Source organism: Embleya sp. NPDC050493, from assembly GCF_044458105.1.
In the GTDB taxonomy this organism is placed as follows: Bacteria; Actinomycetota; Actinomycetes; order Streptomycetales; family Streptomycetaceae; genus Embleya.
Genome location: NZ_JBITHP010000005.1, coordinates 415,645 through 514,887 on the forward strand (window position 1 = coordinate 415,645; position 99,243 = coordinate 514,887).

Below are 99,243 nucleotides of genomic sequence, written 5' to 3' on the forward strand. Positions count from 1 at the left end.
CGTGCTCAGTTGTGGGCGCGCCCGCCCCCCCCCCCCCCCCCGCCCCCCCCCCCCCCCCCCCCGCGGGCCCCCCCCCCCCCCCCCCCCCCCCCCCCCCCCGCCTCTTCGCCGTACCTGGTGACTGCTCTCATGTGCTGCCCTGTGCTGTGGACTGCTGTGAGTTGCACATGATTATCTCCCGAGATACTCCCGGTTGCAGTCGACAGCAGTCGAGAGCGGCGGGCCACACGACGTCTCGGGAGGTGGGGCCCGGGCAAGCATCGACTGTGGCATGTGCGGGGGATGTTCCCGAAGCGGATCGGTTGTCACTTCGAGATCACCTGGCGGGGGAGTGCGGCGCCGGGCGGCCTGCCCCCGGTGGCCGTCGTTGCCTGCGGTCTTCCGGGTGGTGTGGGTACTGGGGGGTGTCGCATCGGGTGGTACTGGAGTCCTGGGCCTCGCGAACGAGGCGCCGAGTGTGGTTGGTTGCCTAGCGTCTGAGTCATGGGATCACACTTTTTGCACCCGTCCGGGAACACCGACATCCCGGTGGCCATTCGCCGTTGCGGGCCGAGGTCGGGGCGGCTGAGCCGCATCCTGCTTCCGGTCCTGCCGTTGTTGTGTCTGGCGGCAACCGTCTCGGGGACGCCCGCTCAGGCCGCGGCGGCCTCTTCGGCGGTGCCCGCCGACTCCTCCTCGTCGCAGGAGGATCCCGCGCGCGCCTTGGCGCGTACCGCGCACCCGCTGGGCAGCACCGTCCCGGGCGGCTCCGACGCGGACCTGCGGGCGTTCGACACGATGATCCGCGGCGCGGACGTGGTCGGCGTGGGCGAGGCCACGCACGGGTCGAGTGAGTTCTACACCGTCAAACACCGCCTCTTCCGGCACCTGGTGGAGCGCCAAGGCTTCCGGAGCTTCGTCCTGGAGATCCAGTGGAGCGCCGGGGTGCGCCTGGACGAGTGGGTCCGCCACGGCAGGGGCGACCTGGACACGATCATGGACGAGGAGTTCCAGGCCGGCGGCAGCCTGTGGAACACCACCGAGACCCGGGACCTGTTCCGGTGGATACGAGCCTGGAACCTGCGCCACCCGCAGAGCCCCGTCCGTGTCGCCGGGGACGGCCCCGAGTTCGTCGGGCCCGCCCTGTTCGACACCGTCACGTCGTACGTCGCCCGCACCCGTCCCGACCTGCTGTCCGAGGTCCGACGGCTGTACCGCGAGTCCCGACCCACGGCCTCCATGGAGGAAACCTTCAACGCGCGCCTGGCCCTGCCCCTGGCCGACCGCACACGTATGCGCGAGGACACCCGGCGCGTCCTGTCCCTCTTGGAGCACCGTCCCGCGGGCATCCCCGCCAAGGAACACGACCTCATGCTCCAACACGCCCGGGCCATTGCCCAGAATGCCACCCTCTTCGGGTTCGACATCGCCAACGACGCCGCCGCCGCGTTGACATACCGCGACCAGGTCATGGCCGACAACACCGCCTGGTGGCAGCGGCACACCGGCACCAAGGTGTTCCTGTCCGCCCACAATTCCCACATCGCCGGCGAGAGCGCGGTACCCGAGAGCCAGCCGAAGACGCAGGGGCAATTCCTGCGCGAACGGCTCGGAACACGCTACGTCAACGCCGGGTTCACCTTCGGCCGAGGTTCCTTCAACGCCATCGACCCCACCGCCTCCGGCACGACCTGGCGCCGCGTCGACGTCGGCCCCGCCGGGGAGGGCAGCGGGGAGAACACCCTGGAGAAGGTGTCCGGACACGATTGGTACCTCGACACGCGTACCGCGGCCCCCGGTACCGCCCGCGACTGGCTCACCGCCTCCCACCCCATCCGTAACATCGGTGCCTCCTGGCCCGTCGACGCGTACGAGAACACCCGGCTGCGCTCCACCTACGACATCGTGATCCATCTCCACGACATCAGCGCCTCGCACCGGCGCTGATCCACTCCGCCGGACGCCGCGAGCCATCGTCGCCCCGTTCACCGCCGCGGCCCGAAACGGAATGGTTTCGGGCTGCGGACCGGTGCCGTCGCTCGCGCAGAGCAGCTCCGGATCGGGGACCGTGCCCGTCCGCGACGCCGGTCTCCGTCGGCGAGTCCGTCGAGGCCGCAGGCACATACAGGTGTGCATCCCGACAGCTTCCGCTGTCGGCTCCGGTGCGTCGTCGCGATCCGCGGCACCGACGTCTACGACGGTGAGACGCGTTTCGCCGCCATGCCGCGGCTACGCCCGCTGTCCTCGACTCGAGGACCCCGCGCCGGGCGGACGGACGGTGACGCGTGGGGAAGCGCGCAGATGTGTCAGTACGTGGTCCACCAGGGCGGCCGTCGAGTCGACGATCGACAGGATCGCCTGGGCTTGGGCCATCACCAGCGGAATCTCCGTACAGGCGGCGACCGCCACCTCGGCTCCGTCGTCGCGCAGCTCGCGGGCGGCCTCGGCGATCTCACGTGACGCCCGGTCGAGGTCGCCTCCGCTCTTCACCGCGTGGATGGCCGCGTCCACGAGCCGTTCCTGAGCATCCGGACGTACCTGAAGGATGTCCAACCCCAGCCGCTTTCCCGCTTGCTCGTACAAGCGGGCCGCACGAGTCCCGCGCGTGGCCAGGACACCGACACGTCGTACGTCGGGCCGCACCGTGCGACAGGACCGCAACGCGGCGGTGATCATGTCGAGGATGACGACATCGGTGTGTTCACCCAATTCGCGCACGTACGCGTGGGCCGTGTTGCACGGGATCGCCACGCACGTGACCTCGGCCTGTTCCAGCCAGCGCAGGCCGGCGAGCATCGCCGGGACCGGGGAGGGTCCTCGGCCCAGGAGCGCCCGGGTGCGGTCGGGCACGGACGGGTCGGCCCAGATGGCGACCGGAAGGTGATCCTGATCGCTGTGCGCGGGGGTGCTTTCGATCAGACAGCGGTAGAAGTGCGCAGTCGCCAGGGGACCCATGCCACCCAGGATTCCCAGCCGGGGCGACGGCGCCGAGGCGACATCGGCGGCGGGGTTGGAGGCGCGGCCGGGAACGGTGGGGGCGTTCATGCCAGGGCTCGGCGGACGGCCGCGTGGGGTAGGGCGAACGCCTCGCGCCCGGAGGGTGTGCGCACGGTGCCGGCCGCCAGGAGGGCGTCCAGGACGGCTTCCTCGACGGCGTCCATGGTCGCGGCGAAGGCCGCGTCCACGAGCGCCGGGGCCAGGGACCGGGTGTCGCGCGTGGTGGAGAACGCGAGTCCGTAGTCGCCGCTGCCGTGGGCGAACGCCGCGCCGACCCGGCCGAGAGCGAACACACCTCGGCCTGCGATCCGGGTCAGGTCGCGAGCGGAGCACGGCAGATCGGTGGCGACCACCACGACACACGAACCCTCCTCGGTGGCGGGTCCGGCGGTGGGCAGGCCCAGCCGGGACGGCGTCAGGAGCCCTCCGGGGAGCCGCAGTTCCCCGGACATGTTGGCTTGGACGAGGACCCCCACCGTCGCGTCACCCGCAGGTGTGGGAAGGCGGCGGGACGCGGTCCCGATGCCCGCTTTGAAGCCGAGCGCGCACGCGCCTGTCCCCCCGCCGACGCTGCCCTGGGCCACGGGGCCCGGCGATGCCGCGTCGAGCGCGGCGTGCACGTGGTCCGCGGTCAGCGGGCGCGGGCGCGTGTGGGAGAGCCAGGAGTCGTTGATCTCGCCCACGACCGGATTCAGCGAGGTCGGCGGAGTCTTCGCCCGGCCCAGGACCCAGGTGAGCAGGGCGTCGGCCGCACGGAACGTGGACATGGTGGACGTCAACAGAATCGGTGTCTCCACCTCGCCCAGTTCCATTACCTGGGTGGCGCCGACGAACTTGCCGTACCCGTTGCCGACAAAGAACCCGGCCCGCAACGAGGCATGTGTCGTCAACGCGTCGGGGACGACCGCCGTGACTCCCGAGTACAGGCCGACGGTGTCGTCCCGCAGGGTCGTGTGGCCCACGCGCACACCACCGACGTCGGTGATCGCGTTGAGTGGCCCCGTCGGCCGGCGGCCCACCATGTGGCCGAAATCCCGGACCCGTGATCGCGCCGGGTCCGAGCCCGCGACGAGGTCGTTCATCGGCCGGGTCCCATCGCTTGGTCCGATCGCGTGCACATGGCCAACACTGTCCGTCAGGCCGAACAGACGCCGCACCGTCGCGCCGAACGAAAGATGCCGCCCTCGTCCGTGGCCGGACACGAAGAGCCGGCGGTGGGGACGTGCCGCCGGGAAGCCTCGCGGTTTTCCTTGGTCTTCTCGCAACTCGCCCTTCTCGCAACTCGCCGGTTCCACCCGCGAGGTCCCGGGCCGCGTCGATTCGCGAGGCTTCGGCTCCTGTTCCCGTGCGTGAACGGAGGGCTTGTGGAGCGGGGGCATTGTCGACGGCGAGTCGCTCGTACCGGTCTGCGCTTCCGTTCGGGTGCTTACGAGGCGCCGGGGGTTTCGCCGGCGGAAGCGGAAGCCGCCGAGCCCGCTTCGGGTTGTGGTTTCGGTTGGGGTTCCGCGCCGCCCGGATCGAGGCGGAACGGGGGGTACCTGTCGGTCATGAGGGCCTCGTAGGCGACCACGCGCAGCACCCAACGGTCGAGGCCGATCACCAACGCGTAGATGCCCCTGGGATAGCGGCCGGTGAACAGCAACGCGATGCCCGCGAACAGCACCAGCGCGGGGATGAGCCCGCCCCAACGCCACGCACCGGCGGTGAAGATCCCGACCAGGACGAGCTGTGGAAGGACCAGCAGCCACCACTTGACCAACACCAGCCCACGCGACAGGCGTTGGGGGTAGACGATGTCGAATCGCGCCGGGTAGTCGGGGTGTTCGGCGAGGGTGAAAGGCGGATAGCGATCGGTGCCCAGCCCGCCGTACCCGTAGTACCAAACTCGCCAGGTCCAACGCAGGACACCGACGTTGAAGTCGAACAGCGGGCGTGGATATCGGGCGGTGAACAGGATCGCGAAGAACGCCACGATACTGACCGCGAAAAAGGCGAGCCACAGGAAGAACAGCACGATCGCGTGCGGGATCAGCAGGAGCCACTTCACCACCCACAGCCAGCGGGACGGTTCCGCTTCGAGCCTGGCTTCCAGCCGGACGGGCTGGGTCATTGCGGCGTACATGTGACCTCCTCGACGGCGGATACGCTCCGTGCCCCTCGATCCCGGGCTTTCGCAACCTTTCCGCGTCGCTGCCTCGCCCCCGCGTCGACCGGGAGCCGCCGATCGCCTTCTCAGCCCGTCGGGGGCCGGGGCGACCCCTGGGTTCGGTCGTCACCTCCTGCGCCCCCGTACTTCCATGATCCTGCGGGGCGGCACAGAGCGCAGGAGATGAGGATCCGGAGCACGGGCATGCGGACGGCCCCGGCAGCCGGTCGGCAGTCGGCAGTCGGCAGTCGGCAGTCGGCAGTCGGCAGTTCAGGCTGTACGGACGGCGTCCCTTCGGCTGTTGTCGGAATTCTCCAAGACCGCGATGGGCCGGTGATGACAACGTGCGCACGTCCTCCGTCTCTCCTCCGCATCAGGGAGGCGCGCCATGCGCCGCACGTACGTCACCCGTCTTCGCAGACCCGGTCCGCTGCGCCGCGGCATGGTCGCCGCCGCTGCCTGCGCTGCCGTGCTCGTCGCGACCACCGGAGCGCCGGTCCAGGCCACCACCCCGCCCGGTGGCGACCACCAGCGTGTGCTCGACGCGATGCGCCTGATCACCAACGATGTGAGCACCGGTCACGGCTCCGACCAGATCCCCGGCATGATCGTCCGCACCGAGGTCGACGGCGTGCAGTGGACCGGCTCGGTGGACAACCACGCGGCGCCGGCCACCCGTCAGGTCGACGCCAAGTTCCGGGCGGCGAGCAACACCAAGATGTTCACCGCCGTCGTGATCATGCAGCTGGTGCACGAGCAGAAGCTCAAGCTCACCGACGACGTGTACAGCATTCTCGGGCCGATCCTGAACGCCAACGGCCGCCAGGGTTGCCGGCTGTTCGGCCCCTGCTTCGCCCCCTCGACCGACCCGGCGAAGCAGATCACCGTGCAGAACCTGCTCAACATGAGCAGCGGCGTGGCGGATTACCTGTCCGACCTGTCCTTCCAGGCGAACGCGGCCGTTACGTTCCCGAATACGTCGTACCCGAACCCGGCCGACCTGGTTGCCGAAGGTGCGGTCAACGGCCCGCAGTTCGCGCCCGGCAAGGGCATGGAGTACTCCAACACCAACTACGCGCTGCTGGGCCTGATCATCGCCGCCAAGACGAACATGTCGTGGGAGGACGCACTCACCGAGCGGGTCATCAACCGCATCGGCCTGACCAACACGACGCTGCCGCGCAACGGTGACCCGGTCCTGCCCGCGCCGCACGACGCGCACTGGACCAACTTCCTGAAGCAGCGAATCGGCGGCGTCTGGCTGGGCCGGCCGGCCGGGGACCAGAACGTCACCTACACCTACGGCACCGGCGCGCTCGTCTCGACCACCGGCGACCTGCTGAAGTTCATGAAGGCGCTGCTGACCACGGAGACGCTGCTGCCGTCCACCTTCCGCGACCGGATGATCGCGGAGGCGAGCTTCAACACCAACCCGGCGGGCATCAAGGTGCCCGAACTCGGCTGCGCGCGCACCGACCGCTGGCAGGAGTGCATCCCGAACCCGGCCCTGAGCAACGTGCAGTCGCCGAACGACGCCACCGCGCCCACCAATTGGTACGCCGATCCCAGTTGGAAGATCGGCATCGCCGAGTACGGCCTGGGCATCACCAAGCGCACACTGACCTGCGGCGACGGCAGTAAGCAGGTGCTGTACGGGCACAATGGCGGGCTGCCCGGCTCCAAGACGTACACGTACTCCAACGCCGATGCGACGCACATGATCTCGTGGAACCAGAACGGCGACTGGGAGATGTGGGAGCTGTACAACCAGTACGGCGTGCTGGCCGCGGAGTTCTGCCCGGCTGCGTAGCGGATCGGTGCGTGGTCACCGGGAGTTCGGTATGGAAATTCGGTAGGCAATTCGGTAAGGCAATTCGGCAAGAAGGGTGGCCAGGCCAGGTGCCGGGGGCTTTCCTGCTTGGAAAGCAAGGCTTCTCGGTCGGCCGGGAGGCGGCGGCGCGGGTGACCGCGTCGGTGACAGTGGGCGGGTCGAGTGCTCGGTTCGCGCGATGCGGGTCCGGTCCTGCCGGATGCCCGCGCCCGTGGGTCGGCGGCTCGGAGCCCGGGGGTGGGGGCTGGGGTCGGCGATGCGTTCGTCGCAGCCGCGACGATCTCGCGTCCATGAACGGCGACGACTTCTTTCCGGAAATGCTGTCGGTAAACGGTCGTGTTTCGAGGCATGTACTCGAAAGGGCGGGGCACACGTGGGGTGGAGGTAAAAACAATGATTCCGCTGCTGGTTGTCCTGCTTCTTGCCCTGATTCTTTTCGGTGCCGGTTTCGCACTGAAAGCACTGTGGTGGATTGCTGTCATCGTGCTGATCGTCTGGGCGCTCGGCTTCGTCTTCCGCTCCGCCGGTAGTGGCGGTGGTCGTGGCCGCTGGTACCGCTGGTAGAAATGCCGAACGACGGCGGCACGTTACGTGACGAGGCCGTGGCTCGACCCGGAAAAGCGGGTCAGGCCACGGCCTCTTTGCCTTTCGGTTTCCTTTCGGTTTGCCTTTTGCTTTAGGCTTCCGGGTTGGCTTTCAGGTTTCGCCGGCCGGGGCTTTCGTTGCGGGAAAGGACCGCCGAGCTACACGCCGTGTGGGCGGAGGAGGCGACTTGAGGTCTCGGAGGTCTCCGAGGTTTCGGAGATCACGGATGACCTTGAGCCCCCAAGTGAGGGTCGCCGCGCATCGATCGTGGGGGCGCGTCACCCAATCGTCGGTTTCACCGGCTGCACCGGCCGGGGCGGACCTGCGTCAACCCTGCGGAGTCGCAGGGTCGTTCGTTCCCGGACTCCGTGGTGCGTCACGGGGATCGGTGCGCGCCACCCGCATCCGTCATGGGGTGCCGTGAGGGTTGGGGTGGCCGGGCGGGTAAAAGCAGGCGCTGACGGCCTTGCCGTGTCTGCTCGAGCACATGTGCAACTCGTCGGCGACGGCGTCGACGATGGTCAACCCGCGACCGGACGGCGTCGTCGTGTCGGTCTCCTGCGGCATGGGGGTGCCCGGGCCGCTGTCGCTGACGTAGACGTTCAGGCATCGGTTGTCCCATGCCAGCACCAGTTGCGCCGTGCTGTGGGCATGGACGTGGGCGTTCGTGATCAACTCCGAGACGGTCAGGATGACATCGTCCACGGTCTCGCTCGCTTCCTTGGTCCATTCCAAGGACGCGAGATGGTTTCGGGCCCAGCGCCTCCCGGCCTCGACTCCGCCGCTGACCGGGAAGGCTTTCGCCCATCCCACTGCTCGTATGTCGGCCATGGAATCCTCTCCGTTCCGCCCGCCCCTGCCGAGAGCGCCTACCCTCCTGCGCGCGGATCACCCGGTCGGTTTGGGGTCGCTTTCGGAGTTACCGCCCCATCTCTCCTCCGTGCCCCGCGGTGTCCCGATGGGCCGCCTACGGCTCGTAGTTCTCGACTGCGGCGCGCAACTCACGCTTGCCTCCGAGGTCTGGAGGTCTGATGGGGCATCAGCAGTGCGGCGGAGCGGTTCGCGACATTCGCCTCGGGGCGGTCTGTGGGTAACAGGCCGTTAGTTCGTCGGTCAAGCGGCTGTGGGTGTCCGGGGCTTGGGGGCGGCGCGGAGGCGATCGGCGATGGTGCGGGCCTGGTCGGTCGCCCTGTCCCGGGCCTCGGCGAGGAGGCGGTGGGCGAGCGGCCTGAGTTCGGCCATCGCCGGGTTGACGTCGGCCGCGGTGAGTTCGGCCCTGACGGTGACCACGTCCAGGCCCCAGACGTCGGCGAGCATGCGGTGCATGTACGGCGTGGCGTGGTCCCAGCCGGCGCGTGGGGTCCCGGGGGCGTAGCCGCCGCCTCGGGCCTCGACCAGCACCGCCGGTCGGTCCGGCAGGATTCGCCGACCGACGTCGGCGGCTCGCGGGTCGGTGATGATCAGGTCGATCCAGTGCTTGACCTGCTGTGGAACGCCGAAGTTGTAGATCGGCACGGCGAGCAGATACGCATCGCAGGCGAGCAATTCGTCGGTGAGTTCGGCCGCGAACGCGGTCGCGGCGCGCTGTTCGTCGGTCCGGGCATGTTCCTCGGTGGCCCGGCTCGCCTCGGCGACGGGCCAGATCGCCGGTAGCGGCCGACGGCCCAGGTCGCGGCGGACGAACTCGGCGTCCGGGTGCACGCGAGCCCACTCGGCCTCGACGAGGTCGGCGAGGCTGCGGCTGACCGAGTCCTCGATTCGGATGCTGGAGTCGAGGCGGAAGAACTTCATCGGGCTTCTCCTTGGTACGGATCGGACGACGGTGGCGCCGATCGGGCAGCACGGGGTGCCGCGCGGACCGTTTCGGTGCCGCCGGTGTGGGTTGGGCGGGGTGGTGGGCCGCGGCGATGCGGGCCGGACGGGCACGGCCCGGGTGGGTGCGATACGGCGACGGTAAAGTCGTGGGTCGGCCCCTGGTTTTTCGTTGTCCCCCTGCGGTCGGTGTCGTGCGGAGTGGTTCGTCTCCCCTTTGACTGACGCCTGACGGAAAAGGTGACCATGAACGGACACGAGGGCTTGGCGACGCGTTTCGAGGCGCACCGTGACCACCTGCGCGGGGTCGCCTACCGGATGCTCGGCTCGCTGGACGACGCAGACGACGCCGTACAGGCCGCCTGGCTGCGGGTCGACCGGGCGGGTGTGGACGGGGTCGAGAACCTGGCCGGATGGTTGACCACCGTGGTCGCGCGGGTGTGCCTGGACATGTTGCGGATCCGGCGGACCCGGGGCGAGGAATCCTTTTCGTCGATCCCGGACGCGGTGCTGGAGCGGTCGGGCGGGATCGAACCCGAGCAGGAGGCGGTGTTGGCCGAGTCCGTGGGCCAGGCCCTGCTGGTGGTGCTGGACCGGCTCACCCCCGCCGAGCGGGTCGCCTTCGTACTGCACGACCTGTTCGCCGTCCCGTTCGCCGAGATCGCTCCGGTTGTGGGGCGGTCGTCGGTGACGAGCAAGAAGTTGGCCAGCCGGGCGCGGCAGCGCGTACGCGGGGTGGCGACCGTCGACGGGGCCGACCTCGCCGAACACTACGGCGTGGTCGACGCGTTCCTGGCGGCCGCGCGCGGGGGCGACCTGGACACCCTGCTTCGGGTGCTGGCGCCGGACGTAGTCCGGCAGGTGGATCGGTTCGCGGTGCCGGACGGGGCCGACCACGACGTGCGCGGTGCGCGGGCGGTGGCCGAGGAGACCCGAGTGTTCGCGCACCGGGCCAGGGTGGGCGAGGTGGCCCTGGTGGACGGCAGGCCGGGCATCGTGATCGCCCCGAGCGGACGGCTGTTCGCGGCGCTACGGCTGACCATCGAGACCGGGCGGATCACCCGGATCGAGGTGATCGCAGACCCGACACGCCTGACCGGTCTCCCCCTGGCGGCGCGGCGGCCGTGAGCCGGGGCGGGCCGCCGGGGTGTGTGGCGGGGCCGAGCCTGGGTGGGCCGGCCGGGGCCCGCAGCCGATGCGGCCGGCCTGAACCGAGGCGGGGCCGCCGGGGCATGAAACCGCAGGCAGTGCGGCGTTCCTGAGTGGGGATGGGACCGGCGACGAAGGCAACCCGGCCGGTGTGCCCGGGGGAGCGGACGTCGGTGGTCGGTGGCGAGCCGCCGGCCGGGCTGGTCGGCGCGGTCGATCCGGCCTCCGGTCGGCGGTGTGTCCAGGGTGCGGCCGACGCGGCCTTGGGCCGGTGCGCCGACGCGTTCGGCCACGCCCTCGCCGTGGGCGGTCACCTGGGTGCCGAATTCCGGGGCGGCGGACCGAGTCGGCCCGGCGGTGGGGACCACCCCGATAGGCCGTGGCGGATACTTCGTGAAGTACGTGGTGGCGGTGGGGGCGACAGTCGGCTCATGCTTGATCGCCGGCATCGGCGGCATCGGCGGCATCGGCGGCATCGGCGGGATCGGCGCCCGGGAGCCGGGGGCCCGGGGCCCGGCAGACCGTAAGGGGGGTCTGGGGTGGTGGTCAGTGAGCTGGTGCGTGCAGAACTGCGACGCGTCGATTGGGCGTCGCTGAAGTGTGGCTGCGGTGCTTCTGCCGAGCATGTGCCCCTTCTCATCGAGGCGATCATCACTGCCGAGACCCCCCGGGACATGATCGGATACACCCTCGACGGTCACGTCGAGGAAAGCACGATCATCTTCGAGTGCACTCCACCGGCGGTCGGCGTGATCATGGCCGCACTGGCGGGTGATCTTTCGACACTGGCCCGAGGTGTGCTGCTGCAGACGTTGTCGTTCGTGGCCGCCGGTTCCGGTGACGACGGGCCGACCGGGGGAGGAGCGGGTCCGGGAGAGGCATGCGGGCACCACGCTCGGGAGGGGTTCTGGAGGCTCGTCGAGATCGGGCTCACGGGAACTGCGGAGGACGCCGAAACGGTGGCCGACATCTGTGCGTACTTCGGGCTGGGCGGCGACAAAGCCGCGTTCTATCAGGCCGAGCTTCGCGCGCGTATGCGCGCGAAGACCAAGCGCGGGCGACGCGTCTGATGTTGTGAAGAGCGTGTGGTCGGCCGAGGAGGAGGGTTCGAACCCGCCGCATTCCGTACCGACCGGCGGGAGGTCACTCTCGGCACCGATGTCCCCTTGCGGCGGGCCGCAGGCCGAGGACGTGCATCACCCGTCCCGGGTGGCAGACCGAGAACACGCTCCGATCGCGCTGGGCGCATGTGCCGAGGCGCGGCGGGGACGGGGGCCGTGCGGTCCGGGAGGGCGTCATCCGTCCGGCGGAGTCGGTTGGGCGGGGTGGTCGGGGCGGGCTTACGGTGTTGTGTGGGTCACAGGAGTGAGTGGTGGTGTCTACGGCGGGTTCTGGGCTGACGGTGCGTCAAGAGGCTTGGTTTCAGGGGTTCGTGGGATCTGACTGGTCGTCAATTCATATATGACGATGCGTCAGATCCCTTTGCCGTAAAGGCAGTTGATCGCATCGTGGGTCGTCGTTGCATGTCGAAGAGAGCTACTGTCGGTCGGGTTGCCACGCTCCAGAAGCGACCCGGCCGGCCAGGGACCGGGGACGCGACACCTCCCCGGGAGCCTTCCAAGCGGGCCGTAGCGGGGACCAGGGATGATGAGGACCTCATGGCCATCGCGCTACCAGTACGAGCCTCGGACGATCCGTCCGGCACAGGCACAGGCACAGCCACGGAAACAAGAAGCACCGGCACGGAAAAAAGCACCGGAAAAAGCACCGGAAACACCACCGGCGAAAGCACCGGCCCCGGCCCCGGCACAGTCACCGCATCGACCACCCCGGCCCGCGCCGTCTACCCCGGGCGCCCCGCCCCCGCGCCGCGCACCCTCGTGGACATCCTGGACGCCACCGTCCGGAACCACCCGAACGAGCCCGCCCTCGACGACGGCCGGCGGACGCTGACGTATCGCGCCCTGGCCGCCGAGGTGGAGGCGCTGCGCCGCCGGCTGGCCGATGCCGGGGTCGGCGTCGGGGACCGGGTCGGCATCCGGGTGCCGTCCGGCAGCAACGACCTGTACATCGCCATCCTCGCCGTGCTGGCCGCCGGCGCCGCCTACGTCCCGGTGGATGCCGAGGACCCCGACGAGCGGGCCGACCTGGTGTTCGGCGAGGCCGGCGTATGCGCCGTACTCGGTGCCGAGCGCGCGTTGCGGGTCATCCGGGACGGCGCGCCCGTGGCGCCCGGCCGACCCGGCCCCGGCGACGACGCCTGGATCATCTTCACGTCCGGCTCCACCGGCAAGCCCAAGGGCGTCGCGGTGACCCACCGCAACGCGGCCGCCTTCGTGGACGCCGAGGCGGGCCTGTTCCTCCGGGAGGAGCCGCTCGGCCCCGGCGACCGGGTGATGGCGGGCCTGTCGGTGGCCTTCGACGCGTCCTGCGAGGAGATGTGGCTGGCCTGGCGGTACGGCGCCTGCCTGGTCACCGTGCCCCGCTCGCGGGTGCGCTCCGGCGCCGACCTGGGGCCGTGGCTGGCCGAGCAGGAGATCACCGTGGTCTCCACGGTGCCCACGCTCGCCGCGCTGTGGCCGACCGAGGCGCTCCTGGACGTACGGCTGCTGATCTTCGGCGGCGAGGCCTGCCCGCCCGAGTTGGTGGAGCGCGTGGTCGCCGAGGGCCGCGAGGTGTGGAACACGTACGGCCCGACCGAGGCGACCGTGGTCGCCTGTGGCTCGCTGCTCACCGGCGAGGGCCCGGTCCGGATCGGGTTGCCGCTGGACGGCTGGGAACTGGCCGTGGTCGACCCCGACGGTCGGCCCGTCGCGATGGGCGGGACCGGCGAGCTGGTGATCGGCGGCGTCGGCCTGGCCCGCTACCTGGACCCGGCCAAGGACGCGGAGAAGTACGCGCCGCTGGAGTCGATGGGCTGGGACCGCGCCTACCGCAGCGGCGACGTGGTGCGTGCCGACGCCGACGGCCTGGTCTTCGTCGGCCGCGGCGACGAGCAGATCAAGCTCGGCGGCCGGCGGATCGAACTCGGCGAGATCGACGCGGCGCTGCAGGCCCTGCCCGGCGTGGTGGGCGCCGCCGCCGCGGTGCGCACCGTCAAGGGCGGCAATCAGCTCCTGGTCGGCTACCTGGTGACCGGCGAGGGCTGGGACCGCGAGGAGGCGGTTTGCCGGTTGCGGGCCGAGCTGCCCGCGGCCCTGGTGCCCCGGCTCGCCCCGGTGGCCGACCTGCCCACCCGTACCTCCGGCAAGGTCGACCGGGACGCGCTGCCGTGGCCGCTCGCGGACGCGGAGGACGCCGGGCCCACCGAGCAGCTCTACGGCACCGAGGCCTGGCTCGCCGAGCAGTGGACCGACGTGCTCGGCATCGCTCCGGAGACCGCGCAGGACGACTTCTTCGCGATCGGCGGCAACAGCCTGGCCGCGGCCCGACTGACCACGCTGCTGCGCGAGCGCTACCCGGCCGCCGCGGTCGCGGACATCTACCAGCAGCCCACGCTGCGCAAACTGGCCCGGCGCCTGGAGCGCTCGGCCCAGGACGCGGGCGCGGTGCGCAAGGTGGCGCCCACGCCCACCCGGGCGCGGATCGCCCAGTTGCTCCTGCTGATCCCGCTGTTCACCCTGATCGGGCTGCGCTGGACGGTCGGCCTGCTCGCGCTGGGCAACGTCGCCGCGTGGTTCGGCGACTACCCGTGGGCGCCGACCGCCTCGTGGTGGTGGGTCGCGGCCGGCTGGGCCGCGCTGTTCAGCCCGCCCGGCCGGGTGGCGATCGCCGCGGGCGGCGCCCGGTTGTTGCTGCGCGGGGTGCGTCCGGGCACCCATCCGCGCGGTGGCGGCGTGCACATCCGGCTGTGGGCGGCCGAACAACTGGCCGACGCCAGTGGCGCGACCGCGCTGTCCGGCGCCTGGTTGCTGCGCTATGCCCGCGCGCTCGGCGCCAAGGTCGGCCAGGACGTCGACCTGCACACCCTGCCGCCGGTCACCGGCCTGCTCAAGCTCGGCCGAGGCTGCGCGGTGGAGGCCGAGGTGGACCTGTCCGGCCACTGGCTGGACGGCGACCGGCTGGAGATCGGCGCGATAAAGGTCGGCGCGGGCGCGATCGTGGGCACCCGCAGCACGCTCTTCCCCGGCGCTCGGATCGGCCGCTCCGCCGAGGTGGCGGCCGGTTCCGCGGTGACCGGCAACGTGCCGCCGAGCCGCCGCTGGGGCGGGGTGCCGGCGGTTCGACTCGGCAAGGTCGACCGGGGCCGGTTCGGCGCGCGTCCGCCGCGCAGCAGGCGCTGGGCGGTGCTGTACGGCGCGAGCGGGTTGTTGCCGACCCTCTTGCCGGTCCTGGCCGTGTTGCCGGTACTGCCGATTTTGGGCGCGTTCGTGCGGCCCGGCGAGGGCCTCGGCGCGGCGCTCACCGGCGCCATGCTCGCGCTGGTGCCGGCGGTGGCCGCGTTCGCGCTGGTCTACGCGCTGTCGATCGTGCTTGTGGTGCGTGTGCTCAGCCTGGGTCTGCGGCCGGGCTATTACCCGCTGCACGGGCGGATCGGCTGGCAGGCGTGGACCGTCGTCCAGCTGATGGACCTGGCCCGGGACAAGCTGTTCCCGCTGTACGCGAGTCTGTTCACGCCGGTGTGGCTGCGTGCGCTCGGGATGAAGGTGGGCAAGGGCGTCGAGGCCTCCACCGTGCTGGCGCTGCCGAGTCTTACCACGGTCGGCGACGGGGCGTTCCTGGCCGACGACACGCTGATCGCCTCGTACGAACTCGGCGGCGGGTGGATTCGGATCGGCGAGGCCCGAATCGGCGAGCGGGCCTTCCTGGGCAACTCGGGGATGACCGCGCCGGGCCGCTCGGTGCCCGCCCGCGGCCTGGTCGGCGTGTTGTCCGCGACGCCGAAGAAGACCAAGAAGGGCGGCTCGTATCTGGGCATGCCGCCGATGCGACTGCCGCGCTCGGCGGACGTCGCGGACCAGGGCCTGACCTTCGACCCGCCGGCCCGGCTGCGCTGGGCCCGCGGCCTGGTCGAGTTGTGCCGCGCGGTGCCGGTGTTGTGCTCGGCGGCGCTGGCCCTGCTCACCCTGGCCGCACTGGCCTGGTTGGGCGCGCACTCGCTGCTCCTGGCCGCGCTGCTGTCCGGCGCGGTCCTGCTCGGCTGCGGCGTGCTCGCGTGTGTCGTGTCGATCGCGGCCAAGTGGATCCTGGTCGGCCGGTTCGAGCCGGTCGAGCACCCGCTGTGGAGCGGCTTCGTGTGGCGCAACGAACTCGCCGACACCTTCGTCGAGGTGCTGGCCGTGCCGTGGCTGATCGGCCGGGTGCCCGGTACGTCGGTGCTGAACGTGTGGCTGCGCGGGCTCGGGGCATCCATCGGCCGTGGCGTGTGGTGTGAGAGCTACTGGTTGCCGGAGGCGGACCTGGTCACCCTGGAGGATGCGGTGAGCGTGGGGCACGGCTGCGTACTCCAGACGCATCTCTTCCACGACCGGATCATGCGGATGGATACTGTGATCCTTCGCGAGGGCGCCACCCTGGGCCCGCGCGGGATCGTGCTGCCGGGCAGCACGATCGGGGCACGCAGCACGCTGGGTCCCGCCTCGCTGGTGATGCGCGGCGAGACGGTCCCGGAGGACACCGGCTGGCTGGGCAATCCGATCGAGGCATGGCGACGGTAATGCGTTTCGAGGCGGCGTCGCGCGACACGGCCCGTCCCGCGACGGTGGGCGCGACGGGGACGGAGCACGAAACGGTGATCGACCAGGGGCCGCGCTCGGTCGCGGGGGAGGCGTACTTCGCCACGCACGGTGATCCGCGCTATCGCGTGCATCGCTACGAGCTGGCCCTGGATTACCGCCCCGGCCCCAATCGGCTGGCCGGCACCGCCCGGATCGGCGCGGTGGCCGGCGATCGACCGCTCCAGGAAGTCGTGCTCGACCTGGGCGAGTTCCGGATCGGCCGGGTGCTGGTGGACGGCCGCCAGGTGCGCTACGCGCACCGCGCGGGCAAGCTGCGGGTGCGGCCGGGGGCGACGATCCGTGCGCGGGCCGCGTTCACCGTCGAGGTGCACTACGTCGGCAATCCCAAGCCGGTGCGCAGCCCGTGGGGCGGGGTGGGCTGGGAGGAGTTGACCGACGGCTCGCTGGTGGCCGGTCAACCGATCGGGGCGCCGTCCTGGTACCCGTGCAACGACCGGCCCGACGACAAGGCGGCTTACCAGATCTCGGTCACCGCGCCGTCGGCGTACACCGTGGCGGTCAGCGGCGGGCTGCTCACCCGCAGCACCCGGGGCAGCACCTCCACGTGGGTCTACGAGCAGCCCGCGCCCACCGCGAGCTATCTGGTCAGCGTCTCGATCGGCCGCTACGACACGATCGGGCCGCTGGAACCGCACGCGCGGGTGCCGCAGTTCGCGCACGTGCCGGCCCGGCTGCTGCCGCGCTTCCTGGTCGACTTCGCCCGGCAACCGGAGATGATGGCGCTCTTCGAGGAGTTGTTCGGACCGTACCCGTTCGGCGAGTACACCGTGGTGGTCACCGACGACGACCTCGACATCCCGATCGAGGCCCAGGGGCTGGCCACCTTCGGGGCGAACCACGTGGACGGCGAGCGCGGTTCCGAACGGCTGGTCGCACACGAGTTGGCGCACCAGTGGTTCGGCAACAGCGTCGGACTCGCGGACTGGCGGCACATCTGGCTCAACGAGGGCTTCGCGCGCTACGCGGAGTGGTTGTGGGCCGAGCGCTCCGGCGGGCGCACGGCCGCCGCGCAGGCCGCCGTCGAGTACTCCCGACTGGGCGGCTTGCCGCAGGACCTGTTGCTCGGTTCGCCGCGGCCGAAGCTGATCTTCGACGACCGGATCTACGCCCGCGGCGCGTTGACCGTGCACGCGGTGCGGTGTGCGCTGGGCGACTCGGCGTTCTTCGCGATGTTGCGCGAGTGGACCACGTCGCACCGGCACGGCGTGGTGACCACCGAGGATTTCATCGCGCACGCGCAACGTCATGCGCCCATGCCGCTGGGGCCGCTGTTCGACGGGTGGCTGTACCGCGAGGCGTTGCCGCCGGTGCCGGTTTGACCGGCTTCGGACAAGACTCGGGCGGTGGCTCCGGTCGATCCGCCGGCCGGGCCGGCGCGGAGCCGGTCGAGGCTGCCCGAAGTCAACGGGATCAGGCCGGAACTCCCGTTGACGGATGGGAATTTCCCGTTTCCGGGGAGAAGTTCGGCGTCGCCGCGGGGGGATTCCACCGTGCGCCGGGTGCGTGGTTTGCCGTACTTTGCGGTCGATTGTCTTCTACTCCCATTTTGACAGGGAAACCGCGAGGCGTCCGGGTGCTATCCGTCGCCGGAGTCGGCGGCCGTGTCGAAATCGGTCAGACGGCGAATATCGACTGGTGCGCAGAGAGTCTCGTCCTTACCGTGCCAAGCTGCTGACGCTGGCAGTCTGCGGGGAGGCTAGGCATGCTTGATCTCTCGAAGAATTCTTACGAGACGACGGGGACGATCTCGCACAGCACGATGGGTGACCCCGAGGATCGGATGGAAATTCGCATCCTCGGGCCGGTGACGATGTACAGGGGGGGAATCGAGACATCTTTCGACGGAACCAAACCCAGCACCGCCTTGGCGGGCTTGCTCCTGGCCCACGGCACGGTGTTGTCCGACGCTCGAATGAGTAGCAACCTGTGGGGCGATCGCCCGCCCGCCACCGCGAGTTCGCAGATCTATACGTACATCTCGCGGCTGCGCAAACTGCTCGGGCCGGCCGGTACCTACATCGTGCGGCGCCAACCCGGCTACGCACTGAGCCTGGGCTCGGCCCGGTTCGACCACGAGGAGTTCGAACGCCTCAGCCGGATGGGCCACACGGCCTTGACGAACCGGCGGTTCGAGGAGGCCTCACGACACCTGGCGGCGGCGTTACGGCTGTGGCGCGGTCCGGCTCTGGCCAACGTGACCGAGTTCCTGGCCGCCAACGACGGTCCGTGGCTCGAGGAGGCGCGCATGCGGGCGCTGGAGGCTCGGATCGAGGCCGACATCGAACTCGGCCTGCATGCGCGACTGGTGCCCGAGCTGACCGCGCTGGTGGAGAGCCACCCGGTGCGCGAGCGCATGCGCACCTATCTGATGACCGCGCTGTACCGCTGTGATCGACAGGCCGACGCACTGGAGATCTACCAGCAGGGCCGGCACGTGTTGGCCGAGCAACTCGGGGTGGATCCGGGACACGCGATGAACACCGTCTTCCAGGGCATCCTGGAGGGAGATCCCGTGCTCGCGCGCTCGACGACCGGGGCGGGTCCACGGGCGGTCACCACCAACGCGTGGAGTCGGGTGCGACCGGCCATGCTGCCGCCCGACGTCGCCGACTTCACCGGCCGGCACAGCGAACTCGAGGTGATCGAGACCTTGTTGCGGGCGGGGACCACGGGTCCTGCGGGCCCCGAGGCGCTGGGGGTGTCGGTTCGCGCACAGCGGCCGACCTGCGCACTCGGGAGCCCGGTGGCGATCACCGGGATGGCCGGCATCGGCAAGACCGCACTGGCGATGCGGGCCGCCTACCGGTGCCTGGACGTCTTCCCCGACGGTCAACTCCAAGTGGATCTCGGGGGTCTCGACGAGCGACCCAAGGATCCGGGGCAGGTTCTCGCCTGGTTTTTACGCGCGTTGAACACCGACGAGTCGGCGATCCCCGATTCGATCGAGGAACGCATCCAGCTCTACCGCAGCAGGCTCGCCGGTCGGCGGATGCTGATCCTGCTCGACAACGCGCGCGACGAGAGCCAGATACGACCGCTGCTGCCGGGCGCCGCCGGGTGCCGGGTACTGATCACCAGTCGGTGCTCGCCGACCGCCCTGGACGGAGTCAGCCTGATCGAACCGGGCCCGCTGTCCGTGCAGGAGGGGCTGGAACTGCTGTCTCGGGTGGCGGGGGAGGCCCGGATCCAGGCCGAGCGCGAGATGGCCCGACGGCTGGTCGAGCTGTGCGGCGGTCTGCCGCTCGCGGTTCGGATCGCGGCCGTTCGTCTGCACGCCAGGCCGCACTGGCAGGTGGCCTCGCTCGTGGTCCGGATGGCCGCGGCGCGCGGCCACCTCGACGAACTGCGCACCTCCGACCTGGACGTCCGGTTCGGTATCCGGCAGAGCTATCGCGGGCTCGAACCGCGGGTGCGCCGGGCGTTGTGCCTGCTCACCCAACTGGACGTGCCGGACTTCCCGTTGTGGGCCGCCGCCGAGATCCTGCGGATGCCCCACGAGGAGGTCGAGGACGTACTGGAGGCGCTGGTGGACGCGCGACTGTTGTCCTTCGTCGCCGGCGCGGGCGGGACCACCACGCGCTATCGGCTGCACCGCCTGGTGCGCATCTTCGGTCGTGAGGAGGCCGGCATCGAGGCTTCCGCGGCACCGGAATTCGCGGTCGTCCTGGACCGGGCGTTGAACGCCTGGGTGCGCCGGGGGCACGAGGCGCAAGCCGCACCCGTGCGGGACGGTGAGCGCTGGTTGGAGGACGAGAAGAGCGCCCTGGTCGCCCTGTTCCGACAGGTTCGAGGGGCCGGAAAGTCCTCCAGCGCCTGGGAGTTGGGCCAGAGCGTGGCTCGCTTCCTGGATCGCTGCGCGTACCCGGACGAGCGGGTGGTCCCGCTCGGTCCGGCACTCGGCACGGCTCGCATCGCACCTCGGAATCGACGGAGGTCGGCACATGCCCACGACTCGCACCGACGCTGAACGACTGGACGCAGACGACGTGTTGGCCGGCTTCCGGGAGCGGTTCACGCTGCCGCCGGGGCTGATCTACCTGGACGGCAATTCGCTCGGCCCGCTGCCGACCTCGGTCGCTCCCGCCGTGCACGACGCGATCCACCGACAATGGCGCGAGAATCTGGTGCGCTCGTGGGTGGACTGGATGGAACTGCCCACCCGGGTGGGCGATCGGATCGGGGCCCTGCTGGGGGTCGGTCCGGGGCAGGTCGCGGTGGGCGACTCGACCTCGGTGCAGTTGTTCAACACGCTGGTCGGGGCGGCCCGACTGCGGCCGGGCCGGCAGGTGTTGTTGACCGATCCACGACACTTCCCCACCGACCGCTACATGGCCGACTCGGCGGCGAGGCTGCTGGGCCTGCGGGTGGTCGAGGTGCCTGCGGAGGAGGCGGCCGAGTGGTTGGCCCGAGACGGCCGGGACGTGGCGGTGGCGGCCTACCCGGTGGTGGACTACCGCACCGGTGAGCTGTGGGACGTCGCGGGTATCACCGCGGCGGCCCACGAGGTCGGCGCGGTCGTCCTGTGGGACGTCTGTCACGCGGTGGGCGTGCTGCCGCTCGACCTGGAGCGCCACGACGTCGACATGGCGGTGGGCTGTACCTACAAGTACCTGTCCGGCGGCCCCGGTTCGCCGGCCTTCGTGTACGTCGCGGAGCGCCACCACCAAGCCTTGGACCTGCCACTGGCCGGCTGGCTCGGACACGCCACCCCGTTCGCCACCGGCGGCCCGTATGTGCCGGCCGCCGGCATCGGGCGGGCCGTCGTCGGGACACCCGCGATCCTCTCGCTGGTCGCCCTGGACGCCGCGCTGGACGTCTATCGGGACGTGTCGGTCGAGCAGGTGCGCGCCAAGAGCCTTTCGCTCACCGCGTTCTTCGTCCGCTGTGTGGACGAACTACCGGACGAACCCGGCTTCGAGGTGGTCACCCCGCGCGCGGCCGAACGCCGCGGTTCACACGTCTCGTTGCGGCACGAGCACGCCTACGGGATGATCCGTGCCCTGATGCCGGAGGGCGTCGTCGCGGACAGCCGGCCGCCGGACCTGCTCCGCTTCGGATTTCACCCGCTATATGTCTCGCATCAAGACGTCCAGGAAAGTGTCGAACGGTTGCGGTGGGTTACCGAAACCAAACAGTACACCGATCCGCGATTCGCCCGAACGAGTGCTTTCGGTTAGCAAATGGTCTCGTCGGCGAGCGGTTGCGTAAGGGTCCGGGACGGTTCATAGGAAAAATATAGAGCCGTCTCTCAGGATGCTCTCCAGGGTCGGCCGCGGGGATCGAACCCCGCGGCCGCAGGCCGAAGGAGAGACTCGTGGACCATCGCATCAAAAGGCTGGTCGTTCTCGGCGGCGGGACTGCGGGGTGGATGACCGCCTCGTATCTGGGGAAGGCCCTCCAGGGTGCCGTGGACATCACGGTCCTGGAGGCGCCCACCATTCCTCGAATAGGTGTCGGCGAAGCCACCGTGCCCAACCTGCAGGCCGCGTTCTTCGACTACCTCGGAATTCCCGAGGACGAATGGATGCGCGAGTGCAACGCGAGCTTCAAGGCGGGCATCCGGTTCGTGAACTGGCGCACCCCCGGTAAAGGCGCGGCACAGCCGCGCACACTCGGCGGCGGCGTCGACCACTTCTACCACCACTTCGCCAACCTGCCCGAGCACGACGGGATTCCGCTCTCGCACTACTGGCACCTGCGCACGTTGCGGGGGGAGACCGACGTCCCCTTCGACTACGCGTGTTTCGCCGAGGCCGAGGTGCTCGACGCCAAGAAGGGCCCGCGCTACCGCGACGGCAGCCAGGCCACCGGCTACGCCTGGCACTTCGACGCCAACCTGGTCGCGGACTTCCTGCGCCGGTTCGCCACCGAGAAGCAGGGTGTGCGGCACATTCAGGACGAGATGACCGAGGCCCTCTTCGACGAGCGGGGCTACATCACGGCGCTGCGCACGAAGGAGGGTCGGCTTCTCGAAGGCGATCTGTTCGTGGACTGCTCCGGCTTCCGCGGCCTGTTGATCAACCAGGCGATGGAAGAGCCGTTCCTGGACATGTCCGACCAGCTGCTCTGCGACAGCGCCGTGGCCACCGCGATCCCGCACGACGACGCCGCCGACGGCGTCGAGCCGTTCACCTCGGCGATCGCGATGAGCTCGGGCTGGACCTGGAAGATCCCGATGCTGACCCGTTTCGGCACCGGCTACGTGTACTCGGGCAAGTTCACCAGTCAGGACGAGGCCACCCGCGAGTTCTGCGACCTGTGGGGCCTGGATCCCGACCATACGCCGTTCAACCACGTACGCTTCCGGGTCGGTCGCAACCGCCGGGCCTGGGTGCGCAACGTGGTGAGCATCGGACTCGCCTCGTGCTTCGTCGAACCGCTCGAGTCGACCGGCATCTACTTCATCTACTCGGCAGTGCACCAGCTCGCCAAGCACTTCCCGGACAAGCGATTCGACCCGACCCTGGTCGACCACTTCAACCGTGAGGTGGAGAGCATGTTCGACTTCACCCGCGACTTCATCCAGACGCACTTCTACTTCTCGCCGCGCGAGGACACGGACTTCTGGCGGGCCAACAAGGAGCTTCCGCTCGGCGACGACGTCCGGGAGAAGATCTCGCTGTATCGGGCCGGATTCCCGGTGAACACCTCGCAGGCCGGCGAGCGGGTGTACTACGGAAATTCCGAAGTGGACAACAAGAACTTCTGGAACAACACGAACTACTGGTGCATCTTCGCCGGTCTCGGCCATCTCCCGGATCGCGTGCTGCCCGCTCTGGAATACAAGCCGGCATCCATCGAAAGCGTCGAGAACCTGTTCGCCGAGGTCGATTCCCGGCGCCGACACCTGCTGGCCGAGCTGCCCACCACGTACGAATTCCTGCGCCAACTCCACGGCAAATGACGTCGCTCGACCGGCACTCCTGGAGTAATTCGTGACGCATTCCATCCGAGCCGAAGTGCACAACGACGCCCGGGTCGACCGCCAAGAGGAGCCGGCCGACCGTGCGGACCGGTTGCGCGCCTTCATGGCGGGCTTCCCCACCGGTGTCGGAGTGTTCACCACCTTCGACACCCAAAACCGCCCCTGGGGCATGACCTGCACGTCGATCAGCTGCGTGACACTGTCCCCGCCCACCCTGCTGGTCTGCCTGCGCCAGGGCAGCCCGACATTGGCGGCGGTCCGCTCGTGCGGGACCTTCGCGCTCAACCTGCTGAGCGGACATGCCAAGAGCACGGCCGAGCTGTTCGCCTCCGGCGCCCCGGACCGGTTCGCGCTCACTCCCTGGTGTCTGCCCGACGGCGCCGGCGGCCCGCATCTGGCCGAGGCCGCACACGGGGTCGCCGACTGCAAGGTGGTCCGCGACGACGTCGTCGGCGACCACGCGGTGATCTTCGGCGAGGTGATGGGCACGGCCCATCGTGCGTCGGCCGATCCGCTGCTGTACGGCCTGCGTGGCTATGCCGCCTGGCCCGGGCGCCCCTGAGTCACCGCGGCGCGCCCACCGTCCCCGTCGGCGGCGCGCCGCGGTGTGCGTTTTCCAGCCATCGCCGTGATCACCTTGCGCAGAGGAAGTCGCGATGTCCATCCGTGAAGACTCCCCGGCGGGAAGCGGTATCGACCCGCGGCCGCCCTTCGAGCACGAACACCCGCCGATACTCGACTCGCCCTTACCGGACCCGCCCGTGTCGCGAAGCCGGCAGGTCCTGCTCTACATGCTGATCGTCGGGCTGCCGGCGACGCTCGTCCTGATCGGTCTGTGGTTGGGCGTGCGCCATTACGGCGGACACAACGCCGTCACCGCCGGCGGTGTGCGTACGACCGCCGCGGACACCTTCGCGCACCTGCTCCTGGCGCTGGCGATCGTGCTGGTGCTCTGCCACCTGATGTCCCGACTGTTTCTGCGGATGGCGCAACCCGGGGTGATCGGCGAGATCTGCCTGGGCATCGTGCTCGGACCGTCCCTGCTCGGCCTGCTGTGGCCCGGCGGGTACCACTGGTTGTTGCCGGACTCGCTCAACGGGTCGATCAACGTGCTGGCCCAACTGGGCCTGATCTTCTTCATGTTCCTGGTCGGCTACGAGCTGGACCTGAGCCAGGTGCGCGGTCGCGGCCGGGTCGTGTTGATGATCAGCCACGTGGGAATCGCGGTGCCGATGCTCAGCGGCGTGCTGCTCGCCCTGGTCGGGTACTCCTCGCTGGCTCCGGACGGCGTGGGATTCGTACCCTTCGCATTGTTCTTCGCGGTGTCCATGAGCATCACCGCCTTCCCGGTGCTGGCCCGCATTCTGATCGACCGCCGAATGGAGCGCACCCGGCTCGGTGCGCTGGCGCTGGCCTGTGCCGCGATCGGTGATGTCACCGCGTGGTGTCTGTTGACGGTCGTGGTGGCCGCCACCGGCCATTCCTCCGGCTTCGGAGTGGCGCGAACCCTGCTGTGCACCGGCGCGTTCAGCGCGCTGATGTGGGGCGTGATTCGTCCCGCGCTGGCTCGCCTGGAAGGTGCCGGGCGCGAGTCGGAACCGCGCCGGTTGTCGGACGCGGCGGTGCTGCCCGCACTGCTCGCGGCGATCATGCTCACCGCGTTGGCCACCGATCGCATCGGCATCCACGCGATCTTCGGCGCCTTCCTGCTGGGCGTGATCGTCCCGCGCGGCTCGGTCACGGTCGAGGTCGCGTCGGCGCGCATGCGCGATCTGACCGTCACGCTGCTGCTGCCGCTGTTCTTCGTGTACTCGGGCCTGCGCACCGAGTTCGGCCTGTTCGGCTCGGACCGAGGGTTGTGGGGCTGGTGTCTGACCATCACCGCGGTGGCCGTGGTCGGCAAGTGGGGCAGCACCGTGCTGGTGGCCCGCGGCCTGCGCATCCCCGGCACCGAGGCACTGGCCCTGGGCACGCTGATGAACTGCCGCGGCCTGACCGAGCTGATCGTGCTCAACGTGGGTCTGGATCTGAAGGTGATCACACCCACCCTCTTCACGATGTTCGTGACCATGGCGCTCGTCTCCACCGTGATGACCTCTCCGGTCCTCACGCTGATCGATCGCCTGGCGAACTCTCGACGCAACCGAAAGGACGACAATGATCCGCAACGTGGTGATCGTGGGCGGCGGCACGGCGGGTTGGATGACCGCCACCTACCTGAAGCAGACCTTCAGGGATGAGGTCTCCGTCACCGTCGTGGAATCGGAGCGGGTGGGCACCGTCGGCGTCGGCGAGGCGACCTTCAGTACCATCCGCCACTTCTTCGCCTACCTCGGTCTGGAGGAGCGGGATTGGATGCCGAGCTGTGCGGCCTCGTACAAGCTCGGTATCCGGTACGCCAACTGGCGCGAGGTGGGCACGTACTTCTACCACCCCTTCGAGCGGCTCCCCGTGCTCGACGGATTCACCCTGGACGACTGGTGGTTGCACCTGGACGGCGACGTGGAGAACTTCGACACGTCCTGCCTGCTGTTGTCCGCGCTGTGCGAGGCGAACCGTTCGCCGCGTCTGCTCGACGGCAACCTGTTCACCACGCTGCTCGATCGCGAGGTCGGCAACGCCAACGAGCAGCGCACGCAGTTCCCGTACGCCTATCACTTCGACGCCGACCTGCTGGCCAAGTTCCTGACCACGTTCGGGGTCGAGCGCGGCGTGGGGCACGTCGTGGACGACGTGGTCGAGGTGCGCCGGGACGAGCGCGGGTGGATCAGTCATCTGGTCACCGCCGAGCACGGTGACATCCCCGGCGAACTGTTCATCGACTGCACCGGCTTCCGCGGGCTGCTGATCAACGGGGTGCTGGAGGAGCCGTTCGAATCCTTCGAAGACGTGCTGCCCAACAACCGCGCGGTGGCCCTGCGGGTACCCGCCGACCCCGGGCGGGAGATGGCTCCGTACACCTCCGCCACCGCGGCCGAGGCCGGGTGGATCTGGACGATCCCGCTGTACGAGCGGGTCGGCACCGGGTACGTGTACTCGGACGAGTTCTGCGACCCGGCCGAGGCCGAGCGCACGCTGCGCCGGTTCGCCGCGCCCGATCAGCCCGACCTGGAGGCGAACCACATCCGGATGCGGATCGGTCGCAACCGCAATTCCTGGGTGAAGAACTGCGTGGCGATCGGCCTGTCCAGCGGCTTCGTCGAGCCGCTCGAATCGACCGGGATCTTCTTCATCCAGCACGGCATCGAGCAGTTGGTGAACTACTTCCCCGACCGTGACTGGGACCCCGCGCTGGCGGTGCGCTACAACCGCAGCATCGCCGAGGTGATCGACGGGGTGAAGGAGTTCCTGGTCCTGCACTACTGCGCGGCAGGGCGTGAGGACACCCCGTACTGGAAGGCGGCCAAGACCCGCCCGCTGCCCGAGGGCCTGGCCGAGCGGCTGGAGTCGTGGCGCACGCTGCTGCCCGAGGCGGACACCATCTACCCGCGCTTCCACGGCTTCGAGGCCTACAACTGGAAGGTGATGCTGATCGGACTCGGCAAGGCGCCGGCCCGGGCGCGGCCGGCCCTGGCCGGTCTGGACCCCAGCGGTGCCATGGCCGAGTTCGCGGCGATCCGCAGGCAGGCCGAACGACTGGTCGGCGAACTGCCCAGCTGCCGGGAGTACCTGAGCCGCATGCGCGGCTGATCTCGGCCGGGCGCAAGACCGGGGCGGAATTCGCGGATACCGGTCGTCGATCGGCGGCCGGTATCCCTGTTCTTGGAGAAACCAGTGACCACAGCATCCTTTCCGGTGCACCGCTCACCGGCGGTCCGCGGGGGCGGAGACGGTGCGACGTCGCCCGGTTCGGGCCGCGGCTTACCGGATCGTGCCGACTTCCTGATCCTCGGACCGCTCGAAGTCATCGTCGACAATCGCTCCGTCCCCTTGCGGGCGCCCAAGCAACGCAGCCTGCTGGCCTGCCTGCTGCTGCACGCCGGACAAACGGTGGGCGTGGAGAAACTGCTCGGCCACCTCTGGGAGGGAAACCCTCCGGCAAGCGGCCGCAATGCCTTGCACGTGCACATGAACCGGCTGCGCCAGACATTGGAGCAGGCCGGCGGAGAACGGCTGATCCACACCGTGCCCGAGGGGTATCGGATCACGATCGCCGCGTCGGCGCTGGACCTGAACCGGTTCGACGACCTGGTCGAGCGCGCCGAGCAGGCGCGCGCGGCAGATCGGCCCGCCGAGGAGGCCGATCTGCTCGCCGCCGCCCTGGCCCTGTGGCGTGGCCCGGCACTGGACGACGTGCCCGCGGAGACCCTGCAGCGCGAGGCGGTGCCCGTACTGACCGAACGCCGGTTGCGCGCGGCCGAGCGGTACTTCGACGTCGGCCTGTTCCTGGGCCGACAGGACCGGATCCTGGCCCCGCTGCGTCAGATGACCGCCGACCATCCCTATCGCGAACGGTTCTGGTATCAGCTGATCCTCACGCTGTACCGCTGCGATCGGCAGGCGGAGGCGCTGGCTGCGTACGCCGACGTCCGGGACAGGCTCAACGAGGAGTTGGGCATCGACCCGGGTGAGCGACTGGTGCGGTTGCAGCGGGCGATCCTCAGCGGTGCGCAGACCCTGGCACCCGAGTCCGCCGCCAAGCACCGCGCACCGGCCGCCGAGCAGTCCCGAGGGTCGTGGACGCCGCTGTATCAACTCCCGCGCGACGACCCCGATTTCGTCGGACGCGAGGCGGTGCTCGGTTGTATCGCCGAGGCCGCCACGCCGCACCACGGGTTGCCCGCGTCGCCGGTCGTGGTGCTCTCGGGCGGGCCGGGGGTGGGGAAGACGGCGACCGCGCTGCGGGCCGCGCACCGGTTGCGCCGGTTGTTTCCGGACGGCCAGTGGTACGTGCGCCTGAGCGGCGCCGACGGCGACCCCCGTGATCCGGCCGAGGTGTTGGCGGAACTCCTGTCGGCGTCGGGCCAGTTCCGCGTGCCGGCCGGCCTGGAGGCACGCGCGGCGGCGTTGCGTGCCCAACTGGCGGACCGAAGGGTGCTGTTGGTGCTCGACGACGTCACTCGCGCCGAGCAGGTCACGCTGCTGCTGCCCGGCACCGCGGGCTCGGCGGTACTGGTGACCAGTCGAGTGGATCTGCCGGAACTGAGCGCCTCCTGTGGCGCCCGGTTGTTCGCGCTGTCGGACGAACTGACCGAGACCGAATCCGCAGCGCTGCTCGACGGTGTGGTGGGTGCGCCCCGGCTCGCCGCCGAGCGCGAGGCCGCGGTGGAGCTGGCGCGGTTGTGCGATCGCCTGCCCCTGGCCCTGCGGATCGCCGCGGCGACGCTCGCCGCCGATCCCCAGTGCCGCCTCGCGGACTACGTGGCCCAGTTGCGCGAGGCGGGCCCGCTGAGTCGGCTCACCCTGGGACTCGGCCCTCGGGCCGGTGTGCGCGACGCCTTCCGGGCGGCGGTCGGGCTGCTCTCGCCCCAGGCCGCGCGGGTGTATCGGCTGTTGCCCTTGACTCCCGGACCGGATTTCGGCATCGCCACCGTCCGGGTGCTGGCGGACCTGGCCGACGACGAACGGGCCAAGGAGATTCTGGACCGGCTCGCGGCCGGCCACCTGGTCGCCCCCAGCGGCCCCGGCCGGTTCCGGCTGCGGGGACTGACGCGTGCGCATGCCGCCGAGTTGTCGCAGACCGCGGACGCACCCGCCGAGCGCACGCGGGCGGCGCGGCGGGTGAGTGCGTGGCTGTTCGCGGGTGTGCAGGAGGCGGTCCGCAGGCTCGGCCCGGGCACCTGTGCCGAGGTCTTCGGACCGGGCGAGGAGCGGGCACGGTTCGCCGACGTGAGTGCCGCCTCGGCCTGGCTGGACGCCGAGCGGGCGGCCCTGGTGGCCCTGGTGGAGACGGGTGGCGCCGATTGCCCGGTGATCGCGACGGCCGCGTTGCTCGGTCCCTACCTGGCCGAGGGCGGGCACCACGATCAGGCGCTGCGCTGTGCCCTGGCCGCGCGGGCGGCCGAACGGCGTAGCGGGAGCGGCTGGACCGCGGCCACGTTGATCGGACTCGGCTTCGCCCATCTGGGTCTGGGGCGATCGACCCGAGCCCGGCTGTACTTCACCCGGGCGCTCGAACGCGACCTCACGGCGAACGAGCCCTGGCAGCGGTTGGCCGCCCTGCGTGGCCTCGGGCTCGCGATCGGCGTCGAGCAGTGCGGCGCGAGGGCCATCGAGGTGTTGACCACGGCCCGCGACCTGGCCGACCGGCTCGGCGGACCGCGGGCGGCCGCATGCGTCCGACGCGACCTGGCAGCCGAGTTGCACCGGGCGGGCCGGCTGGACGAGGCCCGCGAGGAGTTGCTGGCCGCGCTGCGCGACGCCCGCGACGCCGAGCCGGGCGGATCCGGACCCGGTACGGCCCGAACGTTGTGGCGGCTGGGCCTGGTCTCGCACGATCAGGGCCGTGCCGAGCGGGCGGTCAGCTATCTCGCCCAGGCCTTGGCATCCGGCGGTACGGTCCGTGATCAGGCCGCGATCGAGGCCGTGCTGGCGCGGACCTACCTCGAACGCGGGGGTCTGGGCACCGCGGCCCGACACGGCGGCGAGGCGCTGCGGTTGGCATGCGCCGGCGGCGACGTGCGGTCTCGGGCACACGCGTTGAACGTGCTCGGTGAGATCGCCCGCGTGCAGGGGCACCGCGACCTCGCGCTTCGGCATCACACGGTGGCGCTGAGGCTGGCCCGCCGGGTCGGCTCCACGCGGGGTGAGTGCGATGCCCGGTCCGGCCTGGTGCTGGTGCTGCTCCAGGGCCGGGACGCGGACGGGATTCGGCTCGCGACGCGACACGCCCGGGCAGCGGTCGGCACCGCCGGTCGGGCCGGTCGACCCCTGGTCTACGCGCGCGCCTGCCACACCGTGCACATGGTTTCGGCGGCATCGATCGGGACCGGCGGCACTCGGCCGCGCCGAAGCGAAGGAGGCTCACGTGCACGCGTGTTCGTGGTTCAGGCGGAAAAGGCGGAGACAGCCGTGCCACGCAGATTGCCGGCGCCGCCCGCGTTTCGGCAACAGGAGGCGGCGATGCCCGCGTTGACCGGACCGGGACGGACCAGGCGAACGTGCCGGGACGTCACCCGGCGCGAGGTGTGGGAGCGGGCGGCACTGGAGGACAGCGCCTGAGGCTGTCTGTCGTCGAACCCGCGAACCCGCGAACCCGCGAACCCGCGACCCCGCGACCCCGCGAACCACCGAACCGCCGACCGCCGAGCCCCGAACCGTCGAACTCTCGAACCCCGAACGCCGGTGCCGCGGCGTCGACCGAATGTGGAGGACCCATGACGATCGTGTACGGCGCGTTCGATCGGGCCGCGCTCGACCGGGAGTATTCGCCGAGTTCCCGCGCGCCCGACTTTCTCCGGATACTGGACCAGGCCGCGGCCAGGAGCCGGCAGGCGCGCGCCGACCTGGCATGCCGCCCGGACGTGCGATACGGACCGGGTCCGGCCGAACGACTCGACTACTTCCCGGCGACCCGGCCCGGGGCGCCGCTGTTCGTCTTCGTCCACGGCGGCCACTGGCAGCAGTGCAGCAAGGAGGAATCGGCCTTCGCCGCACCCCGGTTCGTGAAGGCCGGGGCCGCCTTCGCGGCGCTGGGGTACGGACTGGCGCCGGGTTGTTCGCTGGGCTCGATGGTCGAGTCCGTGCGGCGCGGGCTGCGCTGGTTGTGCGAGCGTGGTGCGTTGCTCGGACACGCGGGCGACGCGGTGTACGCGGGCGGGAGTTCGGCGGGTGCGCATCTCGTCGCGGCGGCGCTGAGCGGGCCCGAGGCGGGGCCGCGGTTGCCGGGAGTGTGCCTGCTCAGCGGGGTGTACGACCTCGAACCGATCCGGTCGAGCTACGTCAACGACGCGCTGGGGCTGGATCGGGAAACCGCGCGGCGATACAGCCCGCTGCGTGGCGGGCCGCTTGCCGCGCAATCGGTGATCGTCGCCCGCGGTGCCGCCGAGACCTTCGAATACGCCCGTCAGCAGCGGGAGTTCGTCGAGGCTCTGCGGGCCCGGGAGCAGCCGGTCCGCGACCTGGTGGTGGTCGGGCGCAACCACTTCGACCTGCCGTTCGATCTCGGTCGGGTCGGGACCTCGGTCGGTGACGCGGTGCTGGCCCGGATGGGCCTGCTGCGACCCGCCGCCCGGTCCTGAACACGTGCGCACGCCGGTCGGACCGGAAATGTTCGGTCCGACCGGCGCGTACGCGTCGCCGGATCCGGCAGGCGCGCACGTGTGGCCCGAACACGGCACCGGGCGGCGTGGGCCCGTGATGACCGCCCGGGCAGGAGGTCAGACGTTTCCCGCCGCCGAGGTCGTCTCCGACAGCGGTTCGGACTCGTCGTCGGTCGATTCCCGGGTCGCGGGCGCGTCGACCAGGGCGAAGACCAGGATCGCGGCCAGGACGGCGACGGCCGCGGCGACCAGGAGCGTGACGTTGAGACCCGAGGCGAACGCCTCGCGGACCAGATGCTCCATCGAGTCCCGCTGGGGTTCGGGAGTGCGGGCGATCACACCTTGCGCCTGACCGCCGGTCAGCGCCCCGGCCACGTGGTGGGCGTTGGCCAGGTGGCCCTTGTCGGTGAGCACGTCCTGGACTCGGGCCTGGAAGATGACGCCGAACACGGCGATACCCAGGGCGAAGCCGAGTTGCCGGAAGGTGTTCACCGCTCCGCCCGCCATTCCGCCACGAGCCGCCGGCACCGAGGCCAACGCGGCGCCGGACAGGGTCGGAGTGACCAGCCCCACGCCCACCCCGGCCACCAGGAGGCCGGCGATGATCACCCCGCCCGACGAGTCGGCCTTCACGAACGCCTGCAGCGCCGCGCCCGCCGCGATGAAGAGCATGCCGATGCCGATCGCGGGTTTGGGGGCCCACGGTCCCAGTCGGCCCACCAGGGCGGAGAGCACGAACGCCGAGATGCTCAGCGGCAGGATGTACAGGCCCGCCTTGATCGGCCCGTAGCCCAGGACGGTCTGCAGCCACAGGGACGTGAACAGCAGGTAGGCGAACGCGGCGGCCTGCATCAACAACCCGGCCGACATGATCCCGACGAACGAACGGCTCCGGAAGAGCGTGAGATCCAGGATCGGGTACGGGTGCCGGCGCTCCACCACGATGAACAGGATCAGCGCGACCAGGCCGAGCCCGAGCATGCCCAGGGTGTTCACCGAGGTCCAGCCGTCGACGTGGGCCCGGATCAGCGCGAAGGTGACCGATCCGGCGGCGACGGTGAACGCGACGATGCCCGGGATGTCGATCCGGTGGCGTTCGGCGGGGCGCTCCTCCTTCAGCACGCGCACGCTCATCAGGACCGCGATCACGCTCACCGGGAGGTTGACGTAGAAGATCCAACGCCAGTCCAGGTATTCGGTCAAAAGGCCGCCGACCACCGGTCCCGCCGCCGCGGCCACCGCGTTGGTGGCCCCCCACACGGCGAACGCGACGGCGCGATCCTTGCCCCGGTAGTGCGAGCCCAGCAGGGCGATGGTGGTGCCGAACATGCCGGCCGCGCCGATGCCCTGCACACCTCGGGCCGCGATCAGCACCCCCGCGTCGGGCGCCAGCGCGCACACCAGCGAGGCGATCGCGAAGACCACCAGGCCGACCAGGTAGGTGGCCTTGCGGCCGAGTACGTCCGCCGTCGACCCGATGCCCAGCAGCAGTGCGGCCAGTGCCAACGCGTAGATGTCGACGACCCACTCCAGATCGGACAGCTCGGTGTCCAGATCGGTCGCCATGTCCGGCAGTGCCACGGTCACGATGGTCACGTCCACGAGCAGCATGAACGTACCGAGACAGATCGCCACAAGGGGCGGCCACTTACGCATGAGTTTCCTCTCGGCGGAGGGTGGTTGATGTCGAGAAACCCCGGATACCGGAACCTTCGCGGTGATCGGGCGGAACGCGCCACGCAGGGGGAACACATTGCTTGTTTTCGACATCGCGACCGGTGTCGAGGGCGGAAACCGTCCGGCCGTGGCCGGCGGGATCAGCCGTGGTCGGCTCGGCGGCGGGCAGGGGACGGCGGGCCGCACGGCTCGGGCCGGTCGTCGTGGATCGGGGCCCGGTCCGCGCCTCGGGCCCGGTCCGCGTCGTGGTCCCGGTCGGGGGCGGGCGCGGCGGTGGGTCGGGTCGGGTTCCGCTGCCGGTCTCGGCGGGCGTCAGCGCCGCGAGGGGCCCGATCCGGCGGAGGCCGACTTGGGCACGCTGCCGGCGCGCTTGACCGAGCGGATGACCGGAGCCGTCTCCATCGCCACCACCTGGTCCAAGCCGGCGATCCGGGTGGTCAGGTAGTGGTAGAAGTCGTCGGCGTCTCGGCAGGCGACCATCGCGACCAGGTTCGCGGAGCCGGTGATGGCGGCGGCGAAGGCCACCTCGTGATGCCCGGCCAGCGCCTCACCGACCGCGACCAGGGCCGCGGGCGGCACGGAGAGCCACAACATCATCTCGGTCTCGTAGCCGAGCAGCGCCGAATCGATCTCCACGTCGAAGAACAGCGCCCGGGCCCGGCGCAGGCTCTCCAACCGGCGCTTGGCGGTCGATTCGGACCAGCCGGTCACCTCGGCCAGTTTGGCGTAGCCGGCCCGACCGTCCAGGGCGAGCGTGGCCAGGAGCTTGCTGTCCCCCTCGAACAACTCCAGGCGTTCCCGGTGCTTGGGGGGATCGCCGAGCCCCGCGTCGAGTTCGCGGATCTGTTCCGGGGTCAGCGAGTTGGCCTTGCCGTGCCAGCCGGTCGGGCCGCCGGAGAACGCGTGCAGGATGTTGTGCGCGGTGACGCCGACCACGCGCGGAGTGCGCGGCAACTTCTGCAGAAGCAGGGAATCACGATCGCTGCGCGGGCCGCTGCGGGTGACGCAGACGATCTCGGTGCCGCCGGCGGTCAGGCTGACCCAGGAGGTGTCGTCGCGCCAGGCCAAGGCGGCGGCGATGCCGGCCGCCGCGTCGGGACTGCACTGGATCCGGACCAGCCACTCGACCTGACCGAAACGACTGACGTCGGGCAGGCCCAGCACCCGCATGGCGCCCGAGTTGTGCAGCTTGCGATAGCGGCGGGCCACCGTCTGATCGGATACCTGCAGGACCGCGGCCACCCGGCTGAAATGCGCCCGCCCGTCGATCTGGAGCGCGTGCACCAATTGCCGTTCCAGCGGGTCGAGCCTGGTGGAATCCACCCCACGACGCTACTTGAAAGCCGATATCCGGCGCCAGAGGGCAACTGGCTGGTATTTCCGTTTCGCTCCCCGGCAATCTGGCGACTGCCAACCGTGATCGCCCGACGACACACGGTGCTCGACGGGGCGCGGGCACCGCTGTCGGTGTGGAGAGGAAAGTGATGACCGAGCCGAGCCGTGATCCCTGCGACCACCGTGATTTCCCGCTGTCGGGAGCCGGTCTGACCGCGCTGACCATCGCCGTCGAACGCAACCTGGAGAGCCGTCGCCCCGATCGACTCTTCGACGACCACCTCGCGGCCGCCTTCCTGGCTCCCTTGGATGCGGTCGGGGCGGCGTTGCCGGCCGGGTTCGCCCCCCGGCGGTCACTGGGTGGACGCTGGGCCGGGATACACGGGTTCATCGGGCTGCGCACTCGCCTGTTCGACGACGAACTGCTGGCCGCGACTCACGCGGGAGGGCGCCAAGTGGTGCTGCTCGGGGCGGGGTTGGACACCCGGGCCTTCCGACTGCCCTGGCCGCCGGGGGTGCGCGTGTTCGAGCTCGACCGGGAGGATGTCCTGCGCTACAAGACCGCCGTGCTGGCGCGGGCGAGGGCGCTCCCGCGATGCCACCGGGTGTCGGTGGCGGTCGACCTCGGCAAGGAGTGGGCGGCGGCGCTGTGTTCGGCGGGATTCGATCCCGCGCTGCCCACCGCGTGGGTGGCCGAGGGCCTGCTGCTCTACCTCGGTCGGGCCGACTGCGATCAACTGATCACGCGGATCGGCGCGTTGTCGCAACCGGGCAGCAGGCTCGTCCTGGACCACGTCAACGCGGCGATGATGCAGACCGAGGAATTCGCCCGAATGGCGCACGAGCTCGCCCGGATCGGAGTGGCCTGGCGGTCCTCGATCGACGACCCGCTCGGGTGGCTGGCCGGCTTCGGCTGGCACGCCGACCTCGTCGACGTCGAGTCCTGCGCCGCCGCGCTGGGGCGGCCGGTTCCGCCCGTGCTCGCCGCCAACCAGCGGCTGGCCCAACGCCTGTGGCTGGTCTCGGCGCGACGGTGAGCGATCGCCGGGCGCCGGGTGCGGGCCGATTCGGACCCACCGGGGCGCCCGGCTCGTACCCGCCGGACGGCCTCGATCGATGCGTCCGCGGTCCCGCGCCCCTGCTCGGCTGAGACGCAAGAGACACGAAAGAGGCGTGTAAGTGCGGCCTGTCAGTGTCCGATTCGGCCTGGACGGGGGTTCGGGTCGCGCAATCAGGACGCTGGGGGACTCGCCGATGATCGTGGTGATGGATCAGACCTCCGCCCCGGAGCACGCCGACGACGTGGCCGCGGCGCTTCGTGCGGAGGATATGCAGGTGCTGCGCAGCCGATGCCACGGCCGCGCCCACCTGATCTCGACCAAGACCGCTCCACGGGGCCTGGCCGAACGCATCCGACCGTTGCCCGGGGTGGAGTCGGTGGTCGACACCGAGGACGCACTGCGCTTCACCGGACGTGCCTACCAACCCGCCGACACCGTCGTGGACGTGGCCGGAGTGGCGATCGGTGGACCGGCGTTCGTGGTCGTGGCGGGGCCGTGCGCGGTGGAGAACCGGACCCAGATGAGCGACTCCGCGCACGGCGTCGCGCTGGCCGGCGGCGCCATCCTGCGTGGTGGCGCCTACAAGCCGCGGACCTCGCCGTACAGCTTCCAGGGGTTGGGACGCGCCGGTCTGCGTCTGCTCGCCGAACAGCGCGAGGTCACCGGGTTGCCGATCATCACCGAGGTCCTCGACGTCGCGGATCTGGACGACATCCTGGAGGTCGCGGACATTCTCCAGGTCGGTACCCGGAACATGTGCAACGCCACCCTGTTGCGGGCGATCGGACGAAGCGGCCGGCCGGTGCTGCTCAAGCGGGGGATGGCGGCCACGATCGAGGAATGGCTGCTCGCGGCCGAGTACATCCTGTCCGAGGGCAACCCCGACGTGGTGCTGTGCGAACGCGGCATCCGCACGTTCGAGCCGGCGACCCGATTCACCCTCGACCTGTCCGCCGTCGCCGCGGTGCGGCGGATGAGCCACCTGCCGGTGATCGTCGACCCCAGCCACGCGGCCGGACGTACCGACCTGGTGCGCCCGCTCGCGCTGGCCGCCGCGGCGGTCGGCGCCGACGGCATCATGATCGACATCCATCCCGAGGCAGCCACCGCGCTGTGCGACGCCGGGCAGGCCCTGCACCCCAAGGAACTGGCCGAACTCACCGCCGATCTGGCCCGGTTGCTGACGGCGACCGGTCGGGTCCTGGCGGTGCCGCCACCTCGCTCGGTGGCCGCCCGCCCGCGCGCGCTGGCGACGGAAGGGGTCTGATGTGACCGTGCCCGGAGAGGGACACCGCAACGGCGGTCCCGACGCCGACGGCGACGACGCGACGGTCTGGCGGCACCGGCTCTTCGCCGCCGAGGTGAGCATGGCCAACGCGCTCGAACAACTGGACGCGGGTGGATACGACGCGTGGGCGGCGATCCTGGACCGGCTCGACGACGGCCGGCCCGAGCCCGACGAGACCGACACCGAGGGCTGGCGGGGCGTGTGCCTGCGCGCGTTGGCGCTCATCCGGGGTTACCTCGGCCACCGTTTCGGCGCCGAGGGGGTGCGTACCTGGGCCGCGCTGGACGCCCAGGCGTGGCACTGGGCGGAGCCGCAGGGCCGGCTGCACGCGGGCGTCGACCCGGCCGCCGCCGAACTCGCCCCTCAGGAGGCCGCGGCGCCCGCACGTAACCCATGCGAGACCGGTATGCGCGCCGGCGGGCCCGCCTGGCAAAACCGTCGCACGGTCTCGGCCAACACCGCGGACCCGATTCCGCTCAGCCAAACCGTCACCCTGGAGTGCTTCGCGCCGCCCGGTACACATTGGCCGCTTCGTGCCGCGAACTGCTCCGTGATCCGGGACGAGGGCATCCGATGAGGAAAGATCCGTTCGTCACCCTGGACGCCGAGCGCGACCGGGAGTTGCACGCCTGGCTCGGCGACTACATCGCCCGACCACACGCCGAACTCGGCCGGGACGGCCCGGTCTGCCCCTTCGTCGAACCCTCGCTGCGCGCCGATTCGCTGATCGCGGTGGGTCATCGCTGGGAGGGTCCGCCGCACCTGCCTCGCATGGTGCGCATGATCGAGGACGCCACCCGGATGTTCCGTTCGATCGACTGGAAGGTGCGCAACCCCCAGCTGCACGCGCTCGTGGTCCTGGTCACCGACCTGCCCGAGGACGGCTGGTGGTTGATCGACGAGGGCCATCGGGCGACCAAGGACCGGGCGGTGGCCGAGGGCCTGATGCTCGGCCAGTTCCACCCGGACTGCCGTGCCCCGGCCGCGCGCAACCCGCTGTTCCCGGTCAACCGGGCCCCCTGGCCGATGATCGCGATCAGGAACATGGCCTTCCACGACATCCTCTTCCTGCACGATCACCCGGGTTGGTTCGCCAACTACCGGGCCCGGTACTCCCGTTACTACGACGGTGGGGCCCGGATCGACCCGCGGTTCGCGAGCCTGTACGCATCCGCCGTCCGCGCGGCGGACGAGCACGCCGTCCCCGTCCTGTCCGGTCGTGCCGACCGGTCCCGATAATCCGGCGCCGAGGAGAGCAGCAATGAGATTCGACGGAATCCACCTGGCCGGTATCGGCACCTACCTTCCGGACCGGGTGAGCACCGAGGACGCGGTCGCGGCCGGCCGGTACGCCGCCGCCGAACGCGAGAGCAGTGGGTTGCTCTCCATCGGCGACGCCGGTGACCTGCCCGCCCCCGACATGGCGATCCGCGCCGCGAACGAGGCGCTCAAGCGGGCCGACCACGAGGCGAACGAGATCTGCAAGCTGTTCCACAGCACCGTGCACTACCAGGGACCGGACGTGTGGTCGGCGCCGCACTACATCGTGCGCAACACCATCGACCAGCCCATCTCGGCGATCGAGGTCCGGCACGGGTGCCTGGGCATCATCGAATCTTTGGTGCTGGGTGCCAACCACCTGCTGGCCGACCCGAGCCGCACCGCGGTACTCCTGACCACCGGGGACAACTTCAACACCCCCGCGGTCGACCGCTGGACGGTCTCCAAGCTGTTCGTACTCGCCGACGGCGCCGGTGCGATCGTGTTGTCCACCCGACCCGGGTTCGCCCGACTGGTGGCCACGGGCGCCCGATCCATCCCGGGGATGGAGGAACTGCACCGCGGCGGCGAACAGATGTTCCCGCCGGGCATCACCCGCGGCGAACCGCTCGACCTGGAGCGCCGGCGCGCCTACTGGGCCGGCCAATGGGCCGCAGGCAGCCCGCCGCCGATGGGGTCGCTGGGCGACCTGGTGGCCGACGTGGTGCGCGACACGGTGGCCGAGGCCGGGCTGACCATGGACGACATCACCCGCGTCGCCCACGTCAGCTTCGCGCAGGGCGCGCTGCGGGACACCTTCCTGGATCCGATAGGGATCGACGAAGCGCGCGGCACCTGGGAGTTCGTCCGGCGGACCGGTCACGCCGGCCCCTCGGACCACGTCGCCGGGCTGGAACACCTGTGGACGACCGGCGCGGTGCGCACCGGTGACCACGTGCTCCTGCTCGGTGGCACCCCGGGCTTCGAGGTGGCCTGCGCGATCGTGCGGATCACCGCGGACGCGGACGGAGGCCGGTGATGCTCGCCGGGTGCACGCCGTGGCCCGACGAATGGGCCGAGCGCTACCGCGAGTCGGGGTACTGGCAGGGCCGCACCCTGGGCGACCTGCTGCACGACTGGGCGCTGCGATACACCGACCGCATCGCGCTGGTGCACGAGGAACGCCGGCTGAGCTACCGCGAACTCGACCTGTGGGCCGACCGGGTGGCCGTCCGGCTGCGCGCCGAAGGAGTCACGGCGGGCGACCGGGTCGTGGTGCACCTGCCCAACATCCCCGAGTTCGTCGCGGTGTGCTTCGCGCTGTTTCGCCTCGGCGCGCACCCGGTGTTCGCACTGGCCGCACACCGCGGCAACGAGATCCGGCACCTGTGCCGCATCTCCGAGGCGGTCGCCTACGTCGTGCCCGACGGCCGGGTGGGCTTCGACTACCCGGCGCTGGCCAAGCAGATCCAGACCGACGTGCCCACCCTGCGCACGATCCTGATCGTGGGCGGCCCGGACGACTTCACCGCGGCCGAACCCGCCGGTGATCTCGGGCCGGTGCCCGTGGACCCGGGCGAGGTCGCGTTCTTCCTGCTGTCCGGCGGGACCACCGCGCTGCCCAAGTTGATCCCACGCACCCACGACGACTACGCCTACCAGGTGCGCGCCGGCAGCGAACTGTGCCGACTCACCCGGCAGGACGTGTACCTCGTGGTGCTCCCGGTGGAGTTCAACTTCCCCTGGGGATGCCCCGGCGTGCTCGGCACCCTCTCCGCCGGCGGCACCGTGGTGCTGGCCGCGGACGCCGGCGCGGACGAGTGCTTCGCGCTGATCGCCCGGGAGCGGGTGACCTTCACCTCGCTGGTGCCGGCCATCGCGCATCTGTGGCTGGAGGAGGTGGCGTGGAGCGAGCACGACCTGTCGAGTCTGCGCTTCATCCAGGTCGGCGGGGCCAAGCTGCCCGTCGACGTGGCCCGCCGGATCCCGCCCGCGTTCGGCTGCCGGCTGCAACAGGTCTTCGGGATGGCCGAAGGCATGCTGTCCTACGTCCGCGAGGACGACGATCCGGAGACCGCGTACACCACCCAGGGCCTGCCGCTGTCCCCCGCGGACGAGGTCCGGGTCGTCGACGAGCACGGCGATCCGGTGGCCCCCGGCGAGGCAGGGGAGATGCTCGTGCGCGGGCCGTACACCCTGCGCGGCTACTACCGGGCCGCCGAACACAACGAGCGGGCCTTCACCGCGGACGGCTTCTACCGCACCGGTGACGTGGTCAGACGCACCCCCGACGGCCATCTGGTGATCGAGGGCCGGATCAAGGACGTGGTGATCCGCGGCGGCGACAAGATCTCCGCGCCCGAGATCGAGGAGCATCTGCTTGCCCTGCCCGGTGTGCACCAGGTCGCACTGATCGGCCTCCCCGACCGGGTCCTCGGTGAGCGAACCTGCGCGTGCGTGGTCGTGCAGGGCCGGCCGCCCGAGCTGCTCGACCTGCGCCGGGCGCTGCACGACGAGGGCCTGGCCGACTACAAGCTGCCGGATCGACTGGAGATCGTGACCGCCCTGCCGCGCACCCCACTGGGCAAGGTCGACAAGAAGGCGCTGGTCGCCGCATTCTCCTGACCACACCGGCGACGGACGCCCGGGACCGGACCGTCCCGACAACCCTCCGGGCCGGTCCCGGGCACCAGCAGGAAGGAAACCGAGATGGAACCGAGCATCGACCCGGGTACCGCCGACGCGGCGGCCGGCCCGCTGACCGCACCGCGACTGCGGGAAGCCGTCGCCGCCGTGATCGGCGCCGACCCCGAAAGCCTCCAGGCCGACCAGAACCTGGTGCTGCTCGGGCTCGGATCGCTGGAGATGATGCGTCTGGTCAACCAATGGCGACGGCTGGGCCTGCGGATCCCCTTCCAGGACTTGGCCGCTCAGCCCACGCTGGACGCCTGGTGGCAGCGGATCGACGCCGCGCAGCGAACCGCGAGCGACGCCGGCGACGCCGCGGACGGCGAGGTCGGCCGATGACCGGCACCGGCGCGAGCGACGCCGCGGAAACCGGGCTGCTGATCCGGGACGGCGTGGTCTACAGTGCCGCGGCCGACGGGCGCGTCCACGACCCGGGATCGGTGCTCGTCGTCGGCGACACGATCGTCGCGGTCGGCCCCAGTGCGGACGTGGACGAGGCGGTCGCCGGCTGCGACCCGGCGGTGCGCGCCGGTCTGCGCACCGTCGACGCCCGGTCGATGATGGTGCTGCCCGGCTTCGTCAACGCGCACTGGCACGAGATGTACGCGATGCGAATCCCGTTCAAGGGCGCGCTGCGGTCGGCCGACGATCGCGAGGACGAGGCCGGGTTCATGGCCTGCGGTGGGGAAATGGCCCGGATCGCCACCATGTTCGACTCGTTCCACGACCTCGCCGGGCAACTCGCTCCCGACGAGGCCGAGGCGATCGCCGCGTACTCGCTGTGGACCCAATTGCGATCCGGTACCACCACCATCGCCGACGTCGGCTCGTTCACGCTGCCGCACTCGCTCGCGGACGCCGCGTTGCGGATCGGGCTGCGCTGCGTGCTCGGCACCTGGGCCACCGACGGTGTCGCGGTACCCGGGGAGGGCGCGTTTCGGCGTACCCGTGAGCCGGAAGCCGTGCTGGGTCCGCTGGAGGACGTGCTGCGGCGCTGCGCCCAGGACGACAGCGGCCTGCTGCGCGGCCGGCCCACGGCGGTGTACCCGGGCAACATGTCCGACGAACTCGGGCGCGGATTGGCCGAGTTGGTCGCCCGGTACGACACCACCTTCGCCACCCACGTGGGGGCGCTGCGGCACGAGAGCGATGCGACGCGTGCGTGCTTCGACACCACGCCGCTGCGTCGCCTGCACGAACTCGGGCTGCTCGATCACCGGTTGATGGCGGTGCACTGCGCGTTCGCGGACGAGTACGAACGATCCCTGCTGATCGACAACCGCGTGCACATCAGCCACTCGCCCGCCAAGTACGGCAGCACCGGCGAATCCGCGCTGACCGAGACCCGGCTGATCACCGAGCTGATCGGAGCCGGTCTGGACGTGTCGGTTTCCACCGACGGTGTGGTCTATCCGCTCGGCGGCATGGCGGAGAACATGCGCGCGGCCTGGCAGGCGCACAACGAGCTGTCGGCCGACCAGACCTTCGTGCGGCCCACCGACGTGCTGGCCATGGCCACCCGGCTGCCCGCGCGCGGACTGCGCTGGGACGACGAGATCGGCAGCCTGGAGGCGGGCAAGCGAGCCGACCTGGTGCTGGTGTCCACCGACGACTGGCGCTACGTGCTCAACCCGCGCCCCCTGGAGGCGTTCCTGCACCTGGGCGGCTCCGTCGACGTCGACACCGTGATCGTGGCCGGCCGCGTGCTGGTTCGCGCCGGACAGGCCGTGCTGCTGGACGAGCGGCAACTCCTGGAGGACTACCTGGACGCGTTGCACTCGTTCTCCGCACGCCGATTGGGCATCGACGAGAAGGTGTTGCGCCGACTCCTGGACGACAACCCCCGCCTGCGTCGCGCACGTGGCGCACACCCCACGAGGGAGCTCCGATGAGGGAACACCCGGCCGCCGCCTCCGCCCCGCCCCCCGCGCGCTGCCCTTTCGGGGGCGATGGCGAACGCGACGGGGCCGCCCCGTACGTGTCCTACGCGCGGATGGACGAGCTGCACGAACTGGCCCGCCCGCGTACCGATTCGCCGCGCGAGCTGACCTTCATCCTGATCAGCCACGTCAAGGAGATCCTGTTCCGCGCCATCCACGTGGAACTGGACCAGGCCCGGACCGCGATCCGGCAGGACCGGATCTCCGTCGCGTGCGGTCACCTGGAGCGGGCGACCCGGTCCCAGCAGGCGCTGCTGGCGTCCTGGGAGGTGCTCAGTGCGATGGCCCCCGACGAGTTCCTGGAGTTTCGCGAGATTCTGGGCGAGGCGTCCGGTACCCAGTCGTTCATGTACCGCGTGCTCGAATTCGCGATGGGCAACAAGGACCCGGACACGGTTCGGGCCTGGAAGGCCGACATGGAGCGATATCCGATGCTCCGGGCCGAGTTGGCGGCGCCGAGCATCTACGACGAGGCGATCCGATACCTGGCCCGACAGGGTGCGAAGTTGCCCACGGACCTCCTGGAGCGGGACGTGACGCGCCGTCATGAACCACACCCGCTGGTGGAGCAGGCCTGGCTGGAGGTCTACCGCGACCCGGCGGGCCGACCCCTGGACCACCGCCTCGCCGAGGCGCTGAGCGACGTCTCGTTCCGCTTCTCGGTCTGGCGCTCCACCCACCTTCTGGTGGTGGAACGCATGCTCGGCAGCAAGTCCGGGACCGGGGGCACCACCGGCCTGGCCTGGCTGCGCACGATCAACGAGCACCGGTTCTTCCCCGAATTGTGGTCGACGCGCACGCTGCTGTGACGCGTGCGGCCGGCTCCACCGGGCTTCATCCGCCGTCGACCGGAGGTACTCCATGACCGCGACCCCGCAGCTGACCATGGCCGACCTGGTACCGCTGCTCTTCGGCCACGCCGCCTTCCAACAACTGAACGCGGCCTGCGAGCTGCGACTCCCCGAATTCCTGCACGAACGACCCGGCAGCACCCGGGACGAGATCGCCAAGGAGTTGGAACTGCCGGACCGCTCGGCGGCCGTGCTCCTGCTGGGCACCACGTCACTGCGGCTGACCGTCAAGCGGGGCGACGGGTACACCAACGCCTCGATCGTCGAGGCCGCCTTCGACGACGGAACCTGGACCAACCTGCGCGACATCGTCGAGTTCCAGGCACGGATCGCCTACGCACCCGCGGCGGAGTACACCGCGTCGCTGCGTGCGGGGGAGAACCTGGGGCTGCGGCACTTCCCCGGCGAAACCCGCGATCTGTACAGCCGGCTCGCGGGTACCCCCGGCCTGGAGGAACTGTTCTACAAGGGGATGAACTCCTGGTCGCGCATCTCCAATCCGGTCCTGATCGACGGCGTCGACTACAGCGGCGTCCGCCGGATCCTGGACATCGGCGGCGGTGGCGGACTGAACGCCATCGCGCTGGTCACCGCACACCCGCACCTGCGGGTCACGGTGCTGGACCGGCCGGGGGCCCTGGAGGTGGCCGAACACAACATCCGCGAAAGCGGTCTGGCGGATCGCATCGACACGTACCCGGCGGACATCTTCGACGACGAGTACCCCGGCGGCTACGACTGCGTACTGTTCGCGCACCAGCTGGTGATCTGGTCGCCCCCGCAGAACCGGGCATTGCTGGCCAAGGCGCTGCGCGCGGTCGACCCCGCCGGTCGGGTGTTGATCTTCAACGCGTTCTCCGACGACGACGGCGCCGGGCCGCTGTACACCGGCCTGGACGGGGTGTACTTCACCACGCTCCCGTTCGAAAGCAGCACGATCTACCCCTGGCAGGCCTACGAGGGCTGGCTGGACGAGTGCGGCTACGCCGCGCACCGCCGGATCACCGTCGGCGGTTGGACCCCGCACGGAGTCGTCGAGGCCCGTCCCACCGCCGTCCCCGCATCCGGCTGACCCTCCGGGCGGCCCCCCACACGCGAAGTCCCCCACGCCTCGGACGTGGGGGACTTCGTGCATGCCGGGTGGGCTTCAGCCGGCCGCCATCGCGGTGGCCGACTCGGGCACCAGGAACTGCGCGACGCTGCGCATCTTCTCGCAGGTCTCCTCCAGTTCGCGCGCGGGCGTGGAGCCGGCGACGATGCCCGCGCCCGCCTGAAGCCAGGTGCGGTCGGCACGTCGGAAGACCGTGCGCAACACGAGTGCCGCGTCCAGGCCGCCCCGCGCGTCCGCGGTCAGCACCGCCCCGCTGTACAGGCCCCGCGGGCCGGGTTCGTACCGGTGGATCGCCTCGAACGCCGCGCGCTTGGGAATCCCGGAGGCGGTCACCGCCGGGAAGAGCGCGGCGAAGGCGTCCCAGGAGTCCATGCCGACCGCCAGGCGACCGCTCACGGCCGAGGCCAGGTGCTGGACCGATCCGCGTTCGAGGACGTTCATGAACTCCTCGACCCGCACCGAGTCCGGTGCGCAGATCCGGGCCAACTCCTCGCAGGCGAGTTGGACCGAGATCGCGTGTTCGAACACCTCCTTGGGGTCTCCCAGCAGGTCTGCCCTGAGCCGGGCGGTGCGGGCCCGATCGAGGGGGAAGAACGCGCGGGTACCGGCCAGCGGGTGGCTGCGCACCGACCCGTCCGGGTCCACCTCGACCACGGTTTCCGGGCTGAACCCGGCCGCGGTCAGGTCGCCCAGCCGCAGCAGGAACGAGCGCGAGGGGGTGTTGTGCCGGCGGCCCACGAGATAGGTCGCGACCAGGTCGACATCGAACGCGACGGGCACCGCCCGCGAGACGATCGCCTTGCGCAGCTTGCCGTTGTCGATGTCGCGGACCACGGCGGCGACCGCGTCGCGGTAGGCGTCGGCACCGATCTCGTCGACCGATACCGGTGAGGGTTCGGGGTACGGATCGGCGGGCGCGTTCTGCACCACATCGGCGAGGATCTGCAGCAGTCGGTGATCGCTGCCCCGCAGCACCACGTGGTTCGCCGACATCTTGATCTCGACCTGGGGCACCACCATGTGCAGCAGCGTCCCGTCGTCGAGCAGGTCGCGCATGCCCGCCTGCGCGTAGGCGTACTCGAAGCCGGCCCAACCGTAGAGACTCCAGTCCTCCACCGGGGCGTCGGCCATGATCCTCGCCAGGTCGCGGCTGGGATCGTGGCTTACCGGCAACCGCCGCTCGTGGGCACCCCAACGCACCCGAAAGCCGGCCCGATCCAGGATCACCTCGCCGGCGGCGCCGCCGGCGAACGTCCACACCCCGTGCCGTTCGTAGACGACGAAGCTGCCGAACGTGGCCGAGCGGGCCAGGCACGCGGCGGCGGCGGGCGGGTCGACAGTGGTGTGGATTCTCAGCTCGTGCGGATACTGACGCTGTGCCATGGCTTCCCTTTCGATCGGGAATCGGGCCTGTCGGCACCGGAGGATTCGGCCGTTTCGGTACCAGCGGGTCACCCTCGCAGTCGTGCCTTGCGCCGCGCTTTCTCGGTTATTGCGTCGATCCCGGCGGTGACGCAGATCGGCAATCCACCGCCCCCCGGTGTGGTCTTCCGGCAGTTCGCGTCCGCTGACTGGTGAGTCGCGTGCACGGGTCGTAGAACGGCCGGCATGCATGAGCCATCCGTGCGCGCACCTTTTCCCGAGCCGCTTCCAGGGGGAATGTCGATGAGCAACGAGTGGAACGACGACAACGACCGCCGGGGGTACCGTCGGCCCACCGGCTGCGCCGAGCCCGGTACGCCACTCCCTCGGTCGACCGTGGTGACCACGGATCGCGGGCGGATCAGGGGTGTGGACGAGGGTCCGGTGCGATCCTTCCGCGGCATCCCGTACGCCGCCTCGCCGGTGGGCGATCTGCGCTTCGCGCCGCCCCGGCCGCATGCCTATTGGGCGGGCGTCCGGGACACGGTGTGCTCCGGTCCTTCGGTACCGCAGGGCCCCTCACGGCTCGAACTCGTGGTCGGCCCGCGCACGCCCGACTGGTCCGAGGAGGACTGTCTCACCCTCAACGTGTGGACCCCGTGCGCGAGCGGCGCCTCGCGACCGGTGCTCGTGTGGTTCCACGGCGGCGGCTTCACCAGCGGATGCGGCGGCTGGGACTGGTACGACGGCGCCCGACTCGCCGCACTCGGGGACATCGTGGTGGTCACCGCCAACTACCGGCTCGGGCCGCTGGGCTTTTTGTACCGGCCCGAGATGGGCGCGGACAACCTCGGCCTGCGCGACCAGGGCGCGGTGCTGAGATGGGTGTACGACAACGTCGCGGCCTTCGGCGGCGACCCGCACACGATCACGGTGGGCGGCCAGTCGGCGGGGGCGTGGACCTCGCTGTTGCTCGCGGTCGACCCGGAGACCGGGCCACTGATTCGCCGGGTGCTGGCGCAGAGCTCGCCCCTGGGCCTGGCGGAGCAGAGCCCGGACGCCGCTCGCGCCGCGGCCGCGAAGTACTTCGGCGCGCTCGGGCCGATGCCCGACGACGACCTCGCCGCCGGGTTGCGCGCGCTTCCGGTGGAGCAACTGGTGCGGACGTACGCGGGATTGGTCCGGGACACGGCGGTGACCGCGAGCGTGGCCCCGCCGATGTATCCGGTACTCGGCGGCTTCGGCGTGCGCCGGGGGCTGCGCGAGGCGGTGCGGGAGGGCGCCTTGGCCGACAAGGACGTGCTGATCGGGACCACGCGGGAGGAGGCCGCGGCATTCTTCGGGTTCAAACCCTCGGTGCGCGAGGCCGGTCGGGGGGAGGTGTTGCGGATGTTGCGGGACGAAGGCGGGCGCGTCTACGACCGGTATGCGGGGCGCCGCCCGGAGGCCACCCCGGGCCAGGTGTTCGCCGACGTGATGAGCGACCGGGTCTTTCACGACGGCACGCGCGACGTGGCCCGGGCCCGCGCCTGGCAGGGGCACCCGGCCTACCTGTATCGCTTCGACCGGCCGATCCCCGCCGCGGAACTCGGCCTCGGCGCGCCGCACTGTGCCGAACTGCCCTACTTGTTCGGCACGTTCGATGCCTTCGCGGACAGTGTGCTGGTGCGTGGCGCGGACCGGGTCGCCGCCGGTGAACTGTTCGCCGCGTTCGGCGGGGCGTTGGCCGCGTTCGTGGCGACCGGATCGCCGAACGGGGCCGGCCTGGAGACCTGGAAGCCGCACGGCCCGAACGACGCGGAGACGATGTTCTTCGAGTGAGCCCGACCTCGACCGCCCCGGGGCGGGGCGCCGCGCCCGGAATCGGCGCGACGCCCACCCGGATCGGCCGGTGGCGTGGGGCGCACGTGTCGCCCGCTCGTGCGGGGCCTGGGGCGGGCGGGTCCGCAGGGGCCCGACACGGCCTCGTCCGGGTGCGGCATACGGTGCCGGGAGGCCGGCAACGTGGTGCCGCACACCCGCGAGGGCGGTTTTCCGGCAACCGCCACACGACGAGAGGAACCCGTGATGACCCAGGGCGACAACACGATTCCCGCTGCCCCGTCCCGAGGCTGCGCTGTGGTCACCGGCGCCAGCAGCGGGATCGGTGCGGCGACGGCCGTGCATCTGGCGAGTCTGGGCTACGACGTCGTGCTCGGTGCGCGTCGCAAGGACCGGCTGGACGAGGTGGTCGCGCGGTGTGCCGGGCGGGGCCGGGCGCTGCCGCTGGACGTGGCCGATCCGGACTCGGTCGCCGCGTTCGCCGCCGCGGTGGAGCGGTGCGATGTACTGGTCAACAACGCGGGCTTCGCGCGCGGCACCGAGTCGGTCGCCGAGGCCGACGAGGCGGCGTGGACCGCGATGTACGAGACCAATGTGCTCGGGACGCTGCGGGTGACCAAGGCGTTCCTGCCGCTGCTGATCGCGTCCGGTGACGGCCAGGTGATCACCATCGGCTCGGTGGCCGGGCGTGAGCCGTACGAGGGTGGGGCGGGGTACAACGCGGCCAAGCATGCGGTGACGGCGATGACCCGGGTGTTGCGACTGGAGCTGCGCGGGCAGCCGGTGCGGGTGTGCCAGATCGACCCGGGCATGGTCGAGACCGAGTTCACCCTCAACCGGCTCGGCGGCGATGTGGAGAGTGCGTCGGCGGTGTACGCGGGGATGACGCCGCTGGTCGGTCAGGACATCGCGGAGTGCGTGGGGTGGGTGGCGACGCGGCCCCCGCACGTGAACATCGACTCGATGATGGTGCTGGCGCGGGACCAGACGTCGGCGCGCGTGGTGCATCGGCGCTGATCGCGCGGGGGCCGGCGCGCGGGATTCGGCCGGCGCCGGGTTGTCCTCAAGCGCCGGACGGGCTGGAGGGGTTGCCCGGTTCGGGTCGGATGGCTTGTGCCGGGTTGTCCTCAAGCGCCGGACGGGCTGGAGGGGTTGCCCGGTTCGGGTGGGATGGCCTGGGCCGGTTGTCCTCAAGCGCCGGACGGGCTGGAGGGGTTGCCCGGTTCGGGTGGGTTGTCCTCAAGCGCCGGACGGGCGGAACGGGGGGGTCGGTTCGGGTGGGTCGGCTTGCGTTCAGGTGTCGGTCGGTTGCGTAGTACGGCGGGGGAGAGGGCGTGGGGGATGAGTAGGGTCGGGTGGGTCGTTCCGTCGACGCGGGTGGACCAGATGTCGCCGCGGAGGTCGCCGGGGAGGCTGTAGGCGACGCGTTCGTCGTCGAGCCATTCGGCCTGGTCGTCCAGGGTCCGGGTCTCGGCGAGCGCGCTCTCCGCGCCGGTGGCCAGGACCAGGACGAACAGGTGCCAGGGTCGGTCGGCGTCCGCGCCGGGGACCCGCTTCTTGTACACGACGCGCGTGCCGTCGGGGGACAACGACGGGCACTCCGCGTTCTCGCGCACCGTGCGCAGCGAGCGGGCGGACACGTCGCCCCGGGCCAGCCAGGTGTGTCCTCCGGTGGCCACCGTCGCGTAGAAGGTGTTGTCGTCGTCGGCGAAGGTCACGCCCCAGACGTTGACGTCGGGAGCGTGGATCGACTCGTCGCCGCGGTGCAGCGCGTACGACTCCAGGTTGTCGTCGAGCCGGCCGGTTCGGGTGTCCAGGATCGCGGTCCGGGTGGCGAAGTTCAGGCCCGCGTAGGACTCGCCGTTCACGAACGACGTCCACGCGACCAGCCGGCCGCTCGGCGAGACCCGGGCGCGCGAGGGAGTGCCGGCCAGCGCATGCCGGCCCTTCTCCCGCAGGTTCGCGTCCAGGAGCACCGCGTCGTAGGTGCCCAGCGCGAGCCCGGCCGGTCGCAGGCACACCCCGGTGCCGTGTGCGGCGTGGAAGACCAGGCAACTGCGCGCGGCCACCGCGCGCTCGCCGGGCCGCGCCGCGTCGACCGCCGCGACGTGGTCCCGGCCGGTGTCGGCGGCGGTGCTGCGGAACAGGATCCGGCCGGGGCGATCCAGGCTCAGCGTCGCGTAGTCGCCGTCCCGGCCGGCGTCCGCGTCGCCCGCGGCGCGCAGTGTGTACACCACCGCGAGGCCGACGAGCAGCGCGGTGACCACGGTGAGCACGGTCAGGCGTGTGGTGCGGGTCATCGGGCTGCCCCTCTCGGGCCGGTCGGGCGGTTGTCACCCGGGGGGAGGCTGCCGCCTGCCGGCAGCGCCGCGGCGGCGGCGAGCAGGGCCAGGGCCAGGGCGGCGACGGCCAGGACGCCGGCGGTGTGCGGGCCGTACAGCGTCCAGGCCGTGCCGAATCCGGCCGCGCCCAGGGCCCGCCCGCCGGCCTGCCCGGTCTGTACCAGGGCCAGCGCCCCGCCGCGCAGTTCCGCAGGTGCGGCCGGGGCCGCGAGCGCCATCAGGACGCCGTCGGTGCCCGCGTAGAACAGGCCGAGCAGAGTCGGGATCGCGACGATCATCACCCGGTCGGGCAGCGGCGCGAGCAGTACGAGGTAGCCACCGAGCAGGGCGACATGGCCGACCAGGAAGACCCGGCCGCGTCCGTACCGGTCCCCGGCGACGCCGGCCGGGACCGCGAGCAGCAGGAAGACCAGCGCGGTGCCCAGCGGCAACAGCGGGAACAGGTGCGGTGACAGGTCGGTGTGCCGTTGCAGGAGCAGGTAGAGCATCGCGTCGCCGACGGTCGCCGCGCCGAGCAGCAGCGCGGCCAGACACACCCGGGCGAAGCCCGGCACCCGCAGCACCGCCGCCGCGTCGCGCAGCCGGACCGAGGTGCGGACCGCCGGCGGATCCGCGCCGGCGGCCACGGCCTCGGGCGTCGGGTCGCGGACGAACAGCAGCAGCACCAGCAGCCCGAACGCGGCGAAGCAGAAGCTCAGCACGAACACCGCGTCGTACGCGTCCGCGGTCACCCACAACACCGCGAGCGCGACCGGCGGTCCGAACAACGCACCCGCCGTGTCCATCGCCCGATGCACGCCGAACGCCCGACCCTGCTCGGCCGGCGACGCGGCCATCGAGATCAACGCATCGCGCGGCGCGGTACGCAGCCCCTTGCCCGCACGATCGGCCGCGAGTACCCCGCCGATCGCCGAGACCCCGCCGGCCGCGGGCAGCAGCAGCTTGCACCCGGCGGAGATCGCGTAGCCGACCGCGGCGACCGTCCGGTGCCGACGGAACCGGTCCGCGACATGGCCGCCGAGCAGCCGGGACACGGCGGTGGCGCCGTTGTACAGCCCGTCCAGCATGCCGAACGCCATGGGGGAGAGGCCGAGTCCGAGCACGAGGTACACCGGGAGCACCGCGGTCACCATCTCGGCCGACACGTCGGTCACCAGCGAGACCACGCCGAGGACGAGCACGACGGGCGCGACCCGTCGGCCGTCGGGCCGGGTCGGCGGCGGGGCCTGCGCACGCGGGTCGCGCGCACCGGACGCGAGGTCGGCGGAACGGCTGGACGACAGGTACATCCTGGGCCTCCGGCTGCGGGTCGGCACGGGAAGGGCGGAAGCCGGGGGGCCGAGGGCCGGTTCGGGCCCTCGACACCCCGACGGCCGGGTGATCGCACGCGACGGTGCGGCGAGCGATCAGAACCAGCTCACGGTCCAGCGGAAGGAGGTGCCGGCTTTCGCGCCCGTGGAGTCGGTCGCGGTCACCTCCACGGCGAACGTGCCCACCCCCCACGCCCGACCGGTGATCACACACGTGAGCGGATTCAGGAACAACCCCGCCGGAAGACCCCGCCCCGCACACGAATACGGCCCGGTCCCACCCGAGACCCCCAGCACCAGATTCACCCGCTGATCGAACCTCGACGCCTGCGCCCCCGGATCCGCCACCGACACCCCACCCGACGGCGTCGAGGAGACCGTCCACCCGAACGACACCGGAGCCGACACCGCACCCACGGCATCCCTCGCCGTCACCGACACCTGCGAACTGCCCGGAGCGGACGGCGAACCCGTCACCACACACCCGCCACCGGACGCCGTCAGCCCGGCAGGCAACCCCTGAAACGCACACGTGTAGGGAGGCGTCCCACCCGACACCTGCACCGCCAACGACACCGGCACACCCACCACACCCACCTGCGCACCCGGACTCACCACCGACACCGACGACGGACCACCGTCCTGCCAGATCTCGGTGATCGGTGTCGCGGTCGCGGCCTGGCCGGAGCGCCGGGTGCCGTACATGTCCTCGAAGGTGCGCAGCAGGCTGTAGTGGTCCTTGCGGCCCGGATACTGTCCGGGCTTGACGTGCGCGCCGTACAGGATGGTCGCGATCCGGTTCTCGCTGCGGAAGTTGTCCTCGTCCCAGGTGACCACGAGCAGGCTGTTGTGCGTCTTGGCCCACTCCGCGTAGCCGCTCAGCGTGTTCCTGGTCCAGGTGTCCCCGGTGGAGATCCCGCAGGCCGGGTTGAACAGGCGGTCGTGCATGTCGTTGCACTGGTTGGGCACCACGTAGGAGACGGTCGGCAACGTGGTGTAGTCGGTCGGGAACGCGGTGGCCGGATACGTGGTGGCCGCGGGCACGTTCGAGAACGACAACCAGGGGTTGTGCTTGCGGGCATACGAACCACTCGTGCACGCACCCGGGTTCGCCGCCGACCAGTCCTCGTTGTAGCTGCCCCACGTGGCACCCGCGTCGATCAGCTGCCGACCGAGGTTGTCCGCACTGTACGGCGCTCCGGGCGGCGGGCACTCGTCGCCGGTGACGCCCTGCGTGGAGCCGGAGAACATCGCCATGTAGTTGGGTTGGCTGGGATGTGTCTCGCCGTGGAAGTCGGTCAGGGAGGCCCCGCCGGCGGCCAGCTGGTTGAGGTACGGCGCCTGCGAATTGCCGATGATCTCCTCGTAGTTGGTGTTCTCGTGCACGACGACCACCACGTGGTCGTAGCGCGGGATCGCCGCCGCGGCGGTGGCCGCGGGCGCCCGGTCGGGGGCGCCGGCCGAGGCGGGGGCGGTGAGGCCGGCGATCGCGCCGAGCGCGAATCCGACGGACAGCGCGACGAGTTTGGCCGATCGGGGCTTGGCCCGGGCCGTCGACCGGGGTCGTGACCCGGATCCGGAGTCGGACATGACCTGGCGCCTCCTTGGACGTGGACGAAGCGGAATCGCAGCGTGGGTTCGCCGACCTGCGGAAGCAACGACGCCCGCTCGGACCGGAATCGACGTCGGACCGGGCCGCGGGGCCGACCATCGGGTCCACTCCCGGGCCTGAACTGGCCGCGCGGGGCGGTGAACCGGCCGGGTGGCGCGAGAGTACCCGGTCGCATTCAGAACCTGCGCTCATGCACCCATGCCCAAGCGGTGCGGTGTCGGCGCACACATGTCGGTCCGTCATGGATGCATGCCGGACCGGTATTGGACGTGGGTGAGATCGGCCTCATCTCCTGGAAACATGAACAGATCACGTTCCGAAACCCATCCGGGGATTCGTCCCCCGATCGGCGTCCGCGGACGGTTCGATCGCGGACGCGCCGCCGGCGGTACGGGCGCCGCCCGCGCCGTCCGTACCGCCGCCGTTGTCGCCCTCGCCACCGAGGCGATCCCCGGTGGTCCCTCGTCGGTGTCGGTGGCGGATCCGGGGGCGCAGGCGTCGAGGTTCGATCAGCGGGTGAATCTGGTGCTGGGGGTCTCGGGTGGGACCGGGCCGTATTCGTGTGCGGGGCGGGGTCTTCCGGCGGGGTTGTTCCTGAATCCGCTCACGTGTGTGATCACCGGTCGGGCGTGGGGGGTGGGCACGTTCGCCGTGGAGGTGACCGCGACCGACTCCACGGGCGCGAAAGCCGGCACCTCCTTCCGCTGGACCGTGAGCTGGTTCTGACCCACAGTCGAAACGAACGGATTCGAGCGAACTTATCCAAGCGAACCGGTCGCCCCCACCGGTCGCAGCCGACCAGTCGCAGCAAGCAGATCGAAGCCGGTCGAAGCCGGTCGAAAAGTGCACCACCACCGAGCGGGTGGCACGGTGCTCGAGACAGTCGCCTCGGGCGCGGCGCCGGCCCGCGCGGCCGATCCGCGTCACCTTTCCACTCGTCCCCGGCACACGGCACACCCTGGAGGAACACCATGGTCGACAGCCAACGTGCGGTACGTCGAGCGCAAACCCGGACCCGAGCGCACGAACGGGTCGTCGCGGGCCCGGTCGCGGGCGGAGGTATCGATACCCCGTGACCCTCCAACAGTTGCGCTACCTCATCGCCGTCGCCGAACACGGCAGCATGACCGGTGCCGCACAGGAACTCTTCGTGGTCCAGCCGGCCCTGTCCCGATCGTTGCAGAGCCTCGAACGCGAGCTGAACGTGATCCTGTTCACCAGGGTCGGCCGCGGCCTGGTGCCGACGGCGGCCGGGGTGCAGGTGGTCAACCTCGCGCGCAAGGTGCTTCGAGGCGTGCAGGCGATCAAGGACGTCGTACGGGTGGAGGACCCGACGCACAGCGACACCGTGCACCTGGCCGCCACCGCGACGCTCGCGATCGAGTGCATCAGCGGCCTGCTGCCCGGTCTGGCCAAGCTGCACCCCGACTTGCACATCGTGGTGGACCGACAGGACAGCCGCGAGGCGCTGTTCGCCTCGTTGCGCGCCGGCGAGACGGACATCGCGCTGGTGGACCTGCCCGCGCCCGGCGGCTTCGAGGTGCTGCCGCTGCGCTCGTACGAGGTGGTGCTGGTCTCGCCGAAGCAGACCCGGCTGTCGAATCCGGTCTCCTGGACGGACCTGGAGGGGCTGCCGATGATCCTGCCGCCCCGCAGCAGCGCGCGGCGGGCCGACTTCGAGATGTTGTTCGCCACGGCCGGCGTGCGGCCGACGGTCGCGATGGAGACCGACGACCGTGGGGCGTGGATCCCGTGCGTGGTGGCCGGACACGGGTCGGTGTTGTGGTACGCCGACCTGGCCCAGCCGTTCGCGTCGAGTGTGGCCGTGCGGTCGATGAGCCCGCGGCTGATCAGGACGATCGGTCTGGTGCGCGGGCGCGGTCCGATCAGCCGCGAGGTCCGCGCACTGCTCGACTACACCCGGCGCCAGGGTGTCCAGGAGGTGGAGTACGTATGAGCATCGGCCCCGGCGTCGCCCGCGGGTGAGGATCCGCCGGGTCCGTCCTACGCCACCCGCGTACAGGCGGACCCGACCGAGGCGCTGAGCACGCGTGGCGCCGGTTCGCCGGCGCGGGTGTAGGTGTCCACCAACGCCCGGCGCACGTCGGCCAGCGCGGCGCCCGGCACCACCGCGATCGTGGACCCGCCCGCACCCAGCGGCCGGGCCTCGATCGCGCCCGCGGCCAGCGCGTTGCGCGCCGGCGGGGACGTGCGCGCGAGTGGGTCGGCGGCGGGGTGTTCGGCCGTATCGACGGACGCGGCGTCCCCGTCGGCCCATCGGGGCACCGCCAGCACGAACCGCAGGCCGAGCCGATCCGGGTCGAACGGCACGTGGGCCGGCTCGCCCGCGGCGTCCTCGATCACCAGCACGTGGCCGGGCCGGCCGAACAGCGCGACCGTGCCCAGCGGCGGATCGGTGAGCCGGGCCCGGCGCCCGGTACCCGCCGCGCGGTCGTGAAAGGCCGCCTCGATCAGCGCGGCCGTGCAGGACAGCGGGACCGAGGCGGACAGGCCGGTGCTGTCCGGCAGGTCGGTGTGCACCAGCAGGTCCAGCCCGCCCGCGCCGGTGGTGCCCGCGAGCACCGGGCGGATCCAGTCCGGGACCGGCCCGACGTCGCCCGCGGGGCCGAACTCGGCGCCCTCGTCCGGCCGGTCGATCGAGCCCACCCGGAGCATGCCGTCGGCGCGCGGCGCGGCGGCGATCACCACCCGCCAGGACAGCGCCACGACGGTGCCCGGCCCGGCCGGCGAGCCGGACAGGCGCAGCACGTACGGCGCGGACCAGACCCCGGCCGGTGCGCGACCGAAGGCCTGGGCGAAGGCGAACGGCACCAGGCGCAGCACGGGCGCCGCGCTGCGTACGCCGGGCAACGCCGCCGCCGGTGAGGTGGGCGGTGGGCCGCTGTGCGGGCGGATCATCCCGGGTCCTTTCGGGCGAGGAGGCGGTAGGCGTTGCTGCCGCCGCGCTCGCCGGCGACGCGGGCGAGCAGCAGGCCGACCGCATCGAGCAGTACCGCGGCCAGGAAGCACGGCACGGACAGGGCGACCAGCGCGATGCGGCGGGCCCGGCGCAGCGGGGTCGGGCCGCCGACGATCCACGGCATGGTCGGATTCGGCGCGAGCACGGTGAGCGCCTGGGACACCGCCCCGGTGAAGTCGTTGCCCTGGTGCGCCCGGCCGTGCTCGCGCGCGACGACGGTGAACCCGCGGGCGTTGAGCGCGGCCTCCAGGTTGCGCCAGGGCATCAGGTGCTGGTGCTGAGGCTGGAACAGCGGGAGCCACAGGCCGCGCAGCAGCCGGCCGTACCAGCAGTGCGGGTCGGGCAGTTCGATCAGCAGCCGGCCGCCGGGCACCAGGACCTTCGCGGCGGCGTCCAGTTCGGCGAAGGGATCACGGGTGTGCTCCAGATAGTGGTGCATGCCGACCAGGTCGTAGCCGCCCGCCAGGTCGTCGGCCAGTTCCGGGAACTGGCCGCGGTACGCGGTTCGGATCCAGCCGCGCCGCTCGGCCTGCGCGACGCCGTCGCCCAGGTCGAGACCGTCGAAGACGGTGTCCGGCAGCACGGTTCGACCGACCAGGCACATGTGCGCGTGCCCGGTCCCCACGTCCAGCCAGGCGCGCGGGGCGGTGTCCGCCGGCAGGTTTCGACGCACCAGTTCGGCGCGCGCCCGGTAGGTGCGCGACATGGTGCCGAACAGCGCCTCGGCGCCCGGGCCGCCGAGGCCGTCGTAAAAGTCGCGGTAGTAGTACTCCAGTCCGGCGAGGGACAGTCGGGGGTTCTGGAAGACGTGTGCGCAGTCCCGGCAGCGCTCCAGGGTGAACCGGCCCGGTTTGCCCTGGAGATGGTCGCCGATCCGGCTGCGCACCGCGAGCCGGGTCGAGCCGCACCACGGGCAGGTCTCCCGGCGCTCCTCGAAGAACGCGTCCAGACCGTTGGCGACGCTGCGGGCGTACTCCGGGCGCAGGGCCGCCGGATCCGGTGCCGGTGCGGCGGCCCGGGTCGGGCGGGGCCCGGACACCGCGCGCACCCAGCGCCCGACGGCCAGGACCGGCCGCAGCGCACAGGCCCGACCCAGGTCGCGCGGGCGCACGGGCGAGCGGCCGGCGACCACCGCGTACGGCTGGACCCACATGGCCAGGAAGGCCAGCGCGCCCCAGAACGGGGTGGCCACGCACGCACCGGTGTAGGCGGCGGCCTCACCCAGGTTGCCGACCAGGGTGGGCCACACCGGCACGCCGGCCGCCCGCAGCCGACGCTTGCGCAGAGTCGGGTCCGGTCGGGTCGCGGTCAGCTCGGGCGCGACCGCGTGGCCGGTGCCCAGGGCGGCGAACGGGCGCAGTCGGGCGGTGAGTTCGATCAGCTCGGGGGCGTCGGGGTCGACCAGGTCGGTGGCCGGGACGGCGGCGCGGCGCAGCACGTCCTCGTGCACGAGCAGGGCGTGGCCCGCGCCCCGACCGCGGGCGAGCGGGTCGCGGCGGATCCGCTCCGGGTCCAACCGCCCCAGCAGGGTGAGCAGTTCGTCGGCGGGCAGGTCGCCGGGGACCAGGTCGAGCAGCAGCAACCCGTGCCGCTCCGCGTGGGCGACGGCGGCGTGGACGGTGGCCCGGTCCGGGCGGACCCCGATCGCGGTGACGCAGGTCCAGGCGTCGATCGGCCGGTCGTCGGTGGGGGCGGTGCGCAACGAGGGCAGCGCGCGCAGCCGGCGGCGCAGTGTACGGGTGCCGCCCAGCAGGCCGAGAGCGATCAGCAGGGCGAGCCACGGGAACGGTCCGGCGAGGGGGTTCAGCACAACTTCTCCAAACGGTCGGCGGCGGCGCGGGCGCCGCCGGCCGCGGCGAACGAGGCGCGCACTCGGCAGGCACCCGCGCGCAGTTCGGGACGATCCAGCGCGTCGGTGACGGCCGCGCGCAGTTCCGGCACGTGCGCGCGGCCGAAGCGCACCCGGACCCCGGCGCCCGCGGCCACCACCTGACGGGCCACGATCGGCTGGTCGTCGCGGATCGGCGCGAGCACCAGCGGCAGGCCGAACGCGAGCGCCTCGCACACGGTGTTGTGGCCGCCGTGCGTGACCACCGCGTCCAGGTGCGGGAGCAGGGCGAGTTGCGGGACGTACTCGCGGACCAGGACGTGCTCGGCGGGTTCGCCGACCAGCCGTTCGGGTGCGGCCACGATCAGCTGGAGCCGGTCGGCAAGCGGGCGGGTGGCGGCCACCACGGCCGGATAGAACCGGTCGCCGGCCTCACGGTTGAGGGTGCCGAGCGAGACCAGGACCCGGCGTCGTCGCGGGTCGAGCCGATCCCACGGGAAGTCCACCGCCACCGGCCTGGGACCGAACGCGGGGCCCACGTAGCAGTGGTGCGCCGGGACCGGCTCGGTCAGGCCGACCAGCTCCGGGGTGGAGAAGACCAGCACGAGCCGGGCGGAGAAGCGCGGATCGCAGTCGGCGGGTACGCCGGCCGCGACCGCGGCCTCGGCGATCCGGGCCCGCACCCAGTCGGCGACCTTCGGGAAGCCCACCAGCGGCCGGGTGAACTCGGCCGAGGTGGTTGCCGAGGTGGCCCACGGCACGCCGGCCCGGACCGCGGCGAACGCCCCGGCGAAGGTCTGCTGGTCGGCGATGACCACGTCCGGTCGGTAGCCGGCCACGGCCGCGGTCACGCCGGGCAACATCGCGTGCGCGAGCGGTACCAGCGTCTCCTCGACCAGGAAGCGCAGCGCGGCCACTCCGCGCAGCCGTTGCCAGTTCGCGTGCAGTGCGGCGTAACCGCCGGCCCGGTCCGGCGAGTTGCCGGTGGTGAACAGCCGGGCGCCGAGCGGGAGCAGCTCCAGGATGTCGGGCGGTCCGCACCACACCGCCTCGTGCCCGCGCTCGACGAGCGCGGCGGCGACCGCGACCGTGGGATTGACGTGGCCGGTGAACGGCGGGACCACGAACATGAATCTCATCGGCCGGCCCCGGCCCGGCCGTGGGTCGAATCGTGCCGCGGCAACCAGTCGAGCAGTGCGCTCAGCACGGGCGCGGTGGCCTCGCGCAGCACGGTGTGCGCGACGCCGGGCAGCACGGTGAGTGTGCAGTCGGCCAGCAGCTCGGCCAACCGCCGTGCCGGGGGCGTGAGTTCGGACAGCTCGCCGTACAGCGCCAGGACCGGACAGGCCAGATCGGCCAGTTCGTCCGGGGTCGGTGCGCGCAACAGGGTGACGTCCTCGATCAGGGTGGTGTCGTTCAGGAGCGCGTGGGCGCCGGCCCGCAGCCGAGCCGCCTTGCGGGCCGGCCCGGTGGGCAGCCGATCCGGGCCGGGATGCGCCTCCAGGCCCAGCGCGGCCAGGTTGAGCGTGTTGGCCAACTCCTCGACCCAGCCGCCCGCGTACGGTTCGCTGCCGGCCGGGAGGTCCAGGCACTGTCCTTCGATCAGCACCAGGCTCGCGACCAGGTCGGGCCGGGTCCGGGCGGCGTGCAGTGCGATCAGGCCGCCGAAGCTGTTGCCGACCAGGTGCACCGGGGTCGCCAGGTCGCACGCCTTCACCAGGGCGGCCAGGTCGGCGACCGCGGTGTCCGGGTCGTATCCGGTCCGAGGCCGCTCGGTGCGGCCGTGTCCGCGCTGGTCGTAGAGCACGACCTCGGAGCCCGCGCGGGCGATCGGCGCGGCCAGCGTGTAGTAGAAGCTGGAGAGGTTGTCCAGGACCAGGCCGTGCAGGAAGACCACCGGCGTGCGCAGTGCGGGCCGGTCGGCGGGCGCCTGCAGCCGCTGGACGTGAAAGCGCAGCCCGTTCGCATGCACCTCGCTCATCGGCCACCGCCGACGGCCTCGGAGCGCGTGCACGTCGCGATGTGCTCCACGAGCCGGCCGACGGTCATCGCCATGATCTCCTCGATCTCCAGGTCCGCGAGGAAGGCGATGAAGTCGACCCGGTCGCCGTAGCGCTCCTGGAGCCGTCCGGCCAGGGCGACGAACTCGATGCTCTCCAGGGCCAGATCGTCGTCGAAGCCGCTGTCCGGGGTGATCTCGGCGGCGATCAGCAGTTCCTCGCCGACGATCTCGGCGAGCATCCCGGCGACCTCGGCCAGGATCCGGTCGGCATGCGGGTCCGCGCTCATCGGGTGCTCCCATGTGAGGTGGTGGGGAAACCGTTGCGGTGTTCGTCGGGCGGCGTGCTCGTCCACGCGACCACGTAGCGGTCGATCCGCGAGCCGTCGGGATCCGCCACGTCCCGAGTACGGACGAGGTGTCCGGCGCGGTCGGGCGGGCCCGCGCCCACGGACAACTCGGCCTCGTGCGGGCCGGTGGCCCGGGCCGAGGCGACCATCGGATCCGCCCGCCGGCCGTCCGGGTCCGTGCCCCGCACCCGGCCGACCGCCTCCTTGGCACACCGAAAGCGCAGCACCCACAGGTGTCGCGAGGTCGGTTCGGCGCCCGCGAGGGTGTCCAGCAGTCGGCGCTCCTCGGCGGTCAGCGCGTCGTGTTCCAGGGTCGAGACATCGGCGGCGGGGTCGAGGAGTGCGACGTCGATGCCGATCGGCACGGTGCCCGCGGCGGCGACGCCCAATCGATGGCTGTGCGCGACGGACACGTGCGGCGGCTCCGGGGCGCTGCCGCCGGGCTCCACGACCACGCGCGCGAGCGGGCGGCCGGTCTCGTCGGAGCCGATCCGGACCTGTGCGGGATACAGCGGGCCGTGCCCGCGCGCCCACAGGTACTGCCGGACCGCGTCCTTGACCGCGACCCGCCCGAGCAGCCGACTCCGGCGCTCCCGGGGCGCCGCGGCGTCGAACTCGGCCCGCTCGGCGGTGTCCAGGTAGCGGCGCGTCACCAGATCCTGCGCCGCCGGGTCGGGCCAGCGGGTACGCACCAGACACCAACCCTCGGGCTGCGGCTCGGCGATTCCGGTGGTGTGCGGGGTGAACTTCATCGGCCACACCCGTTCGTCGGCGGCGAACCGGCGGTAGACCCAGTCGCGCACCCGGATCCGCACCGCGCCGGTGCCCAGGTCCACCAGCTCGACGTCGCCGCGCACGGTGGTCGCCCGGACCTCCCGGATTCGCGCGGTGGCCAGCAGCCGCGCGCCCGGCTCGACCGGCGGCCCGTACCCGTCGATCGCCGCCACCGACATCGGGAACACCAGGCGATCCGTGGTCAGGCGCAACTGCATCCAATGGCCCAGGAGTTGCCCGGCCGCGTCGAGCAGCGCACCGGGTGCGGGCAGGGCGCGCACGATGCCGCGGATGCCGTCGTCGGCGACGGTCAGCACCTGGTCGATCCCGGCGAAACCGGGCCCGTGGAACATCCAGCAATCCCGGTAGAGGTCCTGCGCGCTCACCGGCGCGGGCCCCTCGCCGGTCAGCGGCGTGCGATCGGCCGCCGGTGCGGGGCGGGCGGCATGCGCGTCGGCGAGCAGCACCTCGGTGGACATGTGGTGGCCGAAGCCGACCCGGATCCGGTCCGCGGCCAGGGGCGTGCGGACCACCTCGGTGTCCGTCGGCGGGGCCACCGGCAGCCAGCGCAGCGCGCGTACGTCCCGATACCCGGCGACCACCCGGCCGCGTCCGGCCGCCGCGCATGCCTCCCGGCCGGCCAGCCGGATCAGCGTGGTCATCGGCAACACCGGGAACCGGTCCGCCGGGTCCGGCCACCAGTCGGGCTGCTCGTAGACGCAGTGGTCACGGACGTAGGGGTGCTCGGCCAGGGAGAACCGGTACGCCCGGCGCTGCTCGGCGTCGACCGACGGCGGGGAGGCCGCCGACGGGACACGGCTCAGGTCGGCGACCTCGGTCACCGAACGATCGGCTTCGGCGAGCGCCGCGTGGAAGGCGGCGAGCACCGGATGGTCGGCGGTCGAGCGCGGAGCGCTCGCGAGCCGCAACGGGCCCGCGGCCGGCCCCAAGGTGACCAACGGCGACCCGAGATCGAGCCGGATGATCGGACCGGCGGGCGGGGACGCCGGGGTGGGCACGGGGCCGAGACCGCGGTCGGGTGCGCCGGCCGGGGCGGGCGTGGTGGGCGGGGTGGGTGCGGGGCCGGGTGAGTGGTCCGGACCGAGGGTGGGCGCCGGCGCCGGGGCGGGCGTGCGGCCGAGTACGGGCGTAGGCGCGTGGGCGAGGTCGGGGGCGGGTGCGCGTGCCGGTTCGGCCCGGTCGATTGCCGCGCCCTCCACCCACAGCGCCGCCGTGGCGCGACGGAAGCCCGCCAGGCCCGGGCGCAGTGTCGAGTGCGCCGCGACGGCCAGCACATCGCATCCGCGCAGCGTGTCGTGCACGAAGCCGACCAGGCTGCCCGCGCCCGGCTGGACGAACACTCGCACGCCGCCCGCGTACAGCTCCTCGATCAACTCCCGGAACCGGACCGGCTCCAGGAGGTGACGTACGGTCAGTTCACGCACCGCGGCCGCGTCCGCCGGGTACGGCGCGATCCCGGTCGCCGACCACACCGGCACCCGCGGGGCCCGCAGCGGAAGTCGCTCGAACGCGTCGGCCACCTGCCCGAGGTAGGGCGCCCACATCGGGGTGTGGAACCCGGACCGGAACGGCAGTTCGCCGCCCACGACGCCCTCCCGGCGCAACCTGCCCAGTACCTCGGAGACCGCGTCGCCGGGACCGCACAGCACGCTCTGATTCGGGCAGTTGTCGTGCGAGACGACCACCGGGCCGGTGGTACCCGTGAATCGCGCGGCGACCGCCGCTCCGCAGCCCACCGCCGCATAGACCAGGTCCGGAACGGCCAGCGAGTCCGGCCGCAACGAGGCGAGGAAGCCGTCCACGGCGGTGCGCGGGTACATCCCGGCCACCACCATCGCGGTCCACTCGCCCATGCTGTGCCCGGCCAGCAGATCCGGGACCAGGCCCGCCCGTTCCAACTCGGCCGCCAGGAAACGGCCCGCGGTCAACGCGTCCACGGCCCGGCCGACCAGATCCTCGGCGCCGGTCGACTCGGGCCGGGGCCGACCGTACGCGTCGGCCAGGTCGTCCAGGCGCGGCGACACCTCCGGCTCCAGACCGGGAAACAGGAACGCGACTCGGCCCGGATTCGGCGCTTCCGGGCCGAGCAACGGACGCGGGGTGAACCAGATCTCGGCCCGGCCGCGCCACGGCACGCCGCGGTCGACCGCCCGGGCTGCCAGCGCGAGCCGCTTCGGGGTCGGATTCGCGACCGCGAGCCGACACGGCCCGGCCGGCCCGGCGGCCCGGGTCGGCGCCGGGCGCCCCGCGGCGATCTCGGCGAGCAGCCGGGCCAGTTCGACCGGCGAATCGGCGGCCAGGGTCAACACGTCGGGGGCGGTCACCGGGTCGCCCGGGCCGGGCGACGCCTCCGGGGCCACGACCCGGCCGGCCCGAGCGGGCGGTGCGTCCGGCGCGCCCCGCACCGCCCCGGCCGGTGGCGTGTCCGGCGCCACCGGCCCGCGCCCGGTGCGCCGGGTCTCCCGCGGGACCGCCGATTCGCCTGCGGTGGGCAGGGCGACCGGCGGTCCCGTCGGTGGTTGTTCGAGAACCGCGTGCGCGTTGACGCCGCCGAAGCCGAAGGCGTCGACCGCCGCGAGTCGGCTGCCCGCCGGGTTGGCCGGCCACGCCTCGGCGTGGGTCTGCGGGCGCATCCGGGTGCCGGCGAAGGCCGGATGCGGGTCCCGGACGTGCAGGGTCGGTGGAAGCGTGCGGTGATGCAGCGCGAGCGCGGCCTTGATCAGGCCCGCCATTCCGGACGCCTGCATCGCGTGGCCGATGTTGGACTTGACCGTGCCCAGCGCGACGTCGGCCGGGCCGTTGCCCGAGCGCGGCCCGAAGACCTTGCCCAGCGTGGTCAGTTCCGCCTCGTCGCCGACCGGGGTTCCGGTGCCGTGGGCTTCGAGCAGGCCGAGCAGACCGGGTTCGGTCGGATCCAGCCCGGCCGCCCGCCAGGCCTGCTCCAGGGCCCGGACCTGCCCGTCGACCAGCGGACTCAGCAGACTCGCCGCCCGGCCGTCGCTGGAGACGCCGACGCCGCGGACCACCGCGTACACCCGGTCACCGTCGCGTTCGGCGTCCGCGAACCGTTTGAGCAGCACCGCGCCGGTGCCCTCGGAGATCAGTGTGCCGTCCGCCGCCCGATCGAACGGCCGGATCCGCTCGCTCGCACTGAGTGCGCGCAGCTGGGTGAACACGCTCCACAAGGTCGCGATGTGGCAGTGATGCACGGCGCCCGCGAGCACCGCGTCACAGCGCCCGGAGCGCAACTCGGCGGCGGCCTGGTCCAGCGCGAGCAGCGAGGTCGCGCAGGCCGCGTCCAGCGTGTAGGCGGGCCCGCCCAGGTCGAGCCGGTTGGCGATCCGGGACGCGGTGAAGCTGGGCACCAGGCCGATCGACGCCTCGGGCTGCTCGGGACCGAGCGAGGCATGGAACGCCGCCCGGATCGCGGTCAACCGGTCCCGCCCCAGTTCGGGGGCCAACTCGCCGAGCAGGCTCGTGAGTTGGTGGGCGGTGCGGACCCGCTGATCGAGCCGGGCGGTGGCCACGCCCATGTAGCCGCCGCGACCGAAGACCACGCCGATCCGGGACCGGTCCGGCAATCGGGCCTCGCCGCCCGCGTCGGCGATCGCCTCGGCGCCGGCCCGCAGCGCGAACAGCTGGTCCGGCTCGGCACCGGCGACCACCGCGGGCATGATGCCGAAGTGCACCGGATCGAACGTGGCCAGGTCGTCCACGAAGCCGCCGCGCCGGCAGTAGAACCGGTCGCTGCGGGCGGGCTCGCCGGCCGTGCCCGGTGCGTAGTAGAGCGCCGGATCCCAGCGATTCGGCGGCACGTCGGTGATCGCATCGCCGCCGGACTCGATCAGCCGCCAGAAGCCGGCCGGGTCGGCCGCCCCCGGGAAGATCGCGCCGATCCCGACGATCGCCGCGTCGTCGGGCCGCGGGCCGCGCACGCCGATCCCGACGCTCATCCGGACACCGACCCGTGCGCCGGGAGGCATACGTACACGGCCTGTGGGCCCCGGCCCGAGGCCAGTTCGGTGAGCAGCGCCTGCACGCCGTGCTCGGGATCGATCAACGGGACGCCGCGCCGGGCGTACTCGCGGGCCAACTCCGGCGTCACCATGCCGCCGCCGGTCGCCGCCCACGGACCCCAGTCGATGGTCACCACCCGCTCCGCGACCGGCGCGAGCGTGTCCTCGGATTCGGCGGACCAGTGCCGGGCGAGGGTGGCCAGCGCGTCGTTGGCGGCGGCATAGTCGGTCTGGCCCCGATTGCCGTACACCCCCGCGACGCTGCCGAACATGGCCAGGAACGCCGGCGGCGCCAGCGTGGGCCGCAGCGTGCGCAGTGCCGTGACCAGGGCCCGCGCCCCGGCCACCTTCGTGGCGAACACCTGCCGACAGGACTCCGCGGTCTTGTCCACGAGCAGCCGATCGGCCAGCACACCGGCGCCGTGCACGATTCCGTCGAGCCGACCGTGCCGCTCGGCGATCCCGGTCAGGATCCGGCGGACCGCGTCGGCGTCGGTGACGTCGGCCACGTGCAGCCGTACCGAGGCCGCGTGTTCGCCCAGCTCGGCGAGCGTCGCGCGGACCCGGCGACGGTTCAGCACCCGGGTCAGCTCGGCCTCGATCCGGGCCGGCTCGCGCACCCCGGTCGCGATCAACGCGGCTCGCAGCGCGGGGGCGTCCGCCGCGTCGGCGAGCGCGGCGGGCTCCGGGGCTCCGTCGTCACCCGTGCGACCGAGCACCTCGACATGGCACCCGGTGGCCCGGGCCAGGCCGACGGCCGTCCGAGCGGTGATACCACGTGCGCCACCGGTCAGCAGCAGCACGGAGTCCGGCCCGAGCCGCTCGCGCAGCAGCTCGTCCCGGTCGGCGGGCGACAGGTCGGGCAGCGGTGCCGGCCGGGTGCGCAGGGTCAGCCGACGGTCGCCGGACAGGCCGACCAGCACGGGGTCGCCCGGCTCGGGCCGGCCCGGCGTGCGGCCCAGTTCGGCCAGGAGTCGGCGGGCGATTCGGGCCGGTTCCTCCTTGGGGTCCAGATCCAGCACCCGCAGCACCCGGTCCGGATACTCCAGCGCGGCGGACCGGGCGAACCCGGCCAGGCCCGCGCCCGGCACCGGATCGGGGCCGGCGGCGGCCCGGGCCCGACCGAAGTGGCCGCCGCCGGCCGTGCCGAGGAACACCTGCCGTACGCCACCCACCAGCGCGGCCCGCAGCAGCGCGAAGGCATCCGGGAGGATCGGGTCCGGGCCGTCGGCGAGCGCGGCCAGGTGCACCAGCGTGTCGACCTCCGACCACGCCGGGTCCGGCCGATCGTCGTCCGCCGGTTCGGCCCGATCCCGGGCACGCGACTCCACCACGACGCCGTGCGTCGCGAGCAGGTCCGCCAGGGCCCAGGCGATCCCGCCGCCGTCCTCGACCAGGACCACCCGGCGACCGCGCAGCGCGTCGCCGATGGGCGGGCCCGCCTCGCTCGTGGGCGGTGGGTCCTCGATCGGCACACACTCGACCAGGTGTCGGGTGGGCCGGTCGGCGCCGGGCGGAGCGGGCTCCTCCCGGGCCGCCCCGACCGGTTCGGCGGGCTCGGTCGGCGGCACCGGCGACGCCCATTCACCCGGCCCCGACCCCGATGCCGGCATCGACCCCGCCCGCGGATCCGCCCCGGCGTCGACCGCCAGTACGCCGGCCACGATCGCGTCGATCGTCTTGACCTTGGCCAGCCGCTCGATCACCGCCTCGTCGGCCGGGCCCGGCGCACCGCCCGTGCCGGTGCCCGCTCCGGCGACCGCGCCGGGCAGTCGCAACCGCAGGGCCAGTTCGCCGATGATCTCGGTGCGCTTGATCGAGTCGACGGACAGATCCGCCTCCAGGTCCAGCGCCGGGTCGAGCATGTCCCGGGGATAGCCGGTCCGGGTGCCCACGATGTCGAGGACCACGGCCAGTACGTGCTCGCGGGTGAGCGGTCCGCCCGGCTCCTCGGCCGGGGCAACCACCGCGACGGGCTCGGGCTCGGGTAGCGGCAGGCCGGCCGGCACCGGCCCGACAGCGGCGGGCGGCGCCTCGGGCACCCCGCCCGGGACGCCCAGGTAGCCGAGCAGCACCTCGCGCTGGGCGGCGACCGCGGCCCGCGCGCCGGCCAGGTATTCGAGCAGCACCGCGTCCCGCGCGGACCCTGCCGACACACCCGGGCCGGCTGCCGGCTCGGCGGGCAGCGGGGCCATCGGGGTCGCCGGGAGCAGCCCACCGGGCACCGGCCGACCGTCGGCCGTGCGCACCAGGTGGCCGTCCACGGTCCAGGCCGGGCGGGGGCCGGGCTCGACGTCCACCGGCCGCACCCGGCCGGCCAGGCCGCCCGCGACCCGCACCGGCACGCCGGCGACCGCGAGTTCGGCCAGCGCGGTGAGCAATCGACGCAGGCCGTCCTCGCCGGGCACGTCGCAGGCCACCGCGGTGTGCGGCCGGTCGCCCAGGATCGTGCGGACCATGCCGGTCAGCGCCCGACCCGGCCCGGCCTCGACGAAGATCCGCACGCCCGCCGCGTACATCGCCTCGATCTGCTCGGCGAAGCGCACCGGTTCGGCCACCTGACGGGCGATCAGCGCGCGTACCTCGGCGGGCGTGTCCGGATAGCGCGCGGCGGTGCAGTTGGACCACACCGGGATCCTGGGCGTGCGTACGTCCAGGTCCGCGACGGCGGCCGTGAGGGTGTCGGCCGCCGCCGCGACCACGGGGCTGTGGAACGCGCACGCCACGGGCAGCCGACGTGCGGACAGCCCGGCCCCCTCCAGCGCGGCGATCGCCGTGGTCAGGTCCGCCTCCGGGCCGGACACGACGGTCTGGGTCGGGGTGTTGCGATTGGCGAGCACGACGCCGTCGATCCCGGCCAGCACCTCGGCCACGCGGTCCGCGTCGGCCGGGACGGCCGCCATCGCACCGGGCTCCGCCCCGGCGGCGGCCAGCACGGCCGCCGCGCGCACCTCGCCCAGCCGGCCCAGATCCCGGGTGGACAACACGCCCGCCGACCACAGTGCGGCCACCTCGCCGTAGCTGTGTCCGGCGACCTGGTCCGGCCACACCCCGAACCGGTCGAGCAGCCGGGTCAGCGCGACCGCCGCCACCCCGAGCGCGGGCTGCGCACGCCGGGTGTCGGTGATCCGGGCCGACTGCTCGGCCCGTGCCTCGGCGCCGAACGCGGCGGGCGGGAACATGGCCCCTACGCACTCCGGGTCGATGTCCCGCAGCCCGTCGCACAGTTCGGGGAAGCGGGCGAACAGATCCGCGAGCATCCCGGGCCGCTGACTCCCCTGTCCGGGGTACAGAAACGCCACCTGCCCGACCGCGTCGGCGTCGGTACCGGCGTCGGCGCCCGCCTCGGCAACCATCGCGCTGCCCGCCACGGCACCCGATCCGGTGTCCGACTCGGCGCCCGTCGCGGCACTCGACCCGGCGGCCCACATGGTGCCCGCCACGCCGTTCGACCCGGCGCCGGCCGCTCCATGGGACCCGGTGCCCGACCCGGTGCCGGTCTCCTCCCGGTGGAAGATCTCGCCGGCGGGATCGACCGCACCCGCGCGGGCCAGCGTCAGCTTGACCCGCAGATCGGCGTGATCGGTCGCGACGAACGCGACCTGTACCGGGACTTCGACGCCGGCACCGGCGCCGGTACCGTCACCGCCACCGGAGTCTTCATCGGCAAGCGCCGCCAGCCCCCGCAGCGGCAGGTCCTCGTCCGTGTCCAGCCGCGCGGCGAGCCGGTCCAGCGCCGCCCGGGCCGCCGCGCGATCCGCGCCGCGGAAGCAGAACAGTTCGGCCGGCCACGCGGCGTCCGCTCCGCCCGGCCCGCCCGAGCCGGTCAGCTCCGAACCGGCCAGCACGGCATGAAAGTTGGTGCCACCGAAGCCGAACGCGCTCACCCCCGCGATGCGTTCGGTGACCGGTGCGATCCATGGGCGGGCCCGGCCGTCGAACACGAACGGCCCCGAATCCGGCGGCCGGCGCAGGTGCAGGGTCGGCGGGCGCACCCCGAAGTGCACCGCCAGCGCGGCCTTGGCCAGACCGGCCAGGCCCGCCGCACACTTGGTGTGCCCGATCTGGGACTTCACCGAGCCCACCGCGCAGCCCCCGGGGGTGGCGCCGTGCTCGGTGAACACCTCCGTGAGGGTGTCCAGTTCGGCCCGGTCGCCGACCACGGTGCCGGTGCCGTGCGCCTCGACCAGGCCGACCCGGGCCGGGGAGACGCCCGCCGCCCGATAGGCACGTTCCAGCGCCCGCCGCTGGCCCTCGGGACGCGGCGCGGTCAAGCCGAGCGAGCGGCCGTCGCTGGACCCGCCGACGCCCTTGACCACCGCATACACCCGGTCGCCGTCGCGTTCGGCGTCCGCGAGCCGCTTGAGCAGCACGCAGACCGCGCCCTCGCCCAGCGCGATCCCGTCCGCGTCCGCGTCGAACGTGGCACAGCGCCCGGTCGGCGACAGCGCGCGCACCGAGGAGAACATCAGGAAGTCGTTGATCCCGTTGTGGGTGTCCACCCCGCCGCACAACACCAGGTCGCTGGAGCCGGTGTTCAGCTCCTTGCAGGCCAGGTCCAGCGCCGCCAACGAGGCCGCACACGCGGCGTCCACGGTGTAGTTGACGCCGCCCAGGTCGAGCCGGTTGGCGATCCGGCCGGCGATCACGTTGGCCAGTACGCCGGGAAAGGAGTCCTCGGTGGGGGAGGGGAGTCGGCCGTCCAGGTCGGCGGGCAACGCGCCGTAATATCCCGGGAACAGCGCACGGAACCCGTAGGCGCCTGCCAGGTCGGCGCCCGCCTCGGCGCCGAAGATCACCGACGTTCGCTCGCGGGCGAAGGCCCGTCCGGGTCCGTAGCCGGCGTCCGCCAGTGCTCCCGACGCGACGTGCAGTGCGAGCAGTTGGGCCGGCTCGATGGCGGCCAGCGAGGCGGGCGGGATCCCGTATCCGGTCGCGTCGAACCCGATCGCGGGCACGAACCCGCCCCACTTGGACGGGGTCCGCCCGGGCGGGACCGCTCCGGGGGCCGCGCCGCGGACCGAGCCGCGCACGGTGCCGCCCGATTCGGCGCCGGCCGCGAAGTAGCGCTCCACGTCCCAGCGGTCGCGCGGTACCTCGGTCACCGCGTCGGCGCCGGCCAGGATGTTGCGCCAGTAGCTCGCCAGGTCCGGTGCGCCCGGCAGCACGCAGGCCATGCCCACGATCGCCACGTCCTGCGGTCGAGGCGCCGCCGGCCGGGTGGGGCCGCCCAACTCGCGCACCCGGCGGGCCAGCCACGCGGCCGACCCGGTGGTGACCTCGCGGTGCAGCGTGGCGACGTCGGTCGGCGCGGACCGCAACACCGCGGCCTGCCCCAGCATGAACATCCCGTCCCGGCGCTGGGTGTCCGCGTCCACCGCGACCAACGCGCCCGCCTCGCGCCGCAATCCCTTGCCGGCGATCCGCAACCGACCCAGATTGAGCTGCTCCAACTCGGCCCAGACCTGCCGGGACGGCACACCGCGCGCCTCCAGATCGCGTCGGGCGGCCTCGAACGCGGCCACGAAGGGCGTACCCGCACAGCGGGTGGCATGCCCGGGCGCGGTCTGCACCAGCGCGGTCGACGCGCACTCGACCGCCGCGGCCTGGAACCCGGGCACGATCGCGCCGCTGTCCACGGCTTCGCGGGTGAACAGGTACGCGGTGCCCATCAGCACACCGATCGAGGCCCCGCGCTCGACCAGGGGCGCCGCCGCCGCGGCCACCATCGCGGCCGAGCGCGCGTCGTGGATCCCGCCCGCGAACAGCAGATCCAACTCCGCCGCTCCGCCATGCCGTTCGGCGAACGAGAGCAGTTCGTGCAACTGCGCCTCCCACAGCGGGAAACTGGCGCGCGGCCCGACATGTCCACCGCACTCGGTGCCCTCGAAGACGAACCGCCGGGCGCCCTCCCGCAGGAACTGCGTCAACAATCCGGGGGACGGCACATGCAGATAGGTGCGAATCCCGGCGGCCTCCAACGGCGCGGCGCGATCCGGCCGACCGCCGGCGATCAGTGCGTACGGCGGGCGGGCGGCAAGCACCGCGGCAAGTTGCTCCTCGCGCAGCTCCGGCGGCGCGAAGCCGAGCAGGCCCACCCCCCACGGCAGGTCGTCGAGCAGCGCGGCGGTCTCGGTGAGGAGCGCGCCCACCTGCGGGCCGCGCAGCAGGGACAACGCCAGGAAGGGCAGCCCGCCCTCCCGGGCCACCGCCTGTGCGAACGCGGCCCGGTCGCTCACCCGCGTCATCGGCCCCTGCACCGGCCGCGGCCCCACCCCGTGCCGGGCCGCCGAGGCCACGTGATCCACGATCGCCTCGCGTACCGCGCGCAGCACCCGACCGGCCGTGCCGTGGCGATCCGCGAGCCGGGCGGCCGACGCGCCGTCCTGCCCGACCGGCAACAACTCGCGGTGCAGCCCGCCGGTACCCAGTGCGGCGCCGAGGTCGGCGGCCTGCTCGGCCAGCCGCGCGATCGGCAGGTCCGGACGCCGGTAGACCCGATGGCCCCGGATCACGACCGTCTCGCTGCCGTCCATCGCCCGTACCGCCGCCGCGACGTCGGCCGGCAGTGTGCTCTCCGCCACCAGGGCCAGCTGGGTGTCCAGCAGCACGCCGGCGGCACCACCGGCGACCGCCGCGGCGGCGGTGTGCGGACCGATTCCTCCGGCCGCCCAGACCGGAACCGAGACCCGATCGTCCGCGAGCAACTGCTGGAGCAGGACGAACGTGGTCAACTCGCCGCACCGTCCGCCGCTTTCGGCGCCGCGCGCGACCACCCCCGCAGCCCCGGCCGTCACCGCCGCGTGGGCCGCCTCGGCGCACGTGACCTCGATCAGGACCCGCCGCCCCGGGCCGACGTCCGCGAGCGACCACGGTGCGTCCGGCGCCAGGAGCACGACGTCCACCCCTTCGGGCAACTCGTGCGGGTCCAGCGGACAACCCACCGGCACCCGAACACCGAAGCACGGGACCGCGGACGCCTCGGCCAGCGCGTCGAGCGCCGGATCGCGCTCCCGGCCGAGATCGAGCACCCCGAGCGCGCCGGCCCGGTGCGCGGCGATCACGATGCGGGCGTTGGGACGACCCAGGGGGCTCACTGCGAGGATCTGATCGCGACGCGGGGACTGCGACGTCATGGGGGAGTGCCTCCATCCGGGGAACCGTGCGACGGGCGAACGGTGCGGTGGGAATGGGCGCGCGAATTCGTTTCCGGGCACGGTGAATCGCCGCATCGGTGCCGATGCCGGGACGCATCCGACAGCCGAAAGTGGTACGGAATCGGAATATCGGCCGCAGCCGAATCACTGGGCCGTATCGTCGGTTTCGGACATCGAGGTGTCAACGGCGAACCGGTGCGCCGAGCGCGGCTCGCGACGGCTCCGGCGAATGCCCCGGGAGCCCGCTTCGCCCAGTCGGCACACGGCCGGATCGGCCCGCCGGACCGGCCCGGTCCGGGGGCGGTCGGCGCCGAAACTTGCCCGTACGGCATACACCGATGCCCGGATGATCCGTCAGAACCGGCACAACGGTCGGGCTGCACAAGCGAATTGCCCGTTTCCTACCCTGCCGGTACGGGTGGCGTGACCGTTATGGTGCGGCGCGTGACTCTCCAGCAGCTGCGCTACCTCGTCGCCGTCGCGAATTTCGGCACCATGACCGCGGCCGCGGAAGCCCTCTACGTCGCCCAGTCCGCCCTGTCCCGCGCGCTCAAGGCGCTCGAACACGAGCTGGGCGCCGAACTGTTCGTGCGCGAGGGCCGGACGGTGGGACTGACCGCCGAGGGCTCCCGAGTGGTCCGGCTCGCCCGAACCGTGCTCGACACCGTCACCGCGATCGAGGACATCGGTCGAGCGGCCGGCCCGGAGTCCGAGCCCACCCTGACCGTGGCCACCACCTCCACCCTCGCGATCGGCCATGTCGCCCGCCTGGTGTCGGCGTTCGCCGCCGAGCACCCGGAGGCGCCGATCGAGGTGACCCGGTACGACGGGCGCGAGGGGGTGCTGGGCGCGGTCCGCGCGGGCACCGCCGCGATCGGGGTGGCCGACGCACCCGGACCCGGCGACCTGCGCACCTACCGGCTTGCCGAGGCGGAGGTGGTGCTCGTCTCGCCGGCGGGCACCCGACTGCCCGACCCGGTGTCGTGGCGCCTGTTGGACGGCCTGCCGATGGTGCTGCCGGGGCGCGGCAGCGAGCGGCGCTCCCAGTTCGAGGCGATGTTCGCCGAGATGGGCGTGCGACCGATCGCCGCCTGCGAGCACAACGACCGGGTCAACTGGGTCGCCGGCGTGCTCAACGGCGAGGGCTCGCTGCTGTGGTACCGGGACGTCGCCGAGGACGTCTTCGGCGACTCGGCCGCCGTCCGCTCCCTCGACCCACCGCTGCGCCGCGGCATCATGCTCGTCTGCCGAGAAGACACCCGCGAACGCTCGGCCCGCCTCTTCATCAACCTGGCCCGCCGAGGCGGCGTCAGCGAACCCGACGCGGACTGACCAAAGCACCACCCCAACGAGCCGGCCCACCGAACCAACCTCTTCGGCCCGCCGAGCCAACCTCCTCGCAGCCCGCCGAGCCAACCCCGCCGGCCCGTCCGGCGTTCGAGGACAAGCGGGGTCCGCAATTGCCCAGCGTTCGTCGGGCCGACGAGCCCACCGGCCGAGCCGACTCGCGCCGACCCGCCCGGCTCGTCCCGCCCGTGAGGACCCGTCGCTACGCGATCGGCGCAGCCGCAGGCTCGCCCAGATCGGGCGTGTCCACAAACGAGACCTGCGCCGCGCCGGGGCCATGCAGTTCCAGCACGGTCACCGTGTTCGCCCCCACCCGCAACACCGGAGCCGGGACGTACAGCGTGCGCTGCGGCCCCGCCGACCAGTAGCGACCGAGCAGGAAGCCGTTGATCCAGACCAGACCCTTGGTCCACCCGTCCAGCCGGACGAACGTGTCCCCGACCGCCTCCACCTCGAAGGTGCCCGAGCGCAGCACCGGTACGCCCGCCGGAATCGGCCCGGAGGCATCCGGCAGCACCGGCCCGCCCGGCGCGTCCAGCGGCAGCGGGTACATCTGCCAGCCGAACAGGTTCTGCCGCTCCAACCGGACACCTCTGGTGATGCCCTTGCGGTCGTGCAGCTCGGGTCCGTAGTTGATCCGCCCGCAGTTCTCCACCAGCAGATCCAGTCGCGCGCCGCCCGCGGGAATGGCCAACTCGCACGTGGGCGAGCCGCCCTCGCTCCGGTCGAGCACCGCGACCGGCACCCCGTCCAGGAACACCTGCGCCCGGTCGGCCAGCCCGTCCACGTGCAGCGGCGCCGCCTCGCGCGGGCCGCTGACCCAGGTGCGGTACAGCACGAAGCCGTACGCCTGGTCGAGTTCCTCCATGGTGAGTGTGCCGGGCGAGTACACCGGCGCGGACAGGTCCTCGACGTGCGCGAGCAGCGCCGCCGCCGAGGGCAGCGCGACCTCGCCGAGCTTGATCCGCGGCGGCAGCGCCGGCGGCGGCTCGGCCGGCAGCGGTGCGTAGCGCCCGATCACCTCGCGGAAGGCCCAGTACTTCTCGGTGAGCTCGCCCGCCTCGCCGATCGCCGCGTCGTAGTCGTAGCTGGTGATCGTCGGCTGGTAGACGCCTTCGTACTCGTTGGCGCCGTTCATCAGCCCGAAGTTGGTGCCGCCGTGCGCCATGTACAGGTTGACCGACCCGCCGGCCGCGAGCATGTCGTCCAGGACGCCCGCCGCATCGGCCGCGTCCCGCACATGATGGGGATCGCGCCAGTGGTCGAACCAGCCGTTCCAGAACTCCATGCACACCGGCGGGCCGTCCGGCGACCAGCGGCGCAGCGTCGCGAACGCCTCGTCCGCACGCGAGCCGAAGTTCACCGTCGGCAACACCCCGGCCACGGTGCCGCCCTGGAGCATCGGCTCGGTGGGCCCGTCGGAGGTGAACAACAATCCGTTCGCGCCGCGCCGACGCAGCCCCTCGACGAGGTGCCGCAGGTAGGCGACGTCGTTGCCGTAGCTGCCGTACTCGTTCTCCACCTGGAGCGCGATCACCGGCCCGCCGTTCTCCGCGAGCAGCGGCTCGACCAGTGGCATCACCGCGTCCAGGTAGCGGTCCACGGCGGCCAGGTAGGGCGGATGGGCGCAGCGCAACCGCATCCCCGGGTCCTTGAGCAGCCACGCCGGCAGGCCGCCGAACTCCCACTCGGCGCAGATGTAGGGACCGGGTCGAACGATCGCCTTCAGGCCCTGCCGCTCGGCCGCGCGCAGGAACGCGACCAGGTCCTTGCCGCCGTCGAAGTCGAAGTGCCCGGGGGTGGGTTCGTGCACGTTCCAGGCGACGTAGGTCTCGACCGTGTTCAGGCCCATGCCGCGCAGTCGGGCGAGCCGGTCGTCCCACTGCCCGGGGTGGACACGGAAGTAGTGCAGGGCGCCGGAGAGCATGCGAAACGGTCTGCCGTCGAGGGTGAAGCCGTCTCGACTCGGGACGAGGCTGGGGGTGGTCAAGACGCTCCTCGGGCAGATCCGTGCGGTGGGTCCGGATCATCGTGCACGAGGCGCGCGGCCCGAACATGCACTCTTCTGAGCGGCATCGTGGACTTTTCCGCGAGCGCCGACCCGTCGTAGCGGGGCTCTCACCTGGATGGATACTCTCTGGTTCACGCACCTTGCCATCCGGTGACCACGCACTTGGACTTTTCTTGCGGATCATCTCGACAAAAGCAGGAGTCCGACGGCAACCCGTTGACGCCTTGTCGGGCAGGGCACATGATCGGCGGCCAGACAGCCTCCACTGCCTCCGACCACCGCCGGGCTCCGTCGAGCCCTGCCCATTTCCCGAAGGGACGGCCACCTCATGTGGGGTAGCTCCCGCGCTTCGCGCTCGTCGTCGTGCGCCGCTTCGCGCTCCTCGCGGCGAGGCCACCGGACGGCGCGCCGCGCCGCCGTCGCGGTCACCATCGCGGCCCTGACCGCGCTCACCGCCTGCGGTTCCGACTCGGACTCCGATGCCAGGACCGACAAGGCGGCACAGGGCGACAAGGCACCCGGCGGCCAGGGCGGCGGCACCGCCCAGCTCGACTTCTGGGGCTGGAACCCGGCCTACGAGAAGGCCGTGACCGCGTTCAACGCCGCACACCCCGACATCCACGTCAACTACAACAAGGTCGAGCCGGGCTCCAAGGGCGGCTACGCCAAGATGCTCGCCGCGGTGAAGGCGAACAACGCGCCGTGCCTGGCGCAGATGGGCTACGAGACGCTGCCCAGCTTCCTGGTCGAGGGCGCGCTCCAGGACGTGGACAAGGACGCCGCGGCGGTCAAGTCCAAGTACTCGGCCGGCGCCTGGTCGCAGATGAGCGTGGCGGGCAAGACCTACGGGATCCCGGTGGACACCGGCCCGGTGGCGATGTTCTACCGCACCGACGTGTTCGCCAGGAACGGCCTGACCGCGCCCAAGACCTGGGACGAGTTCGCGCAGCAGGCCGACAAGGTGCACGCGGCCGACCCCGCGGTGGCCTACTCGGCCTTCGGCGGCAACGACCCGTGGTGGTACGCGGGCATGGCCTGGCAGAACGGCGGCAGCTGGTTCAAGCCCGAGGGCGACACCTGGAAGGTCTCGCTGACCGAGCCGGGCACGCAGAAGGTCACCCAGTACTGGCAGCAGTTGCTGGACAAGAAGGTCGTCTCGTCGGACCCGACCTTCACCCCCGACTGGTACAAGCGGTTCGGTGACGGCAGCGTGGCCAGCTACGTCGGCCCGGTGTGGTTCACCGCGCTGCTGGAGGAGAACGCCAAGGACGCGGCGGGCAAGTGGGCGGTCGCGCCGATGCCGCAGTGGGACGCGAACGGCAAGACCACCGGCAACATCGGCGGCTCCGGCACCGCCGTGCTCAAGGGCTGCAAGAACACCAAGGCCGCGGTCGCCTTCGCGGACTGGATGAGCAGCGACACCGCGAGCCTGACCACCCTGGTCAAGGACGCGGGCATCTACCCGGCCGCCACGTCCGGCGCGAGCCTGGACGCGATGCAGCAGCCGTCCGCGTACTTCGGCAACACGAAGATCTACGACATCTTCAAGGAGTCCGCCGCCCAGGCCCCGGCCGGCTGGCAGTGGGGTCCCACGATGACCCAGGTCTCCGCCGACCTGACCGACCGGGTCGGCAAGGCCGGCGCCGGCAACGGCAGGCTCGCCGACGCGCTGACCGGCGTCCAGGGCACCACGATCAAGGCCATCCAGGACAAGGGCCTGAAGGCCGCCGCGGGCTGACCCGCCGTCACCACCCCCGACGCCGCAGGCAGTTCGCCCGTGTCCCGCCGTCCGCGCGTCACCCGCGCGCGACGGCGGGGCATGCCGCCGTCGGCCCCGCAGCACTCCACCTCGTACCACTCCACCCCGTTCCACCCGAGCCATCCACCGGGAGCCCGCCCTTGAGCGCACCGATCCCGCGGCGCAAGCGCCGGCGGTCCGCACCCTTGATGTTCCTCGCGCCGTTCGGCGTGTTGTTCGCCGCTATGTACGCGGTCCCCGTCGGCTACGCGATCGTCGAGAGCCTGCACAAGATGCAGCGCTCCGGCCTGGGCCTGACCCCGCCGAAGCGGGTGTACGCGGGATTCGAGAACTACACCAAGGCGCTGCACGACGACGCGCTGTGGCACGGCGTGGGCAGGGTGCTGCTGTTCGGCGTGGTGCAGGTGCCGGTGATGCTCGGCCTCGCGCTGGTGCTCGCCCTGCTCCTGGACGCGAAGTCGGCCCGGCTCAAGGGCTTCTTCCGCACCGCGTACTTCCTGCCCTACGCGATCCCCGGCGTGATCGCCACCATCCTGTGGGCCTTCCTCTACATGCCGCGCTCCAGCCCGGTGGTCGGCATGCTCGACGCGGTCGGCCTGCCCTCCGACTTCCTCGGCGAGGACGCCGTGTTGTGGTCGATCGCGAACGTGGTCACCTGGACCTGGACCGGCTACAACATGCTGGTCATCTACTCCGCGCTCCAGGCCATCCCGCAAGAGCTGTACGAGGCGGCCGAGTTGGACGGGTGCGGCCCGTGGCGCACCGCGTGGCGGATCAAGGTGCCGCTGGTGGCCCCGGCGATCGCACTCACCACCGTGTTCTCGGTGATCGGCACGCTCCAGCTCTACACCGAACCGCGCGTGTTGCGACCGCTGACCTCGTCCGTGGACGCGGACTACACCCCGATCATGTCCGCGTACCACAAGGCCGTCGAGAACAACGACTACGGCCAGGGCGCCGCCGTCTCGGTGCTGCTCGCCCTGGGCACGTGCGTGTTGTCCTTCGCGGTCCTCAAGCTCTCCGCCCGGCTCACGAACGGCAGGTCCTCGCTGTGACGACGCTGACCACCCCGCCCGCGAGCCCGGTCCGCGATCGGGCGCCGCAGCCCGCCCCGAAGGTGGGCAAGGGCCGCAGCACGCCGATGCGTTCGCAGGTGTTGACCACCTCGTTCCTGTTCCTGGTGGCGACCTACTTCCTGATGCCGGTGTGGTGGCTGCTGGTCTCCTCGACCAAGTCCTCCAGCGACGTGTTCGGCAGCAACGGATTCTGGTTCGCCGATTGGAACCTGGGCGCCAACCTGCGCCAACTCTTCACCGAGGACGGCGGCATCTTCCTGCGCTGGGTGTTCAACTCGGTGCTGTACGCGGTCGGCGGCGGCGTGGTGGCCACCCTGCTGGCCGGGATGGCCGGCTACGCACTGGCCAAGTACCGGTTCCGCGGCCGGGGTGCGATCTTCTCGGTGATCCTGGGCGCGGTGCTGATTCCGACCCCGATGCTCGCGCTGCCGATCTACCTGATGCTCTCCAAGGTGCACCTGGTCGACACGATCTGGGCGGTACTGCTGCCCGCCACGGTGAGCCCGTTCGGCGTGTTCCTGGCCAAGACCTACGCCGAGGCGTCGGTGCCGGACGAACTGATCGAGGCGGCCCGCCTGGACGGCGCGAGCGAGTTCCGGATCTTTCGGACCATCGGCCTGCGGATCATGTCACCCGCACTGGTGACCATCTTCCTGTTCCAACTGGTCGCGGTCTGGAACAACTTCTTCCTGCCCCTGATCACGCTCAACGACCAGCACCTGTGGCCGGTCACACTGGGCCTGAACGCGTGGAACAGCGACCTCACCCAACCGCACGCCAACCTGGTCGTAGTCGGTGCGCTGGTGTCGGTGATTCCGCTGGTCGCCGCGTTCTGGTCGCTCCAGCGCTTCTGGCGCACCGATCTGGTGGCGGGCGGAGTGAAGGCGTGAACAACCCCTGCGCGCCCCTCGCTCGCCGCCGTACGATCGGCGCACCATGATCTTCGCGCGCTACCTCACGCCCGCCAAGGAGCACCAGCGGCTCGGTCTGGTGTGCCTGGGCGTGGGCTGGCAGCAGGTCACCGCGATGCAGTTCGAGGGCCGGGTGCTGGGCTGCTACCAACTCACCCTGATCACCGGCGGATCGGGCTGGTTCCGCTCCGGCAACCGGCACGCGCCGCGGATCCCGGTCCAGGCGCCGGCGGCCTTCCTGCTCTTCCCCGGCGAGTACCACTCCTACAGCCCCGACCCCACCGGATGGCGCGAGCACTGGGTGCTGTTCGACGGTCCGACCGCCGCGGCGTACGAGGACCTGGGTTTTCTGGATCGGGCCGAGCCGGTGATGTCGTTGGGCGGGGTGCGGCCGCTGCGCCAGGGCTTCGACCGGTTGCTGACCGCGGTGGAGCCGGGGGCGCCCAACCGCGAGGTGGTCACCTCCGCGATCGTGCACCAGTTGATCATCGACCTGAAGACGATCCGGGTCGACGAGGACGGCTCGCGCGTGGTCCGCTACTTCGACGAGCACGCCACCGAGCCGCTCACCGTCGGCGAGCACGCCCGGCGGCTGGGCCTGGACGAGGCGGGCCTGCGCAGCGAGATGCAGCGCGTGACCGGCACCACGCCCAAGGAGTACATCGTGCGCACCCGGTTGTCCCGGGCCAAGCGCCTGCTCCTGGCCACCGACCAGTCCATCCACGAGGTGGCCCGCAACGTCGGCTACGACGACCCGGCCTACTTCGCCCGGCTGTTCTCCCGCCGGGTCCAGCAGTCGCCGTCGGAATTCCGGCGCACCGGACAGACGCCGGGTCAGACCTGAGGCGGGTCGATGTGCCGCGGCGCCTCGGGTGCGCCCGGCCCGCGCGAAGACCACCGCCGCGCAGCCGGACGAGGTCTCAGGCCGGCCTGCCGCTCCCGGCCGCCGCGACCACCTCCAGAAGCGCCACGACGGCCAGGGCGACCGCCACGATCAGGAGCACCGAGGACCACGTCGGGTGGTTCCACGAGACCAGCCGGATGCCGCCGAGCAAGCCCACCGCGGTGTAGACCGGGCCCCGCCGCGCGGCCACGAAGCGGCCCACCGATCCGGTGCCCAGGCCGGTCCGGGCCAGCGCGCCGCCCGCCGCGTCGGGACCGGCGGCCAGGGCGCGTCGGATGCCCGGGGCGGGCGGCGCGGGGCCGACCAGGAAGGCGGCGACCGCGATCGCCGCGGCGATCACCGCGAGGGTGCGGGTGGTCTCGCGCAGGAAGCGCACCAGTGCGTCGAAGACCGCCGCCGCCGCGTCCCGGGAGACCTCCCGGGGCAACTCGTCCAGGTAGTACCGGCGGGCGACGACGAGCCCGATGGCGAGCACGAGCAGGGCCAGCAGGGTGCCCAGACCCGCCCACATGAGCACCGGGCGGCGACGCGGTGCGACGCAGACGCCCACGACGAACAGCACCACCACCAGGATCGGCAGCCAGGTGCCCGCGGTTTCCAGGAACCGGAACGCGTCCTGACCCTTGCGCAGCCCGTCGCGGTGCAGCAGGACGAACCGCTGCTCGGTGCTCGGGATGTTCGTCGCGATCGAGAAGCCCCGATCCACCAGGCTCTGCCGGACCCGGTCCACCATCGGACCCAGGTCCAGGACCACCTCGCCGCCCGACGTGGTCACCGTGGCGTCGTCCTTGCCCTCCAGCGCGCGCAGCGCGGAGGCGTGTGCGATCCGGAGCGCGTCACGCCACACGAGGTCGAACGCGTCGGTCGTGACGAACGCGCGTGTGGCCTGATCGGTCACACCCCTGAGCAGGCTCTGCAACGATCCGGAGAACGGCCCCGACCCGTCGTCGAGGTCAAGCCCGAGCGCCTGGCGCAGCGCGTCGGTCAGGCTGCCCACGTCCACCGCCTGCACGACGGCTGCGGCCACCCGATCCGCGACCTCGGCCTGGACGGCCGGGTCCGAGGACAGCGGCCCCAGTGTGGCCACGAAACGATCGGTGTCGTCGACCTCGTCGTCCGCCCATGCGGCCGTCACCGCGACCGGGGTGAGGATGCAGGCCAGGGCCACCAGTACGGACGCCACGGCGACCCGCCACCGGTGCCGGCCCCCGGTTCGCTTGCCCGACTCGGGCGCTGACTCGGACATCGGTGTCGTCCTCCCCGCTCGTGACCAGGTGTCCCGGGGCGGGTTCCATCAAATCCGGATATCCACTCCTATTCGGCAAAAGGTGCAAAGCGTGTCAAGCCGTGCCAAGGTGCGAGAAGGCCGACTTGCAAGGTCGCGGGTCCCCGCGACGGCCGGCAATCGGTACGAGGCAAAACCTTCCCGGCCGCCCGGCCGGGGTTGGGAGTAGGCCATGAACAGCACAACCCGCAGGTCGAGCGCTTGGTCCGGGTGGGTGGCTTTCGCCGGATGCACCCTGCTCGTCCTGGGTGTCCTCAACCTCTTCCAGGGGTTCACGGCACTGTTCTCGGACGGGTACTTCGTCACCCGTTCCGGTGAACTCCTGGTGTGGAACTACAACACGTGGGGCGTCATCCTGCTGATCTTCGGCGGGTTGCAACTGCTCGTGGGTGGAGGGCTGCTCACCGGAGCGACCTGGGCCCGTGTGGTCGGTACGTTCCTGGTGATGTTGAACATCATCGGCGAGATCGGCTTCCTGGCCGCGCACCCGGCCTGGTCCAGCATCGTGATCGGGCTCGACCTGGTCGTCCTGTTCGCACTGACCGTGCGCTGGGACGCCGCCCAGGGCTACGACCGGGACGAGACGGTCTCCGAATGGCGAGCCCGGGACGAACGCCGCCGCACCGGCATGGGCACCGGCGCCTCGCGCCCCGGCGCCGAACGCGACGACCCGACGACGTAGCGCGAGCACACCATCCGCCACGCACGGACCCGACCGGGGTCTCGTGCGTGGCGGATTTCCGCACTCGGCGAATCGGCGCCGCGGCGGGTGCACCCGGCGGCGACACGAGCACCCGCGGGCCGGACGGGCACGATCCGGCCCGCCGCCACACGTCGGTGCTACGAGCGCAGCCACATCGCTTCCTGCCCGCGCCCGTGGGCATCGAGGAAGTGGGCGAGTCGACCGGCCGCCGCCGGGTGCCCCTCGGCCAGGGCGCGGCGGTACATCTCCTCCGCCTCGCGGGTGCGCCCGCGCCGCTCCAGCAGGACGGCGAGGCCGAGCGCGGCGTCCGGGTGGCCCTCGGTGCAGGCGCGGCGGTAGAGCTTCTCCGCCTCCTTCAACCGGCCGCGTGCACCCAGCAACCCGGCCAGGTTGACCGCGGCGTCCGGATGGCCCTGCGCATAGACGTGCCGGAACAACTGCTCGGCCTCGTCCGGGCGGCCGGAGCCGGCCAGGAGCAGGCCGAGGTTGTTCGCCGCGTCGTCGTGGCCGTGTGCGGACGCGTGCCGGAAGAGCATCTCGGCCTCCGGCGCCCGACCGAGCCGCACCAGCAGGCGGCCCAGATTGTTCGCGGCGTCCGGGTGGCCCTGTGCCAACGCACGGCGATACAACTCCTCGGCCTCGCCGGCTCGGTCGTGGGCCGCGAGCAGGTCGGCGAGGTCGTTGGCGGCCTCCGGGTGGTCGCGGGCCAGCGCCTCCCGGTACAGCGCCTCGGCCTCGGTCTCGCGGCCGGTGTCGGCGAGGTGGTAGGCCAGTTGCACGGCGGCGTCCGGATCGCCGGCCGCCGCCGCCCGACGCAGCTGCGGCTCCTCGTCCTCGCCGGAGGCCGCCAGGGGGGTCGGGAACGGCGCCGCGACGGGGGTCGGGAACGGAGCCGCCGGGGGCGGGCCGAGCGGGGGCTGCGGCGGGGCGGCCGGGGGCGGTACCGGCGGAGCCGGCATCAGCGGTGGTGCGACGGGCGGCCGCGGCCGGTCCGCCGGGGCCACCGGGGGCGTTTCGGCCAGCCGCGCGGCGACCGCGGCCGCGTCGGCCGGGCGCCGCGCAGGGTCCTTCGCCAGCAGGTCCAGGACCAGCCGGCTCAGCTGCGCCGGTACGTCCGCACGGCGCCGCTCGGGCGGTTCCGGAATCGCGTCGAGCTGGGCGTACACCGTGGCGGCGACGTCGGCGGTGCCGAACGGCGGTGTCCCGGTGAGCAGTTCGTAGAGCACGCAGCCCAGGGCGTACAGGTCCGAGCGCGGATCGGCGGGATGCCCGCGCAGCCGCTCCGGTGCGGTGTAGGCGAGTGTGCCCAGCAGGCGCGTGCCGGTCGCGGCGACCGCCGCGAGGTGCCCGGCCAGGCCGAGGTCGAGCACCCGCACCCGGCCGTCCTCGCCCACGAACAGATCCGTGGGCTTGAGGTCGCCGTGCACCAGACCGGCCCGGTGCGCGTGCCCGAGCGCGGCACACACCTGCGTCGCCCACGCCGACACGGTCGCCGGCTCCGGCAGGCCCGCGCGCAGCGTCGCCCGCAGGTCACGACCGGCGAGCAACTCGGTGACCAGGAACGGCGTGCCGTCCGTGTCCTGCCCGACGTCGAGGACGGCGACCAGGCCCGGATGCCCCGGCGCCACCGCGGTGCGCGCCTCGCGCACGAACAGCGCCGCGGCCTCCGCGTCCGGCGGGCCGTGCAGCAGCTTGACCGCGACGTCGCGGGATTCGGTGCGGTCGCGCGCCGCCCACACCCGACCGAGGCCACCGCGACCGCGCTGCTCCAGGAGCTCGTACCGGTCCGCCAGGACCCGACCCACCGCTGTCACGACATCTCCCTCGTCCGGTCACCGTCGGGGAGATCCTGCCCCACCGGCGGCCGATCGGCGGCCTTCGGGTCGCGCCCGTCGGCCGGCCGCCGGGCGCCGCCCCGCGAGACCGCGACGCCGGCCAGGCACAACGCACCGCCGACGAAGGTCAGCGGGCCGGGCACCTCGCTCAGGAACACCCAGGCGAGCAGCACCACGATGGCCGGCACCGCGTACGTCGTACTGCCCATCCGGCCCGCGGTGGTGCGGGCCAATGCGTACGCCCACGTGGTGAAGCCCAGCGCGGTGGGAAAGACGCCCAGGTAGATCACGTTGAGCGTGGCCGAGAGCGGCGCGTCGGCGGTCTGCTCGACCAGTTGGCCGGCGAACGGCAGGCAGCACACCGTGCCGACGAAGCAGCCGTACGCGGTGACCCGGAGCGCGGAGGTGTGCCGCAGCGCGGGCTTTTGGGCGACCACGCCGGCCGCGTACGACAACGCGGCGAGCACGCACAGGCCCACGCCCAGCAGCGGGGCTCCGCCGCCGTCGGACATCGAGACGCCCACCACGACCGCGCCCGCGAAGGAGACGCCGATGCCGGCCAGCAGGCGCGGCGCGAAGCCCTCCTCGAGCAACCAGCCGCCGAGCAGCGCGATCGCGATCGGGCCGATGTTGACCACCATCGCCGCGGTGCCCGCGTCCACCTCGCGCTCGCCCCAATTGAGCACCACCATGTACAGGCCGAACCACAACACCCCGGAGAGCAGGATGCCGGGCCACGCGGCACGCGGCGGGAGACCCTCGCGGCGGATCAGCAGGATCGCGCCGAGCACCATCGAACCGGCGAGCATCCGGCCCAGGGCCAGCGCGCCGGGCGCGAAGTGCGCGCCCGCGCTGCGGATGGACACGAACGCGGACGCCCAGAACACGACCGTGGCGGCGGCCGCCGCCACGGCGCGCCGGTTGCCGCCGGTCGCCGGGTGAAGACGTGTATCCGACATCGTGCGGACCCCCCTGTGCCGGCGGCCCGGGTCGGCCGCTGCCGAAGCGTTCGCCGGTGGCGGACGCGCTTTCGAGCACGACGGTAGGGGTGGGTCGTTTCGGCGCCCACCGAACCGTCGGCCGCCCCGGTCCGGGGCCGAGCCGCGGCGACCCGGCTCCGTGACGCAGCATGGTGGTTCCGCGCCGCGTCCCCGCGCCGGCCCTGGGAGAATCGCACCGTGAGTCGGAACCCCGCGAGCCATCTGCGCGATCTGGTCGGATACCCGCGACGCAGCCCGGCGACGTTCGCCGTCCTGATCCTGCTCGCGATCACCGGCGTCGTGGTCGGACGGCTCATGTCCGAGACCGACGCCGATCGGCTCCTTGACGACATCAGCACGAACCTCGACAACCTGCACCATCACCCGTTGCGCGCGATGGCGGGCAGCCTGATGGTCGCGGACGTGCACGGCACCCTGGCCGGCAACGTGCTGACGATCGGGTTCGGACTCGGCGTGTGCATGGCGTACCTGGAGCAGCGGGTCGGCACACTGCGGGCGGTCGGCGTCACCGTGCTCGGACACGTGGGTGCGACGCTCGTCACAGCGGTGGTGCTGATCGTGGCGATCGACGCCGGGACCTATCCACCGGAAACCCGGTACACGCTCGACTACGGGGTGAGCTACGCCTCGATGGCGGCCATAGCGGCGATCACGCCGCTGCTGCCCGGGCGGCTGCGGCCCTGGTGGGCCCTCGGGTGCCTGCTGTACCCGTTCTCGTCCGTGCGGTGGTACGGCGATCTGCCGGACTTCACCACGATCGGGCACGTCTCGGCGGCGCTGATCGGCCTCGGGTCCGGCTACCTGTTCTCGGGACGGCTGCGGCCGGCGGCGCCGGACGCGGCGCCGGCCGATGCCGCGCTCCCGCCGACCGCGGACCCGCTCCCGGAGGTCGCCGGGAACGGGCCGGCGCAGCCGGGCGGGGCGCGTTCGGGTCAGACCTGAACCGGCGGCACCCGCCACTCGATCTGCACGCGCTCCTCCAGCGGCAGTTCCTCCGGGCCGAGTGCCACGTGGTCGATGACGTAGCGGAAGAGCAGCACCACAGCGTCGGACTCCATGTCCGGCAGGGTCTCCCGGGTGGCCCCGAGCACGTCCAGGAGCAGGACCGGGTCGGACTCCAACTCTTCGATCTCCTCGGCCAGTTCGGCATCGAGGTCGTCACCGGCGGCGAGCGCCGCGATGGACCGGGCGACGAAGGCCGGTTCGGACTCCAGGCGGACCAGCACCTGCTCGGTGACGAACGCGTCGAGCAGGTCGGCGTCGATGTCGATGCCGCCGCCGGAGCACCCGCACCCGTCGCCGCAGCCGCCGCCCGCGCTGACGTCCTCCAGGGTGAGGGGGTTGCCGATGGTGGAGAGGGAGATCGGCTGGGCCGAGTCGTCGGACGCGGGGAAGTCGGAGGAGGACACGCGAACCCTTCGGGAGGCTGGGAGGTCGGCCGGGAGACCGGCGGAGCGTCCATGGTCGCACCCGGTGTCCGAGCATGCGGCCGGCACAAGATCGAGAGGATCCCGCCGGCCGGGTCGTCCGGCGTGCTAACGTTAATTGCTGCTGTGGTTCCCATGGAATTTTCTGTGCGCCTGCTGGTTGTAGCCAACAGGTGCACTTTTGTTTTTCCGGTGTCCAACTCCGGGCGGGGTAATCAGCAACGATTCGGGTTTCGCAGGGTGCGAGATCCCGGTACTGCCCCGAAGGGGAAGATACGTGGCTACTGGCACCGTGAAGTGGTTCAACGGCGAAAAGGGCTTCGGCTTCATCGAGCAGGACGGTGGCGGCCCCGACGTCTTCGCCCACTACTCGAACATCAACGCTCAGGGCTTCCGTGAGCTGCAGGAGGGCCAGAAGGTCTCCTTCGACGTCACGCAGGGCCAGAAGGGCCCGCAGGCGGAGAACATCAACATCGTCTGACCTGTCTCATGGGCGTGGCCTCGGCCGCGCAGCGAGGGCCCGCGCCGCAAGGTGCGGGCCCTTCCCGTGGCCGGCGGCCCCCTCCGGGGCGGCGGTCCTTCCGACCGGGAAGGCCACGGTGCACCACCCCAGGCGGACGCTCCATGTCCGCCGATCAGGACCCTGCCCGACGCGACCTCGTCGCGCGGCCTCGCACGGTCCGGCACATCGGCCGCCGCTCTTCGGCAGGCGCCCGACCGTTGCGCACTATCTCGACGCGAGTGACCCGAGTCACCACGTCGGTTCTTTTTCAGCTAGTCCGGCTCGTTCTTGCGACTCCTTGTGCGGCGTCATGCCGCGGAGACGTCCTCGATACGCGCCGCATCGAGGAAGGTTCTCCATGAATCGCACCCCCCGTTCCAACGACCGATACAGCCGCACCGGCGGCAGCGCCTCCGGCCGCAGTGGCGGCTACGGCGGTGGCTCCGGCGGCGGCCGCGGCCGTGGCGGCGCCCCGTCGGGCAACCGTCGCAAGCCGATGACCGCGGGTCCCGTGGCCGAGTTCGCGCTGCCGGTCAGCACCACGCCGTCGCTGCCCGCGGTGGACGCGTTCGCCGAGCTGGACATGCCCAAGCCGCTGCTGTCCGCGCTCACCCGTCAGGGTGTCACCGAGCCGTTCCCGATCCAGGCGGCCACGCTGCCCAACGCGCTGGTCGGCCGGGACGTGCTCGGTCGCGGTCGGACCGGCTCGGGCAAGACGCTCGCGTTCGGCCTCGCGCTGCTCGCCCGGATCGCCGGTCGGCGGGCCGAGAGCAAGCAGCCGCTCGCCCTGGTCCTGGTGCCCACCCGCGAACTCGCGCAGCAGGTCACCGACGCGCTGATGCCGTACGCCAACTCGGTCCAGCTGCGGATGACCACGGTCGTCGGCGGCATGTCGATCGGCCGTCAGGCCAGCTCGCTGCGCAACGGCGCCGAGGTCGTGGTGGCCACTCCGGGTCGCCTCAAGGACCTGATCGACCGCGGCGACGCGCGACTGGACGCGGTCGGCATCACGGTGCTCGACGAGGCCGACCAGATGGCCGACATGGGCTTCATGCCGCAGGTCACCGCGCTGCTCGACCAGGTGCAGCCGGACGGTCAGCGGATGTTGTTCTCGGCCACGCTCGACCGCAACGTCGACCGCCTGGTCAAGCGCTTCCTGTCCGACCCGGTCGTGCACTCGGTCGACCCCTCGCAGGGTGCGGTCACCACGATGGAGCACCACGTGCTGCACGTGACCGAGGCCGACAAGCACACCGCCGCGACGCACATCGCGGCGCGTGAGGGCCGGGTGATCATGTTCATGGACACCAAGCACGCGGTGGACCGGCTCACCCGCCAGATGTTGCAGAGCGGCGTCCGCGCCGCGGCGCTGCACGGCGGCAAGTCCCAGCCGCAGCGCACCCGCACCCTGGAGCAGTTCAAGAGCGGGCACGTCACCGCGCTGATCGCGACCAACGTCGCGGCGCGCGGGATCCACGTGGACGGTCTGGACCTGGTCGTCAACATCGACCCGCCGACCGACCACAAGGACTACCTGCACCGCGGCGGTCGTACCGCCCGCGCCGGCGAGTCGGGCAGCGTCGTGACGCTGGTCACGCCGAACCAGCGCCGGGAGATGGCCCGCCTGATGATGATCGCCGGCATCGAGGCGTCGACCATCCAGGTCCGCTCGGGCGACGAGGAGCTCACCCGCGTCACCGGCGCGCAGGTGCCCTCGGGCATCCCGGTCGTGATCTCCTCGCCGGTCTCCGAGACCCCGCGTCGCGGTGGCTCGGCCGGTGGCCGCGGTCGCGGTCGTCGTCCCGGTCAGGGTGGCGGCAGCGGCACCGGACGTCGTCCGTCCACCGCGGCCGGTGCCTCCTCGGCCCGTACCGGTGGTTCCGCCGCCGGCGGCGGCGCCCCGCGCCGGCGTACCGCTGCCGCGTAGTCGGCACCCGCCGGTCGATCGGCGGGCGGCCTGCGCACGATCGGCAACTCCGAAGCCGCGTCCGGGATTTTCCCGGGCGCGGCTTCGTGTCGTGGCGGGGGATCGGTTGCGTCGGAGCGGTGTCGACACCGTCACATCGCCCACGGGCATGGGGAATTGATCCGCATTGTTACTGTTGAACGATCCCCGGTCGTCCAAGTTCGTGAGGTCCACACGTGCGAAAGCCCCTGATATCCGGCTCCCGCAAGGGAATTCGCGTGGTCGCGCTGCCGCTTGCCGCGGCTGCCGTACTGCTCACGGGGTGCGGCTCGGGAGGGTCCGACAAGGCGACGAAGTCGGATGCGGCACAGGCGCAGCCGGGCTCGGGCGAAAATGAGGCGAAGGACACACCGGCGCGGGTGAGCGTGGATCCGGTGGACGGCACCCAGGGGGTCGTGCCGGGCAAGCCGATCACGGTGACCGCGGACTCCGGAACACTGGGATCGGTGCGGGTCGTGGACGCGCAGAACCGGGCGATCGAGGGCACGGTGGCGCCGGACGGGCGTACCTGGACCTCGACCACGCGGACCGTGCCGGGCGCGGCCTACACGGTGACCGCCACCACGCGTGACAAGAAGGGCGTGGAGACCGCCGCGGCCACCAGCCGGTTCGGCACGCTCAAGGCCGACATCGTGAACAAGGTCACCCTGCGGCCGGCCAACGGCGGCACGTTCGGCGTCGGCCAGCCGGTGTCGATCATGTTCGACCACGCGGTCAAGGACAAGGCCGAGGTCGAGCGCAACCTCAAGGTCACCACGACCCCGAACGTCGAGGGCTCGTGGGGTTGGACCAAGGACCAGTCCGGCAAGGACCGGGTCGACTGGCGGCCGCGCGAGTTCTGGCCGAGCGGCACCAGGATCAACCTGAACGCGAACCTGGCGGGCGTGGCCAGCGCCCCGGGCACGTACTTCGCCCGCGACTACGAGAGCACCTTCACGGTCGGCACGAATCGGGTCGTCGAGGTGGACGTCCCCAAGCATCGGCTGACCGTGATCGAGGACGGCGTGGCGGTCAAGACGATCAAGATGTCGGCCGGTTCGAGCGAGTTCCCCACCCGCGGCGGCACGCACGTGATCCTGAACAAGAACGCCAAGGAAACGCTCGACTCGACCACGGTCGGCCTCGGGGACAGCTACAACCTCCCGGACGTCCCGTGGGTGGTGCACTTCACCTCCTCCGGCACCTTCTTCCACTCGGCCGCGTGGAACACCGCCAACATCGGCGTCGCGAACACCAGCCACGGCTGCGTCGGGATGACCGTCGCGGACGCCGAGTGGTTCTACAACCGGGTCCAGGTCGGCGACCCGGTCGTGGTCAAGGGCTCGACCAACACCGAGGCCACCGAACCCGGCAACGGCTTCGGCAACTGGCAACTGACCTACGCCCAGTGGAAGGCCAAGAGCGCCCTGACCGGCTGAGCCGCGCACTCGTCGCGCCGGCGGTCCCGACGGCGACACCTCGGATTTCGAGTGATCGCATTGTTCGGGGCGGGGGCGCCGGCGGGTTGGCGAATGGATTCTGCAAGCGTTGTGGGGGAGAGGTATCTTCTACGGGTCTGTAGATAAACGGCTCGAAGCGTGCGTGCGTGTGCGCGGGACAGGGGACCTCGATGGCTCTGTGGGACAAGTTCAAGCAGTCGGCCCAGACGATGCAGGGACAGTTGGAGGCGAAGAAGAACGAGCTGAAGAGCGGCGGCTTCCGGGACGCGAGCATGGCGATCTGCGCGCTGGTGGCCGCGGCCGACGGCTCGATCGACCCGGCCGAGCGGCAGCGCGTCACCGCGCTGATCACCACCAACGACGTGCTGCGCAACTTCGCCGCGAGCGACCTGGAGCAGCGCTTCGAGGCCTACCTGGCCAAGCTCACCGCCGACTTCGAGCTGGGCAAGGTGTCCCTGCTCCAGGACATCGGCAAGGTCAAGAAGAAGCCGACCGAGGCGCGCGCGGTGATCCAGATCGGCATCGTCATCGGCGGCGCCGACGGCCACTTCGACAAGACCGAGCAGGCCGTCGTGCGGGACGCGTGCTTCGCACTCGACCTCGCGCCGGTCGAGTTCGGCCTCTGACCCCGGTCGGGTTCGGCGGCAGGGCCTAACCACCCCGGCGGTTCGGCCAACCCTTTCGAGGGACCGATTCCGCCCGACGGCCGATGTTCGTCGGGCGGAATCCCGGGGTTCGTCGGACGTTGGAGACATGACCGACGCCCGCATCCGCTCCGGGCCGCGGCGGGCTCGTTGGTGGGGGCCGCTTGCGGTTGCCGCCGTCTTGGTGCTGCTCGCCGGCGGGTGGCCGCTGATCGGGTCGTGGATCGCCGGCGACGAGCGGGTCACGGCGGGCACGGTGTTTCGAGTCGGGCCGGACGAGCACCATCGTGCCTGGTTCCGGGTCGGCTCCGGGTGGACGCTGGACCAGGCGGCGACCACCCCCTCGCGGGTGTTCGTGCTGCGGCACGGCGACGTCGACCTGTCGGTCGCGTACATCTCACTGCCTCGGAGCGACGACGCGGACGCGTTGTGGAGCGGGCTGCGCGAGACGGTCCGGGTCGCCGACCGGCACGCCCGGCTCGGCCCGCCGGGGCCGGTGGTCGCCGACGCCGGCGCGCAGGGCATGGCCGGCACGCTGACCCGGGGCGGTGACACCGGACGGGCGGTGATCTATCCGGGCCCCGACGACGCGTTCGCGATCCGGTTGATCGCGCTCGCGCCGCCGGACAGCACCGATCCGGAATGGCTGCCGGTACGGGACGTGATGCGGTCGCTGACGTTCACCGAGGCGGCGGCGTGAGCGCTGTCGGGGTCCGGCCGGCCGGCGAGCGCCTCGCACCGGTCGCCGCGACGGTGGCACTGCTCGCGTGCCTGTTCGGCCTCGGTGTGATCGGCTACGAATACCGGGACGTGGTCCGGGTGTTCCCGGCGGCGGCCGCGCTCGCGGGCTTTCTGCTCCTGCTCACCCTCGGCGTCGGCTACCTGCTGCCCCGCCGGTTCCGCCCGGTCGTGGCGCCCGCGCACGCGACCTCGCTGATGTGTGTCGGCTGGGGGATGACCGCCGCGACCGGCTGCGCGATCCTGGCCAACAGCGGTCTCGGCGGGATCTGGGCGAAGACCCGGGGCGTCGACTTCGCCGACAGGTGGGGCGCCGCGTCGACCGCGCCGTTCAACGAGGAGACGCTCAAGGTGTGCGGCGTGCTGATACTCGCGCTGATCGCCTCGCGCGCGATCCGCGCGCCGATCGACGGCTGGGTGTACGGAGCCCTGGTCGGCCTGGGCTTCCAGGCGGTGGAGAACCTGCTGTACGCGCTGAACACCATCCTGCTGGACGGCGCGACCGATCCCGGTGCGTCGGTGGACGCGTCGTTCGCGGCCCGGGTGGGGATCACCGGGTGGGGGTCGCACTGGGCGATGAGTGCGGTGGCCGGCACCGGTGTCGGCTACCTGGTCGCCCGCGACGGTCGGCCGCCGGCCCGACGGGTGGCGGTCGCGCTCGGTTGCTGGGTGACGGCGATGGGGATGCACTGGCTCTTCAACGCGCCGTTCCTACCCGGGTGGCGCGGCATCGTGAAGGTCGCGGTGAACCTCGCGATCGCCCTGCTGGTCTACCGAACCGCGCGTCGGCACTACCTGGCCCGGTTCCGGGAGGTGGCCGCGGAGGAGGCGGCAACCGGTGCGATCCGGCCGGAGGAAGCCGCGTTGTTGCCGCGCCGACACGGCCGCCGACAGGCTCGCGGCGGCCCGCGTCCGCGACCGGCACGGGTGCTGATCCGGGAGATCGAGGACGCCCAACTCGCCCTCGTGGCCGCCCGAATCCCACGCGCCGACCCGCGGTCCCGGACATCGGCCGAGCGCCTGCGGGAGGAGATCGCCACACTGCGGGCACATCTGCGCGCAGGCCGAGTCGCATCCCCGGGCCGGCCGGCACCCGACCGGGAAGAGCCGCCGGCGCCGAGGTTGTGAACGATTGCCCGTCCGCGTCGCAGCCGGTGCGGGCCGGTGCGGGTGCGGTGTCGGGTCGGCGGACCGGTCGCCGCGTGGCGTGGCGGCGATTGCCGGAGGTGTCCGTGGTGCGCACCGCCCCACCGGCAGCGCCGTGCCCGGTGTGCCGGTTCGCTTCGCAACCATCGGCCGGTATCCGGCAACTTTTGCAAGATTGCGGCGGTGGAGTTCTACTTGGAGGAGCGAGAGGGGTCCACAACGGATAGACGCGGAGGAGCGGTCGAGGTCGGGCCGTGCACCGCGCAATCAGGATCCACGAGAAGTGGATGGGCCCCTCTCGACCGCCTCATCGCGGTTGCGCGGCAAGGCGGTTCGGTAACCCGGTTCGGCAACCGGTTACCTGGAGCAGGCGACACGGAAGCCCGTCGGACCTCGGTCCGCCGGGCTTCCGGGCTTGTGCGACGGGCTCGCCTTCGACGGGCTCCCGGGCAGTTTGTTCGGGCCCACCCGGGGACCACGTGCTCGGTCCCGCGCGGGGCCGCAAGTGCTCAGCCCTGGGCGGCGATCTTGCGCTTGACCTCGTCCATGTCCAGCCCCTGCGCCTGCTTGATCAGGTCGACGAGCGCGGCCTCCGGGAGCGCGCCCGGCTGCGAGAACACCACGACGCCGTCCCGGACCAGCATCACGGTCGGGATGGACTGGATCGAGAACGCCTGCGCGAGATCGGTTTCCGCCTCGGTGTCCACCTTGGCGAACACCACGTCGGGGGTCGCCTCCGAGACCTTTTCGAAGGTCGGCGCGAAGGACCGGCAGGGTCCGCACCACGATGCCCAGAAGTCGAGCACGGTCAGCCCGTCGCCGGATACGACCTCTTCGAAGTTCTCCTTGGTCAGTGCGACCGTGGCCATGCGTCCTCCCAAACGTTCGTGCCCCGTGCTGTCTGTCCGTGTCTACGTGCCTGACAACAGGTGCGGGGTCGCGGGCATTCCTGGACTCCTTCCCCGGCCCGTCCGAGCGACTCCCGGACCGCGACACGAGTCGAGGCCGCGGGTGGTCCGGGGCCGCCGGCGATTCGTCTGTGCACGCCCCGTGATCCCAACAGTCACACCCGCACCATAGGCTTGTTCGGACCGGTGCCGAACGCCGGTTACCGTGCAGCCGAGGAGTCCCGCCATGCGCTACACCCGCCGCAGCGTCGTCAGTCTCGCCCCGGCCGAGCCCGGCTGGGACGTCGAGGTGACCAAGGCCGGCGAAGAGGCCGTTTTGTGCCCCGTCATCGGCTGGGCCATCGTCGTGCTCGACACCAGCGCCGAGGGGTTGACCGAGACCGCGATCGAGCCCGCGTTCGTGTACGACGGTGCCGTGTACACGCCGGCCGAACTGGCGCATTCGATCGGTGAGCTGGACTACCAGATCATCGAACCCGAGGAGTGATCGGGCCGCGACCGAGTGCCGTCCGGTCGCGATCGGTCGTGGTGCATCGGCTCCCGTCGCACGGTCGGCGGGAGCCGTCGGCATGGATGGGGCCGCGCCCGAATCCGCTCAGCGGGCATGCTCTCTGGCACCCTCGGTCTCGCTCTCGGTCTCGCCCTCGGCGAACCGGGAGAGGGCGATCGCGCCGGCCACGGCCAATACGAAGCCGATCAGCGCGAGCGGGACGTACGGGCCGGGCCTGCTGTGGTCGCCGAGGAAGACCAGGCCGACGGCGGCGGGCAGCACGGTCTCGCCGACCACCAGCGCGGCGGCCACCGAGGTGACCACACCGCCCTGGAGCGCGACCGTGTACAGCAGGAAGGTCAGCGCGGCGCCCAGGAGCAGTGCGTAGGCGGCCGGGTCGCGGATCAGCGCGGACGGGGACAGGTCGGTGAGCACGCGCGTGGCCAGGGCGATCAGGCCGAATCCGAGTCCGGAGAGCAGACCGAGCAGGCGGGAGCGCCAAGGCTCGCGCATACCCGCACAGCGCCGGCCGGCCAGGCCGAGCAGCGCCACGCAGCCCAGGAGCGACCAGCGGAACGCGGCGTGGGTGTGGACGGGTCCCTCGTGCCCCGCGGAGACGCCGAGCAGGGCCAGGCCCGCGCAGACGGCGGCGACCGCGCCCCACTCGCGGCCGTGCAGCCGGGCGCCCAGGACCGGGACGGCCAGCACCGCGGTGACCGCGAGGTTGGCCGACTGGGCGGCCTCGACGGCGAAGATCGGCAGCTCGCGCAGCGCGACGAACTGGCAGACGTACCCGGCCAGATCCAGTCCGGTGCCGAGCACGAAGGGCCACTGGCCCAGGGCCCGGACCAAGACCCTGGGGTCGAGGCCGCTCGCGCTCGCGGTGCGCCGCGCACCCAGGGCCTGGAGTACGGTCGCGACGCCGTAACAGAGCGCGGCGGCCAGTGCCGCGAGCACGGAGAACAACACGGTTCGACGGTATGCGCCGCCGACGCCGCGGCGGCGCAGGACCGGCGGGGCGAAGGGGTGACTCGGCGCGCGTCGCCCGGAACGAACTGCCGCTCCGGGCCGCCCGGTTGGCCGAATCCGCGGATCAGCGCAGTTCGGCGACCACCGCGTCGTTCAGCACCGGCCACACCTCGGCGGCCCATGGGCCGAACTCGCGGTCGGTCAGGCATACGCAGGCCGCGTCCAGCTCCGGGTCCACCCACAGGAACGTGCCGCACGCGCCGAAGTGGCCGTATGTCGCGGGCGAGTTGGTGGTCCCGGTCCAGTGCGGCGACTTGGTGCCGCGGATCTCGAAGCCCAGACCCCAATCGTTGGGCCGCCGGGTGCCGTAGCCCGGGAGCACGCCGTCCAGTCCGGGGAAGACCACACCGGTGGCCTCGGCCACGGTCTCCGGGGCGAGCAGGCGCGGTGCGAGCAGCTCGGCCGCGAATCGGCTCAGGTCGCGCACGGTGGACACGCCGCCGGCCGCGGGGGAGTCGCCGATGGTGGTCTCGGTCATGCCCAGCGGCGCGAAGACCGCCTGGCGGACGTACTCGCCGAAGGGGATGTCGCACGCCTTCTCGATGGTGGCCCCGAGCAGGTTGAAGCCGGTGTTCGAGTAGATCCGCTTGCGACCGGGCGCGGCGAGTACGCGGTCCTCGTCGAAGGCCAGACCCGAGGTGTGCGCCTGGAGATGGCGGATCGTGGATCCGGGCGGTCCCGCCGCGTCCCCGGGTTCGATCGCGCCCTCCTCGATCGCGGCGAGCGCCGCGTACGCGGTGAGCAACTTGGTCACCGAGGCGAGTCGGAACGGCTCGTCCACCGGACCGTGCTCGCCCTTGATCACCCCGTCCCGGGTGATCACGGCGGCGGCGGCCTTCCCGACGGGCCAGGTGTCGATCATGCGCAGGCTGTTCACGGGAGTCGAGCCTACGGTGAGGCCACGCGGGTGCCCAACCGAGGGAGCAGATCGTGCATCAGCGCGGCCAGTTCGTGCGCACACGCGACGAATTCGGCGACCTCGCCGCCGCCGGGGTCGACCACGTCCTCCCAGTCCGGTTCGAGTTCGACCGATCCGAGATCGAGCCCGGCGAGCCGGCGGGCCAGGGGTTCGTCGGCCGGGCCGGGGGCGGGCAGGTCGCGGGCGAGGCGTTTGAGCGTCGCGGTGCGGGCCGCGCCGTGCCGGTGGTGTCGGCGGATGTACCGGACGTGCTGGTACTCCTGGACGACCACCAGGTCGGCGGCGGCCACGTGTGCGTCGGTGAGCTGGGTGCTGCGGTGTCCGGGCGCCCGGAGGCCGAGCTCGGTCAGAGCGCTGCGGGTGCGCCAACTGATCGGCAGGCCCTCGACCACGAAGGTGCCGGCGGTGGCCACGGACCACTCGGGCCGGGCGGCCCGGGCCGGCTCGCCCGCGATCACCGAGCGGGTGGCGTTGCCGGTGCACACGAACAGGAGCGAGGTCATCCGGACATCATGGCCCCGGCGTCGGGCGGGCCGACTCCGGGGCGATGCCGGTTCCGCGGGGCGCGTGTGCGGTCGGGCCGGGGCCGTTCGTCGGGTCAGTCCGTGACCTTGCTCGGCGGGGCGTCGTAGACGAGGTCGAAGTAGTCGGGGTGCTTGCCGATCCACGCCTTGACGAACGGGCACAGCGGCAGGACCTTGCGCTCGCCGGCGCGCACCCGGTCGAGCGCTCCGCGGACGAGTGCACCGCCGACGCCCTTGCCCTCGAACCTCGTGTCCACCTCGGTGTGGGTGAACACGATCAGGGTGTCGGTGAGCATGTATTCGGCGAAGCCGGCCAGGTCGCCGTCGACCCTGGCCTCGAAGCGGTTCTGTGCGGGAACGTCCTCGACCGCGATGTCCATGTGATCCCCTCGAATCGGTGTGAGGTCGGCGGATGCCGACCGGACACTCTCTCGTATCCATTCGAACGCATGACGGGGTGGGTCGCGATCCGGGGCGGCGCCGCCCGCGGCTCGACCCGGATGATCGTTCATTCCCCGTTCCGCCGTTGACCTCGCGAGCGAGCTGGGGGAGCATGCGCAGATCTGACGCATCGTCACATTCGCCGAGGAGGCACCACCCATGCTCGATCCCGAACCCCTCGCCGGTCAGGTCGCGGTCGTCACCGGAGGCGGCGCGGGCATCGGCGGCGGGGTCTCCCGGCTGCTGGCCCGCGCGGGTGCGCTGGTACTGCTGAACGACATCGACGCGGACTGGGCCGAGCAGGCCCGGGTGGACATCGAGGCGGCCGGCGGGCGGGTGGAGGTGGTGCTCGGCGACATCCGCGAGTCGGTCACCGTGGCCCGGCTGCGCGACGCCGCGCTCGCGGCGGGCGGCGCGGATGTACTCGTGAACAACGTCGGCGACTATCGGCCCTCGACCACCTTCCTGCGCAGCACGGAGGAGGAGTGGCAGGCGCTGCACGCGATCAACTTCGAGCATGTGTTGCGCGTCACGCACGCGGTGTTGCCGCAGATGGTCGAGCGCGGCTCCGGCAGCATCGTGAACGTGTCCACCGTCGAGGCGCTGCGTGGCATCCCGGGCTGCCCGGTCTACTCCGCCTACAACGCGGCGATCATCGCGTTCACCAGGAGTCTCGCGGTGGACGTGGCGCGCAAGGGGGTCCGGGTCAACGCGATCGCACCGGACATGGCGAACACGCCGCAGACGACATACGAGGCCAAATTGCGTGATCGTGACCCCGCGCTGATCGGTTCGTGGGTGCCGATGGCGCGATTCGGCGAACCCGAGGACTACGCCAAGGTTGTGCTCTTCCTGGCGAGTGCCGCATCGTCGTATGTGACGGGCCAATTGATTCCGGTGGACGGCGGTACGACCGCCGCGAGCGGTTGGTACGGCAAGGCGGACGGTCGCGGTTGGACCAACCTGCCGGATGGTGCGTGAGCGGCATTTCGTAGGGTGTCCGGTTGTTGTTCGGGTCGGGAACCGGGCAGGTGTCCCGAACGTCGGGACAGCAAGAGGGGAACGATGTGTGGCCGGCCGAGTCGGTCGCGCCGATCGGATCGGGACGGCGTGAACGACACCAGTACGACCACGAGCACGACCATGAGAACGATCACGTGTACGACCGGCCAACGCGTCACCGGGGGGACGACGGACATGGCACGTACGACGATGAGGGCCTACCTCAATCTGGCCATCCTGGTCGCCGGGCTCGAACTCCTCGCCGTCGGCATCTGGTTCGTCCTGGAGGGCATCCGGGTGAACCAGTCCGACAACTTGATGGTCGTCTACATCTGCGCCGCGGCGGCGCTGGCCTCGGCGATCTGGCTGGTCGGATACCGGCCGCGGGTCGACGAGTGGACCGAACCCTGCGACGACACCGCGCTGCGGGACGCGAAGGCGCGGCTGGACCGGATGGACCCGGCCCGGCTGGCCGAGCACCTGGCGGACCTGTGCGAGCGGGACGGGCTGGCCGAGGTGGAGACGGTGCGGGTCGTCGAGGACGCGTACGCGGTGGACATCCACGCCCGGCGTGGCGACGGGACGCCGGCGGTGCTGCGGTGTCGCAGCGCGGAGGGGCCCGGGCCGGTGGCGGGCGGCGTGGTCGAGGACTTCGTGAGCGCGGTCGCCGTTGCCGCGGACGCGGACGCGGGTCGGTCGGGGGCGTTGTTGCTCGCGACGACGGCCGGGTGCTTTTCGGCCAAGGCGGCGGCGCTTGCGGCTTCCGCCGGGGTGGTGTTGTTGGACCGGTCGGCGCTTGCGCACTGGGAGTGCGACAAGGAGGTGCCGGCGCCCCTGGCCGCGTAGCGGGCGTTGGCCTCAAGCGCCGGCCGGGCTGGGTGGCCTCAAGCGCCGGCCGGGCTGGGTGGCCTCAAGCGCCGGCGGGGCTGGGTGGCCTCAAGCGCCGGCGGGGCTGGGTGGCCTCAAGCGCCGGCCGGGCTGGGTGGCCTCAAGCGCCGGCGGGGCTGGGTGGCCTCAAGCGCCGGCCGGGCTGGGTTCGCCTCAAGCGCCGGCGGGGCTGTTTGGCCTCAAGCGCCGGCGGGGCTGGGTG

The 99,243-nt window shown here is 71.9% G+C and carries 73 protein-coding genes; 45 read left to right on the forward strand and 28 right to left on the reverse strand.

The window, feature by feature from the left end; translation table 11 throughout:
- Nucleotides 1-483 precede the first annotated feature (483 nt).
- Nucleotides 484-1,926, forward strand: a complete 1,443-nt coding sequence (locus tag ACIBM5_RS13880) for an erythromycin esterase family protein (protein ID WP_396007032.1) — start codon at nt 484-486, stop codon at nt 1,924-1,926.
- Nucleotides 1,927-2,208: 282 nt separating this feature from the next.
- On the opposite strand, the gene ACIBM5_RS13885 is transcribed toward ACIBM5_RS13880, so the two are convergent.
- From ACIBM5_RS13885 to ACIBM5_RS13895, 3 genes are all read right to left on the reverse strand, one after another.
- Nucleotides 2,209-3,024 (reverse strand): aspartate/glutamate racemase family protein, encoded by an 816-nt coding sequence (locus ACIBM5_RS13885; RefSeq protein WP_396007033.1) that lies wholly within the window; start codon nt 3,022-3,024, stop codon nt 2,209-2,211.
- Nucleotides 3,021-4,058 carry a P1 family peptidase gene (locus ACIBM5_RS13890; RefSeq protein ID WP_396007034.1) on the reverse strand — a complete coding sequence of 346 codons (1,038 nt, stop codon included), beginning with the start codon at nt 4,056-4,058 and terminating at the stop codon, nt 3,021-3,023. Before ACIBM5_RS13890 ends, ACIBM5_RS13885 begins: the two co-directional genes overlap by 4 nt.
- 344 nt (nt 4,059-4,402) lie before the next feature.
- Nucleotides 4,403-5,098: a DUF4389 domain-containing protein gene (locus ACIBM5_RS13895; protein WP_396007035.1), complete on the reverse strand. Its 696-nt coding sequence runs from the start codon at nt 5,096-5,098 to the stop codon at nt 4,403-4,405.
- 412 nt (nt 5,099-5,510) lie between these two features.
- On the opposite strand from ACIBM5_RS13895, the gene ACIBM5_RS13900 reads away from it, so the two are divergent.
- Nucleotides 5,511-6,932: a serine hydrolase domain-containing protein gene (locus ACIBM5_RS13900; RefSeq protein ID WP_396007036.1), complete on the forward strand. Its 1,422-nt coding sequence runs from the start codon at nt 5,511-5,513 to the stop codon at nt 6,930-6,932.
- 414 nt (nt 6,933-7,346) lie between these two features.
- Nucleotides 7,347-7,517, forward strand: a complete 171-nt coding sequence (locus tag ACIBM5_RS13905; RefSeq protein ID WP_020554947.1) for a DUF5670 family protein — start codon at nt 7,347-7,349, stop codon at nt 7,515-7,517.
- A 429-nt stretch (nt 7,518-7,946) separates the two neighbouring features.
- On the opposite strand, the gene ACIBM5_RS13910 is transcribed toward ACIBM5_RS13905, so the two are convergent.
- Together ACIBM5_RS13910 and ACIBM5_RS13915 are read right to left on the reverse strand one after the other, a co-directional pair.
- Nucleotides 7,947-8,369, reverse strand: a complete 423-nt coding sequence (locus tag ACIBM5_RS13910; RefSeq protein ID WP_396007037.1) for an ATP-binding protein — start codon at nt 8,367-8,369, stop codon at nt 7,947-7,949.
- Nucleotides 8,370-8,651: 282 nt separating this feature from the next.
- Complete coding sequence (locus tag ACIBM5_RS13915; RefSeq protein ID WP_396007038.1) at nt 8,652-9,329, reverse strand: FMN-dependent NADH-azoreductase; 678 nt, start codon at nt 9,327-9,329, stop codon at nt 8,652-8,654.
- Nucleotides 9,330-9,596: 267 nt separating this feature from the next.
- On the opposite strand from ACIBM5_RS13915, the gene ACIBM5_RS13920 reads away from it, so the two are divergent.
- The 12 genes from ACIBM5_RS13920 (at nt 9,597) to ACIBM5_RS13975 (ending at nt 31,342) form a co-directional block, all read left to right on the forward strand.
- Complete coding sequence (locus ACIBM5_RS13920) at nt 9,597-10,478, forward strand: sigma-70 family RNA polymerase sigma factor (protein WP_396007039.1); 882 nt, start codon at nt 9,597-9,599, stop codon at nt 10,476-10,478.
- A 560-nt stretch (nt 10,479-11,038) separates the two neighbouring features.
- Nucleotides 11,039-11,569 carry a hypothetical protein gene (locus ACIBM5_RS13925; protein ID WP_396007040.1) on the forward strand — a complete coding sequence of 177 codons (531 nt, stop codon included), beginning with the start codon at nt 11,039-11,041 and terminating at the stop codon, nt 11,567-11,569.
- Between the two features lie 810 nt (nt 11,570-12,379).
- Nucleotides 12,380-16,156 carry a Pls/PosA family non-ribosomal peptide synthetase gene (locus ACIBM5_RS13930; RefSeq protein WP_396007041.1) on the forward strand — a complete coding sequence of 1,259 codons (3,777 nt, stop codon included), beginning with the start codon at nt 12,380-12,382 and terminating at the stop codon, nt 16,154-16,156.
- On the forward strand, nt 16,144-17,556 hold the full coding sequence (locus ACIBM5_RS13935; RefSeq protein WP_396007042.1) for a M1 family metallopeptidase: 1,413 nt from the start codon (nt 16,144-16,146) through the stop codon (nt 17,554-17,556). Before ACIBM5_RS13930 ends, ACIBM5_RS13935 begins: the two co-directional genes overlap by 13 nt.
- A 593-nt stretch (nt 17,557-18,149) precedes the next feature.
- Nucleotides 18,150-20,204, forward strand: coding sequence for a BTAD domain-containing putative transcriptional regulator (locus tag ACIBM5_RS13940; protein WP_396007043.1), 2,055 nt, complete (start codon nt 18,150-18,152; stop codon nt 20,202-20,204).
- Nucleotides 20,179-21,414 carry a kynureninase gene (gene kynU / locus ACIBM5_RS13945; protein WP_396007044.1) on the forward strand — a complete coding sequence of 412 codons (1,236 nt, stop codon included), beginning with the start codon at nt 20,179-20,181 and terminating at the stop codon, nt 21,412-21,414. The genes ACIBM5_RS13940 and kynU overlap by 26 nt, the downstream gene beginning before the upstream one ends.
- A 191-nt stretch (nt 21,415-21,605) precedes the next feature.
- Nucleotides 21,606-23,141, forward strand: a complete 1,536-nt coding sequence (locus tag ACIBM5_RS13950; protein ID WP_396007103.1) for a tryptophan halogenase family protein — start codon at nt 21,606-21,608, stop codon at nt 23,139-23,141.
- Between the two features lie 31 nt (nt 23,142-23,172).
- On the forward strand, nt 23,173-23,724 hold the full coding sequence (locus ACIBM5_RS13955) for a flavin reductase family protein (RefSeq protein ID WP_391581479.1): 552 nt from the start codon (nt 23,173-23,175) through the stop codon (nt 23,722-23,724).
- Nucleotides 23,725-23,923: 199 nt separating this feature from the next.
- A complete protein-coding gene (locus ACIBM5_RS13960) occupies nt 23,924-25,402 on the forward strand; it encodes a cation:proton antiporter (protein ID WP_396007045.1) in 1,479 nt (492 codons plus the stop codon).
- Entirely contained in the window at nt 25,320-26,852 is a 1,533-nt protein-coding gene (locus ACIBM5_RS13965) for a tryptophan halogenase family protein (protein ID WP_396007046.1), read from the forward strand. The genes ACIBM5_RS13960 and ACIBM5_RS13965 overlap by 83 nt, the downstream gene beginning before the upstream one ends.
- Nucleotides 26,853-27,092: 240 nt before the next feature.
- Nucleotides 27,093-30,323, forward strand: a complete 3,231-nt coding sequence (locus tag ACIBM5_RS13970; RefSeq protein WP_396007047.1) for a BTAD domain-containing putative transcriptional regulator — start codon at nt 27,093-27,095, stop codon at nt 30,321-30,323.
- A gap of 155 nt (nt 30,324-30,478) precedes the next feature.
- A complete protein-coding gene (locus ACIBM5_RS13975; protein WP_396007048.1) occupies nt 30,479-31,342 on the forward strand; it encodes an alpha/beta hydrolase in 864 nt (287 codons plus the stop codon).
- A 138-nt stretch (nt 31,343-31,480) separates the two neighbouring features.
- Here the strand turns inward: ACIBM5_RS13975 and ACIBM5_RS13980 are convergent, their stop codons facing one another.
- Nucleotides 31,481-33,019 (reverse strand): MFS transporter, encoded by a 1,539-nt coding sequence (locus ACIBM5_RS13980; RefSeq protein WP_396007049.1) that lies wholly within the window; start codon nt 33,017-33,019, stop codon nt 31,481-31,483.
- A gap of 333 nt (nt 33,020-33,352) precedes the next feature.
- Entirely contained in the window at nt 33,353-34,363 is a 1,011-nt protein-coding gene (locus ACIBM5_RS13985) for an Lrp/AsnC family transcriptional regulator (RefSeq protein WP_396007050.1), read from the reverse strand.
- A 161-nt stretch (nt 34,364-34,524) separates the two neighbouring features.
- Between ACIBM5_RS13985 and ACIBM5_RS13990 the strand changes: the two genes are divergently transcribed.
- The 10 genes from ACIBM5_RS13990 to ACIBM5_RS14035 all read left to right on the forward strand — a co-directional run bounded on the left by ACIBM5_RS13990 (nt 34,525) and on the right by ACIBM5_RS14035 (nt 44,535).
- The gene (locus ACIBM5_RS13990; RefSeq protein WP_396007051.1) at nt 34,525-35,412 is read left to right on the forward strand and encodes an SAM-dependent methyltransferase; all 888 of its coding nucleotides are present in this window, start codon (nt 34,525-34,527) and stop codon (nt 35,410-35,412) included.
- A gap of 229 nt (nt 35,413-35,641) precedes the next feature.
- Complete coding sequence (gene aroF / locus ACIBM5_RS13995) at nt 35,642-36,703, forward strand: 3-deoxy-7-phosphoheptulonate synthase (protein WP_391581487.1); 1,062 nt, start codon at nt 35,642-35,644, stop codon at nt 36,701-36,703.
- Between the two features lies 1 nt (nt 36,704).
- The gene (locus ACIBM5_RS14000; RefSeq protein ID WP_396007052.1) at nt 36,705-37,301 is read left to right on the forward strand and encodes a hypothetical protein; all 597 of its coding nucleotides are present in this window, start codon (nt 36,705-36,707) and stop codon (nt 37,299-37,301) included.
- Nucleotides 37,298-37,963, forward strand: a complete 666-nt coding sequence (locus ACIBM5_RS14005; protein WP_396007053.1) for a DUF6875 domain-containing protein — start codon at nt 37,298-37,300, stop codon at nt 37,961-37,963. The genes ACIBM5_RS14000 and ACIBM5_RS14005 overlap by 4 nt, the downstream gene beginning before the upstream one ends.
- A 22-nt stretch (nt 37,964-37,985) precedes the next feature.
- Nucleotides 37,986-39,023 carry a ketoacyl-ACP synthase III family protein gene (locus ACIBM5_RS14010; protein ID WP_396007054.1) on the forward strand — a complete coding sequence of 346 codons (1,038 nt, stop codon included), beginning with the start codon at nt 37,986-37,988 and terminating at the stop codon, nt 39,021-39,023.
- Nucleotides 39,023-40,609, forward strand: a complete 1,587-nt coding sequence (locus tag ACIBM5_RS14015; RefSeq protein WP_396007104.1) for a (2,3-dihydroxybenzoyl)adenylate synthase — start codon at nt 39,023-39,025, stop codon at nt 40,607-40,609. Before ACIBM5_RS14010 ends, ACIBM5_RS14015 begins: the two co-directional genes overlap by 1 nt.
- Nucleotides 40,610-40,693: 84 nt before the next feature.
- The gene (locus tag ACIBM5_RS14020; RefSeq protein ID WP_396007055.1) at nt 40,694-41,011 is read left to right on the forward strand and encodes a phosphopantetheine-binding protein; all 318 of its coding nucleotides are present in this window, start codon (nt 40,694-40,696) and stop codon (nt 41,009-41,011) included.
- The gene (locus tag ACIBM5_RS14025; protein WP_396007056.1) at nt 41,008-42,564 is read left to right on the forward strand and encodes an amidohydrolase family protein; all 1,557 of its coding nucleotides are present in this window, start codon (nt 41,008-41,010) and stop codon (nt 42,562-42,564) included. Before ACIBM5_RS14020 ends, ACIBM5_RS14025 begins: the two co-directional genes overlap by 4 nt.
- On the forward strand, nt 42,561-43,421 hold the full coding sequence (locus tag ACIBM5_RS14030) for a tryptophan 2,3-dioxygenase (RefSeq protein ID WP_396007057.1): 861 nt from the start codon (nt 42,561-42,563) through the stop codon (nt 43,419-43,421). Before ACIBM5_RS14025 ends, ACIBM5_RS14030 begins: the two co-directional genes overlap by 4 nt.
- A 52-nt stretch (nt 43,422-43,473) precedes the next feature.
- Nucleotides 43,474-44,535 carry a methyltransferase gene (locus tag ACIBM5_RS14035; protein WP_396007058.1) on the forward strand — a complete coding sequence of 354 codons (1,062 nt, stop codon included), beginning with the start codon at nt 43,474-43,476 and terminating at the stop codon, nt 44,533-44,535.
- Nucleotides 44,536-44,610: 75 nt separating this feature from the next.
- Here ACIBM5_RS14035 and ACIBM5_RS14040 read toward each other — a convergent pair whose 3' ends face one another.
- A complete protein-coding gene (locus ACIBM5_RS14040; protein ID WP_396007059.1) occupies nt 44,611-45,957 on the reverse strand; it encodes a salicylate synthase in 1,347 nt (448 codons plus the stop codon).
- A 282-nt stretch (nt 45,958-46,239) separates the two neighbouring features.
- Here ACIBM5_RS14040 and ACIBM5_RS14045 point away from each other — a divergent pair, with 282 nt between their 5' ends.
- Nucleotides 46,240-47,757: a carboxylesterase/lipase family protein gene (locus ACIBM5_RS14045; RefSeq protein ID WP_396007060.1), complete on the forward strand. Its 1,518-nt coding sequence runs from the start codon at nt 46,240-46,242 to the stop codon at nt 47,755-47,757.
- Nucleotides 47,758-48,003: 246 nt separating this feature from the next.
- Nucleotides 48,004-48,774, forward strand: coding sequence for an SDR family NAD(P)-dependent oxidoreductase (locus ACIBM5_RS14050; protein WP_396007061.1), 771 nt, complete (start codon nt 48,004-48,006; stop codon nt 48,772-48,774).
- Nucleotides 48,775-48,947: 173 nt separating this feature from the next.
- Here the strand turns inward: ACIBM5_RS14050 and ACIBM5_RS14055 are convergent, their stop codons facing one another.
- The 3 genes from ACIBM5_RS14055 to ACIBM5_RS14065 all read right to left on the reverse strand — a co-directional run bounded on the left by ACIBM5_RS14055 (nt 48,948) and on the right by ACIBM5_RS14065 (nt 52,999).
- Entirely contained in the window at nt 48,948-50,057 is a 1,110-nt protein-coding gene (locus ACIBM5_RS14055; RefSeq protein WP_396007062.1) for a TolB-like translocation protein, read from the reverse strand.
- Nucleotides 50,054-51,388, reverse strand: coding sequence for an MFS transporter (locus ACIBM5_RS14060; RefSeq protein WP_396007063.1), 1,335 nt, complete (start codon nt 51,386-51,388; stop codon nt 50,054-50,056). The genes ACIBM5_RS14055 and ACIBM5_RS14060 overlap by 4 nt, the downstream gene beginning before the upstream one ends.
- Before the next feature lie 117 nt (nt 51,389-51,505).
- A complete protein-coding gene (locus tag ACIBM5_RS14065) occupies nt 51,506-52,999 on the reverse strand; it encodes an alkaline phosphatase family protein (protein ID WP_396007064.1) in 1,494 nt (497 codons plus the stop codon).
- A gap of 322 nt (nt 53,000-53,321) precedes the next feature.
- Here ACIBM5_RS14065 and ACIBM5_RS14070 point away from each other — a divergent pair, with 322 nt between their 5' ends.
- Together ACIBM5_RS14070 and ACIBM5_RS14075 are read left to right on the forward strand one after the other, a co-directional pair.
- Complete coding sequence (locus tag ACIBM5_RS14070) at nt 53,322-53,747, forward strand: Ig domain-containing protein (RefSeq protein ID WP_396007065.1); 426 nt, start codon at nt 53,322-53,324, stop codon at nt 53,745-53,747.
- 346 nt (nt 53,748-54,093) lie between these two features.
- The gene (locus tag ACIBM5_RS14075) at nt 54,094-54,978 is read left to right on the forward strand and encodes a LysR family transcriptional regulator (RefSeq protein WP_396007066.1); all 885 of its coding nucleotides are present in this window, start codon (nt 54,094-54,096) and stop codon (nt 54,976-54,978) included.
- A gap of 47 nt (nt 54,979-55,025) precedes the next feature.
- Here the strand turns inward: ACIBM5_RS14075 and ACIBM5_RS14080 are convergent, their stop codons facing one another.
- The 7 genes from ACIBM5_RS14080 to ACIBM5_RS14110 are packed head-to-tail and all read right to left on the reverse strand — an operon-like array spanning nt 55,026 to nt 72,125.
- Nucleotides 55,026-55,940 (reverse strand): hypothetical protein, encoded by a 915-nt coding sequence (locus tag ACIBM5_RS14080; RefSeq protein ID WP_396007067.1) that lies wholly within the window; start codon nt 55,938-55,940, stop codon nt 55,026-55,028.
- Nucleotides 55,937-57,811 (reverse strand): methyltransferase domain-containing protein, encoded by a 1,875-nt coding sequence (locus ACIBM5_RS14085; protein WP_396007068.1) that lies wholly within the window; start codon nt 57,809-57,811, stop codon nt 55,937-55,939. The genes ACIBM5_RS14080 and ACIBM5_RS14085 overlap by 4 nt, the downstream gene beginning before the upstream one ends.
- Nucleotides 57,805-58,968, reverse strand: coding sequence for a glycosyltransferase (locus ACIBM5_RS14090; RefSeq protein ID WP_396007069.1), 1,164 nt, complete (start codon nt 58,966-58,968; stop codon nt 57,805-57,807). The genes ACIBM5_RS14085 and ACIBM5_RS14090 overlap by 7 nt, the downstream gene beginning before the upstream one ends.
- On the reverse strand, nt 58,965-59,810 hold the full coding sequence (locus tag ACIBM5_RS14095; RefSeq protein WP_396007070.1) for an alpha/beta fold hydrolase: 846 nt from the start codon (nt 59,808-59,810) through the stop codon (nt 58,965-58,967). The genes ACIBM5_RS14090 and ACIBM5_RS14095 overlap by 4 nt, the downstream gene beginning before the upstream one ends.
- Nucleotides 59,807-60,118: an acyl carrier protein gene (locus tag ACIBM5_RS14100; RefSeq protein ID WP_391581509.1), complete on the reverse strand. Its 312-nt coding sequence runs from the start codon at nt 60,116-60,118 to the stop codon at nt 59,807-59,809. The genes ACIBM5_RS14095 and ACIBM5_RS14100 overlap by 4 nt, the downstream gene beginning before the upstream one ends.
- The gene (locus ACIBM5_RS14105; protein WP_396007071.1) at nt 60,115-64,926 is read right to left on the reverse strand and encodes a beta-ketoacyl synthase N-terminal-like domain-containing protein; all 4,812 of its coding nucleotides are present in this window, start codon (nt 64,924-64,926) and stop codon (nt 60,115-60,117) included. Before ACIBM5_RS14105 ends, ACIBM5_RS14100 begins: the two co-directional genes overlap by 4 nt.
- Complete coding sequence (locus tag ACIBM5_RS14110; protein WP_396007072.1) at nt 64,923-72,125, reverse strand: SDR family NAD(P)-dependent oxidoreductase; 7,203 nt, start codon at nt 72,123-72,125, stop codon at nt 64,923-64,925. Before ACIBM5_RS14110 ends, ACIBM5_RS14105 begins: the two co-directional genes overlap by 4 nt.
- A gap of 465 nt (nt 72,126-72,590) precedes the next feature.
- Between ACIBM5_RS14110 and ACIBM5_RS14115 the strand changes: the two genes are divergently transcribed.
- Nucleotides 72,591-73,478, forward strand: coding sequence for a LysR substrate-binding domain-containing protein (locus ACIBM5_RS14115; protein WP_396007073.1), 888 nt, complete (start codon nt 72,591-72,593; stop codon nt 73,476-73,478).
- Nucleotides 73,479-73,695: 217 nt separating this feature from the next.
- Here the strand turns inward: ACIBM5_RS14115 and ACIBM5_RS14120 are convergent, their stop codons facing one another.
- Complete coding sequence (locus ACIBM5_RS14120) at nt 73,696-75,483, reverse strand: beta-galactosidase (protein ID WP_396007074.1); 1,788 nt, start codon at nt 75,481-75,483, stop codon at nt 73,696-73,698.
- Nucleotides 75,484-75,832: 349 nt separating this feature from the next.
- Between ACIBM5_RS14120 and ACIBM5_RS14125 the strand changes: the two genes are divergently transcribed.
- The 4 genes from ACIBM5_RS14125 to ACIBM5_RS14140 all read left to right on the forward strand — a co-directional run bounded on the left by ACIBM5_RS14125 (nt 75,833) and on the right by ACIBM5_RS14140 (nt 80,094).
- Nucleotides 75,833-77,242 (forward strand): ABC transporter substrate-binding protein, encoded by a 1,410-nt coding sequence (locus tag ACIBM5_RS14125; protein ID WP_396007075.1) that lies wholly within the window; start codon nt 75,833-75,835, stop codon nt 77,240-77,242.
- A gap of 209 nt (nt 77,243-77,451) precedes the next feature.
- The gene (locus ACIBM5_RS14130; protein WP_396007105.1) at nt 77,452-78,318 is read left to right on the forward strand and encodes a carbohydrate ABC transporter permease; all 867 of its coding nucleotides are present in this window, start codon (nt 77,452-77,454) and stop codon (nt 78,316-78,318) included.
- Nucleotides 78,315-79,229, forward strand: coding sequence for a carbohydrate ABC transporter permease (locus tag ACIBM5_RS14135; RefSeq protein ID WP_396007076.1), 915 nt, complete (start codon nt 78,315-78,317; stop codon nt 79,227-79,229). The genes ACIBM5_RS14130 and ACIBM5_RS14135 overlap by 4 nt, the downstream gene beginning before the upstream one ends.
- A 46-nt stretch (nt 79,230-79,275) precedes the next feature.
- Complete coding sequence (locus ACIBM5_RS14140; protein ID WP_396007077.1) at nt 79,276-80,094, forward strand: AraC family transcriptional regulator; 819 nt, start codon at nt 79,276-79,278, stop codon at nt 80,092-80,094.
- Between the two features lie 76 nt (nt 80,095-80,170).
- Here ACIBM5_RS14140 and ACIBM5_RS14145 read toward each other — a convergent pair whose 3' ends face one another.
- A complete protein-coding gene (locus ACIBM5_RS14145; RefSeq protein WP_396007078.1) occupies nt 80,171-81,400 on the reverse strand; it encodes a hypothetical protein in 1,230 nt (409 codons plus the stop codon).
- 211 nt (nt 81,401-81,611) lie between these two features.
- Between ACIBM5_RS14145 and ACIBM5_RS14150 the strand changes: the two genes are divergently transcribed.
- On the forward strand, nt 81,612-82,121 hold the full coding sequence (locus ACIBM5_RS14150; protein ID WP_396007079.1) for a hypothetical protein: 510 nt from the start codon (nt 81,612-81,614) through the stop codon (nt 82,119-82,121).
- Nucleotides 82,122-82,279: 158 nt separating this feature from the next.
- Here ACIBM5_RS14150 and ACIBM5_RS14155 read toward each other — a convergent pair whose 3' ends face one another.
- Both ACIBM5_RS14155 and ACIBM5_RS14160 read right to left on the reverse strand, forming a co-directional pair.
- Nucleotides 82,280-83,956 carry a tetratricopeptide repeat protein gene (locus ACIBM5_RS14155; RefSeq protein ID WP_396007080.1) on the reverse strand — a complete coding sequence of 559 codons (1,677 nt, stop codon included), beginning with the start codon at nt 83,954-83,956 and terminating at the stop codon, nt 82,280-82,282.
- Nucleotides 83,953-84,936: a DMT family transporter gene (locus tag ACIBM5_RS14160; RefSeq protein WP_396007081.1), complete on the reverse strand. Its 984-nt coding sequence runs from the start codon at nt 84,934-84,936 to the stop codon at nt 83,953-83,955. The genes ACIBM5_RS14155 and ACIBM5_RS14160 overlap by 4 nt, the downstream gene beginning before the upstream one ends.
- Nucleotides 84,937-85,155: 219 nt before the next feature.
- Here ACIBM5_RS14160 and ACIBM5_RS14165 point away from each other — a divergent pair, with 219 nt between their 5' ends.
- Complete coding sequence (locus ACIBM5_RS14165; RefSeq protein ID WP_396007082.1) at nt 85,156-85,920, forward strand: rhomboid-like protein; 765 nt, start codon at nt 85,156-85,158, stop codon at nt 85,918-85,920.
- Here the strand turns inward: ACIBM5_RS14165 and ACIBM5_RS14170 are convergent.
- Entirely contained in the window at nt 85,911-86,387 is a 477-nt protein-coding gene (locus ACIBM5_RS14170) for a hypothetical protein (RefSeq protein ID WP_391581522.1), read from the reverse strand. The genes ACIBM5_RS14165 and ACIBM5_RS14170 overlap by 10 nt on opposite strands.
- 295 nt (nt 86,388-86,682) lie before the next feature.
- Between ACIBM5_RS14170 and ACIBM5_RS14175 the strand changes: the two genes are divergently transcribed.
- The 6 genes from ACIBM5_RS14175 (at nt 86,683) to ACIBM5_RS14200 (ending at nt 92,822) form a co-directional block, all read left to right on the forward strand.
- On the forward strand, nt 86,683-86,886 hold the full coding sequence (locus ACIBM5_RS14175) for a cold-shock protein (protein ID WP_020554660.1): 204 nt from the start codon (nt 86,683-86,685) through the stop codon (nt 86,884-86,886).
- Between the two features lie 379 nt (nt 86,887-87,265).
- Nucleotides 87,266-88,834, forward strand: coding sequence for a DEAD/DEAH box helicase (locus ACIBM5_RS14180; RefSeq protein ID WP_396007083.1), 1,569 nt, complete (start codon nt 87,266-87,268; stop codon nt 88,832-88,834).
- Nucleotides 88,835-89,049: 215 nt separating this feature from the next.
- The gene (locus ACIBM5_RS14185) at nt 89,050-90,291 is read left to right on the forward strand and encodes an Ig-like domain-containing protein (RefSeq protein ID WP_396007084.1); all 1,242 of its coding nucleotides are present in this window, start codon (nt 89,050-89,052) and stop codon (nt 90,289-90,291) included.
- Between the two features lie 191 nt (nt 90,292-90,482).
- On the forward strand, nt 90,483-90,938 hold the full coding sequence (locus ACIBM5_RS14190; protein WP_391581528.1) for a tellurite resistance TerB family protein: 456 nt from the start codon (nt 90,483-90,485) through the stop codon (nt 90,936-90,938).
- Between the two features lie 127 nt (nt 90,939-91,065).
- Nucleotides 91,066-91,656, forward strand: coding sequence for a hypothetical protein (locus ACIBM5_RS14195; protein WP_396007085.1), 591 nt, complete (start codon nt 91,066-91,068; stop codon nt 91,654-91,656).
- Nucleotides 91,653-92,822 (forward strand): PrsW family intramembrane metalloprotease, encoded by a 1,170-nt coding sequence (locus ACIBM5_RS14200; protein ID WP_396007086.1) that lies wholly within the window; start codon nt 91,653-91,655, stop codon nt 92,820-92,822. The genes ACIBM5_RS14195 and ACIBM5_RS14200 overlap by 4 nt, the downstream gene beginning before the upstream one ends.
- Nucleotides 92,823-93,349: 527 nt before the next feature.
- Here the strand turns inward: ACIBM5_RS14200 and trxA are convergent.
- Entirely contained in the window at nt 93,350-93,721 is a 372-nt protein-coding gene (gene trxA / locus ACIBM5_RS14205; protein WP_360310316.1) for a thioredoxin, read from the reverse strand.
- A 253-nt stretch (nt 93,722-93,974) separates the two neighbouring features.
- On the opposite strand from trxA, the gene ACIBM5_RS14210 reads away from it, so the two are divergent.
- Nucleotides 93,975-94,235 (forward strand): hypothetical protein, encoded by a 261-nt coding sequence (locus tag ACIBM5_RS14210; RefSeq protein ID WP_020554669.1) that lies wholly within the window; start codon nt 93,975-93,977, stop codon nt 94,233-94,235.
- A 108-nt stretch (nt 94,236-94,343) separates the two neighbouring features.
- On the opposite strand, the gene ACIBM5_RS14215 is transcribed toward ACIBM5_RS14210, so the two are convergent.
- From ACIBM5_RS14215 to ACIBM5_RS14230, 4 genes are all read right to left on the reverse strand, one after another.
- On the reverse strand, nt 94,344-95,207 hold the full coding sequence (locus tag ACIBM5_RS14215; protein WP_396007087.1) for a hypothetical protein: 864 nt from the start codon (nt 95,205-95,207) through the stop codon (nt 94,344-94,346).
- 124 nt (nt 95,208-95,331) lie between these two features.
- A complete protein-coding gene (locus ACIBM5_RS14220; protein ID WP_396007088.1) occupies nt 95,332-96,144 on the reverse strand; it encodes a serine hydrolase domain-containing protein in 813 nt (270 codons plus the stop codon).
- An 11-nt stretch (nt 96,145-96,155) separates the two neighbouring features.
- Nucleotides 96,156-96,689, reverse strand: a complete 534-nt coding sequence (locus ACIBM5_RS14225; RefSeq protein ID WP_396007089.1) for a hypothetical protein — start codon at nt 96,687-96,689, stop codon at nt 96,156-96,158.
- A 95-nt stretch (nt 96,690-96,784) separates the two neighbouring features.
- Nucleotides 96,785-97,090: a GNAT family N-acetyltransferase gene (locus ACIBM5_RS14230; protein ID WP_391581536.1), complete on the reverse strand. Its 306-nt coding sequence runs from the start codon at nt 97,088-97,090 to the stop codon at nt 96,785-96,787.
- A gap of 220 nt (nt 97,091-97,310) precedes the next feature.
- On the opposite strand from ACIBM5_RS14230, the gene ACIBM5_RS14235 reads away from it, so the two are divergent.
- Together ACIBM5_RS14235 and ACIBM5_RS14240 are read left to right on the forward strand one after the other, a co-directional pair.
- Nucleotides 97,311-98,132 (forward strand): SDR family NAD(P)-dependent oxidoreductase, encoded by an 822-nt coding sequence (locus ACIBM5_RS14235; RefSeq protein ID WP_396007090.1) that lies wholly within the window; start codon nt 97,311-97,313, stop codon nt 98,130-98,132.
- Between the two features lie 216 nt (nt 98,133-98,348).
- A complete protein-coding gene (locus ACIBM5_RS14240) occupies nt 98,349-98,999 on the forward strand; it encodes a restriction endonuclease (protein WP_396007091.1) in 651 nt (216 codons plus the stop codon).
- Nucleotides 99,000-99,243: the final 244 nt, after the last annotated feature.

Bases quoted from the DNA above. Each gene is read 5' to 3' on its own strand.
- ACIBM5_RS13880 (WP_396007032.1), top strand. From the start codon at position 484: ATGGGATCACACTTTTTGCACCCGTCCGGGAACACCGACATCCCGGTG.
- ACIBM5_RS13885 (WP_396007033.1), bottom strand. From the start codon at position 3,024: ATGAACGCCCCCACCGTTCCCGGCCGCGCCTCCAACCCCGCCGCCGAT.
- ACIBM5_RS13890 (WP_396007034.1), bottom strand. From the start codon at position 4,058: ATGAACGACCTCGTCGCGGGCTCGGACCCGGCGCGATCACGGGTCCGG.
- ACIBM5_RS13895 (WP_396007035.1), bottom strand. From the start codon at position 5,098: ATGTACGCCGCAATGACCCAGCCCGTCCGGCTGGAAGCCAGGCTCGAA.
- ACIBM5_RS13900 (WP_396007036.1), top strand. From the start codon at position 5,511: ATGCGCCGCACGTACGTCACCCGTCTTCGCAGACCCGGTCCGCTGCGC.
- ACIBM5_RS13905 (WP_020554947.1), top strand. From the start codon at position 7,347: ATGATTCCGCTGCTGGTTGTCCTGCTTCTTGCCCTGATTCTTTTCGGT.
- ACIBM5_RS13910 (WP_396007037.1), bottom strand. From the start codon at position 8,369: ATGGCCGACATACGAGCAGTGGGATGGGCGAAAGCCTTCCCGGTCAGC.
- ACIBM5_RS13915 (WP_396007038.1), bottom strand. From the start codon at position 9,329: ATGAAGTTCTTCCGCCTCGACTCCAGCATCCGAATCGAGGACTCGGTC.
- ACIBM5_RS13920 (WP_396007039.1), top strand. From the start codon at position 9,597: ATGAACGGACACGAGGGCTTGGCGACGCGTTTCGAGGCGCACCGTGAC.
- ACIBM5_RS13935 (WP_396007042.1), top strand. From the start codon at position 16,144: ATGGCGACGGTAATGCGTTTCGAGGCGGCGTCGCGCGACACGGCCCGT.
- ACIBM5_RS13940 (WP_396007043.1), top strand. From the start codon at position 18,150: ATGAGTAGCAACCTGTGGGGCGATCGCCCGCCCGCCACCGCGAGTTCG.
- kynU (WP_396007044.1), top strand. From the start codon at position 20,179: ATGCCCACGACTCGCACCGACGCTGAACGACTGGACGCAGACGACGTG.
- ACIBM5_RS13950 (WP_396007103.1), top strand. From the start codon at position 21,606: ATGACCGCCTCGTATCTGGGGAAGGCCCTCCAGGGTGCCGTGGACATC.
- ACIBM5_RS13965 (WP_396007046.1), top strand. From the start codon at position 25,320: ATGATCCGCAACGTGGTGATCGTGGGCGGCGGCACGGCGGGTTGGATG.
- ACIBM5_RS13975 (WP_396007048.1), top strand. From the start codon at position 30,479: ATGACGATCGTGTACGGCGCGTTCGATCGGGCCGCGCTCGACCGGGAG.
- ACIBM5_RS13980 (WP_396007049.1), bottom strand. From the start codon at position 33,019: ATGCGTAAGTGGCCGCCCCTTGTGGCGATCTGTCTCGGTACGTTCATG.
- ACIBM5_RS13990 (WP_396007051.1), top strand. From the start codon at position 34,525: ATGACCGAGCCGAGCCGTGATCCCTGCGACCACCGTGATTTCCCGCTG.
- aroF (WP_391581487.1), top strand. From the start codon at position 35,642: ATGGATCAGACCTCCGCCCCGGAGCACGCCGACGACGTGGCCGCGGCG.
- ACIBM5_RS14005 (WP_396007053.1), top strand. From the start codon at position 37,298: ATGAGGAAAGATCCGTTCGTCACCCTGGACGCCGAGCGCGACCGGGAG.
- ACIBM5_RS14010 (WP_396007054.1), top strand. From the start codon at position 37,986: ATGAGATTCGACGGAATCCACCTGGCCGGTATCGGCACCTACCTTCCG.
- ACIBM5_RS14015 (WP_396007104.1), top strand. From the start codon at position 39,023: ATGCTCGCCGGGTGCACGCCGTGGCCCGACGAATGGGCCGAGCGCTAC.
- ACIBM5_RS14020 (WP_396007055.1), top strand. From the start codon at position 40,694: ATGGAACCGAGCATCGACCCGGGTACCGCCGACGCGGCGGCCGGCCCG.
- ACIBM5_RS14025 (WP_396007056.1), top strand. From the start codon at position 41,008: ATGACCGGCACCGGCGCGAGCGACGCCGCGGAAACCGGGCTGCTGATC.
- ACIBM5_RS14030 (WP_396007057.1), top strand. From the start codon at position 42,561: ATGAGGGAACACCCGGCCGCCGCCTCCGCCCCGCCCCCCGCGCGCTGC.
- ACIBM5_RS14035 (WP_396007058.1), top strand. From the start codon at position 43,474: ATGACCGCGACCCCGCAGCTGACCATGGCCGACCTGGTACCGCTGCTC.
- ACIBM5_RS14040 (WP_396007059.1), bottom strand. From the start codon at position 45,957: ATGGCACAGCGTCAGTATCCGCACGAGCTGAGAATCCACACCACTGTC.
- ACIBM5_RS14045 (WP_396007060.1), top strand. From the start codon at position 46,240: ATGAGCAACGAGTGGAACGACGACAACGACCGCCGGGGGTACCGTCGG.
- ACIBM5_RS14050 (WP_396007061.1), top strand. From the start codon at position 48,004: ATGACCCAGGGCGACAACACGATTCCCGCTGCCCCGTCCCGAGGCTGC.
- ACIBM5_RS14055 (WP_396007062.1), bottom strand. From the start codon at position 50,057: ATGACCCGCACCACACGCCTGACCGTGCTCACCGTGGTCACCGCGCTG.
- ACIBM5_RS14060 (WP_396007063.1), bottom strand. From the start codon at position 51,388: ATGTACCTGTCGTCCAGCCGTTCCGCCGACCTCGCGTCCGGTGCGCGC.
- ACIBM5_RS14065 (WP_396007064.1), bottom strand. From the start codon at position 52,999: ATGTCCGACTCCGGATCCGGGTCACGACCCCGGTCGACGGCCCGGGCC.
- ACIBM5_RS14070 (WP_396007065.1), top strand. From the start codon at position 53,322: ATGAACAGATCACGTTCCGAAACCCATCCGGGGATTCGTCCCCCGATC.
- ACIBM5_RS14080 (WP_396007067.1), bottom strand. From the start codon at position 55,940: ATGATCCGCCCGCACAGCGGCCCACCGCCCACCTCACCGGCGGCGGCG.
- ACIBM5_RS14090 (WP_396007069.1), bottom strand. From the start codon at position 58,968: ATGAGATTCATGTTCGTGGTCCCGCCGTTCACCGGCCACGTCAATCCC.
- ACIBM5_RS14095 (WP_396007070.1), bottom strand. From the start codon at position 59,810: ATGAGCGAGGTGCATGCGAACGGGCTGCGCTTTCACGTCCAGCGGCTG.
- ACIBM5_RS14100 (WP_391581509.1), bottom strand. From the start codon at position 60,118: ATGAGCGCGGACCCGCATGCCGACCGGATCCTGGCCGAGGTCGCCGGG.
- ACIBM5_RS14105 (WP_396007071.1), bottom strand. From the start codon at position 64,926: ATGAGCGTCGGGATCGGCGTGCGCGGCCCGCGGCCCGACGACGCGGCG.
- ACIBM5_RS14110 (WP_396007072.1), bottom strand. From the start codon at position 72,125: ATGACGTCGCAGTCCCCGCGTCGCGATCAGATCCTCGCAGTGAGCCCC.
- ACIBM5_RS14125 (WP_396007075.1), top strand. From the start codon at position 75,833: ATGTGGGGTAGCTCCCGCGCTTCGCGCTCGTCGTCGTGCGCCGCTTCG.
- ACIBM5_RS14130 (WP_396007105.1), top strand. From the start codon at position 77,452: ATGTTCCTCGCGCCGTTCGGCGTGTTGTTCGCCGCTATGTACGCGGTC.
- ACIBM5_RS14140 (WP_396007077.1), top strand. From the start codon at position 79,276: ATGATCTTCGCGCGCTACCTCACGCCCGCCAAGGAGCACCAGCGGCTC.
- ACIBM5_RS14145 (WP_396007078.1), bottom strand. From the start codon at position 81,400: ATGTCCGAGTCAGCGCCCGAGTCGGGCAAGCGAACCGGGGGCCGGCAC.
- ACIBM5_RS14150 (WP_396007079.1), top strand. From the start codon at position 81,612: ATGAACAGCACAACCCGCAGGTCGAGCGCTTGGTCCGGGTGGGTGGCT.
- ACIBM5_RS14160 (WP_396007081.1), bottom strand. From the start codon at position 84,936: ATGTCGGATACACGTCTTCACCCGGCGACCGGCGGCAACCGGCGCGCC.
- ACIBM5_RS14180 (WP_396007083.1), top strand. From the start codon at position 87,266: ATGAATCGCACCCCCCGTTCCAACGACCGATACAGCCGCACCGGCGGC.
- ACIBM5_RS14190 (WP_391581528.1), top strand. From the start codon at position 90,483: ATGGCTCTGTGGGACAAGTTCAAGCAGTCGGCCCAGACGATGCAGGGA.
- ACIBM5_RS14195 (WP_396007085.1), top strand. From the start codon at position 91,066: ATGACCGACGCCCGCATCCGCTCCGGGCCGCGGCGGGCTCGTTGGTGG.
- ACIBM5_RS14210 (WP_020554669.1), top strand. From the start codon at position 93,975: ATGCGCTACACCCGCCGCAGCGTCGTCAGTCTCGCCCCGGCCGAGCCC.
- ACIBM5_RS14225 (WP_396007089.1), bottom strand. From the start codon at position 96,689: ATGACCTCGCTCCTGTTCGTGTGCACCGGCAACGCCACCCGCTCGGTG.
- ACIBM5_RS14230 (WP_391581536.1), bottom strand. From the start codon at position 97,090: ATGGACATCGCGGTCGAGGACGTTCCCGCACAGAACCGCTTCGAGGCC.
- ACIBM5_RS14235 (WP_396007090.1), top strand. From the start codon at position 97,311: ATGCTCGATCCCGAACCCCTCGCCGGTCAGGTCGCGGTCGTCACCGGA.
- ACIBM5_RS14240 (WP_396007091.1), top strand. From the start codon at position 98,349: ATGGCACGTACGACGATGAGGGCCTACCTCAATCTGGCCATCCTGGTC.